The sequence below is a fragment of the Bacillus sp. FSL L8-0099 genome (assembly GCF_038006385.1).
Taxonomy (GTDB): Bacteria; Bacillota; Bacilli; order Bacillales; family Bacillaceae_G; genus Bacillus_A; species Bacillus_A toyonensis.
This window is the reverse complement of record NZ_JBBOVC010000001.1, coordinates 3448670-3564012: the sequence shown is the minus strand read 5'-3', so window position 1 is coordinate 3564012 and position 115343 is coordinate 3448670. Positions and strand designations below refer to the sequence as shown.

At 35.5% G+C, this 115343-nt stretch carries 98 protein-coding genes and 7 pseudogenes (2 of these 105 running past the window's edge); 82 read left to right on the top strand and 23 right to left on the bottom strand.

Features of this window, described 5'->3' with window-relative positions:
• The 6 genes from MHH42_RS17915 to MHH42_RS17890 form a co-directional block, all read left to right on the top strand.
• A protein-coding gene (locus tag MHH42_RS17915; RefSeq protein ID WP_253185315.1) for a GNAT family N-acetyltransferase crosses the window boundary here: on the top strand, window positions 1–298 show its 3' portion. The gene continues 140 nt to the left of window position 1, outside the view; 298 of the gene's 438 nt are visible here — the last part of the coding sequence; the start codon falls outside the window, past its left edge; it ends in the stop codon at window positions 296–298.
• A gap of 268 nt (window positions 299–566) precedes the next feature.
• Window positions 567–1355, top strand: coding sequence for a helix-turn-helix domain-containing protein (locus MHH42_RS17910; RefSeq protein WP_070173619.1), 789 nt, complete (start codon window positions 567–569; stop codon window positions 1353–1355).
• Window positions 1356–1524: 169 nt separating this feature from the next.
• On the top strand, window positions 1525–3138 hold the full coding sequence (locus MHH42_RS17905; protein WP_000980193.1) for a long-chain fatty acid--CoA ligase: 1614 nt from the start codon (window positions 1525–1527) through the stop codon (window positions 3136–3138).
• Between the two features lie 123 nt (window positions 3139–3261).
• Window positions 3262–3837 (top strand): biotin transporter BioY, encoded by a 576-nt coding sequence (locus MHH42_RS17900; protein WP_001093347.1) that lies wholly within the window; start codon window positions 3262–3264, stop codon window positions 3835–3837.
• A 65-nt stretch (window positions 3838–3902) separates the two neighbouring features.
• Window positions 3903–5366: an acyl-CoA synthetase gene (locus MHH42_RS17895; protein ID WP_000511382.1), complete on the top strand. Its 1464-nt coding sequence runs from the start codon at window positions 3903–3905 to the stop codon at window positions 5364–5366.
• Window positions 5359–6450, top strand: a complete 1092-nt coding sequence (locus tag MHH42_RS17890) for an acetyl-CoA C-acyltransferase (RefSeq protein ID WP_070189662.1) — start codon at window positions 5359–5361, stop codon at window positions 6448–6450. The genes MHH42_RS17895 and MHH42_RS17890 overlap by 8 nt, the downstream gene beginning before the upstream one ends.
• Before the next feature lie 8 nt (window positions 6451–6458).
• Here MHH42_RS17890 and MHH42_RS17885 read toward each other — a convergent pair whose 3' ends face one another.
• The gene (locus MHH42_RS17885; protein WP_070173617.1) at window positions 6459–7040 is read right to left on the bottom strand and encodes a DUF6434 domain-containing protein; all 582 of its coding nucleotides are present in this window, start codon (window positions 7038–7040) and stop codon (window positions 6459–6461) included.
• Between the two features lie 104 nt (window positions 7041–7144).
• On the opposite strand from MHH42_RS17885, the gene MHH42_RS17880 reads away from it, so the two are divergent.
• On the top strand, window positions 7145–7588 hold the full coding sequence (locus MHH42_RS17880) for an NUDIX hydrolase (RefSeq protein WP_000432590.1): 444 nt from the start codon (window positions 7145–7147) through the stop codon (window positions 7586–7588).
• Between the two features lie 199 nt (window positions 7589–7787).
• Here MHH42_RS17880 and MHH42_RS17875 read toward each other — a convergent pair whose 3' ends face one another.
• The gene (locus tag MHH42_RS17875; protein ID WP_000435884.1) at window positions 7788–8990 is read right to left on the bottom strand and encodes a serine-tRNA(Ala) deacylase AlaX; all 1203 of its coding nucleotides are present in this window, start codon (window positions 8988–8990) and stop codon (window positions 7788–7790) included.
• A gap of 136 nt (window positions 8991–9126) precedes the next feature.
• Here MHH42_RS17875 and MHH42_RS17870 point away from each other — a divergent pair, with 136 nt between their 5' ends.
• Both MHH42_RS17870 and MHH42_RS17865 read left to right on the top strand, forming a co-directional pair.
• A complete protein-coding gene (locus MHH42_RS17870) occupies window positions 9127–9534 on the top strand; it encodes a hypothetical protein (protein WP_000965132.1) in 408 nt (135 codons plus the stop codon).
• Window positions 9535–9601: 67 nt separating this feature from the next.
• The gene (locus tag MHH42_RS17865; protein WP_000676818.1) at window positions 9602–10840 is read left to right on the top strand and encodes an MDR family MFS transporter; all 1239 of its coding nucleotides are present in this window, start codon (window positions 9602–9604) and stop codon (window positions 10838–10840) included.
• Window positions 10841–10890: 50 nt separating this feature from the next.
• Here the strand turns inward: MHH42_RS17865 and MHH42_RS17860 are convergent, their stop codons facing one another.
• On the bottom strand, window positions 10891–11271 hold the full coding sequence (locus MHH42_RS17860) for an Hsp20 family protein (RefSeq protein ID WP_000516750.1): 381 nt from the start codon (window positions 11269–11271) through the stop codon (window positions 10891–10893).
• Window positions 11272–11396: 125 nt separating this feature from the next.
• A complete protein-coding gene (locus tag MHH42_RS17855) occupies window positions 11397–11519 on the bottom strand; it encodes a small acid-soluble spore protein P (RefSeq protein ID WP_000517651.1) in 123 nt (40 codons plus the stop codon).
• Window positions 11520–11640: 121 nt separating this feature from the next.
• Here MHH42_RS17855 and MHH42_RS17850 point away from each other — a divergent pair, with 121 nt between their 5' ends.
• Together MHH42_RS17850 and pdaB are read left to right on the top strand one after the other, a co-directional pair.
• A complete protein-coding gene (locus tag MHH42_RS17850) occupies window positions 11641–11904 on the top strand; it encodes a hypothetical protein (protein WP_001146300.1) in 264 nt (87 codons plus the stop codon).
• Window positions 11905–11950: 46 nt separating this feature from the next.
• Window positions 11951–12676, top strand: coding sequence for a polysaccharide deacetylase family sporulation protein PdaB (gene pdaB / locus MHH42_RS17845; RefSeq protein WP_002039311.1), 726 nt, complete (start codon window positions 11951–11953; stop codon window positions 12674–12676).
• Window positions 12677–12714: 38 nt separating this feature from the next.
• Here pdaB and sspO read toward each other — a convergent pair whose 3' ends face one another.
• Window positions 12715–12864 carry a small acid-soluble spore protein O gene (gene sspO / locus MHH42_RS17840; protein ID WP_000043210.1) on the bottom strand — a complete coding sequence of 50 codons (150 nt, stop codon included), beginning with the start codon at window positions 12862–12864 and terminating at the stop codon, window positions 12715–12717.
• 290 nt (window positions 12865–13154) lie between these two features.
• On the opposite strand from sspO, the gene acnA reads away from it, so the two are divergent.
• The gene (acnA, locus tag MHH42_RS17835) at window positions 13155–15878 is read left to right on the top strand and encodes an aconitate hydratase AcnA (RefSeq protein WP_340893703.1); all 2724 of its coding nucleotides are present in this window, start codon (window positions 13155–13157) and stop codon (window positions 15876–15878) included.
• A 117-nt stretch (window positions 15879–15995) separates the two neighbouring features.
• Complete coding sequence (locus MHH42_RS17830; RefSeq protein WP_340893700.1) at window positions 15996–17645, top strand: ABC transporter ATP-binding protein; 1650 nt, start codon at window positions 15996–15998, stop codon at window positions 17643–17645.
• 23 nt (window positions 17646–17668) lie between these two features.
• Here the strand turns inward: MHH42_RS17830 and MHH42_RS17825 are convergent, their stop codons facing one another.
• Entirely contained in the window at window positions 17669–17926 is a 258-nt protein-coding gene (locus MHH42_RS17825; RefSeq protein ID WP_001083872.1) for a hypothetical protein, read from the bottom strand.
• 250 nt (window positions 17927–18176) lie between these two features.
• On the opposite strand from MHH42_RS17825, the gene MHH42_RS17820 reads away from it, so the two are divergent.
• The 4 genes from MHH42_RS17820 (at window position 18177) to sspN (ending at window position 20278) form a co-directional block, all read left to right on the top strand.
• Window positions 18177–18752 (top strand): redoxin domain-containing protein, encoded by a 576-nt coding sequence (locus MHH42_RS17820; RefSeq protein ID WP_000269081.1) that lies wholly within the window; start codon window positions 18177–18179, stop codon window positions 18750–18752.
• A gap of 115 nt (window positions 18753–18867) precedes the next feature.
• Window positions 18868–19815 (top strand): 3'-5' exonuclease, encoded by a 948-nt coding sequence (locus tag MHH42_RS17815; RefSeq protein ID WP_340893698.1) that lies wholly within the window; start codon window positions 18868–18870, stop codon window positions 19813–19815.
• A gap of 141 nt (window positions 19816–19956) precedes the next feature.
• Window positions 19957–20100, top strand: a complete 144-nt coding sequence (locus tag MHH42_RS17810) for an FbpB family small basic protein (protein WP_001254699.1) — start codon at window positions 19957–19959, stop codon at window positions 20098–20100.
• Between the two features lie 43 nt (window positions 20101–20143).
• Entirely contained in the window at window positions 20144–20278 is a 135-nt protein-coding gene (gene sspN / locus MHH42_RS17805; protein WP_000527987.1) for an acid-soluble spore protein SspN, read from the top strand.
• Window positions 20279–20361: 83 nt separating this feature from the next.
• Here sspN and MHH42_RS17800 read toward each other — a convergent pair whose 3' ends face one another.
• Window positions 20362–21654: a glycosyl hydrolase family 18 protein gene (locus MHH42_RS17800; protein WP_000614830.1), complete on the bottom strand. Its 1293-nt coding sequence runs from the start codon at window positions 21652–21654 to the stop codon at window positions 20362–20364.
• Between the two features lie 109 nt (window positions 21655–21763).
• Between MHH42_RS17800 and MHH42_RS17795 the strand changes: the two genes are divergently transcribed.
• Window positions 21764–22183, top strand: a complete 420-nt coding sequence (locus MHH42_RS17795) for an acyl-CoA thioesterase (protein ID WP_000495823.1) — start codon at window positions 21764–21766, stop codon at window positions 22181–22183.
• Window positions 22184–22211: 28 nt separating this feature from the next.
• On the opposite strand, the gene MHH42_RS17790 is transcribed toward MHH42_RS17795, so the two are convergent.
• Window positions 22212–22502 carry a HesB/YadR/YfhF family protein gene (locus tag MHH42_RS17790; protein WP_001054451.1) on the bottom strand — a complete coding sequence of 97 codons (291 nt, stop codon included), beginning with the start codon at window positions 22500–22502 and terminating at the stop codon, window positions 22212–22214.
• Between the two features lie 108 nt (window positions 22503–22610).
• Entirely contained in the window at window positions 22611–23207 is a 597-nt protein-coding gene (plsY, locus tag MHH42_RS17785) for a glycerol-3-phosphate 1-O-acyltransferase PlsY (RefSeq protein ID WP_070173611.1), read from the bottom strand.
• 225 nt (window positions 23208–23432) lie between these two features.
• Here plsY and MHH42_RS17780 point away from each other — a divergent pair, with 225 nt between their 5' ends.
• The 8 genes from MHH42_RS17780 (at window position 23433) to MHH42_RS17745 (ending at window position 34435) form a co-directional block, all read left to right on the top strand.
• Window positions 23433–25289, top strand: a complete 1857-nt coding sequence (locus MHH42_RS17780) for an anaerobic ribonucleoside triphosphate reductase (RefSeq protein WP_070173610.1) — start codon at window positions 23433–23435, stop codon at window positions 25287–25289.
• On the top strand, window positions 25286–25738 hold the full coding sequence (gene nrdG, locus MHH42_RS17775; RefSeq protein ID WP_000867069.1) for an anaerobic ribonucleoside-triphosphate reductase activating protein: 453 nt from the start codon (window positions 25286–25288) through the stop codon (window positions 25736–25738). The genes MHH42_RS17780 and nrdG overlap by 4 nt, the downstream gene beginning before the upstream one ends.
• 18 nt (window positions 25739–25756) lie before the next feature.
• A complete protein-coding gene (locus MHH42_RS17770) occupies window positions 25757–26434 on the top strand; it encodes a response regulator transcription factor (protein WP_001044679.1) in 678 nt (225 codons plus the stop codon).
• Window positions 26435–26637: 203 nt separating this feature from the next.
• Window positions 26638–27879, top strand: coding sequence for a S1C family serine protease (locus MHH42_RS17765; protein WP_000542629.1), 1242 nt, complete (start codon window positions 26638–26640; stop codon window positions 27877–27879).
• A gap of 79 nt (window positions 27880–27958) precedes the next feature.
• On the top strand, window positions 27959–28372 hold the full coding sequence (locus MHH42_RS17760) for a CoA-binding protein (RefSeq protein ID WP_000151385.1): 414 nt from the start codon (window positions 27959–27961) through the stop codon (window positions 28370–28372).
• A 374-nt stretch (window positions 28373–28746) separates the two neighbouring features.
• Window positions 28747–30711 carry a DNA topoisomerase IV subunit B gene (parE, locus tag MHH42_RS17755; RefSeq protein WP_001062195.1) on the top strand — a complete coding sequence of 655 codons (1965 nt, stop codon included), beginning with the start codon at window positions 28747–28749 and terminating at the stop codon, window positions 30709–30711.
• Window position 30712: 1 nt separating this feature from the next.
• The gene (gene parC / locus MHH42_RS17750) at window positions 30713–33136 is read left to right on the top strand and encodes a DNA topoisomerase IV subunit A (protein ID WP_001147488.1); all 2424 of its coding nucleotides are present in this window, start codon (window positions 30713–30715) and stop codon (window positions 33134–33136) included.
• Window positions 33137–33403: 267 nt separating this feature from the next.
• On the top strand, window positions 33404–34435 hold the full coding sequence (locus MHH42_RS17745) for an oxidoreductase (RefSeq protein ID WP_000719739.1): 1032 nt from the start codon (window positions 33404–33406) through the stop codon (window positions 34433–34435).
• Between the two features lie 25 nt (window positions 34436–34460).
• On the opposite strand, the gene MHH42_RS17740 is transcribed toward MHH42_RS17745, so the two are convergent.
• Complete coding sequence (locus MHH42_RS17740; RefSeq protein ID WP_001013009.1) at window positions 34461–35054, bottom strand: TetR/AcrR family transcriptional regulator; 594 nt, start codon at window positions 35052–35054, stop codon at window positions 34461–34463.
• Between the two features lie 164 nt (window positions 35055–35218).
• On the opposite strand from MHH42_RS17740, the gene MHH42_RS17735 reads away from it, so the two are divergent.
• From MHH42_RS17735 to MHH42_RS17690, 10 genes and pseudogenes are all read left to right on the top strand, one after another.
• The gene (locus MHH42_RS17735; RefSeq protein ID WP_070173608.1) at window positions 35219–36112 is read left to right on the top strand and encodes an ABC transporter ATP-binding protein; all 894 of its coding nucleotides are present in this window, start codon (window positions 35219–35221) and stop codon (window positions 36110–36112) included.
• Entirely contained in the window at window positions 36105–36911 is an 807-nt protein-coding gene (locus tag MHH42_RS17730) for an ABC transporter permease subunit (RefSeq protein ID WP_070173607.1), read from the top strand. Before MHH42_RS17735 ends, MHH42_RS17730 begins: the two co-directional genes overlap by 8 nt.
• Before the next feature lie 193 nt (window positions 36912–37104).
• On the top strand, window positions 37105–37638 hold the full coding sequence (locus MHH42_RS17725; RefSeq protein WP_000864737.1) for an RNA polymerase sigma factor: 534 nt from the start codon (window positions 37105–37107) through the stop codon (window positions 37636–37638).
• A 12-nt stretch (window positions 37639–37650) separates the two neighbouring features.
• Window positions 37651–38649 carry an anti-sigma factor gene (locus tag MHH42_RS17720; protein WP_070189661.1) on the top strand — a complete coding sequence of 333 codons (999 nt, stop codon included), beginning with the start codon at window positions 37651–37653 and terminating at the stop codon, window positions 38647–38649.
• 17 nt (window positions 38650–38666) lie between these two features.
• Entirely contained in the window at window positions 38667–39704 is a 1038-nt protein-coding gene (locus MHH42_RS17715; RefSeq protein ID WP_070173605.1) for an LCP family protein, read from the top strand.
• Window positions 39705–39726: 22 nt separating this feature from the next.
• A pseudogene (locus MHH42_RS17710) lies at window positions 39727–39946 on the top strand (C4-dicarboxylate ABC transporter); the annotation flags it as partial.
• Between the two features lie 348 nt (window positions 39947–40294).
• Entirely contained in the window at window positions 40295–41998 is a 1704-nt protein-coding gene (locus MHH42_RS17705; protein ID WP_070173604.1) for a peptide ABC transporter substrate-binding protein, read from the top strand.
• 305 nt (window positions 41999–42303) lie between these two features.
• Complete coding sequence (locus MHH42_RS17700) at window positions 42304–44019, top strand: peptide ABC transporter substrate-binding protein (protein ID WP_070173603.1); 1716 nt, start codon at window positions 42304–42306, stop codon at window positions 44017–44019.
• Between the two features lie 441 nt (window positions 44020–44460).
• On the top strand, window positions 44461–46155 hold the full coding sequence (locus MHH42_RS17695) for a peptide ABC transporter substrate-binding protein (RefSeq protein ID WP_000823453.1): 1695 nt from the start codon (window positions 44461–44463) through the stop codon (window positions 46153–46155).
• 82 nt (window positions 46156–46237) lie between these two features.
• Window positions 46238–46957 carry a class I SAM-dependent methyltransferase gene (locus tag MHH42_RS17690; protein ID WP_070173602.1) on the top strand — a complete coding sequence of 240 codons (720 nt, stop codon included), beginning with the start codon at window positions 46238–46240 and terminating at the stop codon, window positions 46955–46957.
• A 40-nt stretch (window positions 46958–46997) separates the two neighbouring features.
• On the opposite strand, the gene MHH42_RS17685 is transcribed toward MHH42_RS17690, so the two are convergent.
• Window positions 46998–47390 (bottom strand): hypothetical protein, encoded by a 393-nt coding sequence (locus MHH42_RS17685; protein WP_000555009.1) that lies wholly within the window; start codon window positions 47388–47390, stop codon window positions 46998–47000.
• 136 nt (window positions 47391–47526) lie between these two features.
• On the opposite strand from MHH42_RS17685, the gene MHH42_RS17680 reads away from it, so the two are divergent.
• From MHH42_RS17680 to MHH42_RS17655, 6 genes and pseudogenes are all read left to right on the top strand, one after another.
• Window positions 47527–47862 (top strand): hypothetical protein, encoded by a 336-nt coding sequence (locus tag MHH42_RS17680; protein WP_000842916.1) that lies wholly within the window; start codon window positions 47527–47529, stop codon window positions 47860–47862.
• Window positions 47863–48023: 161 nt separating this feature from the next.
• Window positions 48024–48356 (top strand): annotated as a pseudogene (locus MHH42_RS17675) (VOC family protein).
• A 257-nt stretch (window positions 48357–48613) separates the two neighbouring features.
• Window positions 48614–50713, top strand: a complete 2100-nt coding sequence (locus tag MHH42_RS17670; protein WP_000702105.1) for a vWA domain-containing protein — start codon at window positions 48614–48616, stop codon at window positions 50711–50713.
• Window positions 50714–50789: 76 nt separating this feature from the next.
• Window positions 50790–54152 (top strand): tubulin-like doman-containing protein, encoded by a 3363-nt coding sequence (locus tag MHH42_RS17665; protein ID WP_000175115.1) that lies wholly within the window; start codon window positions 50790–50792, stop codon window positions 54150–54152.
• 57 nt (window positions 54153–54209) lie between these two features.
• Complete coding sequence (locus MHH42_RS17660) at window positions 54210–54350, top strand: hypothetical protein (protein ID WP_001116188.1); 141 nt, start codon at window positions 54210–54212, stop codon at window positions 54348–54350.
• A 498-nt stretch (window positions 54351–54848) separates the two neighbouring features.
• Window positions 54849–56231: an APC family permease gene (locus MHH42_RS17655; RefSeq protein ID WP_340893691.1), complete on the top strand. Its 1383-nt coding sequence runs from the start codon at window positions 54849–54851 to the stop codon at window positions 56229–56231.
• A gap of 81 nt (window positions 56232–56312) precedes the next feature.
• Here the strand turns inward: MHH42_RS17655 and MHH42_RS17650 are convergent.
• A pseudogene (locus MHH42_RS17650) lies at window positions 56313–56810 on the bottom strand (Ger(x)C family spore germination C-terminal domain-containing protein); the annotation flags it as partial.
• A pseudogene (locus MHH42_RS17645) lies at window positions 56806–57984 on the bottom strand (spore germination protein); the annotation flags it as partial. The pseudogenes MHH42_RS17650 and MHH42_RS17645, both read right to left, overlap by 5 nt.
• Window positions 57985–58344: 360 nt before the next feature.
• On the opposite strand from MHH42_RS17645, the gene fdhF reads away from it, so the two are divergent.
• The 17 genes from fdhF (at window position 58345) to MHH42_RS17560 (ending at window position 73890) form a co-directional block, all read left to right on the top strand.
• Window positions 58345–61284 carry a formate dehydrogenase subunit alpha gene (gene fdhF, locus MHH42_RS17640; protein WP_070173598.1) on the top strand — a complete coding sequence of 980 codons (2940 nt, stop codon included), beginning with the start codon at window positions 58345–58347 and terminating at the stop codon, window positions 61282–61284.
• Between the two features lie 14 nt (window positions 61285–61298).
• Window positions 61299–61781 carry a DUF1641 domain-containing protein gene (locus MHH42_RS17635; RefSeq protein WP_000729911.1) on the top strand — a complete coding sequence of 161 codons (483 nt, stop codon included), beginning with the start codon at window positions 61299–61301 and terminating at the stop codon, window positions 61779–61781.
• Between the two features lie 115 nt (window positions 61782–61896).
• Window positions 61897–62241: a DUF2294 domain-containing protein gene (locus tag MHH42_RS17630; RefSeq protein WP_000163331.1), complete on the top strand. Its 345-nt coding sequence runs from the start codon at window positions 61897–61899 to the stop codon at window positions 62239–62241.
• Between the two features lie 16 nt (window positions 62242–62257).
• Window positions 62258–63055: a formate dehydrogenase accessory sulfurtransferase FdhD gene (gene fdhD, locus MHH42_RS17625; RefSeq protein WP_070173597.1), complete on the top strand. Its 798-nt coding sequence runs from the start codon at window positions 62258–62260 to the stop codon at window positions 63053–63055.
• 20 nt (window positions 63056–63075) lie between these two features.
• A complete protein-coding gene (gene moaA, locus MHH42_RS17620; protein WP_070173596.1) occupies window positions 63076–64092 on the top strand; it encodes a GTP 3',8-cyclase MoaA in 1017 nt (338 codons plus the stop codon).
• A gap of 191 nt (window positions 64093–64283) precedes the next feature.
• Window positions 64284–65063, top strand: coding sequence for a formate/nitrite transporter family protein (locus tag MHH42_RS17615; RefSeq protein ID WP_000863999.1), 780 nt, complete (start codon window positions 64284–64286; stop codon window positions 65061–65063).
• Between the two features lie 24 nt (window positions 65064–65087).
• Complete coding sequence (locus MHH42_RS17610) at window positions 65088–66104, top strand: molybdopterin-synthase adenylyltransferase MoeB (RefSeq protein ID WP_000392759.1); 1017 nt, start codon at window positions 65088–65090, stop codon at window positions 66102–66104.
• An 18-nt stretch (window positions 66105–66122) separates the two neighbouring features.
• Entirely contained in the window at window positions 66123–67430 is a 1308-nt protein-coding gene (locus tag MHH42_RS17605; protein ID WP_340893685.1) for a molybdopterin molybdotransferase MoeA, read from the top strand.
• The gene (moaE, locus tag MHH42_RS17600; RefSeq protein ID WP_070173594.1) at window positions 67411–67875 is read left to right on the top strand and encodes a molybdopterin synthase catalytic subunit MoaE; all 465 of its coding nucleotides are present in this window, start codon (window positions 67411–67413) and stop codon (window positions 67873–67875) included. The genes MHH42_RS17605 and moaE overlap by 20 nt, the downstream gene beginning before the upstream one ends.
• A 4-nt stretch (window positions 67876–67879) precedes the next feature.
• Entirely contained in the window at window positions 67880–68116 is a 237-nt protein-coding gene (gene moaD / locus MHH42_RS17595; protein ID WP_000628490.1) for a molybdopterin converting factor subunit 1, read from the top strand.
• A gap of 118 nt (window positions 68117–68234) precedes the next feature.
• The gene (locus tag MHH42_RS17590) at window positions 68235–69284 is read left to right on the top strand and encodes a P-loop NTPase (protein ID WP_070173593.1); all 1050 of its coding nucleotides are present in this window, start codon (window positions 68235–68237) and stop codon (window positions 69282–69284) included.
• Window positions 69285–69299: 15 nt separating this feature from the next.
• Window positions 69300–69524, top strand: a complete 225-nt coding sequence (locus MHH42_RS17585; protein ID WP_000227055.1) for a hypothetical protein — start codon at window positions 69300–69302, stop codon at window positions 69522–69524.
• Between the two features lie 42 nt (window positions 69525–69566).
• Window positions 69567–69968 carry a hypothetical protein gene (locus MHH42_RS17580; protein WP_340893681.1) on the top strand — a complete coding sequence of 134 codons (402 nt, stop codon included), beginning with the start codon at window positions 69567–69569 and terminating at the stop codon, window positions 69966–69968.
• Between the two features lie 181 nt (window positions 69969–70149).
• Entirely contained in the window at window positions 70150–70398 is a 249-nt protein-coding gene (locus MHH42_RS17575; RefSeq protein ID WP_000871326.1) for a DUF1294 domain-containing protein, read from the top strand.
• A gap of 92 nt (window positions 70399–70490) precedes the next feature.
• Window positions 70491–71432 (top strand): EamA family transporter RarD, encoded by a 942-nt coding sequence (gene rarD, locus MHH42_RS17570; RefSeq protein WP_000535548.1) that lies wholly within the window; start codon window positions 70491–70493, stop codon window positions 71430–71432.
• 79 nt (window positions 71433–71511) lie between these two features.
• Complete coding sequence (locus MHH42_RS17565; protein WP_000447810.1) at window positions 71512–71937, top strand: divergent PAP2 family protein; 426 nt, start codon at window positions 71512–71514, stop codon at window positions 71935–71937.
• A gap of 99 nt (window positions 71938–72036) precedes the next feature.
• On the top strand, window positions 72037–73890 hold the full coding sequence (locus MHH42_RS17560) for a terpene cyclase/mutase family protein (RefSeq protein ID WP_070173592.1): 1854 nt from the start codon (window positions 72037–72039) through the stop codon (window positions 73888–73890).
• A gap of 74 nt (window positions 73891–73964) precedes the next feature.
• Here the strand turns inward: MHH42_RS17560 and MHH42_RS17555 are convergent, their stop codons facing one another.
• Window positions 73965–74114 carry a YfhD family protein gene (locus MHH42_RS17555; RefSeq protein ID WP_001035815.1) on the bottom strand — a complete coding sequence of 50 codons (150 nt, stop codon included), beginning with the start codon at window positions 74112–74114 and terminating at the stop codon, window positions 73965–73967.
• Between the two features lie 275 nt (window positions 74115–74389).
• Between MHH42_RS17555 and fabG the strand changes: the two genes are divergently transcribed.
• Window positions 74390–75130 (top strand): 3-oxoacyl-ACP reductase FabG, encoded by a 741-nt coding sequence (fabG, locus tag MHH42_RS17550; RefSeq protein ID WP_000506443.1) that lies wholly within the window; start codon window positions 74390–74392, stop codon window positions 75128–75130.
• A gap of 50 nt (window positions 75131–75180) precedes the next feature.
• Here the strand turns inward: fabG and dhaS are convergent, their stop codons facing one another.
• Complete coding sequence (gene dhaS, locus MHH42_RS17545; RefSeq protein ID WP_000080298.1) at window positions 75181–76665, bottom strand: aldehyde dehydrogenase DhaS; 1485 nt, start codon at window positions 76663–76665, stop codon at window positions 75181–75183.
• A gap of 272 nt (window positions 76666–76937) precedes the next feature.
• Here dhaS and MHH42_RS17540 point away from each other — a divergent pair, with 272 nt between their 5' ends.
• The 6 genes from MHH42_RS17540 (at window position 76938) to MHH42_RS17515 (ending at window position 83565) form a co-directional block, all read left to right on the top strand.
• Window positions 76938–77216, top strand: a complete 279-nt coding sequence (locus MHH42_RS17540; protein ID WP_000800723.1) for a YhdT family protein — start codon at window positions 76938–76940, stop codon at window positions 77214–77216.
• Between the two features lie 3 nt (window positions 77217–77219).
• Window positions 77220–78659, top strand: coding sequence for a sodium/pantothenate symporter (gene panF / locus MHH42_RS17535; RefSeq protein WP_070173591.1), 1440 nt, complete (start codon window positions 77220–77222; stop codon window positions 78657–78659).
• A gap of 116 nt (window positions 78660–78775) precedes the next feature.
• Complete coding sequence (locus MHH42_RS17530; RefSeq protein ID WP_097953644.1) at window positions 78776–79708, top strand: nucleoside hydrolase; 933 nt, start codon at window positions 78776–78778, stop codon at window positions 79706–79708.
• A gap of 116 nt (window positions 79709–79824) precedes the next feature.
• Window positions 79825–80934: a serine hydrolase gene (locus MHH42_RS17525; RefSeq protein ID WP_000751345.1), complete on the top strand. Its 1110-nt coding sequence runs from the start codon at window positions 79825–79827 to the stop codon at window positions 80932–80934.
• A gap of 222 nt (window positions 80935–81156) precedes the next feature.
• Window positions 81157–82665 carry an argininosuccinate lyase gene (gene argH / locus MHH42_RS17520; RefSeq protein ID WP_070173588.1) on the top strand — a complete coding sequence of 503 codons (1509 nt, stop codon included), beginning with the start codon at window positions 81157–81159 and terminating at the stop codon, window positions 82663–82665.
• A gap of 60 nt (window positions 82666–82725) precedes the next feature.
• Window positions 82726–83565 carry a GNAT family N-acetyltransferase gene (locus MHH42_RS17515; protein ID WP_139138342.1) on the top strand — a complete coding sequence of 280 codons (840 nt, stop codon included), beginning with the start codon at window positions 82726–82728 and terminating at the stop codon, window positions 83563–83565.
• Between the two features lie 35 nt (window positions 83566–83600).
• Here MHH42_RS17515 and MHH42_RS17510 read toward each other — a convergent pair whose 3' ends face one another.
• Entirely contained in the window at window positions 83601–84350 is a 750-nt protein-coding gene (locus MHH42_RS17510; RefSeq protein WP_070173586.1) for a (S)-benzoin forming benzil reductase, read from the bottom strand.
• Between the two features lie 116 nt (window positions 84351–84466).
• Between MHH42_RS17510 and MHH42_RS17505 the strand changes: the two genes are divergently transcribed.
• Window positions 84467–91939, top strand: coding sequence for a DUF7507 domain-containing protein (locus MHH42_RS17505; protein WP_340893679.1), 7473 nt, complete (start codon window positions 84467–84469; stop codon window positions 91937–91939).
• 52 nt (window positions 91940–91991) lie between these two features.
• On the opposite strand, the gene MHH42_RS17500 is transcribed toward MHH42_RS17505, so the two are convergent.
• Window positions 91992–92549, bottom strand: a complete 558-nt coding sequence (locus MHH42_RS17500) for a CatB-related O-acetyltransferase (protein ID WP_000966319.1) — start codon at window positions 92547–92549, stop codon at window positions 91992–91994.
• Window positions 92550–92688: 139 nt separating this feature from the next.
• Between MHH42_RS17500 and MHH42_RS17495 the strand changes: the two genes are divergently transcribed.
• From MHH42_RS17495 to MHH42_RS17460, 8 genes and pseudogenes are all read left to right on the top strand, one after another.
• Window positions 92689–93030: an ASCH domain-containing protein gene (locus MHH42_RS17495; protein ID WP_001268354.1), complete on the top strand. Its 342-nt coding sequence runs from the start codon at window positions 92689–92691 to the stop codon at window positions 93028–93030.
• A pseudogene (locus MHH42_RS17490) lies at window positions 93027–93452 on the top strand (NUDIX hydrolase). Before MHH42_RS17495 ends, MHH42_RS17490 begins: the two are co-directional and overlap by 4 nt.
• A 56-nt stretch (window positions 93453–93508) precedes the next feature.
• Window positions 93509–94129: an acetate uptake transporter gene (locus MHH42_RS17485; RefSeq protein WP_000070943.1), complete on the top strand. Its 621-nt coding sequence runs from the start codon at window positions 93509–93511 to the stop codon at window positions 94127–94129.
• Window positions 94130–94268: 139 nt separating this feature from the next.
• Window positions 94269–94712 (top strand): flavodoxin, encoded by a 444-nt coding sequence (locus MHH42_RS17480; RefSeq protein WP_001062761.1) that lies wholly within the window; start codon window positions 94269–94271, stop codon window positions 94710–94712.
• Window positions 94713–94728: 16 nt separating this feature from the next.
• On the top strand, window positions 94729–95628 hold the full coding sequence (locus MHH42_RS17475) for a WD40/YVTN/BNR-like repeat-containing protein (RefSeq protein ID WP_000449501.1): 900 nt from the start codon (window positions 94729–94731) through the stop codon (window positions 95626–95628).
• Window positions 95629–95844: 216 nt separating this feature from the next.
• Window positions 95845–96045, top strand: coding sequence for a cold shock-like protein CspB (gene cspB, locus MHH42_RS17470; protein WP_001179148.1), 201 nt, complete (start codon window positions 95845–95847; stop codon window positions 96043–96045).
• Window positions 96046–96234: 189 nt separating this feature from the next.
• Window positions 96235–97079 (top strand): annotated as a pseudogene (locus MHH42_RS17465) (exonuclease).
• Between the two features lie 385 nt (window positions 97080–97464).
• Window positions 97465–97812, top strand: coding sequence for a hypothetical protein (locus tag MHH42_RS17460; RefSeq protein ID WP_000609016.1), 348 nt, complete (start codon window positions 97465–97467; stop codon window positions 97810–97812).
• A 453-nt stretch (window positions 97813–98265) separates the two neighbouring features.
• On the opposite strand, the pseudogene MHH42_RS17455 reads toward MHH42_RS17460, so the two are convergent.
• A pseudogene (locus tag MHH42_RS17455) lies at window positions 98266–99354 on the bottom strand (DUF3900 domain-containing protein); the annotation flags it as partial.
• A 114-nt stretch (window positions 99355–99468) separates the two neighbouring features.
• Window positions 99469–99795 (bottom strand): hypothetical protein, encoded by a 327-nt coding sequence (locus MHH42_RS17450; protein WP_000283717.1) that lies wholly within the window; start codon window positions 99793–99795, stop codon window positions 99469–99471.
• 381 nt (window positions 99796–100176) lie between these two features.
• Here MHH42_RS17450 and MHH42_RS17445 point away from each other — a divergent pair, with 381 nt between their 5' ends.
• Together MHH42_RS17445 and MHH42_RS17440 are read left to right on the top strand one after the other, a co-directional pair.
• Window positions 100177–101088, top strand: a complete 912-nt coding sequence (locus MHH42_RS17445) for a VanW family protein (protein WP_000488650.1) — start codon at window positions 100177–100179, stop codon at window positions 101086–101088.
• Window positions 101089–101262: 174 nt separating this feature from the next.
• Window positions 101263–102171 (top strand): VOC family protein, encoded by a 909-nt coding sequence (locus tag MHH42_RS17440; RefSeq protein WP_000249862.1) that lies wholly within the window; start codon window positions 101263–101265, stop codon window positions 102169–102171.
• A gap of 47 nt (window positions 102172–102218) precedes the next feature.
• Here MHH42_RS17440 and MHH42_RS17435 read toward each other — a convergent pair whose 3' ends face one another.
• Window positions 102219–102737, bottom strand: coding sequence for a GNAT family N-acetyltransferase (locus MHH42_RS17435; protein ID WP_070173584.1), 519 nt, complete (start codon window positions 102735–102737; stop codon window positions 102219–102221).
• A gap of 313 nt (window positions 102738–103050) precedes the next feature.
• Here MHH42_RS17435 and MHH42_RS17430 point away from each other — a divergent pair, with 313 nt between their 5' ends.
• Both MHH42_RS17430 and colA read left to right on the top strand, forming a co-directional pair.
• Window positions 103051–103728: an MgtC/SapB family protein gene (locus MHH42_RS17430; protein WP_000052096.1), complete on the top strand. Its 678-nt coding sequence runs from the start codon at window positions 103051–103053 to the stop codon at window positions 103726–103728.
• Window positions 103729–103931: 203 nt separating this feature from the next.
• Entirely contained in the window at window positions 103932–106847 is a 2916-nt protein-coding gene (colA, locus tag MHH42_RS17425; RefSeq protein WP_070173583.1) for a collagenase ColA, read from the top strand.
• A 369-nt stretch (window positions 106848–107216) separates the two neighbouring features.
• On the opposite strand, the gene MHH42_RS17420 is transcribed toward colA, so the two are convergent.
• Window positions 107217–108470 (bottom strand): sensor histidine kinase, encoded by a 1254-nt coding sequence (locus MHH42_RS17420; RefSeq protein WP_000513020.1) that lies wholly within the window; start codon window positions 108468–108470, stop codon window positions 107217–107219.
• Between the two features lie 636 nt (window positions 108471–109106).
• On the opposite strand from MHH42_RS17420, the gene MHH42_RS17415 reads away from it, so the two are divergent.
• Window positions 109107–109547 carry a hypothetical protein gene (locus MHH42_RS17415; RefSeq protein WP_070173582.1) on the top strand — a complete coding sequence of 147 codons (441 nt, stop codon included), beginning with the start codon at window positions 109107–109109 and terminating at the stop codon, window positions 109545–109547.
• Between the two features lie 387 nt (window positions 109548–109934).
• On the opposite strand, the gene MHH42_RS17410 is transcribed toward MHH42_RS17415, so the two are convergent.
• Window positions 109935–110288: a hypothetical protein gene (locus MHH42_RS17410; protein ID WP_340893677.1), complete on the bottom strand. Its 354-nt coding sequence runs from the start codon at window positions 110286–110288 to the stop codon at window positions 109935–109937.
• 645 nt (window positions 110289–110933) lie between these two features.
• Between MHH42_RS17410 and MHH42_RS17405 the strand changes: the two genes are divergently transcribed.
• Window positions 110934–111227, top strand: coding sequence for an ArsR/SmtB family transcription factor (locus tag MHH42_RS17405; RefSeq protein WP_000209595.1), 294 nt, complete (start codon window positions 110934–110936; stop codon window positions 111225–111227).
• Window positions 111228–111736: 509 nt separating this feature from the next.
• On the top strand, window positions 111737–115003 hold the full coding sequence (locus MHH42_RS17400; protein WP_340893675.1) for a VaFE repeat-containing surface-anchored protein: 3267 nt from the start codon (window positions 111737–111739) through the stop codon (window positions 115001–115003).
• 101 nt (window positions 115004–115104) lie between these two features.
• Here MHH42_RS17400 and MHH42_RS17395 read toward each other — a convergent pair whose 3' ends face one another.
• On the bottom strand, window positions 115105–115343 hold the 3' portion of the coding sequence (locus tag MHH42_RS17395) for a SunI/YnzG family protein (protein WP_002093492.1). It continues 16 nt past the right edge of the window; the window shows 239 of its 255 coding nt (coding positions 17–255); its start codon lies beyond the right edge, outside the window; the stop codon is at window positions 115105–115107.

The following is a 115343-nucleotide window of genomic DNA, read 5'->3' as shown; positions in this document are numbered from 1 at the left end:
TATAAAATATGATGTAATTGAACATAAAGCGGAAATTGTATACGCCTTATCACGAAAATATGGGGGGAGAGGATTAGCTACTGAGGCGGCGTCAGCTTTTTTTAGCTATGGTTTTAATGAGTTACGTCTTAATAGTATTGAAGCAGGATGTAATTCAGAAAATGAAGCATCTGAAAAATTAATGAAACGTTTGAATATGGAATACGAATGTACAATTCAAAAGGATTTGTTCATTAAAGGTAAGTATCGTGATACGAAAAGATATTGTATATCTAGGGAAAGATATATGAATCAATGAAATATTTTATATTGAAAACTCCTTTAATTTAATAAGGGGGTTTTTATTTTTTTTGCAACAATATTTACCTTTAATTGTTATAATTGGTTATTGAGAGGTATTGTGTTTCTTAATATCACAATTATAGAATAAAACTAGCTAAATCGTATAGAAAACCTCTATATAACATGATCGCAACCGTAAGTTGACAAAGTGCAACCGCAGGAAGATAGAGATAAAGACAATGTTTACATACAATTTAGTTAAGAAAACAAAGGGGGACACACATATGGGATTTGGTGAAAAGCTTTTTAAATTAAGAAAGGAAAAGGGCCTTTCTCAAGAAGCGTTAGCTGAGAAACTAAACACGACAAGGCAAGCAGTTAGTAAATGGGAAAACGGTCAAGGTTTTCCTGAAACTGAAAAGTTAATAATGATTGGAAATGTATTTGAAGTCTCTCTTGATTACTTATTAAAAGAAACTGCTGAGCAAAGTAATGAAAAGGAAGATGGTTATTATGTAAGTAAGGAAATGGCGGAAGGGTATGTAGTGTATGGACAAAAAATTTCTAAATATATCGCATTAGGATTTAGCTTGCTTATTTTATCTACAATACCGTATTTATTATTTAAAGAAAATGCAACAATGTCTACATTCCTTGTCATTATCATTGCGGTCCTTGGAATTGGAGCAATGATGGTACCTGTAACACTAGAAGAGAGTCGATACAATGTATTAAAAAAGGAAGAATTAATGTTTGATCAAAACTTTCTAAAAGAATTGACAAAAAGATATGCGACTATTAAGAAGAAGTATGCAGCAGTAGTGATCGTTGGATTTTGTTTTATCGCAGCAGGAGCAATACCATTTTTATTTGAGAAAAAACGAATCACGTCAGGAGAGCTCGTGCAGTATTACCCTTATTGTGTTGTACTTATTGCTATTGGAGTTTATCTTTTTGTTCGTGTGTTAGGCGTGTTAGAGACGTATCGAATTTTAGTAGAAAATAAAGAATATAGTAATCGTTTTATCTTTAAACTCAAAAAGAAAGTAAGAAAAAAGGTAGATAGTTTATAAGCAAGAGAAAAACATGTTTTGGATCATTGTATTCAAAACATGTTTTTTATTGTTCTGAATTATTTCCAAAGGAATAATTCAGAAAATACAGAAAAATATCGTAATTATTTGTAAAAGTCTGTTATAATAAACAAAAAATGAGAACACTTTAAAGGGGGATGTAACCAATATGATGATGAATGTACCGCTAACAATTAGTTCTATGATGGAAAGAGCAGAGAAACTGTTTTCGAAGAAAGAAATTGTTTCACGGACACATGATACAGTTACAACGTTAACGTATAAGCAGTTAGGGGAAAGGACGAGAAGACTTTCAAGTGCGCTAAAAAAATTAGGAATAAAAGAAGGCGAGCGTATAGGAACGTTAGCGTGGAATCATCATCGACATGTGGAGGCGTATTTTGCTATTCCAGGTATTGCTTCCGTTTTACACACAATTAATATTCGTTTATCTCCTCAACATATTTCATACATTATTCAGCACGCAGAAGATCGCATTCTACTTATAGATGAAGATCTCGTACCACTCGTTGAAAATATTCAATCACAATTATCAACTGTACAAGCCTACATTATTATGACTGATAAAGATGAACTTCCAAATACTACGCTAGAACCTGTATATCATTATGAAAAGTTATTAGAAGAAGGCGATCCAAATTTCCAATTTGTAAAAGATATTGATGAAAATACACCTGCTGGTATGTGTTATACGTCAGCGACTACAGGAAACCCAAAAGGTGTTGTATATACGCATCGTAGTACTGTATTGCATTGTATGGCACTTGGTTTAGCGGATACAGCTGCTTTATCGGAAAGTGATGCGGCGATGGCAATTGTACCGATGTTCCATGTGAACGCTTGGGGGCTTCCTTTCGCTGCTACTTGGTTTGGAACAAAACAAGTTCTCCCAGGACCGATGTTTACGCCAAAAATTTTATTAGAAATGATTCAAGCTGAAAAAGTAACGATAGCAGCAGGTGTGCCGACAATTTGGCTCGGTGTATTACAAGAGTTAGAAAATAATAGTTACGATTTATCTAGTATAACGAGAATATTATGCGGTGGTGCAGCTGCACCGAAAAGCGTTATTAAAGCATTTGAGCAAAAATATAATGTCCCTTTCGTACATGCATATGGTATGACTGAAACGAGTCCACTCGTAACGCTTGCACGTTTAAAAAGTTATGAAACAGAATTATCATATGAAGAGCAATTAGAAATCCGCTCCAAACAAGGATATCTTGTACCTGGTGTAGAGATGAAAGTAGTCGGTACAAATGGTGAAGTGAAGTGGGATGGTACGGAGATGGGAGAATTATGTTTACGAGCACCTTGGATCGCTGAAAGCTATTATAACGATGATCGTACTGTCGAAGGATTCCGTGACGGTTGGTTATATACTGGCGATGTCGTTACAGTTGATGAGGAAGGCTGCGTGAAAATTGTTGATCGTACGAAGGATGTTATTAAAAGCGGGGGCGAGTGGATTTCTTCAGTCGATCTTGAAAATGCTTTAATGGCACATGATGCTATATTTGAAGCGGCTGTCGTTGCAATTCCTCATCCGCAGTGGCAAGAACGCCCAGTTGCCTGCGTTGTTCAAAAGAAAAATAGTACGGTTACAAAAGAAGAAATATATGAGTTTTTAAAACCGCAGTTTGCGAAGTGGTGGTTACCAGATGATATTGTATTTATGGAAGAAATACCGAAAACATCTGTTGGAAAGTTTTTGAAACAGGCACTTCGAAAAGAACTTGAGCATTTGCATAAAGAGAAATAACAGAATTGTCATTTGTAAACTTACATTAATTTATGGTTGACAAAAGAAAAATAGGAAGATAATATAACTCCTATAATATGTTATCTAAAAACGATTTTAAGTTTACAAATAGGAGAAGCAAATATGAATACAAAAAATTTAGTTTTCGTCGCTTTATTTAGTTCTATTATGGGAGTGTTAGGGTTAATACCTCCAATTGCTCTTTCTATCACACCAGTTCCGATTACATTACAATCACTTGGTGTTATGCTTGCAGGTGGCCTGTTAGGATCACGTCTTGGGGCATTAAGTCAGCTCGTTTTCTTACTTATAGTTGGAGTTGGAGCACCATTACTTGCGGGTGGACGTGGGGGTCCAGGTGTATTTGTTGGACCAAGTGCAGGATATTTACTTGGTTATATCGTTGGAGCGTTTGTAATTGGATATTTAATTGAGCGTTTACGTGAAGTTTCTATTATAAAAGTATTATGTATTAATATAATTGGTGGTATTTTCGTAGTTTACGTATTTGGCATTACTGTACAAGCTTTCTTAATGGATGTTTCTGTATGGGAGACAATGAAAGTGAGTGCTGTGTTTTTACCAGGGGATTGCATAAAAGCAATTATTGCAGCAATTCTCGTGACAAAATTACATCGTTCATTGAAACACATTATTACGCCCGCTTTAAAGAATGGAAAATATACAAATGCGGGATGATAAAGAGAAGAAACACGTTCATTACGTGTTTCTTTTTGTTATTTTGTAAAGAAAGGACATCTCAAATGGGGATTATAAAAGAATATAAAAAGCATGCCTCTTTACAACCGAATAAAATAGCGATAAAGGAAAATGATAGAGCTTTAACATATAAAGAGTGGTTTGAATCAGTTTGTAAAGTAGCAAACTGGTTGCGCGTAACAGAATCGAAGAATAAAACAATAGCAATTGTATTAGAAAATCGTATGGAGTTTTTACAACTATTTGCGGGTGCTGCTATGGCTGGGTGGGTTTGTGTACCATTAGATGTGAAATGGAAAAAGGATGAGCTAAAAGAAAGACTAGCAATTAGTAATTCGGATATGGTTGTGACGGAAGGGTATAAGTTAAATGATATTTTAGATGAAGAAAGAAGAGTATTTGCAATTGATGAATGGAAACAAATAATAGAGAACTACCTTCCTAGAGATTATCTCGGAGAAAATGTACAAAATGCCCCTTTTTATATGGGGTTTACATCAGGATCGACTGGAAAGGCAAAAGCATTTTTGCGTGCACAACAATCGTGGGTTCATAGTTTTGATTGTAATGTATATGACTTTCATATGAGAAAGGAGGATTCTATTTTAATAGCTGGAACGCTCGTTCACTCTCTTTTCTTATACGGCGCAATAAGTGCATTATATGAAGGACAAACGGTGCACGTTATGAGAAAGTTTATTCCAGATCAAGTGTTGGATAAGTTAGAGACTGAAAATATTTCGGTCATGTATACAGTACCAACAATGCTGGAGTCTTTATATAAAGAAAATAGAATAATAGAAAATAAGATGAAAATTATTTCGTCAGGAGCAAAATGGGAAGCTGAAGCGAAAGAAAAAATAAAGAGTATATTTCCTTATGCAAAAAAATACGAATTTTACGGTGCATCGGAACTAAGTTTTGTAACAGCATTAGTCGATGATGAGAGTGAAAAAAAGCCAAATTCAGTAGGGAAACCCTGTCATAATGTGCAAGTTCGAATATGTAATGAAGCAGGAGAAGAAGTACAGCTAGGTGAGATAGGAACAGTTTATGTGAAAAGTGATCAGTTTTTTATGGGATACATATTAGATGGTGTTTTAGTTCCAGAGCTAACTGAAGAGGGCTGGATGACAGTACATGATGTAGGCTATCAAGATGAGGAAGGGTTTATATATATAGTTGGTAGAGAGAAAAATATGATTCTATTTGGTGGAATTAATATTTATCCAGAAGAGATAGAAAGTGTGTTATATACGCATCAAGCTGTTGAAGAAATTGTTGTTGTTGGTGTAAAAGATAGTTATTGGGGTGAAAAGCCTGTCGCTATAGTAAAAGGAAGTGCTACGAAGCAACAATTAAAGAGCTTTTGCTTACAGAGATTATCCTCTTTTAAAATACCGAAAGAATGGTATTTTGTAGATGAAATACCTTATACAAATAGCGGGAAAGTAGCCCGCATTGCAGCCGAAAGTATAGTTAGAAATCAGGAGAAGATACATGAATAGAGCAGTTATTGTAGAGGCGAAAAGAACGCCCATTGGTAAGAAGAATGGGATATTGAAAGACTATGAAGTTCAGCAATTAGTAGCACCACTTCTTTCATTTCTAGGTAAAGGAATTGAGAGGGAAATAGACGATGTTATATTAGGGAATGTTGTTGGACCAGGGGGTAATATTGCAAGATTATCTGTTTTAGAAGCAGGACTTAGTTATCATATTCCTGGTGTAACGATTGATCGGCAATGTGGTGCTGGTTTAGAAGCGATTCGTACCGCGTGTCATCTCATTCAAGGTGGGGCAGGTAAGTGCTATATCGCCGGGGGAGTAGAGAGTACAAGTACGTCACCTTTTCAAAATAGAGCGCGATTTTCACCTGAAACAATAGGTGATCCTGATATGGGAGTAGCGGCTGAATTTGTTGCAGAGCGTTATAACATAACGAGAGAAATGCAAGATGAGTACGCTTGCTTAAGTTATAAGCGGACGCTACAAGCATTAGAAAATGGATATATACAAGATGAAGTATTGTCACTTAATGGATTACTAGATGAAGTAATAAAGCGAGAAATGCAGTATGAAAGAATGATTAAGAGAACAAAACCTGCATTTTTACAAAATGGAACGGTGACGGCAGGGAATTCGTGTGGTGTAAATGATGGAGCGTGTGCTGTACTTGTAATGGAAGAGGGGCAAGCTCGAAAATTAGGATATAAGCCAGTTCTTCGTTTCGTTCGCAGTGCTGTAGTTGGAGTGGATCCAAACCTCCCGGGAACTGGTCCGATATTTGCCGTGCAAAAACTACTTAGAGAAATGAATTTAGCAATAGAAGATATTGATTGTATTGAGATGAATGAAGCGTTCGCTTCGAAAATTGTTGCTTGTGCAAAGGAATTACAAATTCCATATGAGAAGCTCAATGTGAATGGTGGTGCAATTGCGCTCGGGCATCCGTACGGTGCATCTGGCGCTATGCTTGTGACACGTTTGTTTTATCAGGCAAAAAGAGATTCTATGAAATATGGAATGGCGACATTAGGAATTGGGGGCGGAATAGGACTTGCTCTATTATTTGAGAAAGTAGAAGACTAGCAAGATAACTAGTTTTCTACTTTTTGAGGAATATAAGCATTGCTACCAGGTTTTACTTTTATTTCGTTCCAAGCAGCGATAACGTCAGCTTTTGATTTTCCTTTGTTATTTGGATCTTCAAAAAAATCGCGAATAAAACGATTGTATTCAAACTGTGTACCAATAGTTGTTTTATACGCAGGGTCTTTTTTACGTTCGTTTTCCTCATACCAAAACGTTATAGCGTCTTCATATGTTCTTCCGATATTTTCTTTAAAAAACTTTTGAAGAGCTACTGTAAAGCGGAAGTTTTCTCCAATTTTTTCTTTAAAAAAAGCACGTACATCTTCGCTACATCGATGATTTTCAGTGATAATCGTTTGCAGGGAAAGATCTTTATTGGATAGGGAAGCTTTACTCACCTTTTGATGAGAACTGTTTTTTAATACTTTACCTGTAGTTAAATAATGTGAGATACGACCGCTTATTTCGATCTTAGAGCCACTAGCTGGTAAATCATACTCACGACAAAATATTTGTAGTTCAGCTTTCAACCAATAATAGTTTTGGAAATCTTCAAGAGATATAGACTTTGTTAAAGGTGGACGCATGAATGTAACAACTTCTTTCTTCCATAATTTTCTTTAATTATAAAACGTACGTTCTTTTTGTGGAAGGATTAATTTGTAAATGTAATAGGAAGAGGAGATTACATATGGAAAATGTAATGCAAGTTCGTGTTACTGGAATTTTAATTGAAAGCGAAAAGGTATTGCTAGTAAAGCAAAAAGTTGCTAATCGGGATTGGTCTTTACCTGGGGGAAGGGTAGAGAATGGTGAAACGTTAGAAGAAGCGATGATTCGAGAAATGAAAGAAGAAACGGGATTAGATGTTAAGGTTAAGAATTTATTGTATGTTTGTGATAAACCAGATGCTCTCCCGTCTTTATTACATATTACATTTCTGCTTGAAAGGATGGAAGGTGAAATCACTTTACCTTCTAACGAGTTTGATCATAATCCAATTCAGGATGTACAAATGGTGCGAATAGAAGAATTAAGTAGTTATGGTTTTTCTGAGAAATTTACTAAACTTGCATCTGAAAAATTTCTGAATGCAGGAAGTTACCAAGGTTTAAAACAAAATATTGGCTTGTAAATATAAACTACTTTGAATATTGCTTTTTTCGGTAAATCGATATTTCTTGTCGAATCGTCGATATATGGTAAGTTATGATTGATAAAGTCAAAATGTCGTTCCTGAAATTTCATTTATCGTATTACTATGTATGAAGCAAAAAATAAGGAGATGTCCCTAGTTTGAAATTTCGCTAGACGACATCTCCTTAAGAAATGTTTTACACTGCAGATTGTAAAGAAGAAATAAGCTGATGTAAAAACTCATCACCGCTCATAATCGCTTTCCCACCACCGCGAGCGCTCTTTTTATTTCCGCCACCTTTTCCTTCAATTGCAGGAAGTGCATCTTTTAAAAGAGCATTCATATCGAGCGTTACTGTTTTTCCACAAGCGAGGATGCATTGTAGTTTGTCATCATTTTCAATGACGAAATATGTAATTGCATGCTCTTGTTGTTCTATAATGATAGCAGATAGTTTGGCAACTTCTTGCATAGAACGATTTGTAAATACTTTAGAAATAAGGAATCCAGCATGTATTTCTGCAGGCTGTTGTAATAGTTCATTTGCCTCTGCAAATAATAATTTTTCATTCATTGTCTGTATCGCTTTTTCGTTTTCTTTTTGAGAGATAAGAAGTTGTGCTACTTTTGCTGGAATATCAGTTTCGCTACTATTTAATTGTTTAGAAACATCTTTCATAATTTGTTGCTGTTGTCCCATTAATTTCAGTGTGCGCCAGCCAGCGATAAACGTTAATCGAATACCACCTTTATTGCGCTCCCAATTAAGTACTTGAATAAGACCTACTTCACCTGTACGTCTCGGATGAGTTCCACCACAGCCGTTATAATCAAAGTTTTCGATAATAACAACGCGTATATTTTCGGTTAAAGTCGGTTCTTTACGAAGAGGTAACGTTTTCGCTTCCTCTAAGTTCATCCACTGAATACGGATTGGGTGGTTTTCAAAAACAATATTGTTGGCAATTTGCACTGCTTTTTCAATCGTTTCTGCAGGAAGATTTTCTGTTTCTAAATCAATTGTCACCGTTTCTTTTCCAAGGTGGAATCCGATAGTGGGTATGTTAAAATGATCCCAAAAAGCAGCAGATAAAATGTGCTGAGCTGCATGTTGCTGCATATGATCAAAACGGCGCTCCCAATTAATTTTACCTTCTACTTCTGCTGTTTCTAATTGTTCTGCAATGAAGTGGCGGATTTCTCCATTTACTTCTTCAACATTAGTGACTAAGGTACCATTTAGTGTGCCAGTATCATATGGTTGTCCACCGCCTGTTGGGTAAAATGCCGTTTCATTTAAAACAACATATAAGTTATCTTCTTTATCATAATCTTGCTTTATAATTTTCGTAGTAAAGTCTTTCGTATAAGCGTCGATGTAATATAATTTTTGCTCCAATTTTCTTTCCCCTTTCGTATTCACTAGTTTCATTGTAAAACAATTGAAATAAGTTTCCTAATATTTCAGAAGAAAGAAACTATTTTTAGAATTTTCTTGCTATAATAAGAAAAAGAAAATGCGGGGGTGGAATGAAATGCTATATGAAAACGGCGTAGATAAACTGCTTAGTTTAAACAGAAATATTTCTGAATTATACCGAGAATTAAATGAAATGACCCGGATTTTAACGGAGTGTAATCGAGAAAGCGTGAAATTTGATCGGTTATATGTAAAAGAGCTACTGTGGAAAAAAGAAGATGTGATAGAGAAGTATGATCAATTACTTGTGCAGCTTTGTATGAATGAATGCTTTGATTTAAAAAGTGTAATTACTGGCGAATATAAGTATACATATGAAGAAGTAGAAAGTATTGTTTTACAATTTAATGAAAAGTATAACGTAGCAATTTTAATTAAAGATATTTGTAAAGAATTACAGTTTACATATGGCATTGATATGGACATATCGAGAGCGGCTCGGGTGCAAACATCTCAAGTATAAAAAGGAAAAAGAAAGCAGATCCTTTGCTTTCTTTTTTTATGTAAGAAAAGGGAGAGTAGGTTTAAAGATGAAGGGGAAGTTACAAAATATTCATCCACTTGGCATGACAATTATAATAGGGACATTATTTGCGAGGTTTGCAACTTCAATGAGTATTCCTTTTTTAGCAATTTATTTAACAACTGTTAAAGACGTTTCAGCTGGAATGACGGGTGCTATTATTGGAACGAGTGCGCTTGTTGGAGTGTTTGCTAGTTTTATTGGGGGCAATTTATCGGATCGATTTGGTCGGAAGATGATTATAATATGGTCCATGATTGTTTGGGTGTTTGTATTTATCGGATTTTCAGTTGCAGATCATGTTTTGAGTTTCTTTTTATTAAACGCTTTGAATGGATTATGTCGTTCTTTTTTTGAACCGACATCAAGAGCGTTATTATCAGATTTAACAAAGCCAGAGTATCGGTTACTCGTCTATAACTTACGATATGGTGCAATAAATGTTGGGGTTGCGATTGGACCGATTGTTGGATTACAGCTCGGAAGTGCAAAATCAACAATTCCTTTTTTAGTAGCCGCTGGAGTTTACATTCTATATACAGCTATATTAGCACTGCAATTTAAGAAATATCCACTTAATAAAAAGAAAATGAATACAGAAAATCCTGTTACAATGCTAAATGCAATTCGTATATTGCGAAAGGATGTAGTATTTTTAGTTGCGTTAGTCGGTATTATTTTGAGTAATAGTGGTTTTTCACATTTAACGACGACAGTATCTCAATATTTTGCTAATGCACATATATTTCAGGATGGGGTAAAGTTGTTCTCATATATGCTAGCTTTAAATGCAATTGTAGTAGTGGTTATTCAATACCCTGTCATTCAAATGTGTAAAAAGTATACACCGTTAGCATCAATTATGGTTGGAACGTTATTTGTGAGTGGGGGATTATTTGGATTTGGACTAGTAGAATCTATGTTAGGAGCAGCTATTTGTACCATTATTTTCACATTTGGAGAAGTTTTAATGTTTTCAATGACAGATGTATTTATTGATGAGATCGCTGATTCCAACCTGAAAGGAACATACTTCGGAGCGATGGGCTTTTCAGGAATTGGAGGAGTAATTGGTCCTTGGTTTGGGGGAGTACTACTCGATTATTACGGGTATCAAAATGGGTTTGTAGTATTTTTAGCGCTAGCCCTATTTTCAACTGTAGCATTTCCTGTACTTTTAGTTACAAAAGGTTTATTGAAAAAAAGGTACGATAGAAATTATAATATAGAAATACAAGTGAAATAAAATAAGCCCCAGCAACTTGCTGGGGCTTATTTTTGTATTTACGTTAACTCTCAATTTGAAAAAAGAACCTTCTTTTCATGCTTATTGGCAACTTCATTTTTGGAAATATGAATGGCTAAAAATCCATTCTCTAAGCAGGCTAGCATCTTCTTATAAATGATAGTAGTAGGTAAAGAGATTGTTCGCTGTAAAGAAGTATTTTTATGAAGTATGCATATATTTAGGCCTGTCTCCATCTTTTTAATGCGTACATTTTGTTCAGTCACATTTGGTACATCTGTTTCCAAAATGTATTCTTCCTCTGTTTCACAAAGATCGATATGAATTTCATTTGGAAAACTAAAGTTGCTACAAGTATCAGAACAAAATTGATCCATCCATTCTTCGAAACCATCAACATGAAAAAGACAATCCTTCTTTTTCTTGCCCATGTAAGACACCCTCCGTAAAATATCAATTCATATCATGTTATGCATGAATGAAATAGAGGTGAAGAATAAATGGCAAAATATAAACATTTTATGTCGAATATACACAGTATGTGAATATTTTCTTATTACATATCATGATGCGCATGGTTTTTTTGGCGTGAATGGTTACGATTTTTTACTTTATGAGATCCGCTTAATGGTTCAGGTTGTCCTTTTTTTTCTTTCGATTCACGATTGTTTTTTCCCATTGTATATGACACCTCCTCTTTCTATTTAGAATGAGAGAAGTTTGTAAATTTATACGAGAATGTTTTTAGAAAAAAGGGTAAAGATAAATGGGACTAACTATTATGGAAAGGGGATTGTATAATGCCATATCATAAAGATAAGCAACAAGCTTTTCAAGCAGCGCAGCAAGGGGTTACACAAGCAGAAAATTCATTTAACAATATCGTGAAAAATGATCCGAACTACGGTCATGATTTAAAAGAGTTACGTCAAGAGGTTCAGGAAGCGTATGAACAAATTCAAAATGCACTAGAAGTAGCTTCGGAAACACAACGTCCACAACTTGAGCAATACGAAAATAATCTTCAAAATATTATGCGAAATGTAGATCAACTAGAAAAGTAAAAGAGGTTGTTGCGTATTCGACAACCTTATTACTTTAACGAACGCTATGTTAAAACAAAAGGTTTTTCTATTAGTTTTTTCTTTACTATGTGCAGTACATATATTTCAAGTGGAAAAAGTGGAAGCGAAAATGTTGCTTAGAAAAGAGCTAGAACCAACTGGCTATGTAACGTGGGAAGTACCTAATAGTGAAAAAATTATCGCAATTACATTTGACGATGGACCTGATCCAACTTATACACCACAAATATTAAATTTATTACGTCAATATAAAGCAGAAGCGACTTTTTTTATGATTGGATTCCGTGTGCAGCGTAATCCATATTTAGTAAAGCAAGTGTTAAAAGAGGGGCATGAAATTGGAAATCATACGATGAATCATTTGTATGCGAGTAATTCATCTGATGAAAAATTAGAAAATGATATTTTAGATGGAAAGAAATACTTTAAAAAATGGGTGAAAGAACCTTTGTTGTTCCGTCCTCCAGGCGGATATATTAACGATGCTGTATTTAAAACAGCTAAAGAAGCTGGTTATCAAACTGTTCTATGGTCGTGGCATCAAGACCCTCGTGATTGGGCGAATCCAGGTACTGAGTCCATTGTAAATCATGTTGTGAAACATGCTAAAAGTGGAGATATTGTACTGTTGCACGATGGAGGAAGTGATCGTAGTCAAACAGTGGCAGCGTTATCGAAAATTTTACCTGAGCTTAAAAAGCAAGGATATCGATTTGTAACGGTTTCGGAGTTATTACGTTATAAGCATTAGAAAAAACCAAAAGGCAGACATACCTTTTGGTTTTTTTGTTACTGATTCTTTTTACGTTTCTTATTATTTTGTCGCTCTGCTGGAGTTAAAGCCTCATTTGAAAACTCTTCGTTATAACCAGCACCTTGTCCTTGTGCGGATGCAACATTCATTCCTGAAATAGTATGATTTGCTTTTTGTTTACTCATTTTTCTCACCTCTATAATGTTTTTTTATAGATAAAACATGAGTTGTTCATAACATATATGAACGTAAAGTAAAGCGCTGAAAGAGTACTTTACTTTATGGTAATAGTATTCATAAGGAGCATGAACACTATTCAAATTTAGAAATATAAAGAAAACTTATGATAATCCATAAGTTTCTTATTATTTACTTATTTAGAAAGTTGTAATAAGATATTATCGTAAGGTATTGAAAAGTTTGTCTACATTTTATATTCAGACAACTTAGTCACGTTTAACAGGGGGGAAACATAATGGTCAAACATAATCCATTTCAATCACGCGCAACTTTCGAAGTAGATGGAAAAACGTATCATTATTATCAATTGAAAGCGCTTGAAAACGCAGGGGTTGGCAACGTATCTCAATTACCATATTCCGTGAAAGTTTTACTTGAATCTGTACTGCGTCAAGTAGACGGACGCGTAATTACAGAAGAACATGTTACAAATTTAGCGAAATGGGGAACGAAAGATGTTCAAGATATCGATGTTCCATTTAAACCATCTCGTGTAATTTTACAAGACTTCACAGGTGTTCCAGCTGTTGTAGATTTGGCTTCGCTTCGTAAAGCAATGGCAGACATGGGCGGAGATCCTGATAAAATTAATCCAGAAATTACTGTAGACCTTGTAATTGATCACTCTGTACAGGTTGATAGAGCGGGTACGGCAGATGCGCTTGCATTCAACATGGACTTAGAGTTTAAACGTAATGAAGAACGTTATAAATTTTTAAGCTGGGCACAAAAATCATTTGATAACTATCGTGCAGTTCCACCAGCAACAGGTATCGTACACCAAGTAAACCTTGAATATTTAGCACCAGTTGTTCACGCGGTGAAAAATGCTGAAGGCGATTTAGTTGCATACCCAGATTCATTAGTTGGAACAGACTCACATACAACGATGATTAACGGTATCGGCGTTCTTGGATGGGGCGTTGGTGGTATTGAAGCAGAAGCAGGAATGCTTGGACAGCCTTCATACTTCCCAGTACCTGAAGTAATCGGTGTGAAATTAACTGGTACACTTCCAAGTGGTACTACAGCAACTGACGTTGCATTAAAAGTAACACAAGTATTACGTCAAAAAGGTGTAGTTGGTAAATTCGTTGAGTTCTTCGGTGATGGACTAAAGAGCATGCCTTTAGCTGACCGCGCAACAATTTCAAACATGGCACCAGAATACGGTGCAACTTGTGGATTCTTCCCAATTGACGATATTTCATTAGAATACTTACGTTTAACAGGTAGAGATGAAGAACAAATTCGCGTTGTTGAAGAATATTGTAAAGCGAACGGCTTATTCTATACAGCAGACAGCAAAGATCCAATTTACACTGATCTTGTTGAAATTGATTTAAATACAATTGAATCTAACCTTTCTGGACCGAAACGCCCACAAGATTTAATTCCACTTTCAGATATGAAAGATGCGTTCCACAAAGCTGTTGTAGCACCAGTTGGAACACAAGGACTTGGATTTAATGCGCAAGAGTTCGATAAAGAAGTGAAGGTTACATTAGAAGATAAAGAAGTAACGATGAAAACAGGTGCAATTGCAATCGCTGCAATTACAAGCTGTACAAATACATCAAACCCATACGTATTAATTGGGGCAGGTCTAGTTGCGAAGAAAGCAATTGAAAAAGGGCTTGTAGTACCTGAGTACGTAAAAACATCATTAGCACCAGGATCTAAAGTTGTTACTGAGTACTTAGATAAATCAGGTTTAACAACATATTTAGATCAATTAGGTTTCCAAACAGTTGGTTACGGCTGTACGACTTGTATCGGTAACTCTGGTCCACTAGCAGAGGAATTAGAAGAAGCAATCGCAACAAACGATTTATTAGTAACATCTGTTTTATCTGGTAACCGTAACTTTGAAGGTCGTATTCACCCGCTTGTAAAAGCAAACTACTTAGCATCACCACCACTTGTTGTGGCATATGCACTTGCAGGTACTGTTGATATTGACCTGAAAAATGATGAAATCGGTAAAGATGCAAATGGTAATGCTGTTTACTTCAAGGATATTTGGCCATCAGCTAAAGAGATTGAAGATGTAGTTCAAAGTGTTGTTACATCTGAATTGTTCAAGAAAGAATATGCACAAGTATTTAACAGCAATGAGCGTTGGAATGAAATCCAAACTTCAAATGAAGCTTTATATACTTGGGATAATGATTCAACATACATTCAAAACCCACCATTCTTTGAAGGATTATCTAAAGAACCAGGTGAAGTTGAAACATTATCAGGTTTACGCATTGTTGGTAAATTTGGAGATTCTGTAACGACAGACCACATTTCACCAGCAGGTTCAATTGGTAAGCACACACCAGCTGGACGCTACTTATTAGAAAACGGCGTACAACCAGTTGACTTTAACTCTTATGGTTCTCGTCGTGGTAACCATGAAGTTATGATGCGTGGTACATTCGCGAACATCCGTATTAAAAACCAAATCGCACCAGGAACAGAAGGCGGATATACAACATATTGGCCAACTGGTGAAGTAACATCTATCTATGATGCTGCTATGAAATATAAAGAAGATGGCACAGGCCTTCTAGTTGTTGCTGGTAAAGATTACGGTATGGGAAGTTCTCGTGACTGGGCTGCGAAAGGTACAAACTTATTGGGTATTAAAGCAGTAATCGCAGAAAGCTTCGAGCGTATTCACCGTAGTAACTTAGTGTTAATGGGTGTGTTACCACTTCAATTTAAAGATGGCGAAAGCGCTGAAACGTTAGGTCTTGTTGGTAACGAGTCATTTGAAATTCAAATTGACAAAACAGTTAGACCACGCGATCTTGTAAAAGTAGTTGCAACTGATGCAGATGGCAACGAAAAACAATTTGAAGTAGTAGCTCGTTTCGATAGTGAAGTTGAAATTGACTACTACCGTCACGGTGGTATCTTACAAATGGTTCTTCGTGAGAAAATTGAAGAATCTAAAGTGTCGAACTAAATAATTGAAATGAACGAGAAGGAAGCTAACAATTGTTAGCTTCCTTATTTTATGGAAAGGGATGAAACCATTTGGTTTCATCCCTTTCTTTTTACTTTACAAAATGGAGGAAAGGTCATGAAAGAATATAAAAGAATATTGTTACCGTTACAGAAAGAAAAAATGTTAGTAATAGCAGCTATATGCAGTGGACTCTTCGCAGCTATTTTAAACTTATCCCGTCCACTATTCATGGGATTAATTGTAGATAATCTTATTCAACGAGAGTTAAAGGAGGCGTACCTTTACATTACTTTGTTTGCAGTTAGTCGCTTGTTGATATGGGTGAACAATCTTTCATTTGATTGTGTAAGCTCCAAAGCAAGTCAACGAATATTGCGAAAGAAGCGTATAGATGTATTGCGTCATTTTTTCTTATTACCATTTGAAGAGAGTGAGAAGATTAAGCAAGGAGAGTTAGAGACGCTAGTTGTGTCTGATATTCCGAATTGGGTCAGATTATATGGTTCTATATTAATAGAATATATACACGCTATTGCGCAATTTATAGGTGCGTTCATAGCACTACAACATATAGATATGAAGTTTATATTGTGGGTAACTCCGTTTTTATTTTTTAGTGCAATGGTTCCGATGTTGATGGGGAAAAAGGTCAGGAATATCGCAAGCATCGCTCAAAACAATCAATCAAGTGTTGTAGAGATGGTGTCGCAGTTTGTAAAAGGCGTACAAGATTTACGTAGTTTGCAAAAAGAAAAGTGGGCCATTCGCTTATTTAAAGGAGTAACAGCACAATCCTATAAAACAGAAGTAAAGAAGACGATGATGCAACACTGTATTGGAGTAGTTGGAACAGTGATTGAAACAGGGGCATATATCGTTGTTCTCATTATAGGCGCGCAGAAAATAATGAAGGGGGAAATGGAAGTTGGCTCACTTGTTGCCGTGTTAGCTACAATTGAAATGCTCTTTTTTCCAGTTCGTTACGTTGGCGATTTATTAATGATGACACAAGTTGCAGCTGCTTCGGCAAATAGAGTTTTTTCTTTTTTAGATAAACGAGGGGCAGATAGTAAGGTAGAAAGAGCGATGGGGATGACGATAACAAATGTTTCATTTCAGGAAAGTGATGGAGAGAAATGCAGAATTCATAATATTGATTTGCAAATTCACCCTGGTGAACTCGTTATTATTGTGGGAGAAAGTGGCGCAGGAAAGACGACGCTTTTAAAGTTAATAACGGGCTTGTATAAACCATCTAACGGTAGCATTGCTTATTATGGTAATGAAGCTCGTATGACTACAGTGTGGCAAGAACCTCGTTTCTTTCGGACGACAGTAAAAGAGAATGTGCATTTCGGAGAAGAGTATTTAGAAAATCAATTAGAAAAAAATATTGAACTTGTAAATGTGAAACCGATTATTAGAGATTTATCAGAAGGGATTGAAACTGAACTACATAAAAGCGGTGTAGAATTTTCTGGAGGGGAAAGAAAACGTCTTGCATTATTACGTGCCATTGTTTCAAATCCGAATCTTATTATTTTAGATGAACCAACTGCGGGATTAGATCCGAGCAACCAAGAAACTGTTTGGAATATGATAGAAGGATTAGGAAGAGAGGTCACGAGAATTGTGGTAACACATGATGTCGAGAAAGCGATATTAGCAGATCGTGTTGTCATAATGAAGGAAGGACGTATTGTTGCAGGTGGAAGTCCTGAAAAATTAATAAATAGTCATTCGTTTTTACAAAGATATGAATAAAGATAAGAGCAATGCCCTTATCTTTATTCAGCGTCATTTATTTGATACTCGATAGATTCGGAGTGATTTAGATCAATGTTAAAAGTAGCAGTCATAAGGAAAGTTGTAATTCCAAGGATTACGAAAAGGACGAATGAGACTAGAGAGATGTAGAGACAAATACGCCCTACTTTCTTTTTTTTAAGATCTTTACTAAAGAGTGAAATGATCCATGTAATAATGCCGATTGGGTATAAAAGAAAACTAAGAATATATAATGTTATTTTTTCGAATGAATTCATAAACAATCCCCCTTTTGTTGAAGGTTATATAACTACGAGAGTAAATAGGTAAGTGGGTCAATAAGAAGATAAAATACCTCATCTGTTTTTCTAATTATATGATAAAAAGGAAAAAACCTCACTTTAAATGAGAATATTCTAATTATTTTGACTGTGAATATTTCCAAGCTCGTCCGTATAAGCTAAAATAAGGTATATAGTATTTTGATGAATTTGTTAAAAGTACATAAACACGTTAGGGTGATATAAAATGTGGCGGAAGCTTACGATTATTGTAGTGTTACTTTGTTTAGCGGGATATGCAGCTTATGAACAGTTCGGTAATAAAGATCAGGCGGTACAAGGGAAGCAAGAAAAAAGTGAAGCTGCTATGAAAGAGATGATTGCAAGTAATGGTATTGAAGTAGGAAAGAGTGCACCAAACTTTGAATTAACTAAGTTAGATGGAACGAATGTAAAGCTATCGGATTTAAAAGGAAAGAAAGTTATTTTAAATTTTTGGGCAACGTGGTGTGGGCCTTGTCAGCAAGAAATGCCTGATATGGAGGCTTTCTATAAAGAACATAAAGAAAACGTAGAAATTTTAGCAATAAATTATACGCCTTCAGAAAAAGGTGGGGGAGAAGAAAAAGTAAGCAATTTTGCTAAGGAAAAAGGGATTACTTTTCCTATTTTATTGGACAAGAACATTGATGTGACAACAGCTTATAAAGTAATTACGATCCCAACTTCGTATTTTATAGATACGAAAGGCGTCATTCAGGATAAGTTCATTGGACCGATGACGCAAAAAGAGATGGAAAAACGAATTGCTAAATTAAAATAACGGTGAAAAGGTAGAGGTGGAGAGTTCCCATTTCTGCCTTTTCTTTTTCAAGTAGTAATAACTTCATGATATGATGTAAGAAATATAAACGTTTAGAGATAAAGGAGTGTATGGAGTGGGGAATGTATCCTTACCGTTAGATTATGTTGTAATTGATTTTGAAACAACAGGATTTAACCCTTATAATGATAAAATTATTCAAGTTGCAGCTGTGAAATATCGTAATCATGAACTGGTAGATCAATTTGTTTCATACGTGAATCCAGAGCGTCCGATTCCGAGCCGAATTACGAGTTTAACAGGTATTACAAATTATCGTGTTTCAGATGCACCCACGATTGAAGAAGTTTTACCTTTATTTTTAGCATTTTTACATACAAATGTTATTGTGGCTCATAATGCTTCTTTTGACATGCGCTTTTTGAAAAGTAATGTAAATATGCTTGGGTTTCCTGAACCTAAAAATAAGGTGATTGACACTGTGTTTTTAGCAAAAAAATATATGAAGCACGCACCTAATCATAAACTTGAGACGTTAAAGCGAATGCTTGGAATTCGTCTAAGTTCTCATAATGCATTTGACGACTGTATTACGTGTGCAGCTGTTTATCAAAAATGTACATCTATTGAAGAAAAAGGGAAACGAAAAGTAAATAAGGCTGTGCTTGATGAAACTGCGGTATACGAAGCGGTGAAAGAAATACTTGTCCGCAATAAACGCAATGTAGAATGGCTGCGTTGTATGAACGTAGGAAGTTATTTAGATATAAAAGCTTTTTATCCAGTTATGAGATTAAAAGTAAAAGGACGAAAGAAATACGTATTAACAGAAATAGTAGAAGATGATGTGAAAGAAATATGTACGAGCTTAATATGTGAACCAGCTCTAAAAAGTGAAGTTGGTAATACAAGAGTTATGCTTAATAGCTTAGCGGATGTCTTGAAATTAGAAAGTTATATTTTAGAACAGTATGATTTTGTATTACAAGCACTTGATACGTATAGAGAAAATGAAACGAATGCAGATGAGAAGCTCAAAGAGCATTTAAATGTTATGGTATAAAAAACGCTATGTACAAATTATTGTACATAGCGTTTTTTTTTAGGAGTACTAAAACATAAAATTTTCTTGCAAATCTGATTAAAGAGTTTTTTGTTTGCTCATACTATGTAGTAAGAATGAGAAAGAGAGAGGGTGAACAGCATGAGAAGAAGTCGCCGCAAATCGTTTGAAGAACTTGTAAATGAAAATAAACAACAATTATTAAGCGATCGTGATGCAATTGATCGCATTGAAGAGCGTATTGAGAAACGTTATGAAATGAAACTTTTTAAGCAAGCTGAATAATTCTTAACACTAGTACGATACTAGTGTTAAGGAGGCGATAGTAATGGGTAATCCGAAAAAGAATTCAAAAGATTTTGCACCGAATCATATTGGAACGCAATCGAAAAAAGCTGGTGGCAATAAAGGAAAACAAATGCAAGACCAAACTGGTAAACAACCGATTGTTGATAACGGTTAAAAGGAGAATGTTATCATTCTTCTTTTTTATGAGGGAATGAAAGACGTTTTGTAACAGTAATATGAAAAAAGGGCTGACAAAAGTCAGCCCTTTTTTGTAATCGTAAAGTTTTCAACGAGTAAACGCCAATTTTGCGGGAATGGTAAACCAATCTTCCAATAACTAATACCACCGATGCCCTGTTCTTTCATTAAATTAAATTTACTTTGTACGGACCGTGAATCTTCAAACCAAACTTCGTGTTGTACGCCGTTTTCGTCAAAGTAATTGAAATGAGGAGCTTGAGCCGTGAAATCATAGCGGATAGGAACATTATATTTACGAGCTAGTGCAACAGCTGCAACAGAGCTGATTGCTTTTGCGGGTGGATTTCCTTGTTTGAACGGAAGTTTCCAATCGAAACCGTATAAATTTTGCCCCATCATAATTTTTTGTGGTGGCATTTGAGATTTCGCATATTGAAGTACTTCTTTCACAGGACCAATAGGAGAAATCGCCATCGGTGGCCCGCCTTGCCAACCCCAGTCGTATGTCATAATGACGACGAAATCAACAATTTGTCCTTGTGCTTTATAATCGTGAGCCTCAAAAAATTTCCCTTTTTGATTGGAACTTGTTTTCGGTACAAGCGTTGTACTTAATGTGTACCCGCTAGGTAAGCGTGTTTTCACATTTCGTAAAAAGCGATTGTATGCCTCGCGGTCTTCGGGTGCCACACTCTCGAAATCGAAATGAATGTCTCGCATGCCATATTTTTCAGCTGTTTGCAAAATGTTAGTAATAAACTTGTTTTGGATTGTTGCATCGCGTAAAATAACCGATGTCAGATCGGCACTGAAATTTCCATTTTCAATATTTGTAATAACGAGCATAGGGATGGTTTTACCTTGCGTTGCAATATTAGCGATTTTCGCTGTTTCCGTTGGTTCTTTTAAAGTGCCGTCTCTTTTTGCTTCAAAGCTGAAGTAGGCTAAATATGTTAAAAATGGATTAATAGCACGTGTAGCATTTACTAAACTTTCTTTTATCGGTATTGTTGAAGGCTGTAAATAAGCGATGGATTCTACTGCTCGTTTTGTACCTTTTGGTATATATAATTGTTGTCCGACATGGAGAATAGATTTTAATGAAAGATTATTAACTTTAGCTAAGCTAGCGAGAGGAACGTTATACGTTTGAGAAATTCGATATAAGCTGTCACCAGGCTGTACATAATAATTATTTCCTTTTGTATTAACGATAAGTGCCTGACCAACAACGAGTGTTTCAGCAGGATTTAGTCCATTGTCTTTTACAATTTCTTCAGGTGTAGATCCGTACTTTGATGCTAAACCATAAACACTATCACCGCTACGAACAGTTACAATTTGGATCATGCGTTTGCCCCTTTCGGTAAAAGATTCACTGTTTTTATTTTATTTTTGATTCCACTGTATTATGATTAAATGTATGCAAGGTAGCAGAAGTGAAAGAAGGCGAAGAGAAATGTTTGTAGCAGAATATGAAGTTGAAATCCGCTATGCGGAAACAGACCAGATGGGTGTTGTTTACCATTCAAACTATTTAGTGTGGCTGGAACTTGGGCGCACGAAACTTATACAAGAATTAGGATTTTCATATGTTGAAATGGAGAAAGAGGGAATTATTTCTCCTGTATTAGACTTGCAAATTTCATATCGTAAAGCGATGCGTTACGGAGAAAAAGCAATTGTGAAAACGTGGATTGATACTGTGAGCCCGCTTCGTGTTGTATATGGTTATGAAATATATAACGGTGATGGTGAGCTTTGCATTACTGCAAGTACAACAAATATTTGTGCGAAAAAAGAAGGGTTCCGCCCTGTATCATTTAAAAAATTATATCCTGAGTGGTATGCGAAATATGAGGAAATTAAAAAGAAATAAAAAAAGCGTGGCAGAAGCCACGCTTTTTTTATTTCTCATAATTAAATTGAGGGAAATCATCACCGTCGTTAAGTGTAACAGATAAATTATGTCCATCGAAGAACCACTCATCATCGCCTTCAATAAAGAAGTTAATACCTTCTTCTTGAGTTTGAACAGCAGGATGTGCAGGGTCATCTTTACGAATACCTAAAGAAAGTCCTTTTTGCACAGTACTGCAACCGCCGTATTGTACGAAAAGGCGTAGTGTTTCACCTGATTGTAAGTTTAATTCGTTTTTATACCATTGTGCTGCTTCTTTTGTTACGGAAAGATTCATGTATAGTTCCTCCAAATTATGTTGCTTTTTCTTTAGTATAAAAAATAACGCAAAAAGACGCTATTAATATGCTTCACGTTTTCTTTTTGCGTTATGTGGGTTACAACCTTATTTTTGCTTTTTTGAGAAGTTTGCTTTCGGTTCAGTTTTATTTATAATTCGTCCGATATTTGCACGGTGTTTATAAATAACCATACCTGCTAATAAACACATCGCAATAATGAAGATTTTATCCCCGCTAACAATGGATGTAATAACAGCAACGACAGCTGTTACCATAGAAGAAAGTGATACGTATCTTGTTGTAAATAAAAGGGTGAAAAATACAACAGCTAATATTGCAAAAACAACTGGTGAGTAGCATAATAGCACCCCGGCAGAAGTTGCAACTGCTTTACCACCACGGAATTTTGCAAAAATCGGATATACATGTCCAAGAACAGCTGCTAATCCGAACCATAGTGGGTGAATATCTAATCCGAAAATTATCGGTAGACCTGTTGCTAATGTCCCTTTTAAAATGTCAGCAATTGTAACGGTAAAACCTGCTTTTTTCCCTAATGTGCGGAATGTATTTGTTCCGCCTAAATTACCGCTTCCGTGCTCACGAATGTCGATTCCATAGCCGATTTTTCCAACGACTAATGCAAATGGAATCGAGCCAAGTAAGTAGGCAACGATAAATAAAAGATATGTAGTAACCATAAGTTCAGTCTCCTTTATTCAAATGTGTTGATAAAGGGTAAAAAGAGTTTTTCCCGTTTATTGTACCATACATTTGTAAAGAGCACATTTCTTTTTTGTAAATGAAAAATTCATTATTTCGTGAAAAAAAATTCACAGGAATGTTACATTTCTCACAGAAACAACAAGACTATATGTTGTAACATTTTAATCAAAAGATAACAACATATTGATGGAGGGTTATAAATGTTACAACGAAATACACGTGGAGAAGAATTAATGAAAGTGTTTGGGACAATTGTCCACGGCAATGAACAAGATTTAATGCAAGAGAATGCAAATGTAGATGGGCGCTCTCCGATGGGAGTAATGGGAACGTTCGCATCTGAGAGTGCAAAATATTATGCAGTTGAAAATTTATTGTCAGACCAAGTGAAAAAAGCGATAAATGAAAATATATTATATCCACATGATTTAGATTTTTATGCGACAGGAACGACGACTTGTTCGCAAATTCCGTTAGCACAAATGCTTGCTAATGGTTTTCATACTGGACATGGACATATGAGACAACCGCAAGACATTAAAAGTGCGTTGGCACTTTCGTCTATTATTTTTCAAGCGAATCAAAATATGCAGCACGGTGGTCAATCGTTTGCACTCTTTGATATTGATTTAGCTCCCTATGTGAGAAAAACCGTACTGAGACATAAAAAGCGACTACAATCATATCCGCTTACGAAAGAACAAATTGAGGAATTCGCATGGAAAGAAACAGAAAGCGATACGTATCAGGCGTGTGAAGCTTTCGTTCATAATTCAAATAGTATGCATAGTAGGGGCGGGGGACAAGTACCGTTTATTTCTATTAATTACGGAACAGACACATCGAGAGAGGGAAGGCTTTTAATTAAACAGCTGTTAAAAGCAACGCAAGCTGGACTTGGAAAAGGAGAAACACCGATTTTTCCTATTCAAATTTTTAAAATGAAAAAAGGTGTAAACTTTGAAGAATGTGATCCGAACTATGATTTGTTTGAATTAGCACTAGAGACGACAGCAGAGCGATTATTCCCTAATTTTTCATTTTTAGATGCGTCGTTTAATGCAGTGCACTATGATGGACGACCTGAAAGTGAAGTATGTTACATGGGATGTCGCACTCGTGTTATGTCTAATATACATGGAGAAGAAACAGCAATAGGAAGAGGTAATTTGTCGTTTACTTCTATTAATTTAGTGAAATTAGGGCTAATTAGTGGATCGAAAGAAGCGTTTTTTGAAGCGCTAAATTATTACTTGGATTTAGGAATTAAGCAATTATTAGAGAGATTCGCGTATCAATGTACGAAGCGAGCGAGAGATTTTCGATTTTTATATTCACAAGGTGTATGGCGTGGCGGAGAAACATTACAGCCTGAAGATTCTGTAGCACCTATTTTAAAGCAAGGGACGTTAAGTATTGGTTTTATCGGTCTTGCGGAATGTTTAGTGGCTTTAACAGGAAAGCATCAAGGGGAAGATGAAGAGTCATGGAAACTTGGATATGAAATTATTTCCTTTATGAGGGAGAGAATGGATAAGGCGACGGAAGAACATCAACTGAATTTCTCAATAATTGCAACTCCTGCAGAAGGTTTATCAGGGAAGTTTGTGAAAAAAGATAGAGAGGAATTTGGTGAGATTAGCGGTATAACGAACCATAATTACTATACGAATTCATTCCATATTCCAGTTTATTATAACATTCAAGCGATAAATAAAATCCGTTTAGAAGGACCTTTTCATGCTCTATGTAATGGGGGGCATATTACGTATATTGAATTAGACGGAGCAGCGATGCATAATCAAAAGGCGTTAAAACAAATTGTACAAGCGATGGCAGAGCATGGCGTTGGGTACGGTTCAATTAATCATCCTGTTGATCGTTGTACATGCTGCAGCTATCACGGAGTTATTGGAAATGAATGTCCAAGCTGCGGAAATGAAGACGAGACCAATATAGAAAGAATTCGCCGTATAACTGGCTATCTTGTGGGAGATATGTCGAAGTGGAATAGTGCGAAACGTAGCGAAGAGATGGATCGGGTGAAGCATAAATGAAAGTGATGAATATCATTCATGATAGTGTAGTAGATGGAGAAGGGTTGCGGACAGTCGTGTTTTTTGCGGGCTGTCCGCATCGTTGTTTCGGGTGTCATAACCCGAAATCTTGGAATATTTGCAATGGAACTGAAATGACGGTAGAAGAAGTTGTGAAAGAGATTGCAAGTAATCCATTAACTGATGTAACATTTTCAGGTGGAGATCCGTTTTTTCAAGCTGTTGAAGTGAAAAAAGTAGCAAAAGCCGTGAAAGATTTGAAAAAAAATCTATGGATGTATACAGGTTATACGTTAGAAGAGATACAGAGTTCTCAAAATAATGATATGATAGAGTTGTTACACTATGGGGATGTTTTAGTCGATGGAAGATTTGAAATCGAGAAAAGAGATTTAACACTTCCATTTCGCGGAAGCTCCAATCAACGTATTATTCGATTGAAAGAGTAAAAAGGCGGGATAGATTATATGAATAAAACAGTATTACTTGTTGAAGACGAAAGAAGATTACGTGAAATTGTTAGTGATTATTTTCGTAATGAAGGCTTTGAAGTGATTGAAGCAGAAGATGGAAAAAAAGCGCTAGAGTTATTTGCAGAGCATGAAATTGATTTAATTATGTTAGATATTATGTTACCAGAAATAGATGGATGGTCTGTTTGTAGACGAATTAGAAAAGAATCAGCAGTACCAATTATTATGCTAACAGCACGTTCGGATGAGGATGATACATTGCTAGGTTTCGAATTAGGTGCAGACGAGTATGTAACGAAACCATTTAGCCCGAAAGTGTTAGTAGCTCGCGCGAAGACGTTATTGAAACGTGCGGATGGTGCGGTAGGAGTAGCGGAAGAAAATGCTATGTCTTTAGCTGGAATAGAAGTGAATCGTCTATCTAGAACTGTTTTAGTAGATGGAGAAGAAATTATATTGACGCATAAAGAATTTGAACTTCTTGTTTATTTAATGGAGAACAAAGGAATTGTGTTGTCACGTCAACATTTATTAGATCAGTTATGGGGATATGATTACTACGGTGATGACCGAACGGTTGATACGCATATTAAAAAATTGCGAAATAAGCTAGGAGATAAAGCGAAGCATATCGGTACTGTTATTCGAGTTGGTTATAAATTCGAAGAATAATCTGGAATGACTTGTGCACTTTAGCCTGGGAATTTAGCAATTTTATATCCTCTTTTTGAAGGTAGAATGTTCAAAAAATAATTTTCTTGTCTACAATGGTAGATAGGAGTATTTTTTTAATTGGATTTCACGATGAGTTCACAAGAAGGACACAAAACGTGACTATACTGAAAATACGAATTCACCAGAGAGGGGAAATAAAAATGGGATATTACGACGGACCAAATTTGAATGAAGAGCATAGTGAAACGAGAGAAGTGAAAAAATCAGGAAGTAAAAAAGGTTATTTCTTCACAGGTTTAGTGGGAGCTGTAGTCGGGGCGGTTTCGATTAGTTTTGCAGCACCTTATATGCCATGGGTGCAAAATAATGGAGCGGCAGTTTCATCATTCAATTCTAATAAACAAGTAGAAGGTACTGTAGTTCCTGTTGTCAATAAATCAAAAAACGAAACTGATTTGCCAGGTATGGTTGAAGGTGCGAAAGATGTTGTTGTAGGTGTTATTAATATGCAACAAAGTGTCGATCCATTTGCAATGCAACCGACAGGTCAAGAACAACAAGCTGGTTCAGGATCAGGTGTTATTTATAAAAAAGCAGGAAATAAAGCATATATCGTAACGAACAACCACGTAGTAGATGGAGCGAATAAACTTGCTGTGAAACTAAGTGATGGAAAGCAAGTTGATGCAAAACTAGTTGGTAAGGATCCTTGGTTAGACTTAGCTGTTGTTGAAATTGACGGATCTAATGTAAATAAAGTTGCAAGTCTAGGTGATTCCAGTAAACTTCGTGCTGGTGAAAAAGCGATTGCAATTGGAAACCCACTTGGATTTGATGGCAGTGTAACGGAAGGTATAATCAGTAGTAAAGAACGCGAAATTCCAGTTGATATTGATGGGGACAAACGCCCAGATTGGCAAGCACAAGTTATTCAAACAGATGCAGCGATTAACCCTGGTAATAGTGGTGGTGCATTATTTAACCAAAACGGTGAAGTAATCGGTATTAATTCGAGTAAAATTGCGCAGCAAGAAGTTGAAGGAATCGGATTTGCAATTCCGATTAATATTGCAAAACCAGTCATCGAATCGCTTGAAAAAGATGGAGTAGTGAAACGTCCAGCGCTTGGAGTAGGTGTCGTTTCATTAGAAGATGTGCAAACTTATGCAGTAAATCAGCTGAAAGTGCCAAAAGAAGTAACAAATGGCGTTGTATTAGGTAAAATCTATCCAATATCACCGGCAGAAAAAGCAGGTTTAGAGCAATATGATCTTGTAGTAGCATTAGATAATCAAAAGGTAGAGAATGCTCTTCAATTCCGTAAATATTTATATGAAAAGAAAAAAGTTGGCGAGAAAGTAGAAGTTACATTCTATCGCAATGGTCAAAAAATGACGAAATCAGCTACGTTAGCAGATAATTCAGCTACTAAGAATCAATAATCGGAATAAAAGAAAGTCTCTTTCATGTTGAAAGAGACTTTCTTTATCGGATATACTAAAGGAATAGGAGGGACTAATTATGACAATTGAAAACCCAACTCGTACGGAAATTGGTGAAGTATTGAAGAAAAGTAAAACGATTGCGGTTGTTGGATTATCAGATAAACCAGAACGTACATCGTATATGGTTTCAAAAGCGATGCAAGATGCAGGGTACCGCATTATACCGGTAAATCCAACAGTTGATGAAGTACTTGGAGAAAAGGCAGTTCCTTCACTGGCGGATATTAAAGAACATGTTGATATCGTAAACGTATTCCGCCGTTCAGAATTTTTAATGGGTGTTGCGAAAGAGTTTGTAGAGATTGATGCAGATGTTTTTTGGGCACAACTAGGAGTACAAGATGAAGATACGTATAAACTTTTAAAAGAAAAAGACTATACTGTAATAATGGACCGTTGTATTAAAGTAGAACATGCGATGACAAAATAGTATAGATTTTAAAGATAGAAAGATTGATTCAGCCCTCGTTATAGATAAGTAGGGCCGATGAACGAGGTGTTCATCATGAGATTTTTTAAAGGCTGTTTTTGGGGATTGTTACTTGTTATCCCGTTTTGGATATTGATCATTTGGATCATGATAAAGGTTTGGAATGTGTAATCTTGGAATACATATCCATTTCTCGTTGACAAACGATTATTTTTCTGAAATAGTAGCCTAGAGGAATCCTTGTGAAAAAACAAGGATTTTTCTATTGAAAATGGTATATAAAAGAGATAAGATAACTTGCCAAAACTATAGTCGAGGCGTTATTCTATAATAGAAACATATGTTCTGATTTGATTAGGAAAGGGGCAAGGAGTTTGGCGAAGCATCAGTTCCAATACAATGAAGATGCAATTCAAGTGTTAGAAGGACTTGAAGCCGTTCGAAAACGCCCGGGTATGTATATCGGGAGTACGGATAGCCGTGGATTGCATCATTTAGTATATGAAATAGTAGATAACTCCGTTGACGAAGCGTTAGCGGGATTTGGCGACGAAATTTCTGTCGTAATACATAAAGATAATAGTATTAGCGTTATTGATAAAGGGCGAGGAATGCCTACGGGAATGCATAAACTTGGGAAACCTACACCTGAAGTTATTTTAACTGTACTTCATGCAGGTGGTAAGTTTGGTCAAGGTGGCTATAAAACGAGTGGTGGTTTACATGGTGTTGGGGCATCAGTTGTAAACGCCTTGTCAGAATGGTTAGTAGTAACAATTAAACGTGATGGTAACATTTATGAACAACGCTTTGAAAATGGTGGCGTTCCTGCAACGACGTTAGAGAAAATCGGGAAAACAAAAGAGTCTGGTACGACAATGCACTTCAAACCAGATACAACGATTTTCAGTACGACAAATTACAATTATGAAACATTATGTGAGAGATTACGTGAATCTGCATTCTTATTAAAAGGAATGAAAATCTCGATAAAAGACGAACGTAATGATTTAGAAGATATATTTCATTATGAAACAGGAATTGAAGCTTTCGTTTCATACTTAAACGAAGAAAAAGATTCAATTCATCCAGTTGTATATTTCACTGGTGAACAAAATGGGATTGAAGCAGAACTAGCATTCCAGTTTAATGATGGTTACTCAGAAAATATTCTTTCGTTTGTAAACAACGTACGTACAAAAGATGGTGGAACACACGAAGCTGGATTTAAAACAGCGATGACACGTGTGTTTAATGAGTATGCTCGTAAAGTTTCATTATTAAAAGAAAAAGATAAAAACTTAGAAGGTACAGATATTCGTGAAGGTGTAGCGGCTATCGTTTCTGTACGTGTACCAGAAGAAGTACTGCAGTTTGAAGGACAAACGAAAGGGAAACTTGGTACAAGTGAAGCTCGTTCTTCTATTGATGCAATTGTATCAGAGCATTTAGCTTACTTTTTAGAAGAAAACCCGGATGTAGCTACACTTCTTGTAAGAAAGGCAGTTAAAGCAGCGCAAGCACGTGAGGCTGCTCGTAAAGCGAGAGAAGAAGCACGTAGTGGTAAGAAAAAGAAAAAATCAGAAGGTACTTTAAGCGGGAAGTTAACACCTGCACAATCACGTAACCCTCAAAAAAACGAATTGTATTTAGTAGAGGGTGACTCGGCCGGCGGTTCAGCAAAGCAAGGGCGAGATCGTCGTTTTCAAGCGGTACTACCGTTGCGTGGTAAAGTAATTAACACGGAGAAAGCAAAGCTTGCTGATATTTTTAAGAATGAAGAGATTAATACAATTATTTATGCAATTGGCGGCGGAGTAGGAAATGAATTCGCTGTTGAAGATATTAACTACGATAAAGTTGTTATTATGACCGATGCAGATACGGATGGAGCTCATATTCAAGTATTGTTATTAACTTTCTTCTACAGATATATGAAACCACTTATCGAAGCTGGTAAAGTATTTATTGCACTTCCACCTTTATATAAAGTAAGTAAAGGGAAAGGGAAAAGTGAAGTAATTGAATATGCATGGTCTGATGAAGAATTAGATGGTGTAACGAAAAAGGTCGGTAAAGGTTATATGTTGCAGCGCTATAAAGGACTTGGTGAAATGAATGCAGATCAGTTATGGGAAACGACGATGAACCCTGAAACGCGTACATTAATCCGAGTGAAAATTGATGATGCAGCAAGAGCAGAGCGCCGCGTTACGACATTAATGGGTGATAAAGTAGAACCGCGCCGTAAATGGATTGAGCGTAATGTACAATTTGGTATGCAAGAAGAAGGAAATATTTTAGAAAACGAAATGATTATGGAGACGGAGGTGGAATAACATGCAGGCAGAGAAGTTTCATGACCTCCCGCTTGAAGACGTGTTAGGTGACCGCTTTGCACGTTATAGTAAATATATAATCCAAGACCGCGCGCTTCCAGATGCGCGTGACGGTTTAAAGCCAGTACAAAGACGTATATTATATTCTATGTATGTAGAAGGAAACGTACATGATAAAGCGTTTCGTAAATCAGCTAAAACAGTTGGTAACGTTATTGGTAATTACCATCCACATGGTGATTCCTCTGTATATGAGGCGATGGTACGTTTAAGCCAAACTTGGAAAGTACGTAATGTTTTAGTTGAAATGCATGGTAATAATGGTAGTGTTGATGGTGATCCAGCAGCGGCAATGCGTTATACAGAAGCCCGTTTATCACCAATCGCATCAGAGTTATTACGTGATCTCGATAAAGAAACAGTAGAATTCGTTTCAAACTTTGATGATACGAGTGAAGAACCAGTTGTATTACCTGCAATGTTCCCGAACTTATTAGTGAACGGTTCTACAGGGATTTCTGCTGGTTATGCAACAGAAATTCCACCGCATCATCTTGGAGAAGTAATTGATGCTACAATGATGCGTATCGATCAACCGAATAGTTCTGTGGATGACTTGTTAGCGGTTATTAAAGGACCAGATTTCCCTACAGGTGGTATTATTCAAGGGATAGATGGCATTAAAAAAGCATATGAAACAGGTAAAGGTAAAATTATTATTCGCGGAAAAGCAGAGGTTGAAACGATTCGTGGTGGAAAGCAACAAATCGTTATTACAGAAATTCCGTATGAAGTAAATAAAGCGAACCTTGTTAAAAAAATGGATGAATTACGTCTAGATAAAAAATTAGATGGCATTGCTGAAGTGCGTGATGAAACAGATCGTACAGGTCTCCGCATCGTTGTAGAATTAAAAAAAGAAGCAAATGCTGAAGGTATTTTAAACTATTTATATAAAAATACAGATTTACAAATTCCATATAACTTTAATATGGTAGCGATAAATAATCGTCGTCCAACACTTATGACATTACCTAAAATTTTGGATGCGTATATTGGCCATCAAAAAGAAGTTGTTACGAGACGCTCACAATATGAATTAAGAAAAGCAGAAAATCGCCAACATATTGTAGAAGGTTTAAAGAAAGCATTATCAATTTTAGATGAAGTGATTGAAACGATTCGAGGGTCTAAAGATAAACGTAATGCGAAAGATAATTTAAGCGCACGATTTGGATTTACAGAAGCTCAGTCAGAAGCAATTGTTTCACTGCAACTATATCGTTTAACGAATACGGATATTACAGCGCTAGAGCAAGAAGCAGCTGAACTTAATAAGAAAATTATAGAGTTACAGGCGATTTTACAAAGTGAAAAAAGACTTCTTCAAGTTATTAAAACAGATTTGAAGAGAGTAAAGAAAACATATAGTGATGATCGTCGTGCGATAATTGAAGAGGAAATTGAAGAAATTAAAATCGATGTGGAAGTTATGATTCCGCAAGAAGATGTCATCGTTACTGTAACGAAAGAAGGATATGTGAAACGAACTGGTTGGCGTTCGCATAATGCATCGAACGGGAAAGACTTCGGTATGAAAGAGGGTGACATCTTACTTGAGCGTTTCGATACCAACACGACAGAAACCGTTCTTTTATTTACGAACAAAGGAAATTATATTTATCTTCCTGTATATGAAATGCCGGAAATTCGTTGGAAAGATTTAGGTCAGCACGTTGCAAATATTGTTTCACTTGACCGAGATGAAACAATTATTTGGGCAACTGTCATACCGAACTTTGAGGAAGAAAAACGATTTATCGTATTTGTAACGCGGAATGGTATGATTAAGAAGACGGAATTAAATCAATATAAAGTTCAGCGCTATTCAAGGGCATTCGTTGCTGTAAACTTGAAAAAAGATGATGAAGTTGTTGATATATTTGCGACAGATGGAACGAGTGATATCGTTCTTGCGACACATGGTGCATATGCACTGATTTTCCATGAAGATGAAGTAAGTCCAGTTGGTGTAAGAGCTGCTGGTGTAAAAGCGATTAATTTAAAAGAAGATGACTATGTCGCTTCTGGTAAACCGTTAAATGGTGACAAAGATCAACTTATTCTCGTAACGCAACGCGGTGCTATAAAGCGTTTAAAAGCATCAGAAATTGAAAAGTCAACGAGAGCGAAGCGAGGTCTTGTTATTTTCAAAGAGTTAAAACGTAATCCATACCGTATTGTAGGTATTGAAATTGTACGAGACGATGAACTAGTTTACATGAAGACAGAGAAAAATATTGTAGAAGAGGTTGATCCGAAAGCGTATCGAAACAAAGACCGGTATAGTAATGGTAGTTTAGTACTAGATGTTAATGATACTGGTGAAGTAGTAGAAACGTGGACGAAGAAAAGACCGGAATAAAGGAAGCATCTTGCTATGAATAATAGCGAGATGCTTTTTTCTAAGCGAATTATTATGTATATGAAAATAATCTTGTTATAATAGTGAAATGAAATCGTTCTCATAAAGTGAAACTTTAATCAGTGAGGGGCTTTATTCCCTACTGATTATTAGTTGAACTAATCGGGCTTTTACGGACAGTAAGGCCCTCACCTAACTTTTTAGTTTTCGCTGAATTTTGAGGAGGGATCTTACTGTCCGTTAGTGCGGGATAATTGGAGGGGCAACATGAAAAAAATAGGTGTAGGGATTGTAGGATTTGGATTTTCTAGTACAACATTTCACATCCCGCTATTACAAACGATAGAAGAATATGATATTCGAGCTATTTTATCTTCAAAAGAAGAAGTAGTGAAACAAACTTTACCAAATGCTGCTGTTGTTGACACAATTGATGAATTAGTAAAGCGATCTGATATTGAACTAGTTGTCATTACTTCACCGAATACAACTCATTTTCCATATGTAAAAGAAGCGATTTTACATGGTAAGCATGTTGTAGTGGAAAAACCATTTGTTGTTTCAATTGAAGAAGGGGAAGAACTTATCTCATTAGCAAAGCAGCATAATGTGATGTTAAGTGTATATCATAATCGTCGTTTTGATAATGATTTCCTAACAATTAAGAAATTGTTAGAAGAAAATAGAATAGGAAATGTATACGCATATGAAGCGCATTTTGATCGTTTCCGTCCACATGTACGCGATCGATGGAGAGAAAAGAATTTACCAGGTTCAGGTATATTATATGATTTAGGATCGCATTTAATTGACCAAGCGCTATCATTATTCGGAAAACCAGATGCGATAAGTGCAGATGTAATAAAACAAAGGCCAGGTGCGGAGATTGATGACTATTTCCACGTAGTACTTCATTATGGAGTTAAGCGTGTCATTTTACGTAGTAGCAGTTACGTGAAACAAGCAGGACCGCATTTTACATTACATGGGGACAAAGGTTCTATCGTGAAATACGGTATGGATTCGCAGGAAGAACAATTAAAAAATGGAATGAAGCCAGGCGATATAGGTTATGGGGTAGATGCTGAAGAGAATTTTGCTACTTTAGAAACAGAAGAAACTTTAAATCGTATTTCAACAGAAGTCGGTTGCTATGACATGTACTATAAAGGTGTAAGAGATAGTATATTAAATGGTGAGAAACTACCTGTAACAGCGCAAGATGGTTTAAATGTTATTAAACTAATTCAATTAGCGGTTGAAAGTAGTGAAACGGGTAGAGTCATTTCGGTAAAATAAAAAAGACACGAATTTCGTGTCTTTTTTATTTTGTTGGAACAGAAAGGCCGTAAAAGAACATCGTAACGATATCTTGTATATGTTTTTCTCGATCTCCTTCAAGAAGCTGTGCCCCGAAATCATCACCTAACTTAGTAAACATTTGAATGTAAAGTAACATCATTTCTTTCGTAAGGTGTGGATTAATTTCGTTTTTACGCTGAGCTCGTTCTAATATTTCTAAATACCAGGGAAGGATTTTTTCATTTTGATAACTATAAATAAACTTACGGAGTTCTTCGTCCCTTTGCATCATTTGTAGTAACATATCAGGTTGAAATAACCCGCCAGTATTCATTTTTCTTACAATCATTTTTTGCATCATATCATGAAAAGGTAATTTTTCTTCTGCAAGCCCTTTATAATATTGAAATTCAGATATGATAAATTCTTGTATAAGCTCCCTAAATAACGCATCTTTACTTCCGAAATGATTATAAATTGTAACTTGAGAAACGTTTGCTTCTTTTGCAATATGTTCTATTTTTACTTCATTAAATCCACGTTCTGAAAATAATACGAAGGCCGCCTCTTTAATGGCGCGTTTTTTCTTTTCTTTCACTTTTTCAAAGCCGTTCAATGTAATCACCTCACTTAAAATATACAAGAAAAAATAATGGAAAACAATATTTTTGAAATATGGACTAATAAATATTTCAAAAAGTTGTTGCGAATATGAAAGATGAGGAGTACAATAATTTTGAAATATCATATATTAAATATTTCAAAAAATGAGGTGGACTTATGATTTCAGTTCAAGATGTTACAAAACAGTTTTCGAATGGAAAAGGTTTGTTTCATATTACATTTGATGTAAAAGAGGGAGAAGTATTTGGTTATTTAGGACCGAATGGTGCCGGGAAATCAACGACGATTCGTAATTTAATGGGATTTATAAAACCGACAGCTGGTAAAGCGACAATTTTTGGATTAGATTGTTGGAATGAAGCAGCGAAAATTCAAAGGGAAGTTGGTTATTTACCGGGTGAAATTTCTTTTATTGAAGGAATGAACGGATTAGAGTTTTTAAAATTAATGCAAGGAATGCGTGGATTAAAGGATACGAAAAGACGAGATGAACTGATAGATCGTCTGCAATTTGATGTGAAAACACCGATTCGCAAAATGTCTAAAGGAATGAAGCAAAAAGTAGGGATAGTCGCTGCATTTATGCACGATCCAGAGGTGTTAATTTTAGATGAACCAACATCTGGACTTGATCCACTGATGCAGCAAGTATTTATAGAACTAATAGTAGAGGAAAAACAAAGAGGAAAAACGATTCTTATGTCTTCACATATTTTTACTGAAATTGAGAGAACTTGTGACAGAGTAGCTATTATTAAAGATGGTCGACTCGTAACAGTTGAAAATATTCATGATTTACAAAGTATGAGACGACAGGTAATAGATGTAACTGTATCATCGCAAGAAGAAATTGAATCTCTTACAAAGTGTAATTTGCAATTTGAAGCGGTAAAAGGCAGAGAGGCATCTATTATTGTACAAGGAAACTATCAAACTGTTTTACAAACACTTTCAAACTATAATGTAACGGCACTTCAAACGAGAGCGATGGATTTAGAACATTTATTTATGCATTATTACGATAAGAAAGAAGGGGTAACGCATGAATAAGCAATTGTTTTTAGCTAGTTTGAAAGAAACACAAAAAAGTATTTTTAGTTATGCGATTGGTGCGGCTCTCTATTTATGGTTATTAATTTGGATATTCCCATCAATGGTATCAGCGAAAGGGTTAAATGAATTAATAAGTGCTATGCCTGATAGTGTGAAAAAAATTGTTGGTATGGAAAGTCCGATTCAAAACGTAATGGATTTTTTAGCTGGTGAGTATTACAGTCTATTGTTTATTATCATTTTAACAATTTTTTGCGTAACAGTTGCGACACATTTAATTGCGCGTCATGTAGATAAAGGAGCGATGGCATACTTGCTAGCAACGCCTGTATCCAGAGTGAAAATTGCCATTACGCAAGCTACTGTTCTCATATTGGGGCTACTTATCATTGTAATTGTCACGTATGTAGCGGGTATAGCAGGAGCAGAATGGTTTTTAAAAGATAATAATTTAAATAAAGAATTATTTTTGAAGATTAATGTAGTCGGAGGGCTCATATTTTTAGTAGTTAGTGCCTATTCATTCTTCTTTTCTTGTGTATGTAATGATGAAAGAAAGGCACTTAGTTATTCAGCAAGTTTAACTATATTATTTTTCGTACTAGATATGGTAGGGAAATTAAGTGATAAGTTAGAGTGGATGAAAAGCCTATCTTTATTTACGCTGTTTCGTCCGAAAGAAATTGCTGAAGGAACATATAATATATGGCCGGTAAGTTTAGGTTTAACCGTTGGGGCAGTTTGCATCTTTTTGTTAGCAATAGTTATGTTTAGAAAGAGAGATTTACCGTTATAAAGTAGAAAGTCCACTGTGAAAGTGGACTTTTTTGTTTGTAAATTTGAACCGATATGTTTATTGTGCCACCATAAAAAGGATATTTGTCTTTTTATTTACAAATATATTCAAAAAAATGAACCTTTTTATAGGCTACGCAGTCTAATACGTGTAAAGTTAAATTTGAAGTGAGGATGAAACAGGAGGAGCAATTGTGAAAGTAATCCCTTTATATAAAATGATTGTAAAAGAAGAAACGGATGTTTCCTTAGCGAAAAAAGGTGATCATGAAGCCTTTATGGCACTTATACATACGGAGAAAGTGAAGATGTATCGCATTGCAAAGGCGATGTTACATGATGAGACAAACATAGAGGATGCGATACAGACAACAATTTTAAAAGCTTATGAAAATATAAAAAAACTAAAAAAAGAAGCGTTTTTTCAAACTTGGTTAATTCGAATTTTAATAAACGAGTGTAACAATATAATTAAGTCATATAAAAAACTAATTATAATCGAGGATCATGATAGTAGTATGGTAGCGTTCGACCGATATAAAGATATTGATCTTTGTAATGCTATTCAGTCTTTAACGGAAGAATTAAGAGCTGTAACTGTACTTTATTATTATGAAGATATGAATCAAGAGAGTATTGCGTCCCTTTTAGAAATTCCAAAAGGGACGGTTAAGTCAAGGTTGTCACGTGCAAGGGAACTATTAGAAGAGCGATTAAAGATGGAATAGGGGGTGTATAGAATGGATAGTGAAAAATCATTTGATGAGAAATTAAAAAAGAGAATAAAAGATGAAAATGTTATTTTACCGCCAAAGTTAAATGGAAAGATTAATGATACACTGCATAATCTTCCAGTAAAAAAGAAGAGTTACAGAGTTCATATGATGGTAATTAGTGCCGCGGTTCTAGCGCTTTCTATTGTTTTTATGTCTGAATTTTCTATACAAAGCTTTGCACAAAATGGTGGAGTATTTGAATATATGGAGAAAAAGGCGTTTTCTGATTATGAAAATGAAGAAGAAATAAAATTGAATGTAAATTATCCAGATAAGGAAAAAATTCATATAAAGATGTTGGATTCAATTGATCATTTTAAAAATATTTCAGGACAATTTGAGGAATATTCTAGCTCTACAAGAATGGCTACAACATACAAGTATGCGATTGATACGGAGAAACAAAGAGGCATTACATCTCAAGAAGATAAACGATTGAAAAAAAGAACGATTATATATAACGAGGGTAGAAAAAAAGAGTTTGATGATGAGAACTATACATATAAAGAGACAAAATGGAGCCCAGAGGAAAGAAATAATGAACTCTTAAAACTAAATCCTACGGAAAGATTGTTGAGAAAATCAGGTGAGAGGAAACGGTATGATGACGAATATGTGGGATTGGCTAAGCATAGTATTCAATCAGAATTCGCAGATTTGTTAATTCGATATAAAGATTGGAATTACAAAGAAACGAAATATCTAGGACTCGATTGTTACAAAATTGAAGGGGTAATTAATATAGAGATGCCTATTAGCGCCTCTGAAGATGTAAGAGGGAAATTTGAAATGGTTGTGGAGAAAAACACAGGGGTTATGTTAAAGTTTCTTAGTTTTCATGAAGGTATGATTCAATATTCAGTTACTACCGAATGGATACAAATAGATAAAGGGCTGAAAGAAAGTATGTTTCAAAAGGATAGCACGAAATATGAAAAAATGAAAAATATATTGGATGAATAGAAACAGGAGGAGAATAAATGGGGAATCATTCGTCTTCAAGAGAAGAGAAAAATAAGCGGAAATATAAAAAGACAACGATAATAAGTTTACTACTAGGAGTATTACTATTTGGCGGGGTTGGATATGGCACCTATGTATATATGAAAACTTCTAATCTTGTACAAAAATCTAATTTGAATTTAGCGCGTGGTGAAAAATCAAATTTACGTGAGAAAGCAGTAAAACCAATTGCAAACAATGTTTCACTTTTAATTATGGGCATTGATGAAAATCAAGAACGTCAAAAGGAGTATAGTGGTGCATTTCATACAGATGCGTTATTGCTGGCAACTTTTAATAAAGATGATAAGACAGTGAAATTAACAAGTATACCACGTGATACGTATACATATGTCCCGATTGAAAAGAAAAAGGATAAAATAACGCATGCATATGGAAGAGGGTTTGTTAAAAATGGTAAAGATGGAGGGCCACAAGCATCTGTTGAAGCAGTAGAAAAATTGTTACAAGTCCCCGTTGATTATTTTGTGAAGTTTAATTTTAGCTCATTTATTAAAATTGTTGATGGATTAGATGGTATTGAAATAGATGTCCCAGTTGAATTTACAGAACAAAATAGTAAAGATGAACCTAATGCGATTCATTTGAAAAAAGGACTACAAAAATTAACAGGAGAAGAAGCACTTGCATTGGCAAGAACGCGTCATATTGACAGTGATGCAATGAGAGGACAACGTCAACAACTTGTTATTGAAGCGATGTTAAGTAAATTAAAAAGTATAGGTTCAATTACAAAGCTAGAGAAAATGGTTGAGGCGGTTGATGGTGATTTTAAAACAAATTTAGCAATGGATGATATTTTATCTTTTTATAAATATGGTTTAAATGGTTCAGTTGAAAAGACTCAATTAGCTGGTGATGATCTATATTTACCTAATGGCCCAAATGGACAACGTGTCTATTACTATAATCCTAATAAAAAAGACCTACAAAGTTTGAGTGATACTCTTAGAACACATCTAGGATTAAGTGCGAAGCAGATTGAGGAGAATTAAAGCAGACGAAATGTCTGCTTTTTTATTAGCATCTACTCTATCTGCAATGAATGTTATCTCATTAGAAGGGTTAGCGCTACTACTTGGGGGAGATCGTTTCATGTCAGAAGCACGTGCTATCGTTAATTTAATTGGTAACGGTATTGCGACTGTAGTTGTTGCAAAAAAGTGAAAATGAGTTTGATGATGAGAAGTATAAGAGAGTGGTAGAGGAAATGAAAAGAGAAAAAATTGCCGGGTAAAAAAAGTCAGTTTAGCTGACTTTTTTATTTTTGTAGAAAAGATGTTTTTAGATATATGCATTATTTATTAGCAATAATTAACAAGTATTCAAGCGGTAAATGAGATGAAAGTGATTAAATCAACGAATGTGTATAAAGGAGAAATAAGGTTTGAACAACGTATGGCATTTTTATGAATATTACTGTAAAAAAATAATTTTTTAAAAATTTTCAATAATAATACTTTACAAAAATTAAAAAATTAGTAGAATAAGAATTAGTAAGAATCGTCTGATAAATATATAAAGAAAAACAGAATTATCAGAAAATTCTTTAATAGCTATCGTTAAGAATTAGGGAGGGTACAAAATGAAAAAGAAACAAATGAAAAAACTAACAGCAGTTGTAGCACCGGTTTTAGCAATGAGCATGGCGTTAACAGCATGTTCTACATCAGGTGGAGATAAGAAGACAAGCACAGATTCTAGCTCTAGTGGAGATAGTAAATCAGAAGGAAAACTAGCAGCGAAACAAGTGCTAAATCGTACAGTAACGCAAGAGATTCCAACGATGGATTCTTCAAAATCAACAGATACAGTATCTTCACAAATGCTAGGGAATACAATGGAAGGGTTATATCGTCTTGATAAAGATAATAAGCCTATTCCAGCTGCTGCAGAATCTAGTACGAAAAGTGAAGATGGTAAAAAATATACATTTAAACTACGTAAAGATGCAAAATGGTCAAATGGTGATCCAGTAACTGCGAAAGATTTCGTATATGCTTGGCAACGTCTATTAGATCCAAAAACAGCTGCTGAGTATGCATTTATCGCATTCCCGATTAAAAATGCAGAAGTGGTTAATAAAGGAGAAAAACCTGTAACTGAATTAGGAGTGAAAGCGGTAGATGATCTTACGCTTGAAGTTGAATTAGAGCAAGCGGTGCCGTACTTCTTAAACTTAGTAGCATTCCCATCATACTATCCATTAAACGAAAAGTTCGTAAAAGAAAAAGGCGAGAAATTCGGTTTAGAGTCTGATACAACAGTTTATAATGGACCATTTGTTCTTAAAGATTGGAAGCATGAACAAGGATGGCAATTAAAGAAAAATGATCAATATTGGGATAAAAAGACTGTAAAACTTGAAGAAGTTAACTTCAGTGTTGTTAAAGAGGCTGCGACTTTAGTCAATTTATATGACAGCGGTCAAGTTGACTTTGCATTATTAAATGGAGAGTTCGTTGATAAATACAGAAGTAAGAAAGGTGAATTCGGAACATATTCACAAGTGAGTACGTATTTCATTCGTATGAACCAAAAACGTGATGGACAAGATACACCATTAAAGAGTAAAAAATTACGTGAAGCAATTGCGCTATCAGTTGATAAAAAGAATTTAGCAAACGTAATTTTAAATGATGGATCAAAAGAAGCGGACTTCTTAGTGCCAAAAGGTTTAGCAACTGGACCGGACGGTAAAGATTTCCAAGAAACGTTTAAAAATGGTTTAAAACCAAATGCTAAAAAAGCTGCTGCAGCTTGGGAAGAAGCGAAAAAAGAGCTAGGTAAAGACCAAGTTACAATTGAATTCTTAAACTATGATACTGGTAATGCGAAAAAAGTTGGAGAATATATTAAGGACCAGATTGAGAAAAACTTAAAAGGTGTAACAGTTAATATTAAACTTCAACCATTTAAGCAAAAACTAAAATTAGAAACTGAGCAACAATATGATATTTCGTATGGCGGATGGAATCCAGATTATGCAGATCCAATGACGTTCTTAGATATGTTTGAGACTGGACATTCTCATAACCAAATGAGCTTCTCTGACCCTAAATATGACGGCATGGTGAAAAAAGCTGGAACGGAATTAATGAGCGATGCGAAGAAACGTTGGGAAGAGTTAGGAAAAGCTGAAAAAACGTTACTTGAAGAAGATGTAGCGATTGTACCTTTATATCAACGTGGAGATTCTTATGTTTTACAACCAAATGTAAAAGGTGTAGTAAAACATAATATTAGTCCAGAATTCAGCTTTAAATGGGCATATGTAACTGAAAAATAAAAGAGTTGAAAAAGCATTTCAAAGTAGCTTAGCTATCTTGAAATGCTTTTTTGTATTTTGGAAATTAAAATGTAAATTTGTAGTATAGCAAAATAGAGAAGAATAAGGAGTAAAGTATGCACATATGGTAGATGGGGGATAAATCATACTAAATTACGAAGGTTAAAATCAGAATATTTAAAATAAAACTATTTACAAATGTGAAAAAAAGAGTAGAATAACATTAGTTGTAATTTTCTGAAAAATATTTAACAAGGAATCTCTCGAGGGTGGTAATGTACATATAATTAGGGAGGGTTAAAAAGATGAAGAGAAAAAAAATGAAAAAATTAACAGCAGTTGTAGTGCCAGTTTTAGCGATGAGTGTTGCATTGACAGCGTGCTCTAGTTCAGGTGGGGAAAAGAAAACGACTACTACATCTAATAGTGGGGAAGAAAAAACATCTGATATTAAATATGCAGCGAAGCAAGTGTTAAATCGTACGGAAAATCAAGAAATTCCGACGATGGATACTTCTAAATCTACTGATACGTTAGGGGCACAAATTTTAGGGAACACGATGGAAGGCCTATATCGTCTTGATAAAGATAATAAGCCAATTCCTGCTGCGGCAGAATCTAGTACGAAAAGTGAAGATGGTAAAAAGTATACGTTTAAACTGCGAAAAGATGCAAAATGGTCGAATGGTGATCCTGTAACAGCGAAAGATTTCGTTTTCGCATGGCAGCGCTTACTTGATAAAAACACAGCTGCAGAATATGCATTTATTGCTTACTATATTAAAAATGCAGAAGCGATTAATAAAGGAGAAAAACCTATAACTGAATTAGGAGCGAAGGCGGTAGATGATTACACGCTAGAAGTAGAATTAGAAAAACCGGTACCGTATTTCTTAAATTTATTAGCATTCCCATCATACTATCCATTAAATGAAAAATTCGTAAAAGAAAAAGGCGATAAGTACGGCTTAGAAGCAGATACAACTGTATATAACGGGCCATTTGTTATGTCTTCATGGAAACATGAACAAGGTTGGCAGCTGAAGAAAAATGATAAGTACTGGGATAAAAAGACTGTGAAATTAGAAGAAATTAATTATAGTGTTGTAAAAGAAGTAGCTACAAAAGTAAATTTATATGATACAGGATCAATTGACTTTACATTACTATCAGGAGAATTTGTAGATAAATATAAATCGAATAAAGATGAGTATGGTGAGTATGCAGAATCAAGTACATTCTTCTTACGTTTAAATCAAAAACGTAACGGACAAGATACACCATTAAAGAGCAAAAAGCTTCGTGAAGCAATTGCATTATCAGTTGATAAAAAAGGATTGGCGAATGTCATTTTAAATAATGGATCAAAAGCAACAGACCAATTAGTTCCGAAAGGACTTGCGACAGGACCAGATGGAAAAGATTATCAAGATACATTTAAAAATGGTCTGAAATATGATCCGAAAAAAGGCGCAGCTGCTTGGGAAGAAGCGAAAAAAGAACTTGGAAAAGACCAAGTTACAATTGAATTACTAAGCTATGATGATGGAACTGCGAAAAAGATTGCTGATTATGTTAAAGATCAAATTGAGAAAAATTTAAAAGGTGTAACGATTAATACGAAAATTCAGCCGTTCAAACAAAAATTAAAATTAGAGACTGCACAAGATTATGAAATCTCTTATGCAGGCTGGAGTCCAGATTATGCGGATCCAATGACATTTATTGATATGTTTGAATCGAAGAGCCCGTACAACCAAATGAGTTATTCAAATCCAAAATACGATGAAATGGTAGGAAAAGCAGGTAATGAATTAATGGGTGATGCGAAAAAACGCTGGGAAACGTTAGGAAAAGCTGAAAAATTATTCCTTGAAGAAGATGCAGGATTAGTTCCTTTATATCAAACAGGAAGATCGTACGTAATGAAGCCAAATGTAAAAGGAATTGTGAAACATAACATCAGTCCAGAATATAGCTTTAAGTGGGCGTATGTAACTGAGGATGGCGGAAAAAAATAAAGTGAAAGCATTTCAAAAGTGGCTGAGCTGCTTTTGAAATGCTTTTTTGTATGCATAAGGGAATAAATCTCGTTAGCCTAGTGAGAATCGGGTAGGTAGTTAGGAAGATTCTATCGGAGGAAATTAGAGAGTTCAGTAAGTAGTAAGACAAATGAATGAAAGTAAGAGATCTCATGCTAATAAGAAAAATATAGAACGTAGTAATAGAGTGGAATAAGGGGAGGGATGTTTACATATAGTAGACGGGGGATAATTCATATAGTAGTTAAAACAACAAGTTACTATCACAAAAAAATAAATATTTAGAAAATTTACAAAAATACTTTACAAAACTCAGAAAAATAGTAGAATATTAATTAATAAGAATTTTCTGATAACAAAAGTTAATAGAGAATTTCTAAATGTTAATATCGTACATATAATTGGGGAGGGTACAAGAAAATGAAGAGAAAAAAGATGAAAAAATTGACAGCGGTCGTAGCACCAGTTTTAGTAATGAGTATGGCATTAACAGCTTGCTCTGGATCAGGGGAAAAAGATAAGGCAAGCACAACACCAAAAAGCGGTGAAAAAGAAGGCGGAAAATTAGCAGCGAAGCAAGTGCTGAATTTAACAGAAGCTCAAGAGATTCCATCTATGGATTCGGTTAAAGCAACAGACCAAGTATCGTTTCTTGCTTTAAACAACGTAATGGAAGGTTTATATCGCCTGGATAAAGATAATAAAGCAACACCAGGTGTTGCTGAATCATATAAAAAGAGTGAAGATGGTAAGAAGTATACATTTACATTAAATAAAAATGCAAAATGGTCAAATGGAGAGCCTGTAACAGCGAAAGATTTCGTATTCTCTTGGAAACGTGCTGTAGATAAAAATACAGCAGCGGAATATGCATACATTATGTTCGATGTAAAAAATGCAAAAGCAATTAATGAAGGAAAAGCAGCGCTTGATACGTTAGGTGTAAAAGCTGTAGATGACTATACGTTAGAAGTAGAATTAGAAAATGCAGTTCCTTACTTTGTTGAATTAACTTCATTCGGAACATTCTATCCACAAAATGAAAAATTCGTAAATGAAAAAGGTGCAAAATTCGGTTTAGAAGCAGATACAACGTTATACAACGGACCATTTACATTAACAGACTGGAAACATGAAGAAGGTTGGAAATTAAAGAAAAACGCACAGTACTGGGATAATAAAACAGTTAAGTTAGAAGAAATCAACTTTAACGTAGTAAAAGATAGCGGTACACGTGTCAACTTATATGAAAGTGGACAGATTGACCGTTCAGGATTAGTATCTGAATTTGTTGACAAATATAAATCCAATCCAGATTTCTATACACAAAAAACACCATCAACGTTCTTCTTACGTTTAAATCAAAAACGTGGTGGTCAAGATACGGTGTTAAAGAACAAAGATTTACGTTTAGCAATCGCAAAGGCGTATGATAAAAAAGGTTTAACGAATGTTATTTTAAATGACGGATCTACACCTGCAGATTACTTAGTACCAAAAGAATTTGCTAAGAGTCCGGATGGAAAAGACTTCCGTAAAGAAAATGGAGATATTTTAAAAACGGATGTGAAAAAGGCAAAAGAGCATTGGGACAAAGCGAAAAAAGAGCTTGGAAAAGATCAAGTAACAATTGAGCTGCTAAACTATGATAGCGATAATGCGAAAAAAGTAGGGGAGTTCTTAAAAGGAGAGCTTGAGAAAAACTTACCAGGCTTAACAGTGAACTTGAAAAACCAGCCGTTTAAACAAAAATTAAAATTAGAATCAGATCTAGATTATGATTTATCTTACGCTGGTTGGGGACCTGACTACTTAGATCCAATGACATTCATTGATATGTTCGTTACAGATGGACCTCATAACCAAACTGGTTACTCAAATAAGAAATATGATGAAATTGTAGAAAAAGGTAAAGGTGAGCTATTAACGAAAACGAAAGAGCGTTGGGATAGCTTACTGAAAGCTGAGAAAATGTTACTTGAAGATGCAGCAATTGCACCATTATATCAACGTGGTGATGCAATTGTTCAAAGAGCAAAAGTAAAAGGAATTGTTCACCACCCAGTTGGTGGAGATTACAGCTACAAATGGGCATATATCGGTGAGGAAAAATAAGCTGAGGGGGCGCGTGATGCGCCCTTTTTTTATGCACTTTTCATTCTTCCTTGAATATATAAAATAAAAAAGGGAGAATCCCATGGAACGAAATACTTACATCGATTTCTTAGCTTATTACGGAATAGGAAGTGCTCATCCTGGTGGTTTTACGTTAACAAAACAATTGCTAGCACAACTGCCTCTTAGACAAGGAGCGGATGTCCTTGAGATAGGTTGTGGTACGGGGAAAACAGCGGCTTACATGACAAAAGAATTCGGTTATAAAGTAACAGCGGTTGAAAAGAATGAAATTATGATTCAAAAAGCGAAAGATAGATGGTTGTTTGAAAGATTGAATGTACAATTGATTCAAGGTGATGCAGAGCGATTACCTTGTTTAAATGATTCATTTGAGTTTGTGCTTGGGGAATCGATACTCGCTTTTACAGATAAAGAAAGGGTTATATCAGAGTGCTATCGTGTATTACAGAAGGATGGTAAGCTTGTTGTCATTGAAATGATTATTAATACACATATTGAGAAGAGTGAGGAAGAAAAAATTGCCCAATTATATGGCATGAAAGAATTATTAACTGAGAATGAGTGGGTACAACTATTTCAGAAAGCAAATTTCAAAAGAATTACAATTGCTGGCGGTGGTACAATTGCAGAAACGATATCTAGCTATATAGAAGAGCCGGAATGGAATGTATCAACATATATTCCGAATGAGTTATATGAGGCATGGGTACAACATGAAAACGTACGACGTATGTACCAACATGTTTTAGGACACCGTATATTTATATGTGAAAAGTAGAGAAAAAGAGTTGGCTAAAGGTAGTCAACTCTTTACTATGTTAAATGAAAAATAATGCAGCTAAAGTAATTCCGAAGATGAAACCAAATCCAAGTTCAACGCCCCAGCCACAACCGCCACCCCAGCCGCCGCCACCACAATTACCGCAACCACGACCGCCACATCCACAGCTACTGAATCCACCACCGCAACCAAATCCGCAACTATCACACCTGCTAATGCCGCCGCAAAGATCACAACCACCGTTTGCATATGCGTCATAGTATCCGAATCCTGTATCAAAAGATGAGCGCTGTTGCATTGGTTCGATCCATACAGATTCATTTGTCACATCGATTATTTTGCCTAAATGAATGCGACCATCGCGATCTTCAATTCGAACAACTTTACCGAAATAACGTCGGCACGTATCATAACATCTTTGTCTATGCATGTTCTGTCCTCCTTCCCCCTTACAGTAATACGATATGTAAGGGGGACAAGTGCGGCTTGTACGAATGACCTACCTATCATAATTGTTATATGAAAGGGGAAATATAGAGAAAGGATATAGTAAGGAGGGAAAGGCAATGAAATCTACAGATCAGTTTCAAACATACGAAGTACCGTGGAAAGAATTTATAGAAGCATTGCGAGATGAAATGAAGAAACAAGTAGGAGCGGATATTATTGATACAGTAGTTTGCAATTTAGAGGATGGATTTGAAGTGTATACATATATACAGGGGGATTTAGAGTTTGAATATAAAGAAGCGCTTGAAAGAAAATACGGAAGTGATGCTAAGACTCCTAATTTGTTAACGATTATGCTATTAGCCAGCATTTATAATACGAGTGAAGCGAATATACGCTTACATGCAGATAACAAAGATAATCCAATTGTTGAAGTATATGTGAAGCAATGAAACACGCTGTGAAAGGCGTGTTTTTTATTTATCCCGCTATTTTCGGGCAGTAAAACTCCTACCAAAAAATTTGGCTGGAGCAAAAAAGTTAGGGGGGAGCCAGACTGTCCGTAAACGCCCCACTGATCAAAGTTTTACTTTATATGATAAAGTATTAGAAAATTAAGCATCTTAATTTAACGGTTACAGATGTAGTAGCTACTAGAGAATTTTTAGAAAAATATTTTGGATTAATTTGAAGTGGAACGAGGGGAAATGGCTTTGCAGTTATGCGTGATAAGGATGGGTTTATACTAAATTTAATGAAAGGGAAAGAAGTTCAGTATCCTAAAACATTTCATGTAGGGTTTCCGCAAGAAAATGAGGAACTAATAAATAAAATGAATCAAAGATTGAAGGGAGATGGATTTTTGGTTGAACCTCCTAAACATGCACATGCGTATACGTTTTATGTTGAAGCGCCTGGTGGATTTACAATTGAAGTAATGTGCTAATTAAAAAATCAAACTTTTTGTTGTGTGTTTTTAATATGAAAAGTAGGAAAAGTCTGTTTTAAGTATGAAGCTTAGACAGGCTTTTTTGCTTATATAATTGGATAGAAAATGCTATAAAGAATATTACCAAGTGTATATATATGTTTACATAATAAAGTTATGGTGGGTTAGTTGTCCTAAAATACAAGTCATATATCTTGTTTCCTCTCATAAATTTAAACATAGGAATTTGTCTACAAAGGTGGCGAAGCCTCATCATGAAAATTCGAATTTGTGCCACATTCATGTTGTTTCTATTTATATGGTTACATCCTTATTGGACTTTTGCAAAAGGAGAGGAGGCAAAGGAAAGGGTCGTTTCACTTGTATATGATGATTCGGGCAGCATGAGAAATAACGATCGCTGGAAATATGCCAATTACGCTTTGCAAAGTTTAGTTGCGCTATTAGATGAAAAAGATACATTTTCTTATGTTCCAATGAGCAAGCCGAATAATCCGTTAAACATTTCGTTAACGAAGGATAAAAGGCAAACAGAAATTGAAGGAATTGGAGCGTGGAAAACGTATTTAAATACTCCTTTTAGCGCAGTAGAGACGGCGATGCAATCTATAAAAAAGGAAGCAGATATAGATGGAAAACGTGAATTTTGGCTTATTGTATTAACTGACGGGGCATTTAATGATCTAGAAAAAGATAAAGTTGGCGGAAAAGAACAAATTACAAAGAAACTAACAGACTTTAAGAAAGAAATGGATGTAAAAAAGATATCTCTACATCCTATCTTAATTACGATGGAAGAGGATTTAGGGCAGCAAGAAAAAGAACAATTAAATACGTTTAAAGAAATATGGAAGAAAGAGATAAACGGAGTTACGATGCCGTCAAGCGGAGAGGATGGCATTGTAAAAAGTGTAAATCAAGTGGCAGCATTAGTTGCGAATCGTGATCCATTCTCCTCCGTTGAATCGATTGTAAAAACGAAAGTAGTAGGAAAGAAAGTAGAGATTACAACGCCGTTCCCATTAAAGCGTATGACGCTTGTACGACAATCGCCTTCGCTGTCTAATTATCAGGTCACACAAATTTCGAAACCATTACAGTTACAGTCTTCTTTTTCCATACATGCACCCGGAGAAGCGAAATTATTCGGAAATATAGTTCATATAAGCACGGAAAATCAGGAAGTCATTAAACCAGGAACATATACGATAGAAGTGGATCGGGATATTGAGAAAGAAGGATTGCAAGTACTTGTTGAACCAGCGCTTAACTATACGGTTTCTACTTATGACAAAGATGATAATAGTCAAAAAAATGTTGAACAAATGTACGAAGGTGTTACTGCTGTTATTGAAGCAAAGCCTACTGAGTTACCAATTCAGTCTTCTTACTTTCAAGCAGAAGTAGAAATAGACGGAAAACAATATCCGATGAAGTGGAACGATAAGAGGCATGTGTTTTATTACGAAACGAAGATTGGTAAAGGATTAGTACGTGGAAAAGTTCATATGAATATAAAGGGATTTTACAGACAGACGAAAGAATTCAAAATTGAAACAACAGAAAAGCCAAAATTATCACTTCAAACTGTTACGAAAGATTATGAAGAAAAAGTAACGAATTTAGAGAATAGTAAACCGTTTATTTTACAACCAAAGTTAGATGGTAAGCCGATGACAGAAGGGGCTGTAAAGAAACTATTAAAATCTACTGGTGTCACATCTAAACAATCAATCAACTATGAAATAAAACAACGTGGTAATCAAATTTACGTTTATCCTCGTCCTTATTACTCCGACACATTCAATTTCACAGATACTGGCACCGTAGAAGCTACCATCGTTATACAAGATGCGAAATTACAAGAAGTAAAGAAGCAAATATCACTCCATATTCAAAGTGCGCCGTTTTATGAAAAGTATGCGCTTATTTTTAAGTTTGTCATTCCTATCACTTTATTGCTGCTAGTAGTAGGCATAATCGTTTTAGGATGGATTGTTCGTCCAAGATTTCACCGGAAAGCGCTATTGTATTACGAATGGGATCAAGAAGTAGCGAAAGATTGGTTATATCAATCTGAACCAGAATTACTTCGAAATAAATGGTGGAAACATTATTTTGGTATCCCATTTCGAGCAGAAAGAAAAACTGTGCAATCCGTTACGTTTATAGCCAAGAAAGGTTCGAAATCTGTCTTTGTAGCGAAAGAGTCACAAGTAGTAGGAATGATTATTGATGGGATGTTTATAACAGAGGAAGAAGTAGGAATGGAGCATAAGACACTATATCCAAATGAACTTTTATTAATTGATAGAGGATATGGTAAGGAGATTTACAAATATGAATGTGAATAGTAGGTAGGGATAAGAGGGGAGTCTTAGCTTTCTTTCCCTTTCTTTTTAAACAAGCAAGAATAGGAAGGTGGTTCACATGACATTACAAGTTCCAACGATATTAATTGGATTAGGTGGAATCGGTAGTACTGTGACGCATCAAATATATGAAAAACTGCCTGAAGAGCGCCGAAAAAAGGTAGCGATGCACGTATTTGATACAGATGTGAATACATTGAGTAAATTTGATCATATTCGAAAGTTTAAGACACAAACGAGTTCAAGTAAAACGCCTAGAGAGTATATTGCAGGAGATCCAACGATTCCAGAGTGGTTTCCAATGGATCCAACTATACTTGATAAACCATTAACAGAAGGAGCAGGACAGTTACGCGTCATTTCACGTTTAGCGTTACGTGCTGCGATGAAAGAAGATAAATTGACGTCCTTTTGGCAAGAAATTGAGAAGATTTTTCCGGTTACAAGTGATCAAACGGAATATGGTGTGCGAGTTATTATTGTAACATCACTAGCAGGTGGAACAGGTTCGGGGATGTTTCTGCAAATTGCATTATATTTACGTGAAATGCTTCGGAAAAAACTGCAGCATCATAACATTTTAATACGCGGTGCATTTTTAATGCCTGATGTGTTAGTGAAGACGAGAACGGTTAGTGCGAAAGAATTTGAAACGGTGCAAGCAAATGGTTATGCGTCTTTAAAAGAATTGCATGCCATTACGCTCGGTTCAACTGGAGAATTATCAAAACGCGGTGGTGTAACGATTGAATTAGAATACCGTCCGGATCAAGTAGATGAGGATGGAAGAACGAATCATACGATTAAACAACATCATTTACCGTACAATTATTGTTTCTTATACGATTACGAAAACTTACATGGACACCATTTACACAATTTATCGGATTATATGGAGCAGATGGCAAATACGATTTATTTACAGTTATTTAGTCCGATGTCCACAAGTCATTTTGCACAGGAAGATAATCAAATTCAGCAATTGGCAGAATCAAGCGGGAAAGGACGATATTGCGGGGCAGGAACAGCAAAGCTCATTTATCCATATGAACATGTGTTAAAATATTGTGCTTTAAAATGGGCTGTGCAAGGTTTAGACGAATCGTGGCTTCATTTGGATCAACTCTTTCAAGAAAAGAAGCAAAGGTACGACCAAGATGTAAAACGTGGTATGCAGCGTGAAAAGCCAGAGCGTGGCAAAAGTTATTTAGAGGATTTAGAACATCTTGCTACCCGTCCAGAACAAGCCCATATTTTCTATAGACAAATGTACAATGAAACGCGTGAAGGAGCAGAGGGTGGTAAGCTCGGAGTTGCGAAATCTAAACTGTTTTTAGAAGCTGTAGAAAGCTATGTACAGCGCACAGTGCAAAAAGATGAGGAATTAAATCGTTTGCAGCACGAGTGTAAAATTTCAGCTGCGAAACTAAAAATGATGGAACAAATGAAAGGAGAAGTAGCGAGAGTAGATCATGCGGTTCGTTTATATGCGTATGCGATTCCGAGCCGTGTACATGAACATGTAACGACACTTTTATATGACATGATTGAATCAGACCGTTTTTCACCAAGTGGGTCTGAAGGACAGTCCTATCAATTAAATACATGGTTTTTAAAGAAAACAGACCCTGTTCATCCAGTAGCAGCGCGTTTTATGTTATATGAAATTCGAAAGCAGTTAGTAGAAAAAATGAATCGACTACATGAAAATAATGAACAGAAGCGTAATGTAATTCAAAATTATGATAAAAAATTTAATGTAGGTAATATAGATGGAACGGTAACTGCTGTACGCCGCGTTGAAATCGCTCAGCAACAAGGTTGGTTTGGAAAAATGGTGAATAATCAACAACGTTTATTTAAAAAAGAATTTGAAGATATCGTAACGCAATATGTACACAAATTAAATGAGTACAGAAAAGAAATGCTGTTAGAACTCGTTTATCAATCGTTATATCAAGCAGTTAATAAAATGATTCAATATTGGGAAAGGTTTTTTGATAATTTACATGAAACACGTGAAAATTTATTGTTTGAAATTCAAAAAAGAAGTAAGGAGTTTGAAGGGAAAACAAACCCAACGAATGTATACGTATTAGCGGAAGAGAAGTTGCAAGAAAAAATATGGCAAGATATGCAGCAACATTTAAATTTAGGTGTATTGCCGAAAGATATATCAGCAGAAATTTATATGAGTTTGTATGGGGAATATTGTCGGGATGCGAAAACGGAAGAGATTCAATCGAAAAAGGTAGAAGATTTTTATCGTGAACATATATTGAGCTATTGTTATGATGAATTACAAGTACGTTATCGTGATAAATTAGAACTTAATATTATAGAGGCATTGCGAAAAGAAGCGGATTATAAGAAGCGTGATCGTGATGAATACGTTCGTGAAAAAATTGAAGATCTGTTCCATTTAGCTAGTCCATTCGTGCCGAAAGTTTCTCACCATAGGGAATTACAATATTGGGGTATACATCCAACTTTAAAGAAAGAACTGCAAGAAGAATTAATTCAAGAAATGTTTAAAGAAAAAGATACAGTACATGAAGCTTTTTCACCATTTGAAGTGATCTGTTACCGGGCACATTACGGTTTATCATTGCAAGATTTTCCTAAATTATCATCAGGACACATTGCGAACGGTTTTATGAATGATAAAGGTGACTACTTCCAATCATATTATCGCCGTGTGAACAAATTAAATAGTAAAAAATCTAGTTTAACGCCGCATTTAGATAAGTATTGGCACTTACCAGCCTTTATGCCCGACTTGAATGCGACTCAAACGAAGTTAGACTACGATAAATGTAATCGTGCCCTTCTATATGCGTATATGTATCGCTGGATTAGTTTAGTTGCTGTTGATGGGCAGTTTGTGTATCAATATAACGGCGTTGGACGTAGCTTCTTAATTCAGTCGATGGGGAAAAATATTTCAAGTGAAAGTTATAAATTACACAGAGCATTACTTCATAATCCGTTTATTTATGAAAACATCTTGTCCAGATTTGAAGAAGAGCAAGAAAAGGCAATGATTCAAGGTGGACATTTATATACACATCCGTTCGTATTAGGAGCTCAAGATGTAAGATGGCTTAGAAAAGAACATGTTCACAATCTTTTAGATATGATTTTAATGTATGACCGTGAAGCGAAGTATGATCCGACGTTAGAAGAAACGTCAGATGAATTATTAAGATTATTCCTTGATGAAATCGAACTATACTTTCAAAACTATTACGGTACAGGTGCCGATATGGTTGCGAAGAAAGAGAAAGAAATGTTTATTAAACAATTGTGGGATCGTTCGTATGCAAAAGGGTATGTGGATCCGAATAGCGCTCCTTATAAAAAGTGGCAAAATTTATTAAGTGTTCAAGATGAAGAAGAAACGCCAAAAACGAATGTATAATGAATGAAAAGGGAATCCTTAAAAGTGGCAATACAACTTTAGAAAAGAGGGATTCTGATGCCGTTTTTAGGAAGTGTATATCAAATATTTGGATTGTATCCAGAACTTTATTATGGAATGATTTCAGCTGAGATAGAAGAAGAAGCTCAGAAAGAGAATCTTGAAAATAGTAGTGCAGAAGCTGAAGTGAAAGAATAAAAAAAGTGCAGATGAAAATCTGCACTTTTTTATTCGCTTAAAAAGGTTACATAACTTCGAATGAATTATTATTTAAAGATAGTATTTTGATTGAAGGTATGGTGATTTTATTTGAATTCTATGTAATGAAAATTGTATAAAAATCAGTGAGGTAAAATGAATATGAACATGAAAACAGAAAAAAAACAATGTTTTCGAGAAAATAATTATGTTTAAAAATAACATTTGATACATAATTAACCGTCTTTGTTTAATTAATTATATTGTTGACAATATAATTAATTGTATGATAAATTCAATCAGCATTCTTAGAGATGTATTTTCGCAATAATTATTTTTAAAATTTACTATGAGTTAAAAAGATTGATTTTTCTGTTTTTAAGATTGCTAAGTCTATAAGAGAAAAGGAGTAAATTGTGTATAATTTTATTTTCTAAACAGAACAGTAATAAAGATTGTAATTAGTAAGAGATAAACTTGAAAAAGAGGTTTCAATGAATGAGTCTTTTAATAAAGAAAACAATGGATGAAGAAAAGAAAAAAGTATTGAATCAAACTTTAGGAGCGATTGATTTAACTCTTTTAGGAATTGGAGCGATTATTGGTACAGGGATTTTTGTATTAACTGGTATCGTAGCGGCGAAACATGCTGGTCCAGCGATTGTATTATCATTTATATTAGCGGCCATTGTATGTGCATGTGTAGCTTTCTGTTATGCTGAATTTGCATCTGCAGTTCCAGTTTCAGGAAGTGTATATTCGTATACATATATGACATTAGGTGAGATTTTTGCATTTATAGTTGGTTGGTGTGTGATGTTGGAGTACTTATTAGCAACTTCTGCGGTGGCAGCAGGATGGTCAGCTTATTTTCAGTCATTGCTACTAGGGTTTAATATTCACATCCCTACAATCTTTGCATCAGCACCTGGCATGGGGAAGGATGGAATTATTGATTTACCAGCAGTTCTGATTATTTTAGTTGTAACATTTTTATTAAGTCGTGGTGCAAAAGAAAGTGCCCGAATTAATAATATAATGGTTATTATTAAACTGGCTGTTATTGTAGGATTTATTATTGTAGGGACACAATATGTAAAACCAGAAAATTGGCAACCATTTCTACCGTTTGGTTTTCACGGTGTGGTAGGAGGAGCAGCCACTGTATTCTTTGCTTTTTTAGGATTTGATGCAGTTGCAACAGCTGCAGAGGAAGTGAAGCGTCCACAGCGTAACGTACCGATTGGGCTACTTGTTTCTTTATTCATTTGTACCGTTCTATATGTAGGAGTTTCATTCGTGTTGACTGGAATGGTTCCGTTTACGGAGTTGAATGTTGCTGATCCAGTTGCATATGCGTTGCGCACTGTAGGAGAAGATAGAATTGCTGGCTTGTTATCGGTGGGGGCAATAGCGGGGCTAACGACAGTTCTGTTAGTAGCTATGTTTGCATTTGTTCGTGTATCTTACTCGATGAGTCGAGATGGGTTATTACCAAAAAGACTTTCCGGTGTTCATAAACGTTTACAAACGCCATTTTTTAATACGTGGGTTACAGGCATACTAGCAGCTTTATTAGCGGGATTAGTGGATTTGAACTTATTGGCTAATTTAGTGAATATGGGAACGATAACAGCATTTGTTTTTGTATCTATAGCTGTCATTGTACTAAGGAAGACACATCCTAATATGAAAAGACCATTCCGTGCGCCCCTAGTACCTTTTTTACCTATCGTTTCAATAGTAAGTTGTATATATTTAGCTTTGAACCTTTCTAAGCTTACTTTAATTAGTTTTGTGGCATGGATTATAATCGGTGTTTTTATATATTTTATATACGCAAAAAAACATAGTAATGTTAGAAACGGAAATAGAGTATAGTCTGTTGAAATAATACTTGTCATGTAAATGAAAACACGCTATCTGTTCTTTATACTTATAAGAACAGATAGCGTGTATTTTTTATTTAATAATCCCACTTTCTAAAATTTTGATAGTCGGTGTTACTTTTGCGCTAGCTTTGGAAAAGGAATTAGGCCAATCGTCTTCAACCTTCTTCCATTCTTTATATTGAAAAGCCCTCGCATAATCACCAAATCCGAATGGATCCAGTTGCTGTTTTTGAATTTTGTGAATTAATTCGTTTAAATCTTTGTTTAGTTGTTTTGCGATAAGTGAAGTTAATTTCTTTTTATCTTTATCTAAATCCATATTGAATGTAATCTCAGATATAGCAATTTTTAAATTCATTTTAATATTAAATTTGAAACGGTTATCGCTATAGCCTGAACGAATGTTACGATTCATGCTAAGAACATTTATAGTTACGAAATCGTTGCCTTCTGTATCTTTTAAATTACTATTACTTTCAACTCGAGTAGAAGGGATCTTCATTGTAAGAGAAACTGGTGTATTAGCCTTCTTTTGTAATAGAAGAAGAAGTGCGCTTTCATAACGATTTCACTGCAGCCTGTCCAATTACAATTCCTCCTACGACGCCGATCGTTTGTCCAACGGGACCCGGAAGCCGAACCGCAGCTTCACGGAGCATTTCAAGTACTAATTCCATCAAAAGTGCTTCTAATATAGGTGGAAAAGGAATTTTAGCACGAGACTCGCCGATTGTTAACAATAATTTAAGCGGAATCACTTCATAATGAAAGGAAATCATAGCAATATAAAGAGCAGGAGCAAAAATTGCAATAAATAATCCTGTGAAACGAAGGAGACGTATAAAAGATGGAATCATTGGCCTGAAGCTGTAATCATCTATTGTTTGAAAAAAAGCTGAAAAGGTCATAGGTCCAATTAATACGCCGGGTGAGCGATCTACAACAACAGCGATTCGCCCATTCAAAATGTGATGGGCCGTCGTATCAGGACGTTCGGTTATTGATAATTGTGGAAAGAGCGTGTATGAATTATCTTCAACAAAACCTTCTAATTCACCGGTAGTAAGAATAGCATCCACTTTTATTGATTCAATGCGGCATGTCATTTCTTGTATGACATCTTCGTTTGCGATGTCTGCTAGGTAAAGTAAAAAAACTTTAGAACTTGCTCGCTCGCCAACGGTGAATTCCTTCACCTTTAATTCGCGATTTGGGATATATCGGCGAATAAGAGCGAGACTGTCGCTCGCTACTTCATTAAATCCTTCATGTGAGCTTTTTATTGATGTCTCTGTTGTAGGTTCTTCAATGCTTCTTTTTGGTGCCGCTTGCGTATCTAGTTCTAAAGCTGATAGTTGCCCATCTATAAATAAAATACTTTTACCATGTAAAAGGGATTGTTCAATGTCTGTCCACTTCTGAACCTTTTTTATATTTCCGATAGAAACGGAAGATTCCCAAAAATCGTCCTCATTCCACTCTTTAAATAAAAGAGGACGAAGAATATCTACATTAATAACAGTTTTATCTACAAGTCCTTCCATATATATAAGAGCAGCCTCTTGGCCGTTTTTTAACGGAAAAGTACGTGTAATTAATTCTGGAATACCACTAAATAACTTGGACAAGTGTTTTAAATTAAGTGGAAGAGAAGAAGAAATAGGTTTATGTAATGTATGATCAGCTTGCTCTTGTGCAGAAAAAGATTTTTCACCGCGTATCCATTTGTTAAAAGACCCCATTTGTTCACTTTCTCCTTGTTATGTTTTATCCCGGATTAACGGGCTGCCCGTAAAAGCCCGATTGGTTAAGGCTGATTAAAGTTTCACTTTATATGGGTTATTATGGATAGTTGCATGCAGACATATGCGTAGTTTAAATTACATATTGTATATTTTTAACTTTAACGTTATAATAATAGTGTTAAAGATGGAATCGTGATATGACCTGTTATGAATCTATCGTTTTATTTATGAATAAATGGATTGGTATTTTAGCAAGATGTGCTAATACACTACTCCACCATGATGATAACGTGCCCAAAATGTGGTGCGTATATTTTCGTGGTGGAGTTTTTTTATTCTCAAAAAGGGGGAAAGACCATGAATGACAACATGGTTCATATTACAATTGACGGAAAAAAGTATACAGCGGAGCCCGGTTCAACGATATTAGGCATCATTAATGACAACGGGATTGAACATCCGCAAATTTGTTATGTACCAGAAGTAGACCCTATTCAAACGTGTGACACTTGTATTGTAGAAGTTGATGGAAAGTTGATGAGATCTTGTTCGACAGTGGCGACGGAAGGTATGAACATTGAACTCGGTTCTGGTCGTGCGAAAGAAGCACAAACAGAGGCGATGGATCGATTATTAGAAAACCATTTATTATATTGTACGGTATGTGACAACAATAATGGGAACTGTAAACTGCATAATACTGCAGAATTAATGGAGATTGAACATCAAAAATATCCTTACGAACCAAAAGTAGATGTAAGTGAAGTTGATATGACTCATCCGTTTTATCGCTACGACCCTAATCAATGTATCGCATGTGGTCAATGTGTAGAGGTGTGCCAAAACTTACAAGTAAATGAAACGATATCTATCGACTGGGAAGCCGAGCGTCCTCGTGTTATTTGGGATAATGGCGTAGATATCAATGATTCTTCATGCGTGAGCTGTGGGCAATGTGTAACGATTTGTCCTTGTAATGCTTTAATGGAGAAATCAATGCTTGGTGAAGCTGGATTTATGACGGGATTAAAGCCGGATATTCTTGAACCGATGGTAGATTTAATTAAAGAAGTTGAGCCTGGATATAGCGGTATTTTTGCGGTATCAGAAGTGGAAGCGGCCATGCGTGAGACTCGTACGAAGAAAACGAAAACAGTATGTACATTTTGCGGTGTCGGTTGTTCATTTGAAGTGTGGACGAAAGGGCGTAAAATCCTTAAAGTACAACCATCTTCAGATGCGCCAGTTAACGCAATTTCAACTTGTGTAAAAGGGAAATTTGGTTGGGACTTCGTAAATTCTAAAGAACGAATTACGAAACCATTAATTCGTAAAAATGGAACGTTTGTTGAATCTACATGGGAAGAAGCACTGAATGTAGTTGCAAATAAATTAGGCGCTATTAAAGAAGAGTACGGCAAAGGTTCTATCGGATTTATCTCTTCCTCTAAAATTACGAATGAAGACAATTATGTCATTCAAAAATTAGCTCGGCAAGTATTTAGAACGAATAATATTGATAATTGCTCACGTTATTGCCAATCACCAGCAACGGATGGTTTATTCCGTACAATTGGTATGGGCGGTGATGCAGGAACGATTAAAGATATTGCGCAATCTGGTCTTGTTATTATTGTAGGATGTAATCCGACAGAAGGTCATCCTGTTTTAGCTACACGTATTAAACGGGCACATAAATTACACGGACAAAAGTTAATTGTAGCGGATCTTCGTAAAACAGAAATGGCAGAGCGATCAGATGTCTTTATTAGTCCAAAACAAGGAACAGACCAAGTATGGTTAATGGCTGTTGCGAAATATATGATTGATCAAGGTTGGCATGATCAGGAGTTTATTAATGAAAATGTAAACTTCTTTGAAGATTTTAAAGAGAGCTTAAAAGAATATACACTTGAATATGCAGAAGAAGTAACAGGTATTTCAACAGAAACACTTATCCAAATGGCTGAAATGATTCGTGATGCAGATGGTACATGTATCCTTTGGGGTATGGGGGTAACGCAAAATACAGGTGGTTCTGATACTTCCGCTGCAATTTCAAACTTACTTCTTGCAACAGGGAATTATCGTCGTTCAGGTGCAGGTGCCTACCCACTCCGAGGTCATAATAACGTACAAGGTGCTTGTGATATGGGAACTTTACCAGGATGGCTTCCTGGATATCAGCACGTTACGAACGATATGGAACGTACGAAATTTGAAATGGCTTACGGAGTGGAAATTGATAGTGAACCAGGTCTTAATAATATTGAAATGCTTCACGCAATTGAAGAAGGAAAGATGAAAGCTATGTATCTTGTCGGAGAGGATATGGCTCTTGTAGACTCGAATGCAAATCATGTACATGAAGTGTTATCAAGCCTTGATTTCTTCGTTGTACAAGATGTTTTCCTTTCTAAAACTGCTCAATACGCAGATGTTGTATTACCGGCAGCACCATCTCTTGAGAAAGAAGGTACTTTCACAAATACAGAGAGACGTGTGCAAAGATTGTATCAAGTTCTTCCTACGCTTGGTGATGCGAAGCCAGACTGGTGGATCGTGCAGGAGATTGCGAATAAATTAGGTGCAAACTGGAATTATAGTCACCCAAGTGAAATTTTTGCTGAAATGGCAAGCTTATCACCGCTATTCTCACAAGCAAACTATGAAGTACTTGAAGGATGGAATAGTTTCCATTGGGGAAGTTTTGATGGAACGAATACACCGCTACTTTTCCAAGATGGATTTAATTTCCCAGATAAAAAAGCGCGTTTTGCGATTGCTGACTGGGTACGTCCAGCTGAATTCCCAGCGGAGTTCGACCTTCACATTAACAACGGTCGTATGTTAGAACATTTCCATGAAGGAAATATGACAAATAAATCAACAGGTATTCAAACGAAAGTACCTGGCGTTTTTGTTGAAGTTTCTCCAGAACTTGCAAAAGAACGTGGCGTGAAAACAGGTTCATTAGTGCGCCTTGTTTCTCCTTTTGGAGCACTAAAATTACGGGCACTTGTAACGGATCGTGTAAAAGCGAATGAGTTATATGTACCGATGAACTCTACAGATAATGAATCGGCAATTAATTTCTTAACAGGCCCTGCTGTTGACGTACGTACGAATACACCTGCTTATAAACAGACGAAAGTGCGCATGGAAGTGTTAGAAGTTAATGGCGAAAATCCGATGCCAAAAGCGAACCCGCGTAATAAAAAACGTCATCCTCAAGCTGGTATTGAGGTAGATCGTAAGTGGGCACGTCCAGGGTATGTACATTTAACGGATAAGTAGGGAGGAGAAAAAATATGGCTGCACCTATTAAAACGATTCAAAAACATGAATTAACTGAGGAAGAAATAAAACAGCAAAAGTTAGAGGATTTAAAGGAGCTTCTAGCTAATAATGAAGAAGCTTTAAATCAAATGTTTCATATTGTCGGGGAATTAAATGATATTGGCATGCTAGAAGCAGCAAATTCTATGCTGAAAGCGAAAGAACCAATCGCAAAGATCGTTCTCGGTCAAGTAACTCGTAAACCTGTTACAAATTTAATTAATAATATGATGGGTGCTGCAGGTGCTTTAACAGAACTTGACCCAGAACTTACGAAAAAACTTATAGGTAGTTTATTAGTAGGACTGGAAGAAGGTAATGAGCATCTAGAAAGTAATAAAAAAGTGGGGATATTCGATCTTATGAAAGTATTAAAAGATCCAGATATTAACCGTGCTATCGGGTTTGGTCTTCATTTCCTAAAAGGTATGGGTAAAGGATTAAAAGACGAATAAACTTCATGAAGTTAACCTTTTCGTCCAAATATTTGTACGAAATAGTTTGGGCGAAAAGATCATTTTGGTAAAATATATAATAAAGTAAAATGAGGCTTTTAGGAGGTATGATTTTATGACGAAAAAGGTACATGAATTTAATGATATGATACGAAAACTCCGAAAGGAACTATTCGGAAAAGGACCAGAACGAATTCATACTGTATTTGCTGAAAATATGGCGATTGCAACACTGTATGGGAACTTAACACCTACTGAGAAATTCATTTCAAGTACGATGGATGGCGCGGAAATGGTTCATATGGCTAGAACGAAAATGATTCAAGAAGTTTACGCTGCGAATTCTCGTGAACATTTGGAGGAACTTGTTGGAGCGAAATTAGTGAACTTATTTTCAGATATGAAAGTAGAAGAAGATATTGCTGTTTCGGTATTTGTTTTTGATAAAAATATAACGTGAGAGAAGGATGCTGATCGTGAAACCGATACAGGTAGAAAGAGAAGTTTTCCGTTATGAACAAGGGGTGTTTAAGCATATAGAGGACAGCATTGTAACAGAGTTTCCAGTCACAATTAAAATGAACGGACAGGAGTTTGTTACAATGGTTAGTACTCCAGAATATATAGAAGATATGGTAATAGGCTTCTTAGCATCTGAAGGAATTATTCGGAAGTATGAAGATATTGATGACATATGGGTACAGGAGAAAGAAGGATTTGTACATGTGACGACAACAAAAATAAACCCGTATTACGAACAAATGCAAAATAAACGTTATATTACTTCGTGCTGTGGTATGAGTAGGCAAGGGTTTGTTTTTGCAAATGATGCAATAAGCGTAAAGAAAATGAATGGTGTCCATGTAAAGGTTGCTGTCGAAGATTGTTTTCGTTTAATGAATGAAATGCAGCAATCTGCGGATACATTTCGACATACTGGCGGAGTGCATAACGCAGCTTTATGTGATGTAAATGGTATTATTTTAGGCCGAATGGATATTGGTAGGCATAATGCGCTAGATAAAATTTACGGTTATTGTTTAAAAAATAATATTTCTATAAAAGATAAAATCATTGTTTTTAGTGGTCGTATTTCTTCAGAAATATTATTGAAAGTTGCAAAAATCGGCTGTGAAATTATACTGTCAAAATCAGCGCCAACTGAATTAGCTTTGCAGTTAGCGGAAGAGTTAGGGATTACTACGATAGGGTTTATTCGTAATCAGTCTTTAAATATATATACGCATCCAGAACGTGTTTTAAATATAAAATAAGTAAAAGTGAGGCAAGGAAGATGAAATCAATTACATTAGACAAATTGCATCGTCCGTTAAAGGATTTACGTATTTCAGTTACTGATCGCTGTAATTTTCGCTGTCGATATTGTATGCCAGAAGAAATATTTGGTCCTGATTATTCGTTTTTGTCTAATGATAAAATTTTATCTTTTGATGAGATTGAAAGGATAACACGTATTTTCGTTTCTTTAGGTGTGAGAAAGTTACGGATTACAGGCGGAGAGCCGTTACTTCGAAGAGGGCTTCCAGAGCTTATTGAGCGGCTTAATAAAATAGATGGTGTGGAGGATATCGGTTTAACAACAAATGGATCGTTACTTAAAAAGTTTGCACCTGATTTATATAAAGCGGGGTTATCACGTGTGACAGTTAGTCTGGATTCCTTAGAAGAAGAGTGCTTTTTCCATTTAAATGGTAATAGAAGCAAAGTGCAAAGGGTTCTTGAGGGTATACAGGCTGCGGCTGAAGTTGGTATGAAAATTAAAATAAACATGGTCGTTCAAAAGGGGAAAAACGAACAGGACATCTTGCAGATGGCGCAATACTTTAAGGGAAATAAGCATATTCTTCGTTTTATTGAGTATATGGACGTTGGAAATTATAACGGTTGGGAGTTAGGTGAAGTTATTTCCAAACAAGAAATAGTAAATACAATTCGTGAAGTTATGCCGTTAGAACGGATAGAAGCAAATTATCCAGGTGAAGTAGCTACTAGGTACCGTTATATAGGCAGTGATGAGGAAATAGGTATTATTTCATCTGTAACTGATTCTTTCTGTTCATCATGTACGAGAGCTCGCATTTCTGCAGAAGGAAAATTGTATACTTGTTTATTTGCTTCTAAAGGAAATGATTTGAGAGCATTGCTTCGATCGGGGGATACGGATGAGGAAATTACAGCTGTAATTCACGACATTTGGAATAATCGAGAAGATCGATATTCAGACGAACGCTTAAGTCATACTAATAAGAAAACAATGCCTAAAATTGAAATGTCACATATCGGTGGTTAATATATAAGGCTGACATAATAGTGGAAAATGGAAAGTGTGCAAGAGATGTGGACTTTCTATTTCATAGTAAAAGTGATGATTGATCTCTCTGTAAAAGATGTGCAGAGACATTAAGCAGCATTCAAAAACCTTTATTTTCAGGAGGTTTTTTGAAGCTGCTTTTTTATTTGGAGAAAATGGAGGAATTGGTAATGGCATTTCATAAACCGGAACAAATTGCTGAACTCGTAATCGAGGCCGGTGTTCAAAAAGTAAGCCAGACGCTGCCAGCAATGCTTATTCTCGGTTTTTTAGGAGGAGCATTTATATCATTAGGATTTTTACTTAACATTCGAGTTTTAGGTAATTTGCCGGAGCATTGGGGAAGTTTAGTGAATGTTTTAGGAGGAGCAGTGTTTCCTATTGGGCTTATGCTCGTAGTGTTAGCAGGAGGAGAATTGATTACAGGAAATATGATGTCACTGTCTATGGCGCTTTATGCAAAGAAAATTACATTGATAAGTGTACTGAATAATTGGGCTTGGATTACTGTAATGAACTTTGTTGGTGCAATTTTCGTTGCGTATTGCTTTGGACATCTTGGCGGATTAACAGAGGGAGATTATTTAAATAAAACGTTAGCGATAGCGGAAGGGAAGTTACACGAATCGTTTGGGAGAACTTTAATTTTGGCGATTGGTTGTAATTGGCTCGTTTGTCTTGCGCTTTGGCTTGCTTACGGCACGAGTGATTTTGTCGGAAAGATAATTGGGATTTGGATTCCAATTATGGCATTTGTAGTGATTGGATTTCAACAAGTAGTAGCAAATATGTTTGTCATATCAGCGGTTATTTTTGCAGGTCATCTGACGTGGCTGGACCTCGCTAAAAACTTTGTTCCTGTTTTTATCGGAAATGTCATTGGAGGAGCTGGATTTGTAGGGTTTGCTTACTTTGCTTGTTATCAAAAACAAGACTCTAATGTGAAATAGATTTCTTGAAAGGAAGGGTATGCAATGGAGGAGCGGTATTCTCGGCAACAGTTGTTCAAACCAATCGGGAGTAAAGGGCAAGAAAAAATTCGGAATAAGCATGTGTTAATTGTAGGAGCAGGTGCATTAGGAAGTACAAGTGCAGAAAGTCTCGTGCGTGCAGGTATTGGTAAGTTGACAATTATTGATCGTGATTACGTAGAGTGGAGTAATTTACAAAGACAACAACTTTACTCTGAAGAAGATGCAAGAGGGAAAATCCCGAAAGCAATTGCTGCTAAAAAACGGTTGGAACAAATTAATTCAGAAGTACAAATACATGCTTTCATAATGGATGCAAGTGTAGAAAACATGGAAGGGCCATTAGAAAATGTCGATGTAATCATTGATGCTACAGATAATTTTGATATTCGATTTATCATAAATGATTTATCACAAAAACATAATATTCCGTGGGTATATGGATCTTGTGTTGGATCGTACGGTATGAGTTATACGATTATTCCGCAAAAAATGCCGTGTTTACATTGTGTACTGAAGAATGTTCCCGTTATAGGTGTGACGTGCGACACGGCTGGGATTATTAGTCCAGCTGTTCAAATCGTTGCGGCATATCAAGTGGCAGAAGCACTCAAAATTTTAGTGGAAGATTACTCAGTAATTAGAAAGACGTTTTTCATGTTTGATATATGGAGTAATCAAAATCATTTTATAAAACTAGGAAAAATAAAAACGGACGATTGTCCATCGTGCGGTTTAAATCGAGCTTATCCTTATTTATCATACGAAAACCAAACGAAGGTAGCTGTTTTATGCGGAAGAAATACAGTTCAAATAAGATCAATAGAAAATAGGCAATACAATTTTGATGACGTAGAAAAAGTATTAAAAAAACTTGGGGAAGTAGAGCGGAATCCATATTTACTATCTTGTCAATTAGAGGATTATCGCGTCGTTATTTTTCAAGATGGTCGTGTGTTCATTCATGGTACAAACGAAATTCCAAAAGCGAAACAACTATATTATCGCTTATTCGGTTAATAGAAAGGATTGTCAATAATGGGAAGAAGAGTGCCAATTACGGTTGCAGAAGCTATTCGAAAAGTGATGGGATTTGCTAACAATGGCTTAAAAGAGCTACTACCTATTGAATTAGCTTACGGACGTATATTAGCGGAGGATTTAGTAGCTGATCATGACGTACCTTCATTCAATCGTTCACCGTATGATGGGTTTGCTATTAGAGCAGAAGATACGAATTTAGCAAGTTATGAAACGCCAATTGTATTTGAAGTAGTTGGTGAAATTGGTGCAGGATCACTATTCGATGAGAAAGTAGGTTCGTTTCAAGCAGTTCGAATTATGACAGGAGCACAAATTCCAAATGATTGTGATGCGGTTGTTATGTTAGAACTGACTCGTCAATATGAGGATAATGGGAACGATTATATGGAAGTGAAACGCTCATTCAAAACGGGTGATAATATTTCTTTTCAAGGTGAAGATGCTCGTAAAGGAACGGTGCTTGCAAAGAAAGGATCGTACATTAATCCAAGTATTTCAGCTCTTCTTGCTACATTCGGTTATAGTGAAGTGCCAGTTGCGAAAAAGCCAGTAATTGGACTATTAGCGACTGGTAGTGAATTACTTGATGTAAATGAGTCGTTAGAGCCAGGAAAAATTCGAAATAGTAATACGTACATGATACTGTCTCAAATTCGAAGAGTGGGCGGAAGAGTAAAATACTTTGGGAAGTTTAGTGATGATTTTGATACGTGTTTTACAGCTGTGAAAGATGCGTTAAGTCAAGTAGATATGCTCATTACAACGGGCGGTGTATCAGTAGGAGATTACGATTATTTACCAGCTATATATGGAAGGTTAGGTGCATCCGTTCTTTTCAATAAGGTTGCAATGCGACCAGGAAGTGTAACGACTGTAGCACAATTAAATGGCAAGCTATTATTTGGTTTATCAGGAAATCCATCAGCATGTTATGTAGGATTTGAGTTGTTTGTAAGACCATGTATTCGTGCGTATATGTTTAGTGAAAAAGCGCATTTAAAAAGAGAAAAAGCATTATTAGGAAAAGATTTTCTGAAACCAAATCCATTTACAAGATTTGTACGAGCAAAACTGACGTGTAATGAAGGGCAATTAATTGCATATCCATCAGGATTTGATAAGTCTAGCTCGGTTTCTTCATTAGCAGAATCGAACGCTTTTATCGTATTGCCGGGCGGGACGAGAGGATATAAAAAAGATATGTTTGTCGATGTTCTTTTATTAGAAGATAACGAAGGTAGTGAATGGCCTTGGACATTTCATAAAGTGAGAGGTGGTTTTAATGGGACAAGTGCTATTTGAGATTGTAGAAAAACCAATTTTAGTGGAAGAAGTAACGAATAAAGTCGCAAGAAGAGAAGCGGGTGCGATTACAACATTTATTGGTACGGTGAGAGAATTAACAAAAGGAAAACGAACGCTACATTTAAAGTATGAAGCATATAAACCGATGGCAGTAAAACAACTTACGAGAATTGGTGAGGAAATTAACGGGAAATGGCCGGATGCACAAGTAGCCATTACGCACCGTGTAGGGCGGCTGGAAATAATGGATATTGCGGTAGTTATTGCAGTTTCATCACCGCATCGTAAAGTAGCTTATGAAGCGAATGAGTACGCGATTGAACGCATAAAACGCATCGTTCCAATTTGGAAAAAAGAATTTTGGGAAGATGGAACGATGTGGATTGGAGATCAACTTGAAAATACATCATATCCAGAAGGAAAACCGAAGAAGGAAGAATGAGAAAATGATTACAATTTTACTGTTTGCAAATTTGCGTGAGGAAGTCGGATCGGATCAATTAATAATTTCAGAAAAAAAAGAAATGACTATTGGACAATTAAATGAATGGTTGAAAGATAGTTATCATTTGCAATCTTTGGATACAGTAATGGTTGCAATTAATGAAGAGTTTGTAACGAATGAAGAGATGATAAAAGCTGGAGATATCGTCGCATTAATCCCGCCTGTAAGTGGGGGATAATAATGCTTTCTCGCAACAAGGACTATTAAAGACATTAAAAAATAGATGGAAACTTTCATCAGTTGAAGTAATAAGAAGATGCTATATATAAATTAGAATAAGAGAAGGGATGAGCTCTATGCTTACTCAAGAACAAATAATGAACGTATTACAACATGTAGAGGATCCAGAGTTACACAAAAGTGTTGTAGAATTAAATATGGTTAGAAATGTACAAATACATGGAACAGAGGTTAAGCTTGAAGTAGTGTTAACCATTCAAGGTTGTCCGTTAAAGGCGAAAATTCAACAAGATGTGGAAGAGTCCCTTCACGCAATTGGTGCATCTAAAGTGGATGTAACATTTGGTTCGATGACACAAGAAGAAAGAGCTATGCTAACAGAAAAATTAAATAAAAATAGTAGAACAGAAACAGGTATGCCAAGCATGTTCCGTCATGATTCAGGTGTACATTTTATTACTGTAACGAGTGGGAAAGGCGGAGTCGGAAAATCAACGGTGACAATTAATCTTGCTACTGCCTTAGCTAGAATGGGTAAAAAGGTTGGGATTTTAGATGCAGACATATATGGTTTTAGCATTCCGGCTATGATGGAAACGAATCAAAAACCAACAATGATTGATCAAACAGCAATTCCAGTCGTTAGTCATGGTGTTAAAATTATGTCAATGGGATTTTTTACAGAAGGAAATAATCCAGTCATGTGGCGTGGACCGATGTTAAATAAATGGATTCAAAACTTCCTTGCGAATACACACTGGGGAGATTTAGATTATTTACTTCTCGATTTACCACCTGGTACAGGAGATGTTGCCATTGATGTTGCAGCGATGATCCCACAAGCGAAAGAAATTATCGTTACAACGCCGCACAATGTAGCTTCATTTGTAGCTTCTAGAGTAGGTGTAATGGCAAAACATACAAAACACGAGATTGTAGGAATTGTGGAAAATATGGCTTATTACGAAGAGCAAGATGGATCAAAAAATTATCTCTTCGGAAAAGGGGGCGGCGAAATGTTAGCAGAACAATTGCAAACGGAAGTAATTGCACAAATACCTTTTGCAAAACGTGAAGAAAATAGCGATTCATCTGTATATGATGAAGACTCTCTCGTTGGAGAAGTATTTACTGCATTAGCAGAAGATATTATTTATAGAGGATAGAGGAGGAAGTTTAATATGGTATGTAATATTGATCATTCTATTGAAGATGTAATGAATAAGCTTGAAAGTCAAAAGGATTTTTTATCTGAAATTCTTTTCAAAGATTTGAATGGATTTTTGCAAAATAAACATTCGCAGGAAATATTAAACGACATCTTTCATTTATTAAAAAAGTATGACTTAGTCAGTGAAGAAGAACGAGAGAAGAGAAATGCACAATTATTGCACATTATGAATTAAATACTCTCTGGCTTTAAAGTTTTTTCAGAAGGGGTGAATGTGATGGATATGAAAAAGATGATTGAAACGATAGAAACAACAAAAGTGACTGACGTAGAATTATCGATTCCTACTTTACATCAAATGCTTGTGAAACTGTATAGCGAAAAAAATGTTATAAATTATACAGAGCTCTTAAAATATAGTTTGTCTTTATCTATAAATCTTAAGTTAAATCTTGTGTTGAAATATTTTGGTGTGCGTCCGATCGTTGCTTCTGATGAACGTATGCAATTTCAAGAGATATTTAAATGTTTAGCTAAGCAAGATGATAATGGGGAATGGTTTTTGAATTTCGTTTCTTTATATGTAGGGTTAATTGTTGTTCTTCATTTTGATGAGAAAGAGATTGAGAGAAGTTTTTTTGATGATGTGGTTGTGGTGGGTGAAGGAAGTGAAATATAAAGTTCTGTTCATAACATCTTTCTTTTTAATAGCTGTAATCGCGCTTTATATTGATTATATAAATGTAAAGATAATCAATTAAAATAAAGAATGAAACTAGTTTGCTAAAAAGTGTTCTTCAGTTGTTTCTATCGTTTTTTCATGTTACCATTAAGCGAATTTTTCATAGGGAGAGAAAGCGATGAAATGGATTTATTTTATTATTATTAATGTTATAGCTTTTAGCCTTATGGGGCTTGATAAACGAAAAGCAAAGAAGAAACAGTGGAGAACGCCAGAAAGCACGTTGTTTTTATCAGCGGCAGCTGGAGGAGCTGTTGGAGCTTGGATCGGTATGTATATGTTTCACCATAAAACGCATAAAAAGAAATTTGTTTTCGGCATACCGTTACTTGTTGTAATAACGGTATGTTTATTTTTCGCTATATGAGAAATGTCGAAAGAATTACAGATTGATTATTGGTAAAGTGAGCATATGAAACCGTATAATGGAGAAAAAATGAGAAGAGGAGAAAAAGGAAGATGGGGAGTCAATCAGCACAGCAAAAAAAAGGGATTATATATGCGGCTGGTGCTTATACGATGTGGGGAATCCTACCGATTTATTGGAAATGGGTTGAGGAAGTTCCAGCAGATGAAATATTAGCACACCGCATTGTTTGGGCGTTCGTTTTTATGTTAATCGTATTAGCTGTTACGAAGAGATTTCGTCAGTTTGTTGGGGAGTTTGTGAATCTTTTTAAACGACCTAAATTATTAATGTCATTAACAATTGCTTCAATTTTGATTAGTGGGAACTGGTTTGTCTACATATGGGCCGTTAATCATAATCATGTCATTGAAGCGAGTCTTGGGTATTATATTAATCCACTTATTAGTATTTTACTTGGTACAGTCGTATTAAAGGAAAAGTTAAACTTTTGGCAATATGTTGCAGTAGGTTTAGCTGGAGTAGGGGTTATCATTTTAACAATACGTTTTGGATCCATTCCATGGGTTTCTTTATCACTTGCCTTTTCATTTGGATTATACGGATTAACGAAAAAATTGTTAAACTATGATGCGACGATTGGGCTTACGATGGAAACGATGTTAGTGACGCCGTTTGCGCTCATTTATCTCGTTATGACAGGGGTACATGGTTTCGGTTCATTTGGAGCTATTTCAATGCTATCGACGTTACTTTTAATAGGAGCAGGTATTGTTACAGCGCTACCACTATTTTATTTTGCAAAAGGAGCACAACTTATTCCGCTTTATATGGTAGGCTTTTTACAATATATTGCGCCAACGATTAGTTTAATTTTAGGTGTATTTGTATTTGGTGAACATTTTACATCTACTCATATGATGGCATTTTTCTGTATATGGGTTGCTTTATTTGTATTTTCAATAGCGAAGACAAAGTTTTTAGTGCAGAAACAACCGAAATTTATAAAAAATAAATCAGCAAAAGTATCATAATGCGTAGTATTTTCTACGCATTTTTCTTTATACTGATACTATATAGAATTTCCATTATAGCTAGTAGGGAGCTGAGAACATGGAAACAATTTTACATAATGATCCGCTGATGGCTGCTGTAATTTCGTGGTTTATAGCACAGTTAACAAAAGTAGTCTTTAAATTAGTTAAAACGGGTGAATTTGATTTTGCAAAATTTTTTGCTTCAGGTGGGATGCCAAGTTCTCATGCTTCAACTGTTACAGCGCTTGCGACAGGTGTTGGAGTTGTGGAAGGTGTGGAAAGTACCATATTTGCAGTGGCTGCAATCTTTGCAATCATTGTTATGTATGACGCTTCAGGAGTAAGGCTTGCGGTAAGTAAACAAGCGAAAATATTGAATGAATTTTTTCATGGTAAACAAACAGAATATAAGAAGTTAAATGAGCTTGTCGGACATACACCGTATGAAGTAGTAGTCGGTGCTTTATTAGGGGTTATTGTCGGAGTGGGATATTGCTTATGAGCAGAACATAATATGTGTTCTGCTTTTCTTTGTTTTTACACATATTCGGTTGCTTTTTTGAATATCGTTATACGGATTTCGAAAGGGTAGGTGAATGCCTTGTTATTATATGGAAAAGTGCATGAAGAAATAGCGAGAAGGACAACTGCACTTCAAACGATGCAAAGGCAAGATGGTACGTGGAGATTCTGTTTTGAAGGAGCACCATTAACTGATTGCCATATGATATTTTTATTAAAATTATTAGGTAGAGATAAAGAGGTAGAACCGTTTGTAAAAAGATTAGCTTCACTCCAAACGAATGAAGGGACATGGAAATTGTATGATGATGAAATGGGGGGGAATTTATCTGCTACCATTCAATCTTATGCTGCCCTACTTGCTTCGAAAAAGTATACAAAAGAAGATGCGAATATGAAGCGAGCGGAAATGTTTATTACAGAACGTGGGGGAGTGGCGCGTGCTCATTTTATGACGAAGTTTTTATTAGCAATTCATGGAGAGTATGAATATCCTTCGCTCTTTCATTTGCCAACACCGATTATGTTTCTGCAAAATGATTCCCCCCTCAGTATATTTGAATTAAGTAGTTCGGCACGTATCCATTTAATTCCGATGATGTTGTGTTTAAATAAAAGGTTTCGTGTAGGGAAAAAGTTACTGCCTAATTTAAATCATATTGCGGGCGGGGGCGGAGAATGGTTTCGGGAGGACCAATCTCCAATGTTTCAAACATTATTAGGTAATGTGAAACAAATTATATCTTATCCGCTTTCCTTACATCATAAAGGAAATGGGGAAGTAGAACGTTTTATGAAAGAGCGTATCGATGAAAATGGAACGTTATATAGTTACGCAAGTGCTTCGTTTTATATGATTTATGCTTTACTTGCGCTAGGACATTCTATTCAATCGCCAATGATTCAAAAGGCTATAACGGGGATAACATCTTATATATGGAAGATGGAAAGAGGGAACCATTTACAAAATTCCCCGTCAACTGTATGGGATACAGCATTACTTAGTTATGCGTTGCAAGAGGCTCGTGTTTCGAAAGAAAGTAAAATGATTCAAAATGCGTCAGTATATTTATTAAAAAAACAACATAAGAAAAAAGCTGATTGGAGTGTGCATGCGCCGGCGCTTATTCCGGGCGGTTGGGGTTTTTCTGATGTGAATACGACAGTTCCTGATGTTGATGATACAACAGCTGTGTTAAGAGCATTGGCACAAAGTAGAGGGAACGGAAATGTGGATGATGCTTGGAAGAAAGGGACGAATTGGATTAAAGGATTACAAAATAATGATGGTGGTTGGGGAGCATTTGAAAAAGGCGTGACAAGCAAGTTATTAGCGAATTTACCAATCGAAAATGCAAGCGATATGATTACGGATCCTTCTACACCAGATATTACAGGCAGAGTGTTAGAGTTTTTCGGGACATATACGCAAAATGAATTGCCCGAGAAACAAAAACAAAGTGCAATCAACTGGTTAATGAATGAACAGGAGGAAAATGGATCGTGGTATGGAAAATGGGGCATTTGTTATATATATGGTACATGGGCAGTGATGACTGGCTTACGGGCGTTAGGAATTACTTCTGCTCACCCTTCTTTAAAACGAGCAACTTTATGGCTTGAACATATACAGCATGAAGATGGTGGCTGGGGAGAATCTTGTCAAAGTAGTGTGGAAAAAAGATTTGCTACTTTACCATTTAGTACACCATCGCAAACAGCATGGGCTTTAGATGCTCTTATTTCTTACTATGATAAAGAAACACCAGCTATTCGAAAAGGTATTTCATATTTGCTTGCGAATCCTTATGTAAATGAGAAATATCCTACTGGAACAGCTTTACCAGGTGGGTTTTATATTCATTACCATAGCTACGCTCATATATATCCGTTACTTACTTTGGCGCATTATGCAAAGAAATACAAAAAATAAACCGAGAGATGTTTCTCGGTTTATTTTGTTGGGTAGTAGGTCCCTGTTGAAAAGAATAAGGTTATGATTTCCCCTTATTTTTCTGTTGACTGGCGTTTTTGACGTGCATCAGCGGCATTTGCACGTGCGTTTGCTTCTAAGTCATTGTGGTCAGCGAGTTCACGAGAGAACTCAACATCAATACCATCAGTGGCTTTGCTTTGTTTGAAATTTTTTTTGTTCATTCGACACAATCTCCTTGCACTTTATCCCGCATAACGGGTAGTAAAACTCCCACCTCAAAATTCAGATGGAACAAAGAAGCTAGGTGGGAGATTAACTGCCCGATTGGTGAGGGCTGATAATCAGTGGGGGATGAACAAACTTCCCACTGATTAAAGTTTCACTCTATGCGACGTTGCAAAGTTAGTTTGACACAAATAGACTTTTTTATACAAAGAGGATTTGGAAAGCAAAAAGCCGAAATATACAGTATAAGTAATAGAAATGGGGGATAGGGATGGGATTTTTAAATGGGAAAACAGCTGTTGTAACAGGTGGCGCCCAAGGAATTGGAAAAGAAATTGCACGAGTTTTTGCCAGGCTTGGGGCTAAAGTTTTAATTAGTGATGTAAATGAAGAAAAACTACAAAAAACGACACGTGAATTATCGGACGAAGGATATGAAGTAAGCTTATATCGATGTGATGTAAGTAATCAAAATGAAGCGAAATCATTAATTGAGTATGCAGTTCAAAAATTTGGGACACTGCATATTTTAGTAAATAACGCTGGAATTACAAAAGATGCAATGTTACATAAGATGGAGAAATCAGCTTGGGAACAAGTATTACAAGTAAACTTAACTGGCGTTTTTTATTGTATGCAGCCAGCTCTTCTTTATATGAGACAACAACAATATGGGCGCATTATTAATATTTCTTCAATAAGTAGAGAAGGGAATATTGGACAAGCAAATTATGCGGCAACGAAAGCTGGCGTTGTCGGTTTAACGAAAACAGCAGCGAAAGAAGTTGGAAGCTTCGGTATTACTTGTAATGCAATTTGTCCAGGATTTATGGATACGGATATGACAAAAACAATACCGGATAAAGTAAAAGAAAAAATGGTTGGAGCGATTCCGGTTGGTAGAATTGGAACGCCAGAAGATATTGCGAACGCGGCGGCCTTTTTAGCGTCAGAATACGCATCCTATATTACAGGAGAAGTATTAAATGTGAGCGGAGGGCTGCAAGTTTAAAGGAATACATAATGAAAAGAACCTGACCGAGTGGATCAGGTTCTTTCGATTTAATTTAAGTTTAACCAAACGCTCTTCACTTCTGTATAGTTATTTAATGCGTAAGATCCCATTTCACGGCCAAGACCAGATTGTTTAAATCCTCCAAATGGAGATGCTGCATCAAAGACGTTATAACAGTTTACCCATACTGTACCTGCGCGTACTTTACTTGCAACATAGTGTGCTGTCTTAACATTTTCTGTCCATACACCAGCTGCCAAGCCAAATTGTGATTTATTCGCACGTTCAATTACTTCATCAATATCGTTAAACGGTATTGCAGAAATAACTGGACCGAAAATTTCTTCTTTTGCGATTGTCATCTCATCATTGACGTCGGCGAATACTGTAGGAGAAACGAAGTAGCCTTGATCAAATGGATTACTTCCTCCGCAAAGTACTTCAGCGCCTTCTTCAATCCCTTTTTCAATGAAGCCCATTACACGTTTTTGTTGTTCTTCGGAAACGAGAGGACCGATTGTAGTTTCTGGACTTAGACCAGCACCTTGATTTAATTTTTTAGAATAAAGGACGAGATCAGCCATGACATTATCATACATTTTCTTCGGAATAAATAAGCGTGATCCAGCAGAGCATACTTGTCCTTGGTTAAACATAACACCAGAAAGTGCACCAGGAATAGCGCGAGATAAGTCGGCGTCTGGTAAAATAATATTTGGTGATTTACCACCAAGTTCTAAAGTAACACGTTTTAATGATTCGGATGCTTGTCTCATAATTTGTTTGCCAACTGGAGTAGAACCAGTAAATGCAATTTTATCAACGAGTGGATGATTAACGAGAGCTTGTCCAGCTGATTCACCGAATCCAGGAACGATATTAATAACACCTTTCGGGAATCCAGCTTCTTCAATTAATTCAGCTAAGTATAGAGCGGATAGTGGAGTTTGTTCTGCAGGTTTTAAAACGATTGTACATCCTGTAGCAAGCGCCGCTCCCATTTTCCACATTGCCATAAGAAGCGGGAAGTTCCAAGGGATAATTTGACCAACAACACCAACAGCTTCATGGCGTGTATAGTTAAAGTAATCACCGGAAACAGGAATTGTTTGACCAACGATTTTCGTCGCCCAGCCAGCATAATAGCGCATATGCTCAATTGCAAGTGGTATGTCTGCTGCCATTGTTTCACGGATTGGCTTTCCGTTATCTAACGTTTCGAGCTGTGCAAGCTCTTCTTTATGTTCTTCCATTAAATCGGCAAGCTTGTACATAAGGCGGCTTCGTTCAGCAGTGCTCATGCGAGACCAAGGACCTTCGTCAAAAGCCATGCGAGCTGCGACTACAGCTTTATGAATATCTTCGCGACCAGCTTCAGAAACGATGGCAAGCGTTTCGCCAGTTGCAGGGTTAGGCGTTTTAAACGTTTTACCGGAAGCGCTTTCAACGAAAGATCCATTCACATATAACTTTTTCGTGCCTTGAAGAAACTTTTCTACCTTTTCATGAAGATTTACAGCTAGTTGACTCATTGTATAACCCCCTTGAAAATATAATGTAAACGCAGTACGAGACGGCGTTTATTCCGAAATCAAGGATGTAGGAACTAGATGGAAAGCCTCTAATTAAAATCATAATTAACAATTACTGAAAATTCAAATTTCATTTGTGTTACAATTGTAAAAAATATGTAATGTAAGAGAGTCTTCTATATAATTATAAAAAATCCTGCTTGTTTTTGCTTTCTAGTAGGAAAAACTAGAAGAACAATGGTACAATAATACATCGTGAGAGGAGGGAGAAAATGAAGAATTATCATGATGATCCACGCTTTCGAATCGCCCATAGAGAAGCGTTAATTGGTCTTGGACTTGCTATTATCAATTTTATAATATGGTACGGATTTGCTTATGGGCTTGGTAGTAAAAATCCAAGTGAATATACATATGTATTCGGTTTTCCAGCATGGTTTTTTTATAGTTGTATTGTTGGATTTGTCGTAATGGTTATTTTGCTTAGTTTAGTTGTTCGTTTTGTATTTCAAGATATTTCACTCGATGAGGAAGAAAAAAGTGAGGAATAATAGATGAATTGGTATGTAATCATTCCAATGATAATTTCGTTTATCGTTGTATTTTTAATTGGTATATATGCTTCAAGACGCGTACAAGCGACTGCTCATAATAAATTTTTGCAAGAATATTTTCTTGGTGGACGTGAGCTTGGCGGTTTATTATTAGCGATGACAATGATTGCTACGTACGGTAGTGCAAGTAGTTTCATTGGTGGCCCTGGTATTGCTTACAATATGGGACTTGGATGGGTATTATTATCTGCGATTCAAGTTGTAACAGGTTATATCGTTTTAACGGTTATCGGTAAAAAGTTTGCAATTATTGCTAGGAAGATGGAAGCAATTACGCTTATCGATTATTTAAAAGGAAGATACGCTAATAAAGCGGTTGTTATACTTTCGGCGTTATGTATTATTATCTTTTTATTTTCAGCAACAGTAGCCCAGTGGGTCGGCGGTGGACGATTAATTGAGTCGCTAACAGGTCTATCTTATACAACAGCACTATTTTTATTTACTTTTTTTGTACTTGTGTACGTATTAATTGGTGGGTTCCGCGCAGTTGCGTTATCAGATACGTTATTAGGTATCATTATGTTAGTTGGAACGACAATCATTTTAGTTGCTACTGTTATTGCTGGTGGTGGAATTGAAAAGATTATGCAGGAACTTGTTCAAATCAATCCGAATTTAATTACACCATTCGGAGCAGATGGTAGTTTAACGAAATCATATGTTACATCGTTTTGGATTTTAATTGGAATTGGCGTTGTCGGTTTACCACAAATTAGTGTGCGTGCTATGTCTTATAAAAATTCAAAAGCTATGCATCAAGCTCTAATCATTGGAACGGTTGTCGTTGGTACAATTATGATCGGGATGCATTTAACGGGTGTATTTGCACGAGTAGTACTTCCTGGTATAACGGTACCAGATAAAGTCATGCCGCTACTCGCGATGGAAGTGTTGCCGCCTTGGCTAGCTGGCGTTTTCTTAGCGGCACCAATGGCAGCGATTATGTCTACAGTAAATTCGCTATTGTTACTTGTAAGTTCATCGATTATTAAAGATATATATGTAAATTACATAAATAAGGATGCAGCAGACAGTACGATAAAAAAAGGAAGTTTGTGGATTACGGGTATTGTAGGACTGCTCGTTTATGCAGCGGCGATTAAACCGCCAGATTTTTTAATATGGTTAAATTTATTTTCTTTCGGTGGATTAGAAGCAGCATTCATTTGGCCGATCGTCTTAGGGTTATATTGGAGAAAAGGGAATGCAACTGGAGCGCTCGCTTCCATTTTAGTTGGGGTAGGCTCATATATGTGTATTCATCTTTTCTACCCAAATCCGTTCGGTATACATACAGTTGTCTTCCCAATTTGCTTTGCGTTTATCGCTTACATAGTGGGAAGTATGATTGCTGTGGAAAAAAACAGCATAGGCTAGATGAAGAACGTAGTCCGTATAGGACTGCGTTTTTTTTATAAAATTCATCTTTTTTATTCTGTATATGTAGGGCTATTCATAAATTAATAACAACTGAGGGGATGGAGTTGAGGTCGATGAAAAAAGTGTTATTTTTGGGAGACCCGGGAATTGATGACTCTTTAGCCATCATGTATGGAATTATGCATCCTGATATTGATATTGTTGGTGTTGTAACCGGATATGGAAATGTAACGCAAGAAAAGGCAACAAGTAATGCTGCGTATTTATTGCAAATGGCAGGACGGGAAGATATACCTGTTATTAATGGTGCGAAAATTCCTTTATCTGGAGATGTTACAACGTATTATCCAGAAATTCATGGAGCAGACGGTTTAGGACCAATTAAGCCTCCGAAAGCTTTTTCACCAAATATAAAATCTTTTTGTGCATTTTTTGATATTCTTGAAAAGTATAAAGGAGAATTAATAATAGTTGATGCCGGTAGGTCAACGACATTAGCGACAGCGTTTATTTTAGAAAAGCCGATGATGAAATATGTAAAAGAATATTATATAATGGGCGGTGCTTTTTTAATGCCTGGCAATGTTACACCAGTGGCGGAGGCGAATTTTCATGGCGATCCGATTGCGTCACAGTTAGTTATGCAAAATGCGAAGAATGTAACATTAGTGCCGCTTAATGTTACATCCGAGGCAATTATAACGCCAGAGATGGTAAAATATATTACGAAACACTCTAAAACGAGTTTTAATACATTAATTGAACCGATTTTTACGTATTATTATAAAGCCTATAAAAAGTTGAACCCGAAAATAACAGGAAGTCCAGTACATGACGTTGTCACAATGATGGTCGCGGCGAATCCGTCCCTTTTAGATTATGTGTACCGCCGTGTCGATGTAGATACTGTTGGAATTGCAAAGGGCGAAAGTATTGCTGATTTCCGTCCACAACCTGACTCAAAAGCCTTAAAAAATTGGGTTCGAATTGGTTGGTCGTTACATTATAAAAAATTTCTCGAAGATTTCGTGAAAATTATGACGTAGACATAATAGGAGAATACAAGTTAAAATAATGGAGATGGTTACTTAAATAACCATCTCCATTATTTTGTTTTTTTAGATAAAGAGAGAAGAGTTGCACAATAGGAGAGGAATTTTACTTGAAAAAAACTATAGTATGCGCAATGATTGTGGGTATTTTCGTTTTGGTAATATCGGGTAACTTTTTAGTGAAAAAAGTGTGGAGTTCAAATAACGATGATGCACAGTATATCGCATCTTTTATTGAAGAACATAAAGATGAAAAAAATAGTGCGCTTCTAGTAAAGAGAAATGATAAAGTTGTTTATTCTGTAAATCCAAATGTTGTATTACCAGTTGCTAGTACGATGAAATTAATTGTGGCGCTTGAATATACGAAACAAGTTACAGAAGGGAAAATTGACCCGGCTAGTTTCGTTTCAATTAATGATGTCAATCGATATTATGTACCGAATACAGATGGTGGTGCACAAGATAGATGGCAAAGGTATTTGGAGAAGACAGGCAAGATAACTGAAGGAGCCGTTACTTTAGAAGACGTGGCCAAAGGAATGGTTAAGTTTAGTTCGAATGCTAATGCGGAATATTTAATGGAAGTGTTAGGATTAGATAACATTAATCGAAATTTACAAAGTTTATCGCTCCCTGCACATCAACCACTATTTCCGATTGTTTCATCTTTATATATCCCGGGATATTTGCATAAAGAATTACATGTTCCAAAATATAAAATAGAGAAAAAATTAAAAGAAATGACTCAAGAGCAATATCGTGAATATGCGATGATTATTCATGAGCGCTTAAAAAAGAAGGGGTCATTATTACAGAAAGAAATTCCTCTTTATTTAGAGGAACGTTATGATAAAATTTGGTCAGATAGATTACCAGCTGCGTCAGCAAACGATTATATGGTATTGCTGCAAAAGGCAAACCATAAAGGTGGCCTGACAGAAGCTGAAGAAAAAGTGTGGGCAAGTATCGTTGAAACAGATATGAGTGCCAAGAAATATCGTAAAACATTCAGACACGCAGGACAAAAGAATGGGTATACGCCATGGACGGTTACAAAAGCGGTTTATGCTATGGATAAGCGCGGGAACTGTACAGAAATTGTATTTTTAGCGAATAATTTAAATGAAGATGACAGTGCAGAAATACGTAAACATTTAGCAAATTTACATTTCCAAGTGTTGCAAAGTGATAAGTATGATGCGACTTTTATTAAATAAACTCGGTGCATAAAGCACCGAGTTTATTTTTGTCCCGCTATTTGTGGACAGTAAGACTCCCATCTCAAAATTGGGCGAATGCGAGAGAGTTAGGTGGGAGTACAACTGCCTGTAAAAGGCCGATTGGTAAGGGCTAATTAAAGTTTCACTTTATGTATAAGCACTTTTTTACTATCTCTGGGTATGATGGGTAGTAATACTTAGGTGAAAGGGGAAAAGGTGATGAAACAGAGTAAAGAAGAATTTATAAAGAATGAAGGCGCTGATTTCCCTGGGAAAACATATGTGGATTGTGTATTACAACATGTATTTAATTTTCAGCATAACTACTTATTAAAAGATATGTTTCAAGTGCATAAAGCACATATTATGATGCTGACTGAAGAAAGTTTAATAAAAAAAGAAGAAGCTACAGTTATATTAAAAGCACTAAAAAAGGTAGAAGGAATGCCCAAAGATCAATTGCGATATACAGAACAACATGAAGATCTCTTTTTTTTAGTTGAACATTTAATTTCTCAGGAAGCAAAGTGTGATTTTGTAAGTAATATGCATATCGGTCGAAGTAGAAATGATATGGGAGTAACGATGTATCGTATGAGCTTAAGACGATATGTATTACGATTAATGGAACACCATTTATTATTGCAAGAAAGTATATTGCAACTTGCTGATGATCATAAGGGAACAATTATGCCAGCTTATACACATACACAACCAGCACAACCAACAACGTTTGGTCATTATATGTTAGCAATTTATGATACGATGCAAAGAGACTTAGAACGAATGAAAAAAACGTACCAAATTTTAAATCAGTCTCCGATGGGGGCAGCTGCACTTTCAACAACAAGTTTTCCGATTAAACGAGAACGAGTTTCTCATTTACTTGGGTTTACAAATGTAATTGAGAACTCATATGATGCTGTCGCTGGAGCGGATTATTTATTAGATGTTAGCTCGTTACTTATGATAATGATGACAAATACGAGTAGATGGATTCATGACTTCTTATTATTAGCGACGAAAGAATATGATGGTATTACTGTTGCGAAGCCATATGTGCAAATTAGTAGTATTATGCCACAAAAACGAAATCCAGTTTCAATTGAGCATGCTCGTGCTATTACGAGTAGCGCTTTAGGAGAAGCATTTACAGTATTTCAAATGATTCATAATACACCATTTGGGGATATTGTCGATACGGAAGATGACTTACAGCCGTATTTATATAAAGGAATCGAAAAGACGATTCGCGTATTTTCTATTATGAATGCAGTCATTCGAACGATGAAAGTAGAAGAAGAAACGTTAAAAAGTCGTTCCTATAAACATGCAATAACGATAACTGATTTTGCAGATGTTTTAACAAAAAACTATAAAATTCCATTTCGGCATGCTCATCATGCAGCAAGTACGGTTGCTAATATGTCATTGGTGCAGAAAAAGGAGCTTCATGAATTACATTTCAAAGATGTAAATATATACTTACAAGAAAAATTTAAAATACATTTATTAGAAAAAGAGTGGAAAGAAATTATATCGCCAGAAGCTTTTATTCAAAAAAGAAATGTATACGGAGGACCGAGTAAAAAAGAGATGGAACGAATGATTCAAAAGCGTAAAGAGTCATTTCAAAATGAAGAAGAGCGATTTGAAACGGAAAAACGGAGAATATTACGAGCTGAATATAATTTGAACATATTAGTTTCAAATATTATCGAATCGTAAAAGAAGGATTTAATGAATTAATCGCCAATACTTAATTAAAATATAAATGGAGAGAAGAGATTGTCGATGATTCAATTACACGTATATAAAGAGATTCTTCATTTTAAAGAAGATGTTACACCATTTTTAGAAAAGAATGAGCAGGAAAATAATTTAATGTTAGGTATATTACAAGTAGCTCAAGAACCGACGTTTATGGGGGTAGCGAAACGAGGAGAAGAAATTACAGTTGTATTTCTTCAAACAGAAGAGAAGATACAAATGATTGTTGCAACTTCTGAAAATTCGGAAGTAGATATAGTGAAACTTGCAAAAGAGTTATCGAAAGTATATCCGGACATTCCTGGATTGATCGGTAATAAGGAAATTGTACAGAAATTAGCTGAAGAGATTGCGGTGTTAGAAAATAAGAAAACGAATGTTGTAATGAAACAAGGTGTATATGCATTACAACAAATTAAGAAGAAGTGGAACGAGGATGGAATTTTTCGAGAAATAACTAATGATGAGTTGCCATTAATAGAAAAATGGATATATCAATTTTGTGAAGATGTGAAGCTCCCAACTACGAAAGAAGAAGCGGAACAAACCGCACATACATTAATCACTAATAATCGTCTATTTGGTCTAGAAGTAGATGGGAAACTCGTTTCTGTAGCTGCAAAAACGAGACCAACTACAAATAATATAACAGTAAATTTCGTTTATACCCCGAAAGAAGCACGAAAAAAAGGGTACGCATCTAATTGTGTAGCGGCACTCAGTCAACGTATGTTAGACGAAGGGTACAAGACGACTACACTATATACTGATTTAGCCAATCCGACATCTAATAAAATTTATCAAGAAATTGGTTATGAACAAATTGCGGAGTCTGTGCTCATATTTTTAGAGAAGTAGAATAAAAAGGCGTGCTATTTTAGCACACCTTTTTATTATTCATCAATTCTAATAACTTCGCCTTGCGGGAAGTTCTCAGTTTCTAGTAAGTTACGAATAGCTTTTGCCACATATTCAGGTGATAATAGCTTTCCTTCCTCTTTTAGTGTGATGAATCGGTCTAAATTTGTGAAGTCTTCTTTATTTGTTTCACGAATTTGTGCTTGCATATTTGTATCCACAACACCAGGTGCAAAAGCGACGATTTTTACTGGATATTCTTTTTCCTCTTCTTCAGTCGCTACGCATTGTGTAAACATATTCACACCAGCTTTCGTAGTACAATAAGCGCCCCAGCCAAAGTAAGGTTTTTTTCCTGCACCAGATGAAATGTTTACAACGCGTTTATCTACTTTCCAGTCTTTCGTATGTTTCATGAACATAGATGTAAGAATCATAGGGGCAAGTAAATTAATGTGAACGTTCGTAATGAATTGTTCGCTTTCTGCTTTTTCAATCGGCTTCATAGGTGCAACTGTACCCGCATTATTAATTAAATGAATAGAAGATACATTGTCTTCTTTAATGGATGAAATGATTTCGTTAAAGTTAGTTTCTAAATGATGTACATCTTGAAGATCTAAGGAATGGAAAATACAATTGCTGTTATATTGTTCTGCAAGTTTAGTAAGCTCTTTATTTTCTCTTCTAGAAATAGAGATGATGGCTGTGCTTTCTTCTAATAATTGCGCGGCAATTGCCGCACCTAAACCTTGTGAAGTTCCTGTTATGATAACGTAGCGCATAGTTTTATAAACTCCTCTCGTATGTGCGGAATTTTGTTGGACAACGTACACTCTATAGTTTGTCTACATTTTATAGTATAGAGCACTTTTTACTATAAATGAAATGAGATGATTACGTGCCTTTTATGAATCGCTTTACAACGACAGTTACTGGTGCCGTCACGTTCACTGGGAACACGTTGGGACTCAGTCCTACATCTCCTGCACCAGGCAATAATTTCGGTACGATTGATGTATTTACTACGGTAAATACATCGCTTCAAGTGCCAGGATTCCCAGCAGGAACGACAAATGATTGGCGATTAAATTCTGCAAGTGCAATTTTGAACCTTCCAGCAGGGAGTAGTGTCTTATACGCAGAACTTGTGTGGGCTGGCACATACCGGACTGATACGGAGGATGTTACTGCGTTTTTAAATGATAATATTACCTTTACAACACCAGCGGGGACATTTTCTGTTACACCAGACCCAGCAACTGCCCAGCAAGGTTCAGTAGGGAAGCAGTTTTATTATAGTCGTTCTGCTAACGTAACGAACCTTGTTAGTGCAGGTGGGGCTGGCACATATACAACAGGTGCCGTGCCAGCTGCAAGAACTTCAGCTGATTCAACAATTAGTCGTTCGGTTGGCTGGACGCTTGAGGTAGTTTATCAAAATGTGAGTTTACCACTAAGGAATTTATCGGTGTATGCAGGACAAGAAATTATTGAGGCATCATCACCACCAGTAGATGCTGTTATTTCAGGTTTTGCAACGCCGTCTACGGGAACAGTTACAGGAAGAGTACTTGTAACTGCCCAAGAAGGTGATGCTAACATTGTTGGAGATCAACTTCGTTTTGGGCCGAATGCAAATGCTACAGTTACTTTATTCGGACCGAGAAATCCTGCAAATAATTTCTTTCAGTCACAAATTTGTAATGACAATGGAAATTTAGATACGAGCGGAACATTTGGAAATCTGAATCAGCCGTTAGGAATAGCTTTAGCGATCCGAAGACAAGGGTGGGATATTACGAATGTAGATGCCTCCTCATCTTTAGTAAACAATCAGACGTCAGCAACTGTTCGCTTTGTCACAAATGGAGATGGATACGCTGCAGCTGGTTTTGGTGTTCAAATTGATGCAACAGGTCCAATCATTAATCCTGTTAAATCGGTAAATAGAACCGTTGCAGGGGTAGGGGATACTCTCACCTATACGATTACGGTCCCGAATACAGGAACAGGAAGTGCAGAAAACGTTGTATTACAAGATAGTATTCCGAACGGAACTACATTCGTAGCAGGTAGTGTAACGGTAGGTGGAGTAACGCAACCGAGTGCGAATCCCGCGAATGGAATTAATTTAGGTACAATCCCAAATAACACGCAAAGAATTGTTACATTTCAAGTTCGAATAACATCGTTCCCGAACCCAAATCCTATTCCAAATCGTGCAATGGTGTCATATCAATTCCGTCCTTTTGTCGGTAGTGCCCCTATTACAAGTACGTCTTCTTCAAACACAGTACAAACGACAGTGAATCAAGCGACTATAAGTATGCAAAAATCTGTAGATCTACAGACGGCAACTCTTAATGATGTATTAACGTACACAGTTAATGTGACGAATAATGGGAATGTTGCTGCAAACAATGTTATTTTTGTTGATAGTATCCCTGCAGGAACAACATTTGTAGCTAATAGTGTTACGGTTAATGGAGTAGCACGTCCAGGAGCGAATCCATCAAGTAGTATTAATCTTGGAAGTATTAATGCATCGCAAACGACTGTAGTACGCTTTCAAGTACGAGTGACATCGAACCCTCTTGTCAATCCAATACCGAACCGTGCAAGTGCAACCTTTACCTTTACCCCAGTGCCTGGTCAACAACCAATTTCAGGTCAAGCGACGAGTAATACCGTAGTTACTACAATTAATATAGCTGATATAAGAACGAGAAAAACAGTGGATAGAGCTTTTGCGACAGTGAATGACGTTCTTACGTACACCGTTACAATTGAGAATACAGGAAATGTACTTGCGACGAATGTTGTTTTTCAAGATCCAATCCCAATTGGAACGACTTTTATTGCAAATAGTGTGACTGTAGATGGGGTTTCGCAACCTGGGGCAAATCCAGCGACTGGGTTTGCGGTAGCAAATATATCTCCCGGCGGAAGTAGGACAGTGACTTTTCAAGTACGAGTGACATCTACGCCATCAGGAGGTACGATTGCGAATCGTGGAAATGTATCTGCTAATTTCGTCGTTAAACCAAATCAGCCGCCAGTAACGATTAATAGACAAACGAATACTGTAGTGACACAAGTTAATACGGGTGGTTTAAATGTAATAAAAGAAGTGAATACAACGCAAGCGGCAGTAGGGGACACTTTAACATACACAATTGCCGTCCAAAATACAGGAAATGTTCCGTTAACAAATGTGCTTTTCCAAGACACTATTTCTTCCGCTGTTTCTTTCGTTGCAAATTCTGTAACAATTAATGGAGTACCGCAAAGTGGATTGAATCCGAATACAGGATTTTCTCTTCCAAATATTCCTGCGGCTCAAACCGTTGTAGTCACATTTGACGTATTAATTGTACAGGATCCAGAAAATGAAGATATTTTAAATCAAGCAAATGTAACAGCAAGTTTTCAAGTGAATCCGAGCGAACCGCCAGTAACAATCAATGTACCGAGTAATATTGTGAATACAACTGTACAATCAGGGAATTTTGAAGTTGTGAAAGCAGTGAATACAGATGTTGCAACGGTAGGGGATGTTTTAGTATATACAATCGAAGTTATAAATGCAGGTAGTGTACCAGCTACAAATGTATTTTTCCAAGATTCAATTCCACAAGGGACATTATTTATTGAAAATAGTGTAGTTGTTAATGGTGTTTTACAAGAAGGGGCAGATCCAGAACTTGGATTCCCATTAAATAATTTGCCTACTGGTGCGAGTGTAATTGTTACTTTTGAAGTATTAATTGATGAAATTCCCCAAGGAAATAATGTCGTAAATAATGCGAATGTAACTGGAGATTTCCTTGTAAATCCGACAGAGCCACCGATTACTGTAACAGTACCAAGTAATACTGTTATGACAGTCGTGAATTCTTCAGGGTTAAATGTAATGAAAAGTGTAAGTGCTACTGAAGCAGGTGTAGGAGATACGTTAACGTATACAGTTCGTATACAAAATAGTGGAACAGTAGCAGTGACAAATGTATCATTCCTTGATCCAATTCCATCTGGAACAACGTTTGTAGCAAATAGTGTAACAATAAATGGAACGTCTCAGCCAGGTTTAAACCCAACAACTGGATTTCCACTTGCTAATATTCCAGTAGGAGGGATGGTAACAGTTACTTTTCAAGTGACGATCACGAGTGTACCACCAAATAGAGTTCTTCCGAATAATGCGAATGTAACTGCTGATTTCCAAGTAAGTCCTCTGCAGCCACCAATTACAATTGTAACGATTAGTAATATTGTTGTGACGCGAGTAAATGTAGGATCGATTAATGTAATAAAGAGTGTAAACACACCGCAAGCAGGCGTAGGAGATACGTTAACGTATACAATTCTTATTCAAAATACAGGAACTGTTCCTGCAACGAATATTATTTTTCAAGATCCGATTCCTGTTGGAACTGCGTTTGTAGCAAATAGTGTGACGATAAATGGAGTTGTTCAGCAAGGCGCGGATCCTATGGCAGGTTTCCCAGTACCAAATATTCCGGTCGGACAAACGGCTACGATTACGTTTCAAGTTACAGTGACGAGTGTTCCGAGCGGTGGAAATATTAGAAACCAATCGAACGTTACTGCAAGTTTTCTTATAAATCCAGCAAACCCTCCAATAACGACTGTTACGAATAGCAATTTTGTCGTGACACAAGTAAACACAGCACAGTTAAATATACAAAAATCTTCATCTGTACAACAAGCGGCATTTGGAGAAACTTATACGTATTCTGTTGTCATTCGAAATAACGGCACAGTACCAGCGACGAATGTTTCTTTCATCGATCCAATTGCTCCAGAAACAGCATTTGTCGCAAACAGTGTGACGATAAATGGAATTTCACAGCTTGGTTTAGATCCGAATATTGGTTTCCCGCTTCCTAATATTGCAGCTGGGGCATCAGTGACAGTAACGTTCCAAGTTACAGTAGTTACGCCATCCCCACGCGGAGCAGTATTAAATACGGCATCTGCTACAGCCACTTTCTTATTAAATCCTTTACAACCACCTGTAACAACGACAAATTCAAGTAATACGACAGTAGTTACAATACCGTTACCTCCTCCTGGTGAAGTAACAGCAACAAAAGCAGTTGACGTTGCGACTGGGGCTGTTGGAGATGTATTAACGTATAGCGTGCTAATTACGAACGTAGGAATTATACCTGTTACAGATGTACTCTTCCAAGATGTCATTCCGGAAGGAACGACATTTGTCGAAAATAGTGTAACGATAGGTGGGGTTCAGCAATTTGGTTTAAATCCAGAAATAGGATTTACTGTTACTCCATTATTAATTGCTGGTGGAAGTATTACGGTAACATTCCAAGTGACAATTACAGAGATTCCAGATAATGAAGTCATATTAAACGATGCTGACGTTACATTTACTTCACAACCGAATCCGCAGGAACCACCGATTACGGAAACGATATTAACGAATTTAGTCGTTACGACAATTAATATAGCGTTTATTTTTCCGTTAAAACTAGTAGATAAAGAAGTAGCGACTGTAGGAGAAATTTTAACGTATGATGTATTGATTTTTAATTTTGGAACAGTGGCAGCGACGAATGTTCAATTTATAGATACTACTTCCGCGGGTGTAGCATTTGTACCAGGAAGTGTGAGCATAAACGGGGTACCGGCACCAGGATTAGATCCTTTCATTGGTTTTACAGTTCCAGATATACCTGTAGATGATTTTGTACTTGTCACATATCAGGAGACGGTAACGAGCATACCAGAAGGTGGTACAGTTGTTAACTTTGTAGACGTTACCGCGACATTTGCTGTAAGTGAAACAGAACCACCTATTACTGAAACGACGACAAGTAACACGACATTAACAGAAATAAATGAATCTGGTTTGAATGTATTAAAATCAGTGAGTCAGCCGATTGTTGCAGTAGGGGATACAATCACCTATACAACAGTAGTTCAAAATACAGGGACAGTGACAGCAACGAATGTTCAATATAGTGATGTATTACCTTCTTCTATAGCATTCGTGCCGAACAGTGTAACGATAGACGGTGTGTTACAACCTGGATTCAATCCGAATAATGGATTCCCGCTTCCAGATATAAATCCAGGTGAAAGTGTAGAAGTAACATTTCAAGTAACAGTTGTTAGTGTTCCATCAAACGGAACAATTGTCAATACGGCAAATGTAACAGGTAGCTTTGTATTAGTACCAGGAGAACCACCAGTTATAGTAAACCAACCGAGCAATACAACACTCACAACTGTCAATAGAGGACAATTTAATGTTATTAAACAAGTAAATAGAGCGGCTACTCTCGTTGGAGATGTATTAACGTATACGGTTCAAATAACGAATACAGGAACAGTAATAGCTAACGATGTTCAGTTTGTTGATACGATTTCAGCAGGAGCGTCATTTGTACCAAATAGTGTAACGGTAAATGGAGTTTCGCAACCAAACTTAAATCCGATTACTGGCTTTGGAGTTGGAGATATACCAGTTGGTGAAACGGTTATAGTGACGTTTCAAGCGACAGTTACAACCATCCCGTCATCAGGAACAATTACGAACGTTGCAAATATAACAGGAAGTTTTACTTTAGTGCCAGGAGAACCACCGGTTATAGTGACAGATCCGAGTAATACGACTATAACAAGAATAAATAGAGGACGTTTCAGCATTATAAAATCTGTAAATAAAGAAGCGACACGTTTAGGAGATACGTTAACGTATAGTGTGCAAGTTACAAATACGGGAACGGTAACAGCGACGAATGTTCAGTTTATCGATGTTCCATCACCTAGTTTAGAATTTGTTCCTGGAAGTGTACAAATAAATGGGATTCCGCAAGTAGGTTTAGATCCTTTTGTAGGCTTTTCATTACCGGATCTTGCAGTAGGGGATAGCGTATTAATCACATTTGAAGTAAATGTAATTTCAATTCCGCCTTCTAGTAGCATTATGAATACAGCGAGAGTAACTGGTGATTTCGAATTGATTCCAGGAGAACCACCGTTTACAATTACCAATTCAAGTAATACGACAGTCACACCAGTAAATAGAGGCAGTTTAGATATGCTGAAAGAAGTAGATCATTCAATTGTTGGAGTAGGAGAAACGGTAACGTATCGTGTTCGTATATTAAATACTGGTACGGCTGACGCAATGAATGTTCAATTTATTGATGTGCTATCTCCGGAAGCTGTTTTTGTACCAAATAGTGTAACGGTAAATGGAGTAGCGCGTCCGGGAGTAAATCCGCAGGTTGGATTTACGATTTTGGACATTCCAGTCGGTGAGACGGCGATTGTAACATATGAAGCTACGATTACGAGTTTTCCAGATGGTGGTACAGTAGTGAACGTTGCTGGGGCATCAGCAGAATATATTTTAGTACCAGGTGAACCGCCAGTTACAGTGATGGACACGAGTAATACAGTTATTGTAACGGTAAATACTGCAATCTTATTTGTTGCAAAAGGAGCAAACTTTGAAGTAGCAATGGTAGGAGATGTTGTCACTTACGGCATTGCCGTCATAAATGATAGTACAGTTCCTGTGACGAATATTGTTTTAACAGATATCATTGATCCAAATACGTTATTTATAAATGGCACGGTAACGGTAAATGATGTACCTCTTCCATTTGCCAATCCGAATACGGGTATTCCGTTAGGTGATTTTCAGCCAAATGATGCGGCAATTATTAATTTCCAAGTTGTAATAACGGGAGGACAAATAAATAATTTAGTTACAAATACTGCTACAGCGACTGGGCTCGCAACTGTAAATCCGAATGAGCCGCCTGTAGTAGTTGAAGGTGATAGTAATACAGTTGTTATCCCGTTTATCCCTCAAAATGTCTCAACGACAGTCGTAAAAACGGCAAATCTTCAAACAGCAACAATTGGAGATGTCATTACGTTTACGACAGTCATTACAAATACAGGTGATACTGTCATGCAAAATATTCGTTTTCAAGACATGTTAGATAGTAGTGTTCGATTTATCCCTGGAAGCGTAATAGTCGATAGTGTTCCATTACGAAATGTAAGTCCAGTATCAGGGTTTCTTATAGGGAATTTAAATCCGGGTGAAGCGCGGACAGTTTCGTTTCAAGTAGTAGTTCAGAGCGCACCAAGTGGTTCAGGAAATTATATTAACCAAGCGAGTATTCGCTTTGAACATCAAGTAGGTACAGTATTGCCACCTGTTACACAAATAATAGAAAGTAACATGGTAGTCATCCCATTTGTTCCAACGATAGAACAAATTTGCGAAACGAACTTTAATTGCTTAGATAAAATTCCATTTCAATGTTCTCCATGTAATCACTTACAAATAAATAAAAAATAAATACCAAAAGAGCATCCTGTAAGAATAGGATGCTCTTTTTTATGTGTATCAATCATGTAGATTCTTTTTCGGGTGAGGTGAAAAATTCATTGGTTTTGTTGGAGAGTAGAAATGGAATAGCTCCTTTTATGACAGAAATATCCCAGTCCCACCATGCAAGTTTTTCTAGTTTTTCAATGGTTTCTTGTGAAAAACGATAGCGAACTAGTTTGGCAGGGTTCCCAGCTACAATTGCATATGGAGGTACGTCTTTTGTAACTACACTCTTTGCGCCGATAATGGCCCCGTTACCAATTGTAACACCAGATAAAACGCAGGATTGATAACCAATCCATACATCATTGCCGACTACGATATCACCTTTTGATGAAGGATGACCAGTAATATGTGCTCCTTCATCGAAGAGAGCATTAAATGGGTAAGTCGTTATCCAATCAGCACGATGCTCGCCGCCAAGTATGAAAACGACTTCTTCTCCTAATGAACAAAACTTACCTATTTTCAATTTCGTTTCATCATTCCAAGAAAAAATAGTTGGACCTACTTTACTATAAGTATAATCACCAATATCATATTTACTATATTCAGGTTTTTGATTTAAATATAACATAACAAATTTAGCATCCTTTCTAAAGCAAGTAATGGATATGGAACATTATATGCAAGGTGGAGTAAGGCGAACTGTGTTGTATGAATTAGTAAGATGTAAGTATGTTAGTAGAGAAAATGAATAACGGGGAGTGGAGTGGATGAGATACGAAATGGGGTTATATAATAAACCTTTTCAGTCAATTCAATCAGGAAAAAAGGTATATGAAGTACGCTTATACGATAAAAAACGTCAACTTATAAAACAAGGCGATGAAATTGTATTTACGAACCTTACGACAGCAGAAACGATGGTTGTAAAAGTAACGGAAGTAAAGCGATACGAAAGCTTTAAAGAAATGTACGAGCAAATTGATAAAAAGTTATTGGATTGTGAAAATGATAGTTTAGAGGAAATGTTAGAAAGTACATACAAAATATATACGAAAGAACAAGAAGAAAAGTGGGGAACAGTTGCGGTTCGTATTGAGGTAATAAAATGATGAGAAATCGCGGCGTGGCTATTATTGTACAGGATGGAAAAATTGCTCTAATAAAACGTGTTTGAGACGATGAAGTATATTACGTTTTTCCAGGCGGTGGAATAGAAGAAGGAGAAACATCGGAAGAGGCAACGAAGCGAGAGATATACGAAGAATTAGGGGTACATATAGAAGTAAAGCACCTTATTACAAAGATAAAGTATAAAGGTACCGAATATTATTATGAAGCCTATATTACGGACGGAGTATTCGGAAGCGGAAAAGGTGAGGAGTTTAAGCAGAAAGATAGAGGTTGTTATATTCCGTTATGGATACCGATAAATGAGTTGAAAAATGTGAATATAAAACCTTACGAAGTGGTCGAAAGTATATTCGATTATTATAAGATGCAAGGTCTGACAACATACAAAAAAAACCATTGACATAGCCTGCTGATTTAAGTATTGTATTCGAGTATGTTTATAATCAGGAGGTTTATATGAGCAATCAAACTACTACACATCATGTGAAAATGACAACAGCAGATCCATCTGGAATCGGTCTATTTGGATTAGCAATGGTAACACTTGTAGCATCATCTCAAAAGTTAGGTTTAACAGATGGCGTTTCACTTGTATTACCATGGGCAATCTTTTTAGGGGGATTTGCACAAATCTTTGCATGCATTCACGATGCAAAGCATAACAACACGTTCGGTACGACAGCATTTGGTGCGTACGGCCTGTTTTGGTTAGGTGTTGGAATGACTTGGTTAATTCAACTTGGAGTATTCGGCGAAAAATTAGCCCAAACTGCAGATTCAAAACAGCTTGGTGTAGCCTTTATCGGATATTTAATTTTCACAATCTTTATGACGATTGGTGCAATGGAAACACATAAAGTATTATTTATGATTTTCGTACTTATTGATTTCTTATTTATTGGTCTTTCATTAAGTACTTTAGGTGTTATGCCGCACGCAATGCATAATTTAGCAGCATATTCTGAACTATGTATTTCATTATTATCTTTCTATGGTTCAGCCGCAGCAGTGTTAAATACACACTTCGGAAAAGTTGTTTTACCAGTTGGAAAGCCATTTGGTATTTTTAAAAAGTAATAAAAAAGCACAGGTGATTGTATAGTCATCTGTGCTTTTTTGTATGGAATAAATAAAAATGAAAAATATAATTGAAATTGATTATCATTATTAATATAATGAGAATGAGAATCATTCATTGCGAGAGGGGGATGCCAAAGTGGCGAAAATTTTAATTGCGTATGCGAGTATGTCAGGAAATACAGAGAGTATTGCTGATTTAATAAAAGTAAGTTTGGATGCTTTTGATCATGAAGTAGTATTGCAAGAGATGGAAGGCATGGATGCTGAAGAATTGCTAGCTTATGATGGAATTATTTTAGGATCTTATACGTGGGGCGATGGTGAATTGCCGTTTGAGGCAGAAGATTTCCACGAGGATTTAGAAAATATAGATTTGTCAGGAAAAAAAGCAGCTGTATTTGGATCAGGTGATACGGCATATGAACTGTTTTGTGAAGCGGTGACGATATTTGAAGAACGTCTTGTAGAACGCGGTGCAGAACTTGTACAAGAAGGATTGAAAATTGAATTATCTCCAGAAGATGAAGAGGATATTGAAAAATGCAGTAATTTTGCAATTGCATTTGCTGAGAAGTTCTAAGAATGGGAGTGTCAACGTGGAGACAATGTTAAGTGCAACTGCTATTACAAAATTAAGAGATGGAAAACTTATGTTAGCTACTACATATGATGGCTTATTTATTGAACAAGACGGAGAATGGAAACAAATTTTAAATGGCTTTCAAAAACGAATTCGGGATTTACATAGCGTAGATAATATAGTTTATGGTGTAGGCGACGAAGGGATTTTTATTCGTAGCATGAATGGTGGAGAGAACTGGACAATTCAGCGTTTTCCAACAAAAGCAACGAGTTGGAATGTGTGTAGTAATGTACAAGGAACTGTCATTGCTCATGGAGATAAAACATTGTATCTTTCTAATAATTTCGGTTCTACATGGGAGACCATTCATCCATTTCTTGATTATGGCAGTGATGCACCGTCTATTCGTTCGTTATTCTTATATAAACATTACTTATTTATTGGTACGAAAATACATGCGAAATATGGTGGTGTTTGGCTTTTTGATTTAGAGAAACGTAAATTAAAAAGAATTAAAATAGCGATGAATCAAATGATTTCTGCGTTGACTCTACATAATTCTTATCTAGTAGCAGCAAGTGGATCGTGTAAAGGAATTGGTGGTAATATTTCTTTTTGTAAAATAGATGAAAGTATTGAGAATGAAAAACTATATTGGCATACATGTCAAAGTGAGCAGAAAGCTAGTAGCTATTTAGACTTAAGTGTAGATCAACATGTGCTATATACGACTTCAACGCAAAATAAGGCGGGCGTTAGCACGGTTTGCCGTGTGCATCTTAATGAAGGGATTGTTACAGTATGTGACTCGGTTAAAGGGCATGGTTGGCGCATTGTTAATCAAAAAGAAGGCTATGTTGTAGCTGGATCAGGTGAATCAAAAGCGATGCAGTGGAAGAAAAAAGTTGTTTAGCAAAAAAAACTTTGCTTTTATTATATTGATATGATATAGTATGTTTAAACCATTTTACTTTTAATAATATAGAGATTTAAATGAGCTGTAACTTCCGAGGAGGATAGCAATGTTAAATCTCCTCAGGGGTTGCAGTTTTTTAATGTCTGGTTTATTATTGTAAGGTGGTTGAAAATGAATATGTACATATAGGTACATTGTAGGAGGATTTTTTTCATGCAAAACGGTAAAGTAAAATGGTTTAACTCAGAAAAAGGTTTCGGTTTCATCGAAGTTGAAGGCGGAGAAGACGTATTCGTTCATTTCTCAGCTATCCAAGGCGACGGCTTCAAAACTTTAGAAGAAGGTCAAGAAGTTACTTTCGAAGTAGAACAAGGTAACCGTGGACCACAAGCTACTAACGTTAACAAGAAGTAATTTTTGAAAAAAAGAAGGGCTCGCCCTTCTTTTTTTTGCGTTCTTATTGAATATCCTCCAATGTACATATGATAATAAGACTGAATTTTTGTTTTTTATACGAGGTATTTCATGCATAAAGTGTATGAATAAATAGATACTGAAAATAAAGTATGTGTGTGAAAAGGATTTTAGAAAGAGGTAAATAAATTGAAAAACGCTACACATTTTATTGTGTTTGATATAGAGAGAAATTTTAGGCCGTATAAATCAGAAGATCCGTCAGAGATAGTTGATATCGGAGCTGTAAAAATAGAAGCAAGTACAATGAAGGTAATTGGAGAATTTTCGGAGTTAGTAAAACCGGGTGCACGACTTACTCGTCATACGACAAAATTAACGGGAATTACAAAAAAGATTTAATTGGTGTAGAGAAATTCCCTCAAATTATAGAGAAATTTATTCAGTTCATTGGAGAAGATTCTGTATTTATTTCATGGGGAAAAGAAGATTATCATTTTCTATCTCATGATTGTACATTACATGGCCTAGAATGCCCGTGTATGGAAAAAGACAGTAGATTTGATTTGCAAAAATTTGTTTTCCAAGCGTATGAAGAATTATTTGAGCATACACCAAGTTTACAATCTGCAGTAGAACAACTCGGTTTAACGTGGGAAGGAAAGCAGCACCGCGCTTTAGCAGATGCTGAGAATACAGCAAATATACTTCTTAAAATATATAGCGAGAGAGATATTAATAAGCGATACAAGAGACATGGTGAGCTTGAACTTGTAAAGAACGGAAAACTAACAGAAAAAGCGAAAAAAAAGATGCGAAAATGGGTGTTTAAAGAACTGAAGAAACATGCAGAACGACCATTTGTGTGGAGTACATTTGAAAGTAGTGAAACGTGGGAAAGTATAACGGAAAGGTATTATATAAGTGAAAATACAGTAGAACTTCTGAAAAAACATTTCCCTACAGCGGTGAGAAAAGCGGAGCGGCAGCTTAAATATTTGGCTGAGATGGAGGAGAATGCACAGTCTAGGTGACATTCTCCTCCATTTCTAGCTATATAAATTTAAAGTCATCGTATTGACGGATGAGTAAAGTATTCAAATTTAATTAGGAATCAATTTGTTGTTGTAATTTGGCTATTATAATTGCTTTGAAAATTAAGGCGTCGTAAGAATTTTAAAATATATTAATAAAATAAGAGCTCATAAAAATGAAAGAGGGTACAGTTAAATGGAAGCAATCTTTAACATTTTAACTGTTTTATTTTTTATATTATATTCACATCACTTTTTATTTTTATTACACTTCCTCTTATAGTAAAAAGGAGTTAGAAAAAGCTTAATATATCTTTAAACCGCGGTGGATTAAAGATTAAAATTGAAGAGTAAGATAAGCGTTATATATATGGGAGATGCGATGATGATAAATTTGGATATCAAAGATATTAACGTAAAGATGGAATTAAACGGTGTCTTTTGGAATGAGGATAGGATTGCTGAAATGATGGTGACTACAACAGCAGAACATTCTCTTATTCTTCATATATTAGTTGACTTAGAAAATAAAACTATTTGTGCGATGAGTGCCACGATAGTGAATGGGTTCTGCCCTCTGTGCAAACAGAAAAGGGACGAATGCAGTGAACTTAATGACCTACAAAATAAAATGGATATTTTAGAAGAAGCCTACGATTGGGTGAGAGAGCATCCAGAATATCGTTTTCAATTATCTTTTTACGAGTACAATAAATTTGAGGTAGTAAAGTGAAATTTTTATTTTAATAACATACATAGTGACTATAAGGAAAAACATCAAAAACTTATAGAAGGACTGGGTCTATTAGTAAAAAGTGAAAAAATTGTAGTACGTTGTATACAAGAACATATTGAAAAGGATATTTCAACTGGAAATGTGTTTGTACAACAAGGAACGAATTTATTTAGATACTGCAACAAATTTTATCTTAAATCAAAAAAATTTAATAAATAAGCACATCTTGTTATAAAGCAGAGAAACCGATTCTTAGTAGAGTCGGTTTTTAAAGTAAACGTCAAGTAAGTCCAAAATAAAAGAGCGCTTTGTTAATAGCGCTCAGTAAAAAAATAGTTATAGGGAAGCATTTATTCAATGTTAGAATCGAAATTTTTAGTATTGTGTGGTCTCATTTGTAGACACATAGTTGTTATTTAAAACATGTTTATTGGTTACATGATTTTCTTTATCAACCCCGTTCGGATCATATGAAAACTGTTGCTTATTCTCAATCCGCTCAATCACATCTTGCAACTCATCTGGCTTCAGAAACTCAATAGGAGAGAAGCCTTTTTCAAACGTAAGTGCATCAGCCTCAATCATTAATACGTATCGGTCATTTACCTTCGCGATATGTATTTGATCTCCGAAATCAGCAAGCAGGGCCTTCACAGAGATATGATCTGCTTTTAGCTTTAATTCCACTTCTGGGGCGTGCTCGACGATTTGAGCGGTAGCTTCCATTACTTCTTCGGTTGAAAATTGTTCCATAATCTCCCGCTTCGGACTGGCAGCCCATACTTCCATTGCTTGGTCGAATTGTTCGCGTTCTTCAGTACCTTCTTCAAATACATCTTCAATTTGGTCGTATACCATGTCTATTACTTGTGTTTTCATAATTTCAGGCATAGAGCGTTCGTATTCGACGAATTTTAAGAAGTCCTCGAAGTAGCGGGCATGTGATGCTTGGTGTATTTTTAGTTCGCCTACTTCAACCATACCTTCTTCAGGCATGTACGGATATTGGATAGATTTCATATTCTTCGTTGTGATGGCCATTTCAACGTTACGAATAAGCGTTGATTCATCTGAAATAGAGGCAACTTTCGGTTCAAAGTCACATTTCATAACGAATACGAACGGGTCATCAAAGTATTTACGTAGTTTTGCTTGAGCAATTAAAAATACACCACCACGAACAGCGCTTGTGTCAAGATATGTATAAACGAGAGGCTCGCTCATATCTTTGAAGTTTTCTTTTGTTTCTGCAAAACGAATACGATTAAATAGGTTGTAATGAGGGTTTGAATCGAGTTCGTGCCCTTCTTCTACAATAAAGCGCCCAATCTTTGTTGGGGCTTGTTCCGTTTTAGCATGACGTTCTACTTTTCGCTTTGAAATTTTTAATAATTCACCATTCAAAAATTCTTTTAAAGAGCTATCTTCATATTCTTCAGCGTCTAATGTTTGAAAATGTTTATAGCGTTTATCAACTGCTTCGCCTTTTCCTTCTACTTGTACAACATAAAAGGAAAGAAAATTTATTTCAAAATCCATATTTATCACCTTGTTTCATTTCATTAACTCTTATCAGTATAGAGATGGAGAAAACTTTCGTCAATTTATATAAGGAAGGGGAGACCCTTCCTTATATATTTTTTATTTTCAAAATTAAAATCCGTCTTCTAACGCTGCAAATGGAATGTTAAGTCTGTTTTCTACTGTACGTAAACGTTGGTTTAAGCGATTTAGCCTACGTGTATGGCGCTCAACAGTATTTTCTAATTGACGTACTCTTTGCTCAAGCTCATTTACTCGTCGTTCTAGTTGACGGTTTCCAGTACCAGGGAAAGAGATTGGAAGTTGAAATTGTCTATTTTGGTCATATGGATTAACTTGTTCTGTTTGATCTATATATTGTTGGTATTGTGCTTGTAAATCATATTGAGGCTGATAACCGTATTGGTTATATGAATCATATGGATTGTAGGGGTACATAAAAACATCCTCCATTTCTTTAAAATAGGTTAAATACACGATACTGTATGTGTAAAAGCGGAGCTGTGGCACGGCAAATACCTAATTATATTTACGTGATTTACTTTTATACATAAGAACAGGGAGTTGTTACATTTGTTTTTCATTTATTTAATGGTATATAATGGATAGAAGGGGAGAGGTTACATAAAGGTTACAAATTTGCTAAACTTACATTTTCATAAAAATATGTATAGACATTTACAAAAGAAAAGAGTAATTTAAATAGAGTAAAAAATAACTTGTAACATTTTATAAACATATTGTAAAATGATTGTAACAAAACATACATAAAAATGAAATAATACATAAAAGCAGTGTTGGGGAAAAGGAGAGAGTATATTGTTCCGTAAAATAAAGGGTATTTTAGTTGGGGTGCTATGCGTAGCTGTAGTGAGTGGTTGTGGTACAAAAGTAAGTGATGTTGCATTAGTAAGTGATATTGGTGGACACACTGTCGCGGCTAAAGCAGAAGTGCAGGATTCTATTAGTTTAGTTGATAGTCGAACAGGTACTGAAGTGAAAAAAATAGATTTGTCTAGTTTAGGCTATTTTGAAGACGAAGCAAAATTTAAAAAATCGGTAACGAAGGTTGCTAGTGAGGTTGGGAAAACCGTTGATAAAAAGATGGTTCCATCACGTATAGCACCTGATGGAAGTTGGCAAGAAGGAAAACCTTCTTATGAATTAATGGAAAAAGAATTAGTAGATAAATTGTTAAATGTTGGTATGTGGGATTCTTCATATCAGTTACCAATCACAGAGAAAAAGCCTACGGCAACATTAAGTGATGCGCAAGGAAGTGGTACGGTAATTGGTAGATATGAAACGAATTTAGGTGGATCAACAGGTGGCCGTATTGAGAATATTCGTTTGTCAGCGGCGAGCATAAATGGAGTTGTATTAGCAAAAGGAGACCGCTTCTCTTTTAATGCATTAATCGGTGATACAACGCCAGATAAAGGATATCAATTAGGAAAAGAAATTGTAGATGGTAAATTAGTAGATGGATATGGTGGAGGTGTTTGTCAAACATCTTCGACTTTATACAATGCAGCAGATCAAGCTGGTTTGAAAATGGTAGAGAGAACGACGCATTCTAAAACAGTAGGTTATGTGCCACAAGGAAGAGATGCTACAATTGCATATCCATACTTAGACTTAGTATTTGAAAATACGAACGACGCACCTGTGAAGCTTTATATGGGCATTCAGGGCGGAAAGTTAGTTGCTGAAGTACATAAAATGAGATAAGAGTTATAAAGTCACTTTTTCTGAAAGTTAGAAGAGGTGGCTTTTTTATTAAGAAAATAAAAATATGCATAAATTCTGACTTTTCTTATTTACATAGGGTGATTTTGGTTGTATTCTTCATAGTAACGGTTATATGTAATGGAAAAATATTGGGATAAGGAGATGGAGTTATTCATGGTACAAATTCATCCGAAAACACGTATTGGTCATGTTGCATTTAAAGTGAAAGATTTAGAACGTCAAATTGCTTTTTATGAGAATGTAGTAGGCTTAGAAGTAATTAAACAAGAGGGGAATAAAGCGTATTTATCTGGAAAGGGTGGTAAGAATACGCTGCTTGTTCTTGAAAAGTTGGAGGATGGGGCACTACAAGAACCACGTACGACTGGTATATATCATGTTGCTTTTTTAGTTCCGACTCGTGAAGCTTTTGCTTCGGCACTATTTGGGGTTCTTCGTAATAAGAATGTAATTGATAGCCCGGCTGAACAAGAAGGGCGTTATACATATTCAAATGAAATTTTACCAATTTCAAGGTTTAATAGTGCAAGTGATCATACGTATAGCGAAGCGTTTTATTTACAAGACTTAGAGGGTAATGGAATTGAAATATATGCAGACCGCCCGCGCGATCAATGGGGAGAAGGACCAGGAGGAAGTACGCCGCTTGATTTAAAAGCATTGGCAACGCTCGTTGATTATGAGTTTGCTGGTTTACCTGCTGATACTGTCGTTGGACACGTACATTTACGAATAGCTGATGTAGAAAAGTCACATGAGTTTTATGTAAAGACGGTAGGCTTTGAGGTACAACAGCGTGAAGAGGATTGCTTATTTATTTCGGCAGGAGGCTATCATCACCATATCGGTGCAAATACGTGGAACGGAGTAAATAATCCGCACCCACCAACACATGCAACTGGACTAAAGGTATATACGATTGTACTACCGCATAAAGAAGCGTTAGATGAAGTGAAAGAAAGATTAATAGAAAAACAACATGAAATAAATGAAACTACAAATGGATTTACAGTAGTAGATCCAAGTGGTATTACAGTACAGTTTGAAATAGAAGTAGCATAAAACAAGCCAGAAAGTGTGTAATCACTTTCTGGCTTGTTTTTAATTATTCATAGTTCAATCCAATACCTTCTTACAATATTTCCATCTTCCTCAATGAAATCATCATCACGAAGCCCGCCGTTATGTAAGATTGTTTTTTCTGATCCTGTATTCACTTCGTCACAAACGACAAGTACTTTCTCGATGTTTAATTCCTTCGTTTTTTCTAGCGATAACTCTAATAACTTCGTAGCATAACCTTTTCTTCTTTCAGAAGGGCGAATGCCATAACCGACATGACCTCCAGTGTTAAATAAATGTTCGGTTAAACTATGACGTATATTTACAACTCCTACAATTTTATTTTCATCTGTAACGAGCCAATACGTAGAGTCTGGTACCCAAGATTCAGGAAGGTTTACTCCGTTATGTGCATCGAGTAATTCTTGAATCATAGCTGGAAAGTTAGAAGGGTCCTTTGAAATAACCCACGGAATCATCGTTTCACCGCTATCTTGCCATTCGTTATAAAAATCTAAGTATTCTTCTTGTAAATCAGTAGTGGGTGTAATCAAAAAGACATTCATTGCTAGTAAGCTCCTTTTATTTATGTTTTATTTCACAAAAATCAAGGCAGAAAATGAAAGCGTTTTCTAACTTTCTCAACCTCATTTTTTGCACTTCATATGCAATTTTTAACTGAAGATAAGTAAGGTGTTGAACTTAAAGGTTTTTTTGTATGAGAAATAGGTTATCTTGTTTATGCTAATATTTAAAATATTAGCATAAAAGCGTTGGGATAGTAAGTGAATTTTGATGAAATGTTTTTATATCGATAAATGGATGTGTGTGATAATTTTTGTTTTATCCATCTATAATGAATGAAAGGGGGAAGTGTTCGTGAGCTTACATATTGATTTTATTTTACGAATTGGTATTGCTGGTTTATTAGGAGCAATGATTGGTATTGAAAGGGAAATTCGATCAAAAGAAGCTGGATTAAAGACTCATTTCCTCGTAGCGGTAGGGAGCGCTTTAATAATGGTTGTTTCGAAATATGCCTTTTCAGATATTATGTTTGAAAATCATATGTCCCTTGATCCAAGTCGTATTGCAGCGCAAGTTGTTAGTGGAGTAGGTTTTTTAGGTGCAGGTACAATTATTATTCAAAAACAGGTAGTGAAAGGATTAACGACAGCGGCTGGTTTATGGGCTACAGCAGGAATTGGATTAGCAATTGGAGCGGGTATGTATGTAGTAGGGATTGGAGCTACGATTCTCGTTTTAATTGGGTTAGAGATTGTAAGTCGTATTTTTAAAGTGCGATTTTTATTTCCGCAAAATATAACAGTGCAAATTTGTATGAATAAACATGAAACGGTACAACAAATATTAGAGAAGCTTCATATGAAAGGTATTCCAATACTTTCATATGAAGTGGAATCTTTACAGCAAGATACAGGTGTAGTTTATAAGGTAGGAATGCAGCTGAAAAATATATCACCTGAAGAAAAGAATGCATTCATTCAATATATACAAACATTACCAGAAATAACGTTTGTAAAGTTAAATTCATAGCGTTGAAAAAGAGGTTAGATGTAGCAGAAATTTTGCTATTATCTATCCTTTTTTGACACAACTCGCATGGAGAGTCAAGCGTTAATTTTGCTATGAATGGATACATATGTGAACGTTACCTTATATTTTCTCAATACAGAATGAATAGTCAGAATAGTAAGGTATTAATGTAGGACACTAAAAAATGTAAGGTAGGGGAGAGTATGAAAGGCTATTCAAAAAAAGTTTTAGTAGGGGTAAGTTTTGCTAGTTTACTGTTAGGGAGTTTTCAAGGGAGCATATCGGCGGAAAATACTAAGGAAGAGAAAGTTTCTTATCGAAATGTGCTCAAAATGGAGCCAGTTGGTGTACAATTGCCAGTGCAAGAATTAGCTCATTCATCAAAAGTGCTAGAAAATAAGTCTTTTGAGAAAAGGCTACAATTTGCTGATTTATCGCAAAGACCGCCAGAAGTAAAAAAAGAAAGTAAACAATTAGCTGTAGCGAAAACTTATACAATTGCTGAATTAAATCAATTAAGCAATCAGCAATTAGTAGATTTACTTGTAACAATCGACTGGGAGCAAATTACGGGGCTATTTCAGTTTAATAAAGACAGTCTAGCATTCTATCAAAATGATAGTAGGATGCAGGCGATTATTGATAAATTGAAGCAGCAAGGGCAAACTTATACGCAAGATGATTCAAAAGGGATTGAGACATTAGTAGAGGTATTGCGATCTGGGTTTTATTTAGGATTTTATAATACAGAATTAAGTAAACTGAATGAACGAAGCTATCATGATAAATGCTTACCTGCATTAAAAACGATTGCGAGCAACCCGAATTTTAAGCTCGGTACATTAGAACAAAATAGAGTTGTATCATCATACGGAAAATTAATAGGAAACGCTTCGAGTGATGTGGAAACGATAACATCGGCTGCGAAGATTTTTAAACAATATAATGATAGTTTTTCTACATTGGTAGATAATCTTTCAGCTGGAAATGCGATTTACGATATTATGCAAGGTGTGGATTACGATATTCAATCATATTTGTACGATACGAGAAAAGTACCGAAAGATACAGTATGGTATCAGAAAATAGATAGTTATATTAATGAGCTAAGTCGTTTTGCATTAATGGGAACGATTACAGCGAAAAACGGATGGCTTATTAACAATGGCATTTATTATACAGGTAGACTCGGTACGTTCCATAGTACAGGGACGAAAGGATTACAAGTTGTAACAGATGCGATGAACATATACCCGTACTTAGGGGAGCAATATTTCGTAGCAGCTGAGCAAATCGCGACAAATTATGGCGGAAAAGATGCAAATGGAAATACGGTTAATTTAGATCAAATACGAGAAGATGGTAAGAAAAAATATTTACCGAAAACGTATACGTTTGATGATGGTGCAATTATTTTAAAAGCTGGAGATAAAGTGACAGAGGAAAAAGTAAAACGCCTATATTGGGCAGCGAAAGAAGTGAAGGCACAATTCCATCGTACCGTTGAAAGTGACCAGCCATTAGAAAAAGGGAATCCAGATGATGTATTGACGATGGTTATTTATAATAGTCCAGCAGAATATCAATTTAATCGTCAATTGTACGGGTATGAAACGAATAATGGTGGTCTTTATATAGAAGGAACAGGTACATTCTTTACTTATGAACGTACACCACAAGAAAGTATTTATAGTTTAGAAGAGTTATTTCGACATGAGTTCACGCATTATTTACAAGGTAGATATGAAGTGCCAGGACTATGGGGACAAGGTAAGATGTATGAAAATGAAAGATTATCTTGGTTTGAAGAAGGAAATGCTGAATTTTTTGCAGGAGCAACGAGAACGGATAATGTTGTACCGAGAAAAAGCATTATAGGAGGATTATCTTCAAATCCAGCAGAGCGTTATACGGCCGAGCGAACGTTAAATGCAAAGTATGGAACGTGGGATTTCTATAATTATTCCTTCGCTTTACAATCGTACATGTACAATAAGAGGTATGATATGTTTGATAAAGTTCATGATCTTATTAGGAAAAATGATGTGACAGCATATGATGCATATCGCTCTGCGTTAAGTAAAGATGCGAATTTAAATAAAGAGTATCAAGACTATATGCAAATGTTAGTTGATAATCGTGATAAATATAATGTTCCGTTAGTATCAGATGATTATTTAGCAACGCACGCATCGAAACCAGTTTCAGATATTGCAGCAGAAATTACGGCGGAAGCAAATGTAAAAAATGTATCTGTAAAGAAAAATAAATCACAGTTCTTTAATACATTTACACTACAAGGAACATATACAGGTACTGCTGCAAAAGGAGAATATGAAGACTGGAAAACAATTACACAAAAGGTGAATGATACGTTAAAACGTTTAAGTACAAAAGAATGGACAGGCTATAAAACAGTAACAGCTTATTTTGTGAATTATCGTGTGAATGCATCAGGACAATTTGAGTATGACGTTGTGTTCCATGGTATGAATACAGAAGAAGGAGCTGTGAATAAAGCGCCAGTCGCAGTTATAAATGGTCCGTATAGCGGAAATGTGAACGAAGCAATCTCTTTTAAAAGCGATGGATCAAAAGATGAAGATGGAAAAATCGCTTCTTATAAATGGGAGTTTGGAGACGGTACTGTAAGTAATGAACAAAACTCAACGCACATTTATACAAAAGAAGGAACATATACAGCGAAATTAACAGTAACAGACGATAAGGGAGCAACTAATACTGCTACAACGAGTGTGACAGTTAAAAAGAAAGAAGATAACAGTGTAGAAAAAGAGCCAAACAATTCATTCCAAACAGCAAATAAACTGCAGTTGAATCAAATTTTACGTGCTAGTTTAGGAAATGGTGATACAAGTGATTTCTTTGAAATAAATGTAGAAACAGCTAAAAACCTTCAAATCAATGTAACGAAAGAAAATAATATTGGAGTAAACTGGGTTCTTTATTCAGAAGCAGATTTAAATAATTATGTTACGTATGCCCAGCAACAAGGAAATCAACTAGTAGGTAGCTACTATACGTATCCAGGGAAATATTATTTACATGTGTATCAGTATGGTGGGGGAACAGGGAATTATACGGTAGAAGTGAAGTAGTAAAAGGGAATTTGTTTTTTTCGATGAATAGCAAAAAGATCTATGCTTTTAATGAAAAAACAACTGTAGACAATGACTCTAATGACATTAACAAATTAAGTGTCGAGAGATCTTATATTTAAATTAAACAGATTTGAACAGTAAATGAGATGAAATCGATAAATTATTAGTTCATCAAAATGTAAGAAAAGTAGTGAATTTTAAGTACGTTTAATTAAAGGATCAGAGTTTATCTATTTTTACAGATAAACTCTGATCCTTATTATTTGAAAGTAAGATAATTGATACGTAAGGTAGCGGAATTTTTAAAATTCATTTATTTAAAAAGTTAAGTAGAAAATTTTTATTATCTAAATAACTTTCATTACATTAGCAGGGGATACTAATAGAAAAGCGTGTCCCTTTACCTAATTCACTCTCTATCTCTATATCTCCGTTTAATTCTTTAATAATACTGTAAGCAATCATAGTACCAAGTCCAGTCCCTTTTTCTGTTGTTGAATAAAACGGCAAAGCAATTCGTTTTATTTGTTGAGATGACATTCCAATACCTGAATCAATAATGTTAATTATAATATTTCCTTTTATTTTTTGTATATTTATTTGTAAAACTCCACCATTTTTCATAGCCTCAATTCCATTTTGTATGATGTTGTTTAGACAGAGTCTGAATTTTTCGGGATCCCCATTTATATAAAAGGAATCTGTACTATTTTGTTTTATTTCAACTTTGTATGATAGAGCAAGTGGTGAAATAGTGTCTTTCACCTGATTTAAAATGTAATTAATATCTATTTTCTCTTTTAGGGTATTCTGTGGTTTGGTTAAAGATAAATAGTTATTGATAGTAGATTGTATTTGCTGCATTTCAATTAACATGATTTCTAAGTACTGATCCTGAGATAGCTTAGAGGCATGTTTTTCATTTAATAATTGAGTGAATCCATGTACCGTGGTTAGTGGATTGTGGATTTCGTGTGCAATTGACGCCGCTAGTTCGCTAGCTATATAAAATTTTTCAGCCCGTTGCAGTTTTTCTTTCATTTTATATTTCTCAATCATTCCCTCTATTAAATAAACTGATAATAATAATGTGAAAATATTAATGATTATATAATTTAATAAAAATTCTATGAGAGTAGCGTCTATTTTACCTCCTGTATTTATTTGAGTTACAATACCGCAGATAGAAAGTGAAGCTGTACATACTAAAATAAGGAGTAAGCTTAATAATATCTTTTTTTCTTTAAAATGCATAGGTAATAAGTAACGGAAGAGCATTGTTATACCAGAAATAATTGTAAAGATAATAAATGATGGAAGAACGCCATTTCCACCTAAGTAAAAGCGATAAGAAAGATATAAAATTCCTATAAGAACAATGTTTTTTGTATTTCCATACAGAAAAACTAATATGATAGGAATAAAACGTAAATCATAAATAAAGCCAGCATGTAAATGAAAAGGAAAAGTCATACAAAAAATAATAGCAATAGAGGAGAGAGTAGAAATTAACATATTATTACATGTTATTTTTTCTTTAAATTCTAGCCAAAATACGTGATAGCTAAGGATACAAATTATTATAATAAAGGTATTTAATAAGAGAGTAGAAATTCCCATAGTTTTGCATCTCCGATAGTTTGTAAGTAGTATTATGTATAAGTTGGACCTAGATGTTTAGTATTAGTAGACTTTCTATCTAAAAAAGGAAGGGTACTTGAAAAAATGTTATTATATTACTCGTATTAGAATTGATGAGGAAGATAGAAAAAATAATAGATAAAAAATCTACTTGAATTTATGTACATATGAAATTAGAAACTAACTTTTGTATAGGTAAAATTGGGATTGAATTACTGGTAAAATAATGGGTTTATGAGTGTGAATATTCTGTGAAAATAATATATATGACGACCATTGTTTTGTAGCTTTCGTTATATTAACATGGAATTTACCGAATTACAAAGTGAAAATTTTAAATTTTTTTATTCATATAATTTATCTGAAATGAAAACACTGTTCACTCGAGTATTGTTGTAATGAATCGTATACATTTTGTGTGAAAAAACCTTTGAAATTAACATGTTCTTTTTTATAAAACATAATACTGTAGCTTTATCTATGTGAGTTACTCAATAAATGTTAATACGTAAAGTTATTATATGTATATTTAAGGATATGAATTATTACATAAAAACGCACTTAAAAAAGAATGTATGATGGTAATAGAATACAAACATCAAGGGGGAACTTAAAATGAAGTTAAATAAACTAATGCTTAGTTGTGGAGTGATTCCGGCATTAACACTTGGTGTGTTAGGGAATAATACTTATGCTGAAGAAGTGCACAAAACGAATGATGCAATTAATATAGTTGAACACATTCCTGCAGACATATTATTAACTCAAACAATGGATTATAGTGGAGAGGCTGTCACTTCTTTTGTATATAATGGGAGTACTGATTTAAGATTCTTTATGAAAAATAATGGCCAAAATACAATGGGGTATAGTGTAAAAGGCCCAAATACGGAGTTAATTGCTGGTGGTTATATAAGGCCTGGAGAACAACAAATTAATGTTACAAATGTACGGAATGCTTTATCTCCATTACCGATTGGAGCATATAAAATTTACGTTTCAAATGATGATGGTTCTAAGGGACAATTCCAAGTTGCAGTAAGATCTATGAATTAAATTTAAAAAACCTTGTTTATGAGCTGATTTGATTTTTACTTTCTGGAAAGAGATGATATTGACCCGAGAGTCCCCCATAAAAGTAAAAACGAGCATCCTTATGTAATTGTGAGAGGGTGCTCGTTTTTTGTTATGAAACAGAAAAGAATTACTTCCAACCACTTATAAAGACATTTTGATATTTTCTTCGCTAATCTACTAGTTTGTGTAAACGAGAGAATGTCCATTATGAAAGATTTCAAAATAAAGGTGACTTAATATGCAGCTAAATTATATTGGGAAATAGAAAAACCACTCTTATAGGAGTGGTTTCTAATCATTATTTTTAGGCTATACATTTAAAATTAGGCTAAGTTATAGAAATAATAAATATTTTATTCGTTGTTATTATTTTGGTTCTGGATAATGATTGTAGTATGAGATTCTAATAAATTCTTGGTAGACATTTGTTAATTTAGCATTTCTAAGAGCATCGTTGAATTTTTGCATACGTACACTACCTTGAGCGTAGCCCCCACCAGGAGTATAAGGATTTCTAGCTTCAAAGTCATCCATAAATACTTTTAATTTTTTATAGTCTTGAGATTGATAGAAAGCCGCGGCCTCTTCAGGAGTGACATCAAAGTAAGAGGATGATGTTGAGTTATAAGAAGCTGCTTGAGCACTAGGTACCTCTAGCATAGTTGCAGCTCCACCGAACATAGTAAGCGCCATAGAAGATACAATAATTTTTTTGAACATAATAAAACCTCCATGTAGAATATTTGGATTAATAGTAATCCTGTAATCATTATAGTTACAATGAAAATGATTATCAAATGCAATGTTGCATAATTTATTCTTTGAATGAGAAGTTCCCCTTATATCTAAATGGAGGAGTGTAATAAGGAATTAATAGATTAAAAGAGGGGTACATATTATTCGAGGTAACAAGAAAATGAAATGAAAAGGCTATTTTTTAATTGGGGAAAGTTAAAAGTCCCTGTTATTAAAGAGAGGGACTTTCACAAAGGAATGAGAATTAACAGCTGAAGTTACCATTATTGGGAATTTAATTTCGTTTATTTGTGTTGAGAAATAAATAGTATAAGTTGTATAAGGCGAAATGAAGGAAGATTTCTTATAGATTTTTCGTTTAACAAAGTATGTTAAACGAAAAATCATGTAATAGACTACGAAATAATCTTTCCAAAATAAAATATAGTTTGGCTGAAAATTAGAGGACATTAATTCATTGAAGTAGTAATTACTGTTTTTCAGGATAGGGGTCTTTTTTTATTTAAGAAAGAGAATATATTTTCTCAACAGGACAAATGGTAATCATCTATAAGTACTACTTATAAGGATAATAGGAAAATAGAAATAAATAATAAAGGAGAATGCGAAATGACAACATTACTATCTAATAGAAATCGAGTTAAAATTAGTGAAGAAGATGTAGATGTATTAAAGGTAATGGCACATCCCGTTCGATTACAAATTGTAAATGAATTAATGCACCATAAAATGTGTAATGTTACACAGTTAACGGAAATATTAAGACTCCCGCAATCCACTGTTTCACAACATCTATCAAAATTAAAGGGAACCGTACTCCGTGCAGAAAGACGAGGATTAGAGATGCATTATTATATTGATAATGCTAAGGCCCGCCAGATTATAGGGATTTTAGGTTTTTAGGTTCATACTACGTAAAAAGTTTCCTCATATAAAATAGGGAACTTTTTTTGTTGAACAAATTGTACATATTTATAAATAAAATGGAAAGAAGTAAACTAGTAATTTAAATAGTGGCCCCTTTTAAAGATAATTAAATATGCCAAAATATATGATTACAAAGCGAAACTTTTGATGCCTTTTTTTATTTATTAGGTAAAAGCAATTGGGTGGATTTTCTTACAGTAATGGTTGGATAAAATAGAAGATTACTAACTTGAACAAAAGAACTACTAGTTACATATTTAACATACATATTTATCTGGTTAATTGCAGTCGTGTTTTGGAATCTGTATATAGTAAACTCATTTAAAAACTTGAAAAATATTAAAATGTGTAAATTTTATGACTATTTAGTTAAAAATATTTAATATTTGTAATTTTTTGTTTTATAATGATAATCGGGTTGCTCGTGAATGTTTTAGATATTGCGATATACACTCAGATAAATTTATTTTAGGGAGGGTTCAGAATTGAGTAAGAGAGTTATTATAAGAGTTTTTACATTATTATCAGTACTGGCATTATTCCTTAATGTGTTTTTACCAAGGGCTAGTGCAGAAGTTATGACGCATGAAAAATATTCAATGGAATGGAGTTATAGTAATAGTCTAGGTAAGTACATTCGGACTGAATTTATTAAAAATTCAAGCGGTCAAATTGCTTATTGCTTAACTCTTGGATTAAAATCACCAAATGGTGAAGATCTTCCTGAAATGGGGAAAACAGATAATGTAGTATATAAGGTCTTATTAAATGGTTTCCCACAAAAAAGTACTGAACAGCTGGGAGTAGCTAATGAAAATGAAGCGCATTATGCAACTCAGCTTGCGGTCTGGAATGCATTAGGTCAACTTGATGTAAATGAATTAAAACATGAGAATAAAAATGTTGAAAAAGCAGCTAAGGCTATTATTAATAATGCTAATAATAGTGAAGAGACGCAAGATATTTTTATGAATGTGATTCCTGCTGAAAAGCAAAAAGCAGAATTAAAGGGTGAGTTCTTTGAAACGAATCTATACACAGTACAAACAAATGCTAAGAGTGGTTCTTATAAGGTAGTAGCGAAAAATGCCCCTAATGGAGTTAAAATTGTTAGTGAAAATGGTGAAGTGAGAGATCAGCTTTCAGTTGGGGAAAAATTCCGTATCCAAATTCCTAAGAACACAAAAACAGGTGAATTTAATTTAAGTGTTGCTGCTAATTTAACTAAAATTCAAGCAATTGCTTACCGCGGCACGGATACTGTTCAGAATGCTACAGTATTATTAGAAAGAAATGAAGAAAAACTTAGTAGTGATCTTGCAGTAAATTGGGAAGCAACTGGTTCTTTAAAAATTAAAAAGGTTGGAGAAAATGGGGAAGTTCTAGCTGGTGCAGTATTTGAAGTCTTTAATGCAAATAATGAATCAGTTGGAAAAATCACGACTGGTGCTGATGGTACTGCAGAATTAAATAACCTACAAATTGGTACATATACAGTAAAAGAAATTAAAGCACCAACAGGTTATGTTTCAGGTGATAAACCACAAACTATTGAAGTTAAAACAGGGGAAACAGGAGCTGTTCAAGTAGTAAACAATAAAGTAAATGGTAACATCGAAATAAAAAAACTTAGTGATTCAGGAAAGATTTTGCCAAATGTTGAATTCACAGTCTTCACTGAAGATGGAAAAGAAGTGAAAAAAGTAGTAACAAAAGAAAATGGAATTGCAAAAGTTGAGGATCTTACGTATGGTAAGTATTATTTCTTAGAGACAAAAACACTTAATGGATATCTTGAAAATAAAACAAAGTATCCTTTTGAAATTAAAGAGCACAATAAAACACTTACTTTTACAGTAGAAAATACCGAAGTAAAAGGTAGTGTAAAATTACTTAAAGTAGATAATGAAGATATCAGCAAAAAATTAGAAGGTGCAGTATTCGAGTTAAAAGATGCAAGTGGGAAAGTTATTGGTGAATATAAGACAGATAAAAAAGGTGAAGTTAACGTCAAAAATTTAGCATATGGTAAATATTCATTTATAGAAAAGGCTTCTCCAAATGGTTACGTTCTTATTAAAGAACCAATTGTGTTCGAAATAAAGGAACATGGGAAAATTATTGAGTTATTAGCAGTTAATCATCTTATCAAAGGTGATCTAGAAATTACAAAAGTTGATGTAGCTGATGGAAACAACAAACTTCCAAATGCAGAGTTTACTATTTATAATGAAGCAGGAAAAGAAGTAGTAAAAGGAAAAACAGACGATAAAGGTATCGCGAAGTTTGAAAAGTTACCATTTGGAAAATACACATATAAAGAAACTGTTGCACCAAAAGGTTATGTATTGAATGAAGAAACGTTCTCTTTTGAGATCAAAGAGAATGGTCAAATCATTAAACATATTGTCAAAGATGAAAAGATTCCTTCAATAAAAACAACAGCTACTGATAAAACAGATGACACAAAAGAAATGCACACGTCTAGGTCTGTAACAATCCAAGATAAAGTGGAATACAAAGATCTACAAATAGGTAAAGAGTACACTGTAAAAGGTAAATTAATGGATAAAGAAACTAATAAACCATTAGTTGTAAATGGCAAAGAAATAACAGCTGAAACTAAGTTTACACCAAAAGAAGCAAATGGTTCTATTACATTAGATTTTACATTTGATGCAACTGGTTTAGAAGAAAAAGAAGTAGTAGTATTCGAAGAGTTACTGAAAAACGGAAAAATTGTTACAACACATGCTGATATCAACGACAAGGGTCAAACAGTTAAGTTCGTTAAGCCTTCAGTAAAAACAACAGCTACAAACAAAGCTGATGGTGGAAAAGAGATTCATGCAAATGATTCTATCACTATCCAAGATAAAGTAGAGTATACTAACTTAGTTGTTGGTAAAGAGTACACTGTAAAAGGTAAATTAATGAACAAAGCTATTAAAGAACCACTATTAATTGATGGTAAAGAAGTAATAGCTGAGACTAAATTTATTGCAAAAGAAAAGAATGGTTTTGTAACATTAGACTTTACTTTCGTTGGTGCTGAGCAGCAAGGAAGAGAAGTAGTCGTGTTTGAAGACTTGTTACATGAAGGTCAAGTAATAGCAACTCACGCTGACATTAACGATGTAGGTCAAACAGTTCGATTTGTAGAGCCTTCTATTAAAACGACAGCTACAAACAAAGCTGATGGTTCTAAAGAGTTAGATGCTTCTAAATCTGTAACAATCCAAGATAAAGTGGAATACAAAGACTTAATCGTAGGTAAAGAGTACGTTGTAAAAGGCAAACTAATGGATAAAGCAACAAAAAAACCATTAGTAGTTGATGGTAAAGAAGTAACAGTAGAATCTAAATTTACAGCAAAAGAAAAAAATGGTTCTATCACACTAGATTTCACATTTAATGCTTCTGCATTACAAGGTAAAGAAGTGGTAGTGTTTGAAGAATTGTATCAAGATAATGTCTTGGTAGCTATACATGTTGACATCGAAGATAAGGGGCAAACAGTGAAATTTAAAGAAGTAAAACCGGAACAACCAAAACCTAATCAACCAAAACCAGATCAGCCGCATCCAGATAAAAGCATTCCAACACCAGAACAACAAAAAGCAGAAAAGACATTAAAATCAGGAATATTACCAGTTACAGGTGGAGATTTATCCATGTGGATCTCAATGGGCGTTGGCCTTTTATTATTAGCTCTTGGAACTGTATTATTTATCAAACGTAGAAACGCATAATAACTATATCATTTTTACAAAGAAGGTCTTCTAATAATTAGAAGACCTTTCATTTTTGAACTTAACTCGGATTTTGTTTGAGTCAGTTTGGACATTCGATTTTAAGCGTGAATAGCATTTAAAATCGAAAATTTATTCGTAGTAAATAATACATAATTTTGTTTTACCGTTTTAATTAAAATACGATCCGTTGTACCATATGCTGTTCCAATACGAATCACATTTGATTCTTCAACGCCAGCATAGGTAGAATCTTCGGTAACCTCAATCACATCACCTAATGGAATCGTAACCTTCGCCAACTGCCATGAAATAATTAACTCTTCCTTTGTTTTTTTTA

Excerpts from the sequence above, each read along its gene's own strand:
- MHH42_RS17910 (WP_070173619.1), top strand. The coding sequence starts at position 567 with ATGGGATTTGGTGAAAAGCTTTTTAAATTAAGAAAGGAAAAGGGCCTT.
- MHH42_RS17905 (WP_000980193.1), top strand. The coding sequence starts at position 1,525 with ATGATGATGAATGTACCGCTAACAATTAGTTCTATGATGGAAAGAGCA.
- MHH42_RS17900 (WP_001093347.1), top strand. The coding sequence starts at position 3,262 with ATGAATACAAAAAATTTAGTTTTCGTCGCTTTATTTAGTTCTATTATG.
- MHH42_RS17895 (WP_000511382.1), top strand. The coding sequence starts at position 3,903 with ATGGGGATTATAAAAGAATATAAAAAGCATGCCTCTTTACAACCGAAT.
- MHH42_RS17890 (WP_070189662.1), top strand. The coding sequence starts at position 5,359 with ATGAATAGAGCAGTTATTGTAGAGGCGAAAAGAACGCCCATTGGTAAG.
- MHH42_RS17885 (WP_070173617.1), bottom strand. The coding sequence starts at position 7,040 with ATGCGTCCACCTTTAACAAAGTCTATATCTCTTGAAGATTTCCAAAAC.
- MHH42_RS17880 (WP_000432590.1), top strand. The coding sequence starts at position 7,145 with ATGGAAAATGTAATGCAAGTTCGTGTTACTGGAATTTTAATTGAAAGC.
- MHH42_RS17870 (WP_000965132.1), top strand. The coding sequence starts at position 9,127 with ATGCTATATGAAAACGGCGTAGATAAACTGCTTAGTTTAAACAGAAAT.
- MHH42_RS17865 (WP_000676818.1), top strand. The coding sequence starts at position 9,602 with ATGAAGGGGAAGTTACAAAATATTCATCCACTTGGCATGACAATTATA.
- MHH42_RS17860 (WP_000516750.1), bottom strand. The coding sequence starts at position 11,271 with ATGGGCAAGAAAAAGAAGGATTGTCTTTTTCATGTTGATGGTTTCGAA.
- MHH42_RS17855 (WP_000517651.1), bottom strand. The coding sequence starts at position 11,519 with ATGGGAAAAAACAATCGTGAATCGAAAGAAAAAAAAGGACAACCTGAA.
- MHH42_RS17850 (WP_001146300.1), top strand. The coding sequence starts at position 11,641 with ATGCCATATCATAAAGATAAGCAACAAGCTTTTCAAGCAGCGCAGCAA.
- pdaB (WP_002039311.1), top strand. The coding sequence starts at position 11,951 with ATGTTAAAACAAAAGGTTTTTCTATTAGTTTTTTCTTTACTATGTGCA.
- sspO (WP_000043210.1), bottom strand. The coding sequence starts at position 12,864 with ATGAGTAAACAAAAAGCAAATCATACTATTTCAGGAATGAATGTTGCA.
- acnA (WP_340893703.1), top strand. The coding sequence starts at position 13,155 with ATGGTCAAACATAATCCATTTCAATCACGCGCAACTTTCGAAGTAGAT.
- MHH42_RS17830 (WP_340893700.1), top strand. The coding sequence starts at position 15,996 with ATGAAAGAATATAAAAGAATATTGTTACCGTTACAGAAAGAAAAAATG.
- MHH42_RS17825 (WP_001083872.1), bottom strand. The coding sequence starts at position 17,926 with ATGAATTCATTCGAAAAAATAACATTATATATTCTTAGTTTTCTTTTA.
- MHH42_RS17820 (WP_000269081.1), top strand. The coding sequence starts at position 18,177 with ATGTGGCGGAAGCTTACGATTATTGTAGTGTTACTTTGTTTAGCGGGA.
- MHH42_RS17810 (WP_001254699.1), top strand. The coding sequence starts at position 19,957 with ATGAGAAGAAGTCGCCGCAAATCGTTTGAAGAACTTGTAAATGAAAAT.
- sspN (WP_000527987.1), top strand. The coding sequence starts at position 20,144 with ATGGGTAATCCGAAAAAGAATTCAAAAGATTTTGCACCGAATCATATT.
- MHH42_RS17800 (WP_000614830.1), bottom strand. The coding sequence starts at position 21,654 with ATGATCCAAATTGTAACTGTTCGTAGCGGTGATAGTGTTTATGGTTTA.
- MHH42_RS17795 (WP_000495823.1), top strand. The coding sequence starts at position 21,764 with ATGTTTGTAGCAGAATATGAAGTTGAAATCCGCTATGCGGAAACAGAC.
- MHH42_RS17790 (WP_001054451.1), bottom strand. The coding sequence starts at position 22,502 with ATGAATCTTTCCGTAACAAAAGAAGCAGCACAATGGTATAAAAACGAA.
- plsY (WP_070173611.1), bottom strand. The coding sequence starts at position 23,207 with ATGGTTACTACATATCTTTTATTTATCGTTGCCTACTTACTTGGCTCG.
- MHH42_RS17780 (WP_070173610.1), top strand. The coding sequence starts at position 23,433 with ATGTTACAACGAAATACACGTGGAGAAGAATTAATGAAAGTGTTTGGG.
- nrdG (WP_000867069.1), top strand. The coding sequence starts at position 25,286 with ATGAAAGTGATGAATATCATTCATGATAGTGTAGTAGATGGAGAAGGG.
- MHH42_RS17770 (WP_001044679.1), top strand. The coding sequence starts at position 25,757 with ATGAATAAAACAGTATTACTTGTTGAAGACGAAAGAAGATTACGTGAA.
- MHH42_RS17765 (WP_000542629.1), top strand. The coding sequence starts at position 26,638 with ATGGGATATTACGACGGACCAAATTTGAATGAAGAGCATAGTGAAACG.
- MHH42_RS17760 (WP_000151385.1), top strand. The coding sequence starts at position 27,959 with ATGACAATTGAAAACCCAACTCGTACGGAAATTGGTGAAGTATTGAAG.
- parC (WP_001147488.1), top strand. The coding sequence starts at position 30,713 with ATGCAGGCAGAGAAGTTTCATGACCTCCCGCTTGAAGACGTGTTAGGT.
- MHH42_RS17745 (WP_000719739.1), top strand. The coding sequence starts at position 33,404 with ATGAAAAAAATAGGTGTAGGGATTGTAGGATTTGGATTTTCTAGTACA.
- MHH42_RS17735 (WP_070173608.1), top strand. The coding sequence starts at position 35,219 with ATGATTTCAGTTCAAGATGTTACAAAACAGTTTTCGAATGGAAAAGGT.
- MHH42_RS17730 (WP_070173607.1), top strand. The coding sequence starts at position 36,105 with ATGAATAAGCAATTGTTTTTAGCTAGTTTGAAAGAAACACAAAAAAGT.
- MHH42_RS17720 (WP_070189661.1), top strand. The coding sequence starts at position 37,651 with ATGGATAGTGAAAAATCATTTGATGAGAAATTAAAAAAGAGAATAAAA.
- MHH42_RS17715 (WP_070173605.1), top strand. The coding sequence starts at position 38,667 with ATGGGGAATCATTCGTCTTCAAGAGAAGAGAAAAATAAGCGGAAATAT.
- MHH42_RS17705 (WP_070173604.1), top strand. The coding sequence starts at position 40,295 with ATGAAAAAGAAACAAATGAAAAAACTAACAGCAGTTGTAGCACCGGTT.
- MHH42_RS17700 (WP_070173603.1), top strand. The coding sequence starts at position 42,304 with ATGAAGAGAAAAAAAATGAAAAAATTAACAGCAGTTGTAGTGCCAGTT.
- MHH42_RS17695 (WP_000823453.1), top strand. The coding sequence starts at position 44,461 with ATGAAGAGAAAAAAGATGAAAAAATTGACAGCGGTCGTAGCACCAGTT.
- MHH42_RS17690 (WP_070173602.1), top strand. The coding sequence starts at position 46,238 with ATGGAACGAAATACTTACATCGATTTCTTAGCTTATTACGGAATAGGA.
- MHH42_RS17685 (WP_000555009.1), bottom strand. The coding sequence starts at position 47,390 with ATGCATAGACAAAGATGTTATGATACGTGCCGACGTTATTTCGGTAAA.
- MHH42_RS17680 (WP_000842916.1), top strand. The coding sequence starts at position 47,527 with ATGAAATCTACAGATCAGTTTCAAACATACGAAGTACCGTGGAAAGAA.
- MHH42_RS17670 (WP_000702105.1), top strand. The coding sequence starts at position 48,614 with ATGAAAATTCGAATTTGTGCCACATTCATGTTGTTTCTATTTATATGG.
- MHH42_RS17665 (WP_000175115.1), top strand. The coding sequence starts at position 50,790 with ATGACATTACAAGTTCCAACGATATTAATTGGATTAGGTGGAATCGGT.
- MHH42_RS17660 (WP_001116188.1), top strand. The coding sequence starts at position 54,210 with ATGCCGTTTTTAGGAAGTGTATATCAAATATTTGGATTGTATCCAGAA.
- MHH42_RS17655 (WP_340893691.1), top strand. The coding sequence starts at position 54,849 with ATGAGTCTTTTAATAAAGAAAACAATGGATGAAGAAAAGAAAAAAGTA.
- fdhF (WP_070173598.1), top strand. The coding sequence starts at position 58,345 with ATGAATGACAACATGGTTCATATTACAATTGACGGAAAAAAGTATACA.
- MHH42_RS17635 (WP_000729911.1), top strand. The coding sequence starts at position 61,299 with ATGGCTGCACCTATTAAAACGATTCAAAAACATGAATTAACTGAGGAA.
- MHH42_RS17630 (WP_000163331.1), top strand. The coding sequence starts at position 61,897 with ATGACGAAAAAGGTACATGAATTTAATGATATGATACGAAAACTCCGA.
- moaA (WP_070173596.1), top strand. The coding sequence starts at position 63,076 with ATGAAATCAATTACATTAGACAAATTGCATCGTCCGTTAAAGGATTTA.
- MHH42_RS17615 (WP_000863999.1), top strand. The coding sequence starts at position 64,284 with ATGGCATTTCATAAACCGGAACAAATTGCTGAACTCGTAATCGAGGCC.
- MHH42_RS17610 (WP_000392759.1), top strand. The coding sequence starts at position 65,088 with ATGGAGGAGCGGTATTCTCGGCAACAGTTGTTCAAACCAATCGGGAGT.
- MHH42_RS17605 (WP_340893685.1), top strand. The coding sequence starts at position 66,123 with ATGGGAAGAAGAGTGCCAATTACGGTTGCAGAAGCTATTCGAAAAGTG.
- moaE (WP_070173594.1), top strand. The coding sequence starts at position 67,411 with ATGGGACAAGTGCTATTTGAGATTGTAGAAAAACCAATTTTAGTGGAA.
- moaD (WP_000628490.1), top strand. The coding sequence starts at position 67,880 with ATGATTACAATTTTACTGTTTGCAAATTTGCGTGAGGAAGTCGGATCG.
- MHH42_RS17590 (WP_070173593.1), top strand. The coding sequence starts at position 68,235 with ATGCTTACTCAAGAACAAATAATGAACGTATTACAACATGTAGAGGAT.
- MHH42_RS17585 (WP_000227055.1), top strand. The coding sequence starts at position 69,300 with ATGGTATGTAATATTGATCATTCTATTGAAGATGTAATGAATAAGCTT.
- MHH42_RS17580 (WP_340893681.1), top strand. The coding sequence starts at position 69,567 with ATGGATATGAAAAAGATGATTGAAACGATAGAAACAACAAAAGTGACT.
- MHH42_RS17575 (WP_000871326.1), top strand. The coding sequence starts at position 70,150 with ATGAAATGGATTTATTTTATTATTATTAATGTTATAGCTTTTAGCCTT.
- rarD (WP_000535548.1), top strand. The coding sequence starts at position 70,491 with ATGGGGAGTCAATCAGCACAGCAAAAAAAAGGGATTATATATGCGGCT.
- MHH42_RS17565 (WP_000447810.1), top strand. The coding sequence starts at position 71,512 with ATGGAAACAATTTTACATAATGATCCGCTGATGGCTGCTGTAATTTCG.
- MHH42_RS17555 (WP_001035815.1), bottom strand. The coding sequence starts at position 74,114 with ATGAACAAAAAAAATTTCAAACAAAGCAAAGCCACTGATGGTATTGAT.
- fabG (WP_000506443.1), top strand. The coding sequence starts at position 74,390 with ATGGGATTTTTAAATGGGAAAACAGCTGTTGTAACAGGTGGCGCCCAA.
- dhaS (WP_000080298.1), bottom strand. The coding sequence starts at position 76,665 with ATGAGTCAACTAGCTGTAAATCTTCATGAAAAGGTAGAAAAGTTTCTT.
- MHH42_RS17540 (WP_000800723.1), top strand. The coding sequence starts at position 76,938 with ATGAAGAATTATCATGATGATCCACGCTTTCGAATCGCCCATAGAGAA.
- panF (WP_070173591.1), top strand. The coding sequence starts at position 77,220 with ATGAATTGGTATGTAATCATTCCAATGATAATTTCGTTTATCGTTGTA.
- MHH42_RS17530 (WP_097953644.1), top strand. The coding sequence starts at position 78,776 with ATGAAAAAAGTGTTATTTTTGGGAGACCCGGGAATTGATGACTCTTTA.
- argH (WP_070173588.1), top strand. The coding sequence starts at position 81,157 with ATGAAACAGAGTAAAGAAGAATTTATAAAGAATGAAGGCGCTGATTTC.
- MHH42_RS17510 (WP_070173586.1), bottom strand. The coding sequence starts at position 84,350 with ATGCGCTACGTTATCATAACAGGAACTTCACAAGGTTTAGGTGCGGCA.
- MHH42_RS17500 (WP_000966319.1), bottom strand. The coding sequence starts at position 92,549 with ATGTTATATTTAAATCAAAAACCTGAATATAGTAAATATGATATTGGT.
- MHH42_RS17495 (WP_001268354.1), top strand. The coding sequence starts at position 92,689 with ATGAGATACGAAATGGGGTTATATAATAAACCTTTTCAGTCAATTCAA.
- MHH42_RS17485 (WP_000070943.1), top strand. The coding sequence starts at position 93,509 with ATGAGCAATCAAACTACTACACATCATGTGAAAATGACAACAGCAGAT.
- cspB (WP_001179148.1), top strand. The coding sequence starts at position 95,845 with ATGCAAAACGGTAAAGTAAAATGGTTTAACTCAGAAAAAGGTTTCGGT.
- MHH42_RS17460 (WP_000609016.1), top strand. The coding sequence starts at position 97,465 with ATGATAAATTTGGATATCAAAGATATTAACGTAAAGATGGAATTAAAC.
- MHH42_RS17450 (WP_000283717.1), bottom strand. The coding sequence starts at position 99,795 with ATGTACCCCTACAATCCATATGATTCATATAACCAATACGGTTATCAG.
- MHH42_RS17440 (WP_000249862.1), top strand. The coding sequence starts at position 101,263 with ATGGTACAAATTCATCCGAAAACACGTATTGGTCATGTTGCATTTAAA.
- MHH42_RS17435 (WP_070173584.1), bottom strand. The coding sequence starts at position 102,737 with ATGAATGTCTTTTTGATTACACCCACTACTGATTTACAAGAAGAATAC.
- colA (WP_070173583.1), top strand. The coding sequence starts at position 103,932 with ATGAAAGGCTATTCAAAAAAAGTTTTAGTAGGGGTAAGTTTTGCTAGT.
- MHH42_RS17420 (WP_000513020.1), bottom strand. The coding sequence starts at position 108,470 with ATGGGAATTTCTACTCTCTTATTAAATACCTTTATTATAATAATTTGT.
- MHH42_RS17415 (WP_070173582.1), top strand. The coding sequence starts at position 109,107 with ATGAAGTTAAATAAACTAATGCTTAGTTGTGGAGTGATTCCGGCATTA.
- MHH42_RS17410 (WP_340893677.1), bottom strand. The coding sequence starts at position 110,288 with ATGTTCAAAAAAATTATTGTATCTTCTATGGCGCTTACTATGTTCGGT.
- MHH42_RS17405 (WP_000209595.1), top strand. The coding sequence starts at position 110,934 with ATGACAACATTACTATCTAATAGAAATCGAGTTAAAATTAGTGAAGAA.